Source organism: Pseudomonas sp. DE0157 (genome assembly GCF_007678615.1).
Taxonomy (GTDB): Bacteria; Pseudomonadota; Gammaproteobacteria; order Pseudomonadales; family Pseudomonadaceae; genus Aquipseudomonas; species Aquipseudomonas parafulva_B.
In genome coordinates, this window is the sequence record NZ_VEJN01000004.1 from 268 (window position 1) to 115,610 (window position 115,343).

Consider the following 115,343-nt stretch of genomic DNA (forward strand, 5'->3'; position numbering starts at 1 on the left):
TTAAGTTTTAAGTTTTAAGTTTTAAGTTTTAAGTTTTAAGTTTTAAGTTTTAAGTTTTAAGTTTTAAGTTTTAAGTTTTAAGTTTGATTGCGTTGGTGTGGGTGTTGAAAGAGAGCATAGTCCATTTGCGATGGCGACGCTTAATCACCTTTTCGCCATTACGGCGAGTCACTTTTTGTCAAACGCGACAAAAAGTAACCAAAAAACGCTGCGCTCCATTCATACGGCCCCTACGCTGCGCTTCGGGGTTCCCTCACTCCGGTCTTGCTCCCGGGAGGACCGCGCTGTAGGCCCCATCCTGGGGCCCAGCGCTTGACAGGCATCCATGCCTGTCACCTCCCTCCGCAAGACCTGCGTTCGGCCTTCTGAAGTCGCGAAGATCAAAAGCAAGATCAAGATCAACAGCAACAGCAAAAAGTTGACGATGTAAGGTCAGGAGTTAATACGTGGCGTGCGAGCAGAGTCAGGGTTCGCGTCGTTGCTTCATTAATGTGTGCTTGCCCAGACACTATGGTTAAGTGAGTTTCTGCCTGAAGCATTGCCGACTGAGTCGGGTCGGATTTTCCTTATTTCTATAGGCTAATCGATAGGGCAGTTAAGATCATGACTTTGATAGTCAGCGGGGTGTCCGTTTCTCCCGCTGGGAACGATTTTTTGCAGCACTGGTGTGCCTTAATATACCTCCATTATGGCATTCGTGCCTCCAGTTCGAATTTCACCTCATTCAAGTTACCTTCGACCTTGTAATAGGCCGTATTGTGGAATTCGTAGATCTTATTTAGGGTGCGTAGTTTTACGGATCGGCCCGTAATCTCGTAGACCGCACCCGTACTTCTCGTCACCAAAAAAGGAACTGAATCTTTGCTTCTTTGCAAGGCGGCTTCATGACTGGGCTGGACCTCCATCACGAAGTACCTGTACACGTGAGGGACTGTAGCGCCCCCACCACTGTACCGAACTTCATAGATGGCGCCGTTCTCTCCGACACGGGACACGGAAATGATTTCATCGGGATCTGGCAAAGTACGGTTGGATGCATAAATGTAGATCATCTGGCCTAGGCAGAGCAGTGTTAATAACCAGAGGCAAATCCTAGTGTTCTTTGGACTTGGCATAATCAATATCTGCTTTAATCCATGCTTGATCTACTGGATCGTCACCGTATGGCGCCTCTGCCCACCAAGCGTCGAAATCCGCTTGCGATGTGCCTGAAACCAACTGTGCAGCCCCTGCAGCTCTTAAAAGGACGGCTTCGGATATCCCGCTTGCAGTACCTGTAGCACCATAATTGAAATTTCCAAAGCTTTCAAACTGCGGGCCCAGCTGCTTGTAATCCCACTCACCACGATTACGCACTTTCTTATAAAACCAGCTCAGTAGAAAAGCGGTACCACCATTCTTGAAGTGCTCTTTTTGAGCTTTGGATTCTTCGAGGTTCTGGTCAAGTGATACACCTGGGGGTGGAGAAGGATACTGATTCAGACGAATCTGTTCCATTGCCGCGCTTAGTGCTTCCGCTGCGCGGATATTTTGTGTGCTTTCGATAGCTAAAAGGGTTTCTACACGCGCTCGTAGACGTTGTGCCATTTCAGTGTAAATTTGAAGAAGTTTAACAGCTTGTAAACTGTCCGCCCAGTCCGCTAGGCGCTTTTGGTCGACTACCACCTTGTAGCCTTTGGCGCGTACAAAGCTGGAGGGTTTGGCACTGGCCGGATCAAAGCCGTGATTGCTGGCGAAACGCAGTGCAATGGCGTTTTTTTCAGTGGCGGTTGATTCTTTGGCCATGTAGAGTTTGATTAATACATTTTTCTCGTTCCTGACAATATTGATGGGTGTTAATATGTCGATGGTCGTGTTTAGTCCGCCTGCCTCCAAGATGTCAGCATCTAGTTCGGCATCCAATGCGTTTAAGTTTTCATTATGTTGCTGATTAATTTCATTTTCTTTCTGTGTCATCCAGTCTTGGACATATTCGTTAGCGCGAATCAACCAGTCCAATGTGTCCTGTGCTTGGGGGTCAAGAGGTTCCACAACTGGACGGACAGTGAGTGGCGAAAAATCGGGACGACGATCAGTAATGACCGTGGCAGGTAGCTCTCTTGGCATTTAAATGACCATTATCTAGATGTTACGTTTGAGTGGGGTGCCGTGAGGTTGCTCTCGGCTCAGGAACCTTAAAAAAGAACCCGGGCGCACGCAAGATAATGAGATAAAACGAAACATATTCCTATTGCGGCTTCTGTGTCTATTCTGTTGTAACAAGAAGAAACGGATACGCATTTAGTTGTGTAGTAGGTTTTCTTCAATGCAGTGTCATGGCTCCTGGCCAAGTATTTAGATGCTGTACAGCGCGTCCCACGACTTATTATTGCAGGCGATAAATGCACCTTGACTTGGCTGGGCACACGTCACGATAGCGCGGTGCCCAATTCACACTACTGATGCCGCTAGACAGGTCAGCCGCCTAGCCACTTGGGTCGCCCGCGTGGCCGCGGGCCCATATGGACGGCTCAAAGATTCAGGCCAACAGGCCATCCCCCTCACACGCCCTGCGAAAGCACCCGATCAATACAGTCCACAAAATAATCCACACTCGCCCGCGTGGTGCACATCGGCGGTTTGATCTTCAGGATGTTCAGGTAATCGCCCGTCGGCTGCATGAAAATCCCCAGCTCGCGCAGACGGTTACACAGCACCATGGTTTCCTCGGTCGCAGGTTCCAGCGTATCCCGGTCGCGCACCAGTTCCAGCCCCAGATAAAAGCCCGAACCATGCGCCGCACCCGCCAAGGGATGCTTGTCGACCAGCGCTTGAAGGCGGGCCTTGAAATAGCGCCCCGTCTCGCGGGCGTTGTCCCACAGGCCCTCCTGCTGCAACACATCCAGTACCGCCATGCCAATGCGGCAACTGACCGGGCTACCGCCGGCAGAGGAAAAGAAGTAACCCTCAGCCTCCAGCGCCTCGGCGATTTCGCGACGCGTGATTACCACCCCCAGCGGCTGGCCATTGCCCATGCCCTTGGCCATGGTGATGATATCCGGCACCACGCCTTGCTCCTCGAAACCCCAGAAATGTTCCCCTAGACGGCCATAGCCCACCTGCACTTCGTCGGCGATGCATACCCCGCCGCGTGCGCGCACCTTGGCATAGGCCGCTTGCAGGTAGCCCGGCGGCAAGGCAATGCCGCCGGCATTGCCATACACAGGTTCGCAGATGATTCCAGCCAGCTGGCGCCTGCTCGCATCGAGTTCGGCCAGCCGGTTATCGACGTCGCGCAGGTAGTCAGCGGCGCTGTCCGGGCCTCGGAAACGGCCGCGGAACGTGTTTGGGGCTTCGACCGGGTGCACCCAGGCGGGGCGGGTTTCCAGGGCCTGCGGGTTGTCGGCAATGGACGTGGAGATCGCATCGGTCGCCACCGACCAGCCATGGTAGGCCTCCAGTACGCTGAGCATGTCGCGTCCACCGCTGTAGGCCCATGCCAGGCGGATTGCCAGGTCATTGGCTTCAGTACCGCTGTTGACCATGAAAACGCGGTCGAATCCGTCGGGCGCCAGGGCCAGCAGGCGTTCGGAGAATTCGGTGACGGCGGCGTAGTGAAAGCGCGAATTGGTGTTGAGCAGCGACCATTGCCGTGCCGACTCGGCCGCCATGCGCGGATGACCATGCCCGAGTACGGCCACGTTGTTGAGCATGTCTAGGTAAGAGCGACCTTGCAGATCGATCAGGTAGTTGCGCCAGCCGCGCTCGATCTGGGGTGGGTCTAGGTAATAATGCTTCTGCGACCGGGCAAAACTGGCCTCGCGTCGAGCCAGTAATGCGTGAGGGTCTGGCAGGGCGTCTGCGTTGCAGTCCAACCTCAGTAAGCCCGCAGGGGAAGGGCACAGGGCCAGCCATGCTGGCGCGCGGGAGGGCGCGGCGAAGAACGGCGGTTCGAGGCTGCTGTCCAGGCATAGCTGGACGCTGAGCCTCTCCCCGCTGTTGCCCAAGGCATCGCCCTTTCGCAACCATTGCCCATCGGCGGGGGCCTGTGCCAAACCAGTGAGCCACAGGTCCCATGAGGAGCTGCGCAAGTACCCGCTCTGTTCATCTACAGACCGCCACGTGCCGTCCTGCGGCGCCTGCACGGCCGTGCCAGGCTCCAGTTTCAGCTCCACCCCCAATGCGCAGGTTGCCGGTTCTTCGCTACGATCGATGTGTGTCTGGGACAAGCGATACTGCCCATGCAACGTGCATGCTGGTGCTGACTGGGCTGCCAGCAGGCGCTGGTCGAAACCTGGCACCTCCCAATTGCCGGCATCGCAGTGCACGCTCAGCACCCCCAAATCGAGGCGGGCGACCGGGTGGCCAGCCACGGTAGGTAGCAGCGGTGCGCAATCAACGAAGCAGGGGGCCGAAGGCGCTGAACCAGCTGCCTGTAAAATGGCGACTTCCATCAGTGCCAACGGTGCGGCCTGCGCAGTCTCGAAAATCTGCCATTCATGGGCGGCGTTATCGCGAATGTACTGGTTACCGGGGTCGATGGCCTGCTGTTGAGCACTGCTGAGCACCAACACGATTGCACGGTTGACCACCAAGGGCCACAACGCGCGTAGTTCTGCCTCGGTCAGCGGATTGACCGCCTGATAGGCACTGACGGCGGCAAGCACTCTGAAAGGGTCACCGTCGGCATGATGCAGCAGCGCTGCGCAGGTCACCGACAGATCGGCAACGCGCCAGGTGCGAACCAGGTCGCCGAAATCGATGAGCCCCTGCAGTTGCCACTGGCGCTGCGCATCTTGAGCCCAGACGGTGTTGTCATCGGTGATGTCCAGGTGCACGGCCTGGATGGGCAACTGCTTCATCAGAGGGGAAAGGCGGATGGCAGCGGCTCGTGCTGCCTCGCTCAGCCGTCCGCGTAGCCTTGGGTCTTCCACCTGTGCCAGCAGGCGGTCAATCAATGCCGGGGCGTGCCTGGGGTCCCATTGCAGCGTGCGTGCCAGACCTTCGTGGTCGAAATCTGCAAGGGCCCTGTCGACCTGCGCGCAAAGGGTGCCCATCGCCTGAATCACAGGGGCTGGAAGCCACCCGCATCGGGTCAAGGGCTGTCCTTGCAAGTACTCCAAGACCCGGACCCTCAGCGCTTGCCCTTCGATATCCAGTGTCAGCAGGGTGTTGCCAGTCTTTGCGGCAACCACCGAAGGCACTGGCAAGGCCTGGTCACGCAGCACACCCAGCGCAGCATGCTGAGCGTGCAGCTCGGGCTCGGCGTAGCTGGCGTGGCACGCCTTGAGCACGAACTTGCCCTGGCCAGTATCCATAAGCACATTCAGATCCTGTTGACTGCCAAGCGGCTGTAGTTCGCCGCAGAGGCCGTAATGCTCCGAGAGCAGTTCACGTGCCTGGGAGAGTGCTAGGCAGGGCGCTGGCAGGCTCACACGTTCTGTGATCTGGCGAAGGACGGTGGCGGCATCATGAAGACGTGTAGGCATGGGTCGTACCGGGTCATAAGGAGACTGACGTTATTTATGCGCGTTCTGGGCGATGAAGAAAGACGATTGTCTTCAGTTTTTCTGAAAACGCTCCACGCGGCAGCGCGGAGCAAAGGCCCTTGTATTGAACCTGTACACAGGTGATTTCTTGTACAGAAAGGTGATATCTGGATGATGGCGTCCTTCCCCGCGCCTTCGTCCCGTTCAATCACATTTATTAAGCCTGTCTATAGGAACGACCGCCGTATCTTCGAGTCGAAACGGCATCAGGGACGTGATGGATAGACCCCAGGCACCCCGTTGGACCGCGCTGTGGGCCTGTACAAGTATTGACTGATCTGTCACACGTAAGCAGTGACAGTACGCTGGTGCTGACGCACCCCACCCTCAGGTGACCCCATGTTCAATCGGCAACTCAAAGCTACCTTGGCCGCCCGCGAAACCGAACTGGCTACGCTTCGTCAGCGCCTGGACGTTTTGGAAAACGGCGCATTTTTGCGCCTTGATGCACAACGTCGCGCTCTCGAATGCAGCCCGGCGTTCGCCACTGCCTTGGGCGTTTCGCCCGAAGCGGTGGTAGGGCAGCCACTCGGGAACTGGCTGGCGGCGCCGGCGCAAGAAAGCCAGGCGCTGTTGGAGGCCCTGTTGCGCTCCAGCGCCATCATCCAGTTCGACCTTGAGGGCAAAGTGCTGGCCGCCAACCCCAACTTCCTGACGGCGTTGGGTTACCGCCTGGACGACGTGGTGGGGCAGCATCACCGCATGTTCTGCAGCCCTGATGAGGTCAAGGGCGAGGCATACAGCAACTTTTGGCGCACCCTCAACGCAGGTCGCTATGTGACCGGGCGTTTCAAGCGCCTGGACCGCCACGGGCATGAGGTCTGGCTCGAGGCCAGCTACAACCCGGTCAGCGATGCCAGCGGCAAGCTGGTGAGGGTAGTCAAGTTCGCTTCCTTGGTGACCGACCAGGTGCAGCGTGAAGAGGCCGTCAAGCAAGCGGCGCAGGTGGCGCTGGAGGTGTCGCTGCAAACCGATGGCAGCGCCAGCGAAGGGGTCGTGGTCATGCAGGAAGTGGGGCAGTCCATGCAGGGGGTCGCGCGTCAACTGCAGTCGGCCGGTGACACCATCAGCGCGCTCGGCCAGCAATCGACGGTGATCAGTGCCATCGTCCAGACCATTGGCGCCATTGCATCGCAAACCAACTTGTTGGCGCTCAACGCAGCCATCGAGGCGGCGCGGGCGGGTGATCAGGGGCGTGGCTTCGCCGTGGTGGCAGACGAGGTGCGCAAACTGGCCGGTCGTACCAGCGCGGCCACGGCGGAAATCGATGCGGTGGTGGCACGTAACCAAGCGTTGGTGACCCAGGCCGTGGGCGAAGTGCAAAGCAGCCGTGCCGAAGCGGCCAATGGCCTGCAGCTGGCTGACCATGCAGGGCATGTAATCAGCAGTATCCAGGAAGGTGCCAAGCGCGTGGTCGGCGCTGTCGAGCGGGTCAGCAAGGACCTGCGTTAGCGTCCTGCAGGTCAGGGCGCAGTGTGAAACGCCCGCCGCCGCCTGACAGCGTGTCAAACCGACGCGCCCTGTAGAAGAGCGCGTCGGGCCGGGACACGGTTAACGCGCCGTGGGCGTTAACGGGCTTCAGGCTGCAAGAACGCGGCCTCCAGCAGTTGCTGGGTGTAGGGGTGTTGCGGGGCCTGAAAGATGGTTTGAGCATCCCCTTGCTCGACCACATGGCCTTGCTTGATCACCATCAGCTGATGGCTCAAAGCCTTGACCACTGCCAGGTCGTGACTGATGAACAGGTAGGTGAGGTTGTATTTCTGCTGCAGGTTGCGCAGCAGCTCAACCACCTGGCGCTGTACCGTCCGGTCCAGCGCGGAGGTGGGCTCGTCCAGCAGGATCAGCGCCGGCTTGAGCACCAGGGCTCTGGCGATCGCGATGCGCTGGCGCTGGCCGCCTGAGAACTCATGGGGGTAGCGATGGCGCGTCTGCGGGTCGAGTCCGACCTCCTGCAGCGCTGCGATGATGGCGGCTTCCTGTTCCTGGGCGGTCCCGATACGGTGGATGCGCAGGCCTTCACCCACAATCTCGGCCACGCTCATGCGCGGGCTGAGGCTGCCGAACGGGTCCTGGAATACCACCTGCATTTCCCGCCGCAGGGGGCGTACGGCTTGCTGGTTCAGCCCTTGCAGTTCTTTCCCGTGGAAGCGGATGCCACCTTGGCTCCCGATCAAGCGCAGAATCGCCAGGCCCAGGGTCGACTTGCCTGAGCCCGACTCGCCCACGATGCCCAGGGTCTGCCCCTGGGGCAGGCTGAAATTGATACCGTCCACGGCTTTGACGTGGTCGACGGTGCGGCGCAGCAAGCCTTTCTTGATCGGAAACCACACCCTCAGGTCATCCACTGCCAGCAGTGGCGAGCCGGGGGTGTTGTGCGCCGGCAAACCGCTGGGTTCGGCGTTGATCAGCATCTGTGTATACGGGTGCTGTGGGGCATCGAATAGCGTGGCGCAGTCGGCTTGTTCGACGATCTGCCCCTGCTGCATCACGCACACCCGGTGCGCGATTCGCCGTACCAGGTTCAGGTCATGGCTGATCAACAACAAGGCCATGCCCAGGCGCGCCTGCAGCGCCTTGAGCAGGTCAAGCACCTTGAGTTGCACGGTCACGTCCAGCGCGGTGGTCGGTTCGTCTGCAATCAACAATTCTGGCTCGTTGGCCAACGCCATGGCGATCATCACACGTTGACGTTGCCCGCCCGAGAGTTCATGGGGTAGGGCCTTGAGGCGCTTGCGCGGCTCTGGGATGCCGACCATCTCCAGTAACTCAAGGGTGCGAGCGGTGGCCTGCTTGCCGGTCAGCCCCTTGTGGATGAGCAGAATTTCGTTGATCTGCTTTTCGATGCAGTGCAGCGGGTTGAGCGAGGTCATCGGCTCCTGGAAGATCATCGCGATACGGTCGCCACGAATGCGCTGCATGCTCTTTTCGTTCTGCTGCAGCAAATCCTTGCCTTGATAGCGGATCGTGCCACCAGGATGGCGAGCCAGGGGGTAGGGCAGCAAACGCAGGATAGAGTGGGCAGTCACTGACTTGCCCGAACCGCTTTCTCCGACCAGCGCCAGCGTTTCACCTTTGCGGATGTCGAAGCTGATGCCGTCGACCACCCGGTTGGTGTGCTCGCCGGTCACGAACTCGACGGCAAGGTCACGCACTTCGATCAGGTTTTCTTCGCTCATGTCACTTCCTCGGGTCGAAGGCGTCGCGGGCGGACTCGCCGATAAATACCAGCAGGCTCAGCATCACGGCCAGCACGGCAAATGCGCTGATGCCCAGCCACGGCGCCTGCAGGTTGGACTTGCCCTGCGCAACCAATTCGCCAAGCGACGGAGCGCCCGGAGGCAGGCCGAAGCCGAGAAAGTCCAACGCGGTCAGCGTGCCGATCGCGCCGGTGAGAATGAACGGCATGAACGTCATGGTCGAGATCATGGCATTGGGCAGGATATGCCGGTACATGATCGCGCCGTTGCGCATGCCCAGTGCGCGCGCGGCGCGAACGTACTCCAGGTTGCGTCCGCGCAGGAATTCGGCGCGGACCACGTCCACCAGGCTCATCCAGGAAAACAGCAGCATGATGCCCAGCAACCACCAGAAATTGGGCTGCACGAAGCTGGCCAGGATGATCAGCAGGTAGAGCACTGGCAAGCCGGACCAGATTTCCAGGAAGCGTTGCCCAGCCAAGTCCACCCAGCCACCATAGAACCCCTGCAAGGCACCGGCGATCACGCCGATGATGGAGCTGAGCACGGTCAGGGTCAGGGCGAACAGTACTGAAATGCGGAACCCGTAGATCACCCGTGCCAACACGTCGCGCCCTTGATCATCGGTGCCCAGCCAGTTGTCAGCTGAGGGGGGAGCGGGGGCGGGCACGCGCAGGTCGTAGTTGATGCTCTGGTAGCTGAACGGTATGGGTGCCCACAGCACGAAGCTGTCCTTCTTGGCCAGCAGGTCACGCACGTAGGGGCTCTTGTAGTTGGCTTCCAGCGGGAACTCACCGCCAAACGTGGTTTCCGGGTAACGCTTGAAGGCAGGGAAGTACCACTGGCCGTCGTACTGCACGGCAATGGGCTTGTCGTTGGCGATGAGCTCGGCGCCCAGGCTCAGCCCGAACAGGATCAGGAACAGCCACAGCGACCACCAGCCACGGCGGTTGGCCTTGAAACGCTCGAAGCGACGACGGTTCAGAGGGGACAAGGCCATGTCAGTGCTCCCGGCTGGCAAAGTCGATGCGTGGATCGACCAAGGTGTAGGTCAGGTCGCCGATCAGTTTCACCACCAGCCCCAGGAGGGTGAAGATGAACAGGGTGCCGAAGACCACCGGGTAATCGCGGTTGATGGCCGCTTCGAAACTCATCAGGCCCAGCCCGTCGAGGCTGAAGATCACCTCGATCAGCAGCGAGCCTGTGAAGAAGATGCCGATGAACGCCGAGGGAAAGCCTGCGATCACCAACAACATGGCATTACGGAACACGTGGCCGTACAAGACCCGTGACCGGCTCAGGCCCTTGGCCTTGGCGGTGACCACGTACTGCTTGTTGATCTCGTCGAGAAAGCTGTTCTTGGTGAGCAGCGTCATGGTGGCGAAGTTGCCAATCACCAGGGCCGTGATCGGCAACACCAGGTGCCAGAAATAATCGAGGACCTTGCCCGTGGTGCTCAGCTCATCGAAGTTGTTGGAGGTCAGGCCGCGCAGTGGGAACCAGTCGAAGTAGCTGCCGCCGGCGAACAGCACGATCAGAAGGATCGCGAACAGGAACGCCGGGATGGCATAGCCCACGATGATCGCCGAGCTGGTCCACATATCGAAGTGACTGCCGTGTCTGACCGCCTTGGCGATCCCCAGGGGGATCGAGATCAGGTACATGATCAACGTGCTCCACAGCCCCAGCGAGATCGATACCGGCATCTTCTCCAGGATCAGGTCGATGACCTTGGCGTCACGGAAGAAGCTGTCGCCAAAATCCAGCCGGGCATAGTTCTTGATCATGATCCACAGGCGTTCGGGCGGCGATTTGTCGAAGCCGTACATGCGCTCGATCTCCGCCACCAGCGCAGGGTCCAGGCCTTGGGCACCCCGGTAGTTGGAGCCGGCCACCGACACCTCGGCGCCCCCACCTGCGATTCGGCTGGTGGCGCCTTCGAACCCTTCGAGCTTGGCGATCATTTGCTCTACGGGCCCGCCAGGAGCGGCCTGGACGATGATGAAGTTGATGATCAGGATGCCGAACAATGTGGGGATGATCAGCAGCAGTCGCCGCAGGATATAGGCCAGCATGTCAGTTGGCCTCGCCGGCAGTGGCCTGGCTTGCCTTGGGCGGTGTGCCGGGCTTGATCCACCAGGTGTCGATGCCGATGTCGTACTTGGGCGAAACCTTGGGGTGACCGATGTGGTTCCAATAGGCCACGCGCCAGGTCTTGATGTGCCAGTTCGGAATCACGTAGTAGCCCCACAGCAATACCCGGTCCAGGGCGCGGCAGTGGTCGATCAGGCTCTGGCGCGACTCGGCGTTGATCAGGCCATCGACCAGTTGGTCGATGGCAGGGTCACGCAGGCCGATGAAATTGCGGCTGCCGGGGTTGTCGGCGGCCGCGCTGGACCAGAATTCCCGTTGCTCGTTGCCAGGGGAGTTGGACTGGGGGTAGCCGCCGACAATCATGTCGTAGTCGCGCGAGCGCAGGCGGGTGATGTACTGAGACACATCAACCCGGCGGATGTTTAGCTCGATACCCAGGTCCGCGAGGTTGCGCTTGAAGGGCAGCAAAACCCGCTCAAACTCGGTCTGGGCAAGCAGAAACTCGATGCTGACCGGCTGGCCGTTGGTGTCGACCATCTTGTCGTCGACGATTTTCCAGCCCGCTTCCTGCAGCAACTTGTAGGCTTGGCGCTGCTGTTCCCGGATCATCCCGCTGCCGTCGCTGACCGGGTTATGGAAGGCCTGGGTGAAGACCTGCTCAGGCACCTGGCTGCGCACCGGGTCGAGGATTTTGAGCTCGCCAGGGCCGGGCAGGCCACGGGCCGCCATCTCTGAATTCTCGAAGTAACTGCCGGTGCGCGTATAGGCGCCGTTGAACAGCTGCTTGTTGGTCCATTCGTAGTCCAGCAGCAGGCTCAGCGCCTTGCGCACGCGTATATCCTGGAAGACCGGCCGGCGGATGTTGAAGATGAAGCCCTGCATGCCGGTGGGGTTGCCATTGGGCAGCTCCTCCTTGATCAGGCGGCCATCGCGCACGGCCGGCACGTTGTAGGCTGTGGCCCAGTTCTTGGCGCTGACCTCCAGCGAATAGTCGAAGGCGCCGGCCTTCAGTGCCTCCAGCGCAACCGTAGTGTCGCGGTAGGAATCGAAGGTCATGGCGTCGAAATTGTAGAAACCACGGTTGATGGGCAAGTCCTTGGCCCAATAGTCCTTGACCCGCTCATAGCGCACCGAGCGCCCGGCCTTGACCTCGGCCACCTTGTAGGGCCCGCTGCCCAGCGGAATTTCCAGGTTGCCGCGGTTGAAGTCGCGCTGCGCGTACCAATGCTTGGGCAGCACGGGCAACTGGCCGAGAATCAGCGGCAGTTCACGGTTGCCCTTGTGCTTGAACGTGAACACGACCTTGAGCGGGTCTTCGGCGACCACCTCGGCCACGTCCGCGTAGTACTGGCGGTACAGAGGGGCACCGTCCTTCATCAGCGCATTGAAGGTGAACACCACGTCTTCGGCGCGCATGGGATGGCCATCGTGGAACCGCGCCTCGGGGCGCAGGTAGAAGCGCACCCAGCTGTTGTCAGGCGCCTTCTCGATCTGTCGAGCGACCAGACCATATTCGGTGAAAGGCTCGTCCAGGCTCTGGCGCATCAAGGTATCGTAGATGATGCTGATGTTTTCGGCCGATACCCCCTTGTTGATGAAGGGGTTGAGGCTGTCGAACCCACCAAAGCTGGACTGGCGGAAGGTGCCACCCTTGGGAGCGTCCGGGTTTACGTAATCGAAGTGCTTGAAATCCGCTGGGTATTTGGGCGGCTCGTCGTACAGGGTGAGTGCGTGCTGCGGCGCTGCCAGCGCGGGAAGGCTCAGGCAGGCCAGCAACAGGCTGCCGGCCAGCCGGCGCAAGGAATGCGTGGGCGTCATTGGGCTTTCTCCGAAGTCTTGATCCACCAGCTGTTCAGCCCGAGGGTATAGGGCGGCGTGGTGACGAAGCCGAACCGATTGCGGTAGGCCAGGCGGTGGTTGTCGAGGTACCAGTTGGGAATCATGTAGTGCTGCCATGACAGCACGCGGTCCAGCGCTCGCGCCGCTGCCACCTGGTCATCACGGGTGCGCGCCGCCAGCAAGGTGTCGAGCAGATGATCGACCACAGGGTCGTCAACCCCGGCGTAGTTCTTGCTGCCTTTGGTGGCCGCCTGGCTTGAATGGAAGTACAGCCACTGCTCGAGGCCCGGGCTCAGGGTCTGGTTCAGGGTCATCAGAATCATGTCGAAGTCGAACTGGTCCAGTCGCTGTTTGTACTGGGCGCGGTCCACGGTTCGCAAGCGCGCGTCTACACCGATGCTGGAGAGGTTTTCGACATACGGTTGCAGGATGCGTTCCAGGTTGGGGTTTACCAGCAGCACTTCCATGCGCAGCGGTTGGCCCTTGCTGTCGACCAGGCGCTGCCCCTTCAGCGTCCACCCGGCCTCCGCCAGCAAGGCCAGGGCCTTGCGCAACGTCTGCCGGTCGATCCCGCGCCCGTCCGTGCGGCTGACCTGGTAGGGTTCGGTGAACAGCTTGGCCGGAAGCTGGTCGCGAAACGGGGCCAGCAACAGCCATTCCTTGCCCTGGGGCAGGCCGGCGGCTGCGAATTCGCTGTTGGGGTAATAACTGGTCGAACGGCGGTAGGCGCTGCTGAACAGCGCACGGTTGGTCCACTCGAAATCGAACATCAGGCCCAGCGCCTGGCGCACCCGTGGATCGCTGAAGGTGGCCCGACGGCTGTTCATGAACAGGCCTTGGGTCTGGGTCGGGATGCGGTGGGGGATCTGCGCCTTGATCACTTCGCCGCGCCGCACGGCGGGGAAGGTGTAGCCGTTGGCCCAGTTCTTGGCTTGATGCTCGATGTAGATGTCGAACTCGCCTGCCTTGAAGGCTTCGAAGGCAACGGTCGAGTCGCGGTAGAACTCGTACTCGACACGGTCGACGTTGTACTTGCCGCGATTGACTGCCAGGTCCTTGCCCCAGTAGTTTTTCACCCGCTCGAATACCAGGCGCCGGCCTGGCTGTACCTGGGTCACCCTGTAGGGCCCGCTGCCCAGCGGGGGCTCGAAGGTGGTGGCCTTGAAGTCGCGTGTGCGCCAGTAATGCTGGGGCAGAACGGGCATTTCCCCAAGGCGCAGGATGAGCAGCGGGTTGCCGGCACGCTTGAATACGAAGCGAATACGCAGCGGCCCGAGAATGTCCACCCGCTGCACTTCCTGCAGGTTGGTCCGGTAAAGCGGATGGCCTTCCTTGAGCAGTGTGCGGAAGGAGAAGGCCACGTCTGCCGACGTGATGGGCTTGCCATCGTGCCAGCGGGCTTGCGGACGCAGGTTGAACACCACCCAGCTGCGGTCCTGGCTGTATTCGACCGAGCGGGCGATCAGCCCATAACTGGAGGTCGGCTCATCGCCCGAGGGGTCGTACTGGCCGGTGCCCACCATGAGGGTTTCGTTGAGTTCGTTGACCCCATACTGTTGAAAGTTGGGCGTGCTCACCGGGCTCGTACCCTTGAAGGTATAGGGGTTGAGGGTGTCGAACGTACCGAAGGCCATCGCCCGCAAGGTGCCACCTTTGGGGGCTTGCGGGTTGACCCAGTCGAAATGGGTGAACGAGGCCGGGTACTTGAGCGTGCCGAACTGCGCGTAACCGTGGCTCTCGCTCACGGTTGCGACGGCGGGAAAGCTCAAGGCCAGGCTGAGTGTAAGAAGGAGGGGACGTATCAAGTCGGCATCCGATCCAAAGGCATTGGGCTTTGATCGGGCTACAGTAACAGTTTGCACTGGCGCGGCAAGCGCCAAACGGCAAGAAAACACAGGTACGCGCACGTACGGGTGTCTCCTTGCCGCCAGGGTCAGTGGCCGACGTAGACGGTCAGGGTCTGGCCTGGTTTCAGCGCATGGCCACTGCGCGGGTTCCAGCGCTTGAGGTGGGTCATCTCGACATTGAAGCGTTTGGCCACCAGATACAGCGAATCGCCCTTGCGCACCTTGTATTGAGTGGTGCGTTTTGCCGAACTGGCGACCCGGTTGGCGGCTCCACTGGAGGCTTTGCCGCCGCGCAGGGCTAGCACCTGGCCTGCCCGCAGGCTGCTACCCGAAAGGCGGTTCCAGCGCTTGATGTCCGCAATGGAGACACGGTTGGCCTTGGCGATGGTCCCCAGGTTGTCACCACGCCTGACCTTGTAGCTGCGCGCGGCTACAGGCGCCTGGGCTTCGGCCACGGCGCGAGCGAAAGCTGCCTTGGGGGGCTGAAGGGTGACCAACTGCTCGGGGTTGAGGTTGGAAAGGCTGGCCGAGAGCAACTGCGCCTTGGCCGTGGGTACCAGCAACTGCTTCGGGCCATCGACCGTCATGCGCTTTTTAAAGGCTGGGTTCAGCTGGATGAGTTCGTCTTCGTCGATGTCGGCGAAGGCAGCCACCCGCGTCAGGTCGAGCCGGTCGTTGATCGCGACGGCCTCGAAGTACGGTTCGTTGGCAATCGGCGTCAGGTTCACGCCGTAGGCTTCAGGCGTGGAGACTACCTGTGACAAGGCCAGCAGTTTCGGCACATAGTCACGGGTTTCCTGAGGCAGCGGCAGGTTCCAGTAGTCGGTGGGCAAGCCCAGCTTCTCGTTGCGCTCCATTGCCCGGCTGACCGTGCCTTCCCCAGCGTTGTAGGCCGCCAGCGCCAGCAACCAGTCGCCGTTGAACATGTCGTGCAGGCGGGTCAGGTAGTCAAGCGCGGCGTTGGTCGAAGCTGTGACATCGCGGCGCCCGTCATAGAAGTTGGTCTGGCGCAGGTTGAAGTGCCGGCCGGTGGCCGGCATGAATTGCCACATGCCGGCTGCACTTGCGCGTGAGTAGGCCATAGGGTTGTAGGCGCTCTCGATCGCCGGCAGCAGGGCCAACTCCAGTGGCATGCCGCGCTCTTCGAGGCGTTCGACGATGTAGTGCAGGTAGAGGCTGCCGCGCTCGCCAGCACTTTCGATGAACGTCGGGTTGCTGGCAAACCACAGGCGCTGCTGATCGATGCGCGGGTTGACGTCGCGGTACTCTTGGAGCACGAACCCCTGGCGCATGCGTTCCCAGACATCTCGAGGCGCTTGCTCGACCGGCTTGACCAGCAACGGCGCGGGTCTTGGCTTGATTCGCGCTTGCTGGCTGTGCGCACGGACGCTATCGGCTTCGTCGAGCTGACGTGTGCTCTGGCAACCCACCAAGGTGGCGGCCAGCGCGAGCGCACTGACCTGGGCCAGGCGCGTCAGCGCGACGGAATGAGAGGTTCTGCGGCTTCGAGAAGACATCGGCGGGCACAGGTATCCGGGCAAAAAATTTCGGCGATTCTAGGAACCGCTCCGGACCGGGTCAACCTCTGACCGCCACTTGCGATATATCTTGGGGTTATCAGAAGCTATCTTTCCAAGACCTCAAGGCAGCAAAAACAGCGACATGCGAGGTGTTGGAATGTCCCTTCCATTCGTCTGCTTTTTGTTTAACAGATGTTTCAGCGGTGCGCAGGAAGGGGTTCGTCAGCCGTTCCAGGGCAATGGTGGTGGGCAACGTGATGCGGTCTTGCGCACGCAGACGGGAAACCGCTTCGAAACGCTTCAATACATCTTCATTGTCAGGTTCCACGGCCTTGGCGAAACGCAGGTTGCTCAAAGTGTATTCATGGGCGCAGTACACCAGGGTCTCGGCTGGCAGGGCTGCCAGGCGAGCTAGCGCCGGTTGCATCTGCTCGGCAGTGCCCTCGAACATGCGCCCGCACCCAGCTGCGAACAGGGTGTCGCCACTGAACAGTACAGGTGTAGCCGCGCCACCGTTGAAGAACGCAATATGCCCCAGCGTGTGGCCTGGCACGGCAAGCACGTCATACACCTCTCCCAGCACCGTGACCTGATCGCCATCGTCCAGTGCCACATCCCTGCACGGGATGCGCTCGTTGGCCGGGCCGTGTACGTGCGCGCCAGTCAACGCCTTGAGCCGCTCCACACCGCCCACATGGTCATTGTGGTGATGAGTGATGAGCATGTTGGTCAGCTGCCACCCCGGGTGAGCGGCGAGCCACCGTTCTACCGGGCCGGCATCGCCAGGGTCGACCACCGCGCAGTGGCGTTTGGCAGTATCCTGTAACAACCAGATGTAATTGTCCGAGAAAGCGGGCAACGCTTCGATCTGTATCATGGTGGGAATCCGATTCGCCTTGCTTGGCACATGAAGGCATCTTAGCCGCGATGGCGCGGTGGTAGAACCTTCCGAGGAATTGCACAATGACCGACCAAGCCTTCGCCCAGGCCGACCCGGACTGGGTCAAGCTGATCAGCCTGGCCCGTGAGTGGTTTCAGGGCCCGCTCGGCCAGTTGATGCTGCACGAAGAACAGAAGCTGCTGGAGGAAGAGCTGGGGCGCTTCTTCGGTGGCTACCTGGTGCACTACGGCCCCTGCGCCGATGCCCCGCCCAGTGCGCCGAAGGTCCAGCGCAACGTGCGCCTCGGCGCACCGCTGCCGGGGGTGGAGATCGTCTGCGAGGAACAAGCCTGGCCGTTGAGCGAGCACGCGGCCGATGTGGTGGTGTTGCAGCATGGGCTGGATTTCAGCCTGTCGCCCCATGGGCTGTTGCGTGAGGCCGCCAGCGCCGTGCGCCCCGGCGGCCACCTGCTGGTCGTCGGGATCAACCCGTGGAGCAGCTGGGGAGTGCGTCACCTGTTCAGCCGTGGCGCTTTGCGCAAGGCTCGCTGCATCTCGCCTTCGCGACTGGGTGACTGGCTCAATCTACTGGGCTTTGCCTTGGAGAAACGTCGCTTCGGGTGCTATCGTCCGCCGCTTGCTTCGCCTGCCTGGCAGCAGCGCCTGCAAGGGTGGGAACGCATGGCGGGCGGTTGGCAGAGCGCTGGCGGCGGTGTCTATGTGCTGGTGGCGCGCAAGATGGTCGTGGGCCTGCGGCCGCTGCGGCCCCAGCGTCGCGAGCCGATGGGCAAGTTACTGCCGTTGCCATTGGCCAAGGTCAACCGCACCTCGGCGACCCCCGATCCCGATAAGCAGTGAATACGAGTGGTACATGAGCGATAGCGTCGAAATGTTTACCGATGGTGCCTGCAAGGGCAACCCTGGCCCCGGCGGCTGGGGTGTGCTGATGATTTTCAAGGGCGTTGAAAAAGAGTTGTGGGGCGGCGAACGTGAGACCACCAACAACCGCATGGAGTTGATGGCCGCCATCCAGGGGCTCATGGCGCTCAAGCGTGAGTGCGAGGTCGTGCTGACGACTGACTCGCAGTACGTGATGAAAGGCATCAGCGAGTGGATGGTCAACTGGAAAAAGCGTGGCTGGAAGACCGCGGCCAAGGAGCCTGTGAAGAATGCCGACCTGTGGCAGTTGCTGGACGAACAGGTCAACCGCCACAAGGTGACCTGGAAGTGGGTGCGCGGCCACATTGGCCACCCCGGCAACGAGCGTGCGGACCAGCTGGCCAACCGTGGCGTGGACGAAGTGCGCGCCCGGGCCTGAAGCCCTGAACCCGATCCCAGGTGCGAAGGGGGCACAGCGCTTGCCTTCGGCCTGCTGTTATACTGCGCACCTTTGTAAGCGATGCAAGTTGGAGTCCCCAGGTGGAGCAACAGCAAGACAAGCGGTTCGTTATCCTCGATACCGAAACCACGGGTATGCCGGTCAGCGAGGGGCACCGCATCATCGAGATCGGCTGCGTCGAGGTGGTCGGCAGGCGTCTGACAGGCAGGCACTTCCACGTCTACCTGCAGCCTGACCGCGAAAGTGACGAGGGCGCGATCAATGTCCATGGCATCACTGACGCCTTTCTGGTTGGCAAACCTCGCTTCAGCGACGTAGCCGAGGAGTTCTTCGCGTTCATCCAGGGCGCCACGCTGGTCATCCACAACGCAGCGTTCGACGTGGGGTTCATCAACAACGAGTTCGCGCTGCTGGGCCAGCAGGACCGTGCCGACCTGTCCCAGCACTGCACCATTCTCGACACCTTGTTGCTGGCGCGGGCGCGTCATCCTGGGCAACGCAACAGCCTGGATGCCCTGTGCAAACGCTACGATATCGACAACTCGGGGCGCGAACTGCACGGCGCGCTGCTCGACGCCGAGCTGCTGGCAGATGTCTATCTGGCGATGACCGGCGGCCAGACCAGTCTGTCGTTGGCAGGGCACGGCAGCGATTCGGACGAAAACGGGCAGGGCAGTGGTGGAACTGACATACGCCGCATCAGCGGACGTGCGCCAGGCCGGGTCATTCTGGCCACACCGGATGAGCTGGAATCACATGCCGAACGTCTTGCAGCGATTGCAAAGTCCGCCGGCGGCCCCTCGCTCTGGCAGGCGCTGACCGAGCGGTCAGCGGACTGAAAAAGTCACGGCCCGTTGCTGTTCAATCCAGGCCCGCAAAATCGGTACAAACATGATTGAGTAGCAACAGGCTAGTACTGTCTCCCTGTCATGGGATACGAATGATTTCGACACCGGTGCGGGCAAGCTCGAATCGATTTTCACCCAGGTAGTTGACGCGGTCGCCGATGGCAAGGCGGTAAGTAGTGATAGGTGCGCCGGTCGTGCTGCCGTCCAGTTGCAGGGTAGATTCCTGGAACTCGTGAACGGGATAGATACGGCCTTCGGCGTCGCGGGCATGGAATTGGCCGACCATTACTGCTGCCATTTGGGTGGAACCCTCTGAATTGCGTAGGAAATGTCTGTAGCAGTAGACCTTCCAAGGGCAAGGGAAGTTTTCGCGGCCAGGAAAAAAAACCAAAGCCGCGCAAAACGGTCATCTATAACTACATCGTCCCTGAAAACGTGAAGTTGGAGATTGCCATGACCCAGGTCTATTCGGTTGCCGTCGTCGTCGGTAGCCTGCGCAAGGATTCCTATAACCGCAAGGTGGCCCGCGCGCTGTCTGAGCTGGCGCCGTCTAGCCTGGCACTGAAGATCGTCGAGATCGGCGACTTACCCATGTATAACGAAGACCTGGAAACCGATGCTCCGCCAGCTGCCTGGACACGCTTTCGGGAGGACATCAAGGGCAGCGATGCGGTGCTCTTCGTCACGCCAGAGTACAACCGGACCATGCCAGGCTGCCTGAAAAATGCCATCGACGTGGGTTCAAGGCCTTACGGGCAAAGCGCGTGGGGCGGTAAACCGGCAGCCGTGGCGAGTGTGTCGCCAGGCGCGATCGGCGGCTTTGGTGCCAACCATTCGGTGCGTCAGTCTCTGGTGTTCCTGGACATGCCGTGCATGCAGATGCCGGAGGCCTACATCGGCGGCGCTGCCAGCTTGTTCGACGAGTCAGGCAAGCTCAACGACAAAACCCGGCCGTTTCTGCAGGGCTTCATCGACAAGTTTGCCTCTTGGGTGAAGCTCAATCGGTCCGTATGACGGTGGGCTAGGCGGCGCCACATTGCGCGGGCCAGCCGGCCGGCGCAATGTCTGTCAGCCAGAGAATGCTCGATTGTGGCAGTCAATGGAAGGTATAGGACACTCCGGCATAGACCGCAGCGCCTTCCCCCGGGGTCGAGCGGGCAATGTCGCGCCCTGCGTCATTGAAGCCTGGGGTAACGGTCGCCGCGTAACGTTTGTTGGTCAGGTTGCGTAGGTCCAGCCATGTCTGCCAGTCACGCTGCGGCGAGTCCCAACCGAGACGGGCACCGAGCGTAGCGTAATCGTCGGCGTGGTAGCTGTTGGCGTAGTCCACTTGCACCTTGGACGCCATCTGCGTGTTGAGCCCGGCGTAGAAGCCATTGGGCCAGTCGAAGCGCAACTCGGCCTGGTAGTAATGCATGGGGATGCCCGGCAGGCGGTTGTGGCCGAATTTTTCGTCGTCGCGGTAATGGAAGTCACTGAAGGTATAGGCCTGGCGCAGGCTCAGGCGGCCCATGCCAGACTGTTCCCACAGGGTGCTGTCCAGCCCGGCCTCCACCCCTTGATGCACCGTGGCGCTGGCGTTGAATTCCGAGGTGAAGTTCGGCACCACCTCGACCGCGAGCAGTTCGTGGCGTACCTGGGAGTAGTACCAGGCAAGGTCCCATCGCCCGACCGTGGACTCGCCGCGCGCACCCACCTCCAGCGTGGTGGCGGTCTGGTTCTGCATTTTGATCGGTTGAATCTGCTTGCCGCCAACGCTTGGCGCACTCCAGATCAATGACCAAGGGTGCGGCGGTTCTACCGACCGGCTGAGGTTGCCGTATACCTGCAGGTCGGGGCGTATGTCGTAGCGCAGGCCCACCCGTGGCGCATAGTCCCAGTCGTGCAGGGACACCTTGCCGCCCTGGGCAGGGTAGGTCACGTCGCTCTCGCGGCGGGTATAGATCGCGGCCAGGCCTGTGGTCAGCCACACATTGGGTACCAGCTCCAGGTCGTTACCCACGTGCAACACGGTGTCTGAGCCTTGGTAGGTAAAGTCTCGGGTGCGGTCTGCGAATACATGGCCGTTACGAGCAAACTGCGACGCGCCGCTGTTGGGCAGGTGTTTGGTGGTGCGCCAGCCGATAGTGGACTTGCTTTCACGCCCGAACAACGTATCGCGGCGCCTGTAGTCGAGTGTGCCGCTGACGTCGGTATAGGCGACTTTCAGGCGCATGGGCCCTTCGCGAAGGTCCATGGGGTAATCGTGGTACACCAGGCCAGCTTCAAGCTTGGCGTCATCATCGAGGTAAAAGGTTGTTTTGTTGCCCACCCAGGTGCTGCCCGGTTGCGGGCGACTGTCATCGCGAGCCAGGTAGCTTGGGTTGGCTGCCCGCGGGTGGTGCTTGATCTGGTCTTTGGTCAGGCGGCCGGCCAGTTCGTTTTCGGTTTCCCGGTAACGCAGGTAGAACCGCGTTTCCAGGTTCGGGTTGAAGCGGTAGCCGATGTTGGCGGCAATACCGCTGGCGCTGCCACTGCTGTGCCGCTGATAGCCGTTGTACTCGACGTCGGTAAGGGCCACGTAGTAATCCAGGCCACCGAGCACCTGGCCCGAGCTGATGTGCCGATGCTGATAGCCCCGGCTGCCCACTTCGTAACGTATCTGCAATGGCGCGGCATCGCGGCCCGTGTGGGTGACATAGTTGATCGCGCCGCCGAGGGCCAGGGCACCTTGATCAAAGCCATTGGCCCCCCGTAGCACTTCGGCGCGGCTCAACCATAACGGTTCGAACAGCTCGTAGGGCGTGCCACCTGGTCCAGTCAGGGGCAGGCCATCGAACAGGGTGTACACACCCGAGCCATGCGCACCCGGTGCCCGGTTGATGCCCGAGCCACGGATCGACAGCTTGATCCCATCGTTGCCTGCCGACTGGGCGAACACCCCTGGCTGGTAGGCCAGAACGTCCTGATTGCTGGCCACGCGGCCTTGTCCAATGCTGTGCATGTCCACCATGTTGCTGGCGCCCGGTATGGCCCGCAAGCGCTCACTGGCGGCGCTCAGGTCGTCCTGTTCCTCCTCGGTGATCAGCACCTGGCCCAGTTCGACCGGCGCCGCTGCCAGCGCGGGCTGGGCGGCCATGAACACACCCAGCATACCCACGCAGGGGGTAAGGGACAAAACGCAACGCATTGTAGGGCTCCAGATAGATGGCGGACGAATATCAGCATTGAGACGAGCGAGATGGCGCTCGGAGCACGTCGAAAGTCGGCGAATTCATCGGGTTTCCAAGGCGCGCAATTGTATGAAGTTTCCGTACAAAGCCCGCCGCTAGAGTAGGCGCGTACTTGCTTCGTAAGGTGACTGCAGGCCGGCAGCATCGCCGGTCGTCACTTACCCGGAGTTCGAACATGGCTACCGATCCAAGAGGTCCACAACAATCCGTCTCAGCTAAACCCACAGGCGCGCCTACCGGCGACTCCCCAATCGCCCCCGCGCGCCTGACGCCCCGCGAACACCAGGTACTGCTGTGGTGCGCCTACGGTAAGAGCTCGTGGGAAATCGGGCAGATACTAGGTTGTAAGGAGTCGACGGTGAATTTTCATGTATCCAACATCATGCGCAAATTCGATGTGCCTACCCGGGTAGGGGCAGTCATCAAGGCTATTCGTTATGGCCTTTTGGCCGAAGCGTGAGGTGATTTATGAACCATCAAGACACTGCTCGTGCTGGCGACTGCCATGACCCATTCTGGCCACGCATTGATCTGAACGGGCTGCGCAAGCGCCTGAAGTTGCAGCGAACCACGGGGGATGCGGCAATCGAGGTAGCTGCTCATTGCGCCGTGATCAAAGCCGCTCGCGAGTTTGCCAACTGGCGCGTCGCGTTGCGAAGCCTGGGCTACAGACGCCTGGATGATGTGTGCGGGCATGACCATGGGCGCGCGCTGCGGATTTGTTATCTGTGCTTTGTGGACGCGGCAATCATGCTCTATCTGGGCCTGCCCTACGTATGCTCACCACGCCGGGGTGTGCGTCATGGCTGAACGACTTAACGCAGGGGGGGAATTCCAGGCGGTCATGGAGCTGCTGAGCGCCGAAGCCAGCGTGTTGTTTGCCGCCTTGCTTGGCGCGTTGCTGGTCAGTGCGGCTCGAGATCGGCTGATCACGGACACGGCCAAGCGGCTTACATTGAGCAAGAAAATACTGCTGGTGTTCGTGACGGTTGGGGTAGGACATCTGTTCGAACCCTTGATTTCGTCCATCGCGCCTTTGCTGACCCCTGGCATGTCGGCCTTCGTCGCCGCTGTCGTGGTCATTCCCATCAGCTTGAAGGTCATGGTCTGGCTGGATTCGCTGGATCCGCGCGAGCTGATTCAGCGTTGGCGCCGTCGGGGTTAAGGGGCACTACTGCCAGAACCCTTACTGAGCTCGGTCAATCGCTGTTCCAGCAGCTGTATCCGTTGTTTGTCCTTGATCACGAGCAGGATGGCCTGGCGGTCAGTGGGGGACAGAGTGCGCAATCGCCCCAGCAGATCCGACTCCCACTCAGCGTTTTCTTGAGCAAAAAAAGCAGCTTGGCCCTTGCCCAACAGCAACCAGTCAAGAGAGCACGCATAGTGTACGGCAATCTCTACGCAAAACGAATATGGGACACTGTTGCGGACTTTCCAGCTGCTCAAGGTCTGCGGGCTGATCGACAACGCCCGTGAAAGCTCCGCATCAGTGTGGGTACCGGTCAGCTGCTTGAGACGCTCCATGACGGCAGCGAGCGCATGAGTACTCATAACAAATATCCATCACTGGTTTAATGATATTCCATGGGCTTAAACTACTCGTTACGAATACAGCCCTGTGCTTTTAGGAGGATTCCCGCATGAGGAACTTGAAGATGAGCCACCCAGCCATGCATTCAGCCAAAACTTACGTGGCCCTAGGATCATGCCTACATCGCAGAAGCAGCAACAATGCTAGCAGGTACTTCTCGTGAGTACTTATAAACTGGTTTGCCCGCATTGCCACAGCCGCATGCGCATACGTACCAGCGAAGGCCGTCATATTTTCCTGCGAATTGCCTATTTGCAATGCACCACCGAGGCGTGCGGTTGGTCAGTACGGGCTGAGTTCGAGATGACCCACGAGCTGTCCCCAAGCGGCATGCCCAACCCTGGCGTTTACCTCCCACCCGCCAAGGGCGACGTGCGCAAGGCGGCATTACCGGACACAGCCGCTGTGCTGGCGCGGTGAGTGAGGCGCAGCGATGTGGCCAAGGATGGCGTACCACGTTAATGGCGCGGATACAAAAACACCCCGCACAAGCGGGGTGTTTCGCGTTGCCAGACCGATCAGCCGATCAGTTGCAGGCTTGCTTGCTGGACAAGGTCCAGCAAGGGCTGTGGATACACGCCGAGAATGAACGCAAGCACGGCGACGGCCAGCAGCATGACGCCACCGGTGCGCTGTTCCCATTTCAGCGGGGCATCATGACGGCGCAGGTTCGGCTCTACCAGGTACAGGGTCACCATGACGCGCAAGTAGTAGTACACGCCAATGGCGCTACCGATTACCAGAGCACCTACTAGCCACCACAGTTGCGACTCGACACCGGTGGCAATGATGTAGAACTTACCGATGAAGCCAGCGGTGAGCGGGATGCCGGCCAGCGAAAGCATCATCACGGTCAGCACGGCAGTCAGGTAAGGGCGACGCCAGAACAGACCGCGGTACTCGTACAGCGCGTCAGCGTCGCGGCCACCGTAGGGCGAGGACATCAGGGTGATGACGCCGAACGCCCCCAGGCTGGTGAGCACGTAGGTGACCAGATAGACGCCCATGGCCTCCAGCGCCAAGCCCTTGCTGGCGACCAGCGCGATCAGCAGGTAGCCGAAATGGGCGATGGACGAGTAACCCAGCAGGCGCTTGAGGTTGTTCTGAGTCAACGCCAACAGGTTGCCGACCAGGATCGAGGCCACGGCGATCACTGCAAGCACCGTGCTCAGCACACCGCTGCTGGCGGCAGGGGAGAGCATGAACAGGCGGATGACCACTGCGAAGACCGCTACTTTGCTGGCCGTAGCGAGGAACGCTGCAACCGGCGCCGGGGCACCTTCGTACACATCGGGCGTCCACAGGTGGAACGGTACCAGCGACAGCTTGAACGCCAGCCCGACCAGCATCATGCCCAGACCCAGTTGAGCCAGCAGGCTCGGCATGCTGGTGGCAGCCAGTGCCTTGCCCAACTGGTCGAAGGTCAGGCTACCGGCATCTGCGTACAGCAGCGCCATGCCGAACAGCAGGAAGGCCGAACCTGCGGCCGACAGCACCATGTACTTGATGCCGGCTTCAAGCGAGCGCTTGTTGAAGAAGGCGTAGGCCACCAGGCCATAGACCGGTACCGACAGCAACTCCAGGCCGATGAACAGGCCCGCCAGGTGGTTGGCGCTGACCAGCACCAGCCCGCCCAGTGCCGACATCAGCAGCAGCAGGTACAGCTCTTCGCGGTTGCCCGGGAAACCCTTGGCGCCTTCGCCCAGGTAGGCATGGGCCAGCGTCACGCACGCCAGGGTCGCGACCAGCATGATCGCCATGTACAGGCAGGCGAACTTGTCGATGGTGATCAGCGACGTGACCGCCAGGGGCGCGACCTTCAGTGCCGGCAGGATCGAGAGCAGGGCCAGGTTCAGCCCCACGGTGGACAGCAGGAATGTCTGCGAGTGATTGCGCTTCCAGGCGATCGCCAGCATCACCACCACCGTGGTGATGGTGGTGATCAGCATCGGCGCCAATGCGATGAAGTGTTGAGTGGTGAATTCCATAGCGCTCTTACCGGGCCGAAGCGAGTTGAGTGAAAGCGGAACCGAGCCACTGCTGCACACCACTCATGGTGGCGGCAGAGGTGTCGAGGAACGGCTGTGGATACACGCCCAGCAGCACCAGCAGTACCGCCAGGCCCAGCACCATGACCAGCTCGCGGGTGTCCATGCCGGCCAGTACGGTGTCCGATTTGCTCGGGCCGAAGTAGGCGCGATGAATCATGATCAGCGAGTAGACCGAGCCGAACACCAGGCCAGTGGTGGCGATGACGGTGATCCACGGCACGTGTACGAAGCTGCCGAGCAGGATCAGGAACTCACCCACGAAGTTGCCGGTACCTGGCAGCCCCAGGGAGGCGGCAGCGAAGAACAGGCTGATGGCAGGCAGGTAGGCGATGCGGTGCCACAGCCCGCCCATCTGGCGCATGTCACGGGTGTGCAGACGCTCGTACAGCTGGCCGGACAGGATGAACAGCGCGGCAGCCGACAGGCCGTGAGCCAGCATCTGGATGACTGCACCTTGCAGTGCTTGCTGGCTACCGGAATAGATGCCGATCAGCACGAAGCCCATGTGCGAGACGCTGGAGAAGGCGATCAGGCGCTTGATGTCGGTCTGGGCAAAGGCCAGGAAGGCGCCGTAGAAGATGCCGATCAGGCCCAGGGTCATGGCGATGGGCGCGAACTCTGCCGATGCATTGGGGAACAGCGGCAGGGCAAAGCGCAGCAGGCCATAGGCCGCGGTCTTGAGCAGGATACCGGCCAGGTCCACGGAGCCTGCAGTAGGCGCCTGGGCGTGGGCATCGGGCAACCAGGAGTGGAACGGTACCACCGGCAGCTTCACCGCAAAGGCAATGAAGAAGCCCAGCATCAGCAGGTACTCGGTACCGGCCGGCAGGTCGGCCTTGAGCAGGTCGCTGTAGTTGAAGGTGATCACACCGGTATTGGTGTAGTTGACCAGGACCAGGCCCAAGATCGCCACCAGCATGATCAGGCCACTGGCCTGGGTGAAGATGAAGAACTTGGTCGCCGCGTAGATGCGCGTCTTCTTGCCGTCCGCTGAGCTATGACCCCAGAGCGCGATGAGGAAGTACATCGGCACCAGCATCATTTCCCAGAAGAAGAAGAACAGGAACAGATCCAGCGCCAGGAACACACCGACCACACCGCCCAGGATCCACATCAGGTTCAGGTGGAAGAAGCCGACATGGCGCTGGATCTCTTTCCAGGAGCACAGCACCGACAGCACGCCCAGCAGGCCTGTGAGCAGGATCATCAGCAGCGACAGGCCGTCGAGCGCCAGGTGGATGCTGATGCCGAAGCGCTGGATCCACTGGACTTTGTATTCCAGGGCCCATGCGGGCTCGGCGCCCGGGGCAGGGGCAAGGGTGTAGTCGCCGTTAGCCCACAGCCACAGGCCGATGCCGAGCAACAGGGACATGGTCAGCAGCGCGATCCAGCGCGGCAGGGTAGCGCCGAAGCGCTCGCCCAGCCAGCACAGGAAGCCGCCGATGAAGGGGATCAGGATCAGCCAAGGCAAAATCATGACGGGTTGGTTTCCTTTTGCAGGGTCGCAAGGTTCGCAAGGTTCATGGTCATACCGCGGCCACTACCACAGCGCCGAGTACCAGCACTGCGCCAATGGCGATGGAGGCGGTGTACCAGCGCAGCTGGCCCGTCTCGGTCTTGGTCATGGCCACGTGGCCACCGCGAGCCAGGCGAGGGATCAGGCCGATACCGCGGTCAACCGGGTCTTTGCGCAGCAGGTGGCTGATCAGCAGGTAGGGCTTGACGAACAGCTTGTCGTAGATCCAGTCAAAGCCCCAGGCCGCGAACCACCAGGCCGACAGCACGCGGCCGATACCACTGTTGGCCACCGCGCTGACGAAGCTGCGCTTGCCCAGGAACAACAAGGCGGCGAGCAGGATACCGGCAATGGCGATGGCGCCCGAGGTGATCTCCAGCGCATGCTTGGCTTCACCGCCGGCATGGCCTGCGCTCTGTGGCAACACATCAGCCAGCGGCGGGGTGATCCATGCGCCGACGAAGGTCGACAGCACGATCAGCACGCCCAGTGGCAGCCAATGGCTGATGCCGTGGCCGGCATGAGCTTCGGTCTTGGCTTCGCCATGGAAGGCGATGAAGATCAGGCGGAAGGTGTACAGCGAGGTCATGAAGGCGCCGACCAGGCCGGCGTAAAGCAGGCCGGAGTTGCCGCTGGCGAAGGCTTCCCACAGGATCTCGTCCTTGGAGTAGAAGCCCACGGTCACGATCGGCAAGGCCGCCAGGGCAGCGCCACCGACCACGAAGCTGGCGTAGGCCAGGGGCAGTTTCTTCCACAGGCCGCCCATCTTGAAGATGTTCTGCTCGTGGTGGCAGGCCACGATGACGGCACCCGAGGCCAAGAACAGCAGCGCCTTGAAGAAGGCGTGGGTCATCAGGTGGAAGATCGCCGCATCCCAGGCGCCGACGCCCAGGGCCAGGAACATGTAGCCGATCTGGCTCATGGTCGAGTAGGCCAGGATACGCTTGATGTCGGTTTGCACCAGTGCAGCGAAGCCCGCCAGCACCAGGGTCACGCCACCCACCACGCCCACCAGGTGCAGGATGTCCGGCGCCAGCAGGAACAGGCCATTGGTACGGGCGATCAGGTAGACACCAGCCGTGACCATCGTCGCCGCGTGGATCAGCGCCGACACTGGGGTCGGGCCGGCCATGGCGTCTGCCAACCAGGTCTGCAGCGGCAGCTGCGCGGATTTGCCCACGGCACCGCCCAGCAGCATCAGTGTTGCCAGCACCATCCAGGTATCACCGGCCTGGAATTTCTGCGGTGCCAGCACCAGCAGTTCCTGGACGTTCAGCGTGCCCAGCTGGGCGAACAGGATGAACAGGCCGATGGCCATGAACACGTCGCCAATCCGGGTGACGATGAAGGCCTTGAGCGCTGCGTTACCGTTGTTGCGGTTGCTGTAATAGAAACCGATCAACAGGTAGGAACACAGGCCCACCCCTTCCCAGCCGAAGTAGATGAACAGCAGGTTGTCGCCCAGGATCAGGAACAGCATGCTGGCGATGAACAGGTTGGTGTACGAGAAGAACCGCGAGTAGCCGGTCTCGCCACGCATGTACCAGGACGCGAACAAGTGGATCAGGAAACCCACGCCTGTCACTACGCCCAGCATGGTGACCGACAGGCCATCCAGGTACAGGGTGAAGTTCGGCGCAAAGCCATCCACCGACATCCACTGCCACAGCAGCTGGCTGTACGCACCGCCTTCAGGCGGGGCGACGTTGAACTGCCAGATCACGTAGGCGGCCGTGGCCGCCGACAGGCCCACCGAACCGACGCCGATCAGAGCGGACAGGTTCTCCGAGAACCTCCCGCGCGAGAACGACAGCAGCACAAAGCCGATGAGGGGAAAGACGAAAGTCAGGAAGAGAAGGTTCATCCGCGCATCTCACTGGCAGCATCGATGTCGAGAGTGTGGAAGCGGCGATACAGCTGCAGCAGGATGGCCAGGCCAATGCTGGCCTCGGCTGCTGCCAGGCTGATCACCAGAATGAACATCACCTGGCCATCGGGTTGGACCCAACGGGCACCGGCGACGACGAACGCCAGGGCAGAAGCGTTCATCATGACTTCCAGGCTCATGAGCACGAAGAGGATGTTGCGGCGGACCATCAGGCCAACCAGACCTAAGCAGAACAGGATGCCGGCGACGGCCAGACCATGTTCGAGAGGGATAGCACCCATGATTTACTCCTTCGCCTCATTGCGGCCCAGGTGGAAGGCGGTGACAGCTGCCGCGAGCAGCAGCATCGACGCCAGTTCGACCACCAGCAGGTAGGGGCCGAACAGGCTCACACCCACTGCTTTCGGGCCCACGGTGGTACCGCTGATGGCAGCGCCGCTGGGTGCGACGAACAGCACATACAGCAGTTCCACCAGCAACAGGGCGCCGAGGATCACCGGCCCTGCCCAGATACCGGGCTTGAGCCAGCCGCGCTCCTGGGCGACCGACGCCGGCCCCAGGTTAAGCATCATCACCACGAAGACGAACAGCACCATGATGGCGCCGGCATAGGCGATCACTTCCAGGGCGCCCGCGAACGGCGCGCCAAGGGAAAAGAAGATCATCGCCACGGAAATCAGCGAGATGATCAGGTAGAGCAGGGCGTGTACGGGGTTTGTGCCGGTCACCACCCGAAGGGTGGAGACCACGGCGATCCCGGATGCGAAGTAGAAAGCGAATTCCATCTTTCTGTCCTTATGGGAGCAAGCTCTTCACGTTGATCGGCTCGGCTTCGTTCTGCGCAGCGCCTTTCGGCTTGCCAGCGATTGCCATGCCCGCAACACGGTAGAAGTTGTAGTCAGGGTTCTTGCCGGGGCCGGAGATCAGCAGATCTTCTTTCTCGTACACCAGGTCCTGACGCTTGAACTCGGCCATTTCGAAATCCGGAGTCAGCTGGATTGCGGTGGTCGGGCACGCTTCTTCGCACAGGCCGCAGAAGATGCAGCGCGAGAAGTTGATGCGGAAGAACTCCGGGTACCAACGGCCGTCGTCGGTTTCTGCCTTCTGCAGCGAGATGCAGCCCACCGGGCAGGCTACCGCGCACAGGTTGCAGGCCACGCAGCGCTCTTCGCCGTCGGGGTCGCGCGTCAGGACGATGCGGCCACGGTAGCGTGGCGGCAGGTACACGGGTTCTTCGGGGTACTGCAGGGTGTCGCGCTTGCGGAACCCGTGGGAGAACACCATGGCCAGGCTGCGCAGCTGGGTGCCGGTGCCCTTAACGATGTCGCCGATATACTTGAACATGGGTCAAATCCTCACTGGGCCGCGACGGCTGGCGTGTTGTAAAGCACGATCGCAGCGGTCACCAGCAAATTGATCAGGGTCAGCGGCAGGCAGAACTTCCAGCTGAAGTCCATCACCTGGTCATAGCGTGGGCGCGGAATGGAGGCGCGCAGCAGGATGAACAGCATGATGAAGAACGCGGTCTTCAGGGCGAACCACAGGAACGACAGTTGCGGCAGGATGCCGAACGGGCCGTGCCAGCCGCCGAAGAACAGGGTGACCAGCAGCGCCGAGATGAGGATGATGCCGATGTACTCACCGACGAAGAACATGCCCCACTTCATGCCGGCATACTCGATGTGGTAGCCGTCGGCCAGTTCCTGTTCCGCTTCCGGCTGGTCGAAGGGGTGACGGTGAGTCACGGCCACGCCAGCGATGAAGAAGGTGCAGAAGCCGAAGAACTGCGGAATGATGAACCACAGGTTCTGCGCCTGGTACTCGACGATGTCGCGCATGTTGAACGAGCCGACCTGCACCACCACGCCCATCAGCGCCAGGCCCAGGAACACTTCGTATGACACGGTCTGGGCCGAGGCCCGCAAGCTGCCCAGCAAGGCGTACTTGTTGTTCGAGGACCAGCCGGCAAACAGCACGGCATACACCGACAGACCGGCCATGGCGAAGAAGAACAGCAGGCCGATATTCAAGTCGGCCACGCCCCAGGTCGGGGTGATCGGGATGACCACGAAGGCAATCAGCAGGGCGCTCATGGCCACGACCGGTGCCAGGGTGAAGATCACGCGGTCGACGAAGGGCGGGTTCCAGTCTTCCTTGAAGAACATCTTGAGCATGTCGGCAGCGATCTGGAACATGCCGAACGGGCCGACGCGGTTCGGACCGTAACGGTCCTGCCACCAGCCCAGCAGGCGCCGCTCGATGAAGCTGAGCAGCGCGCCGCAGACCACCACCGCCAACAGGACCACGATGGCCCGTAGCACGGTGAGGATCACGTCGATCACTTCGGGGGTGAACCAGCTCATTGTGCTGCCTCCTGCAGGCCTTCGACGGATGCCCCGAACACGGCTGGCGGGATGCCGGCCAGGCCCTTGGGCAGCGCGACCAGGCCAGCGCCCAGCGCTTCATTGATACGCAGCGGCAAGCGTAGCGCCACACCCGCGACGTTCAGGTCCAGCAGGGCGCCTTCGTTGACGCCCAGGCGATCGGCTTCGGACTTGGCCAGGGCCACGTAGGCAGCCGGAATGCGCTCTTGCACTGGCGCGGCACGCGAGGAGCTTTCTTCGCTGCCGAACAGGTGGAAGAACGGTACTGCCGTCCAGGTGCCGCGGGCCGGGTTGAAGGCGCCAGGCACCGTGGTGAACCAGGCCAGGCCATCACCTTGGGATTCGATCAGGCGCACGCCGGGGTCGCCGGCACGCAAGTGACCGCCCACCTCGTCCTGAAACTTGTTCCAGGCCTGGGGCGAGTTCCAGCCTGGCGACCAGGCGAACGGGACCTGCTGACGTGGCTCGGCCGAGCCCGAATACCCTTCCATGGAGAAGGCGAATGCCGTATCGCGGTCTTGCGGGGTACGCGGCTCGTGCACGCTGATGTTGGCGCGCATGGCGGTGCGACCGGAGTAGCGCAGCGGCTCGCGGGCAAGCTTCAGGCCCTTGATGCGGAAGGCGGCGCTTGGCGCGGCGTCGACGATGCCAGCCAGTTGCGGGGCCGCCTGGGCGCAGGCGTGGGTCACGTGGTCCAGTTGGGTCCAGTCCACGGGCTTGGCCAGCAAGGTTGCACGCAGGGCGTGCATCCAGCGCCAGCCTTCGTGGACCTGGATGCTGCTGTCCAGGTACTGCGGGTCGAACACCTGGAAGAAGCGCTGGGCACGGCCTTCCTGGCTGACCAGGGTGCCGTCGCCTTCGGCGAAGGAAGCGGCCGGCAGTACCAGGTGAGCGCGCTCGACCGTCGGAGTTCTGGAGTGATCGGCAACGATGACCACCTTGGCCGCTGCTAGGGCAGCGTCCACTTTGGCCGCAGGCACACGGGCGTAGAGGTCGTTTTCCAGCACCACGATGGCGTCGGCCTTGCCGTCGATGACCGCATCCAGCGCAGCGTCGACCGATTCGCCACCCAGCATGGCCAGGCCAAGGCTGTTGGCTTCAGGTACCACCAGGCTCAGCGAGCCTTGTTTGTCGCGCAGCTTCAGGGCTTTGGCGATGTTGGCGGCGGCCTCGATCAGCGAGGCATCGGCCAGCGAGGTGCCGGCAATGACCAGCGGGCGCTTGGCGGCGATCAGGGCATCGGCGATGCGCTGGACCAGGGCCTTGGCCTCGTCGTCCAGGCCGGCGACGGCGGGTGCACTTGGGTCGATGGCATGGGCCACGGCAAAACCAAGGCGGGCCAGGTCCGCCGGGGCTGCATGCACGCATTCCTCGGCCACGTCGTCGAGCTTGGTCTCGGCCAGGCTGGCGATGAACAGGGGGTACAGCGCATGCTGGCCGATGTTCTTGACGGCGGCGTCGAGCCACGGCTGAACCTTCATCGCCTCGGCCATGGCCTCGGCCTTGCCCTTGGTGGCCTGGCGCACGGCCAGGGCGACACGGGCAGCGGTCTGGGTCAGGTCTTCACCGAGCACGAATACCGCGTCGTGGTCTTCAATGTCGCGCAGGGTCGGAACGGGCAGGGGGCTGTTGTTCAACACCTCCAGCGCCAGGCGCACGCGCGCCAGTTCACCGGCTTCCATCCCACAGTGGAAGTACTCGGCACCAACCAGCTCGCGCAGGCCATAGTTGCTTTCCAGGCTGGCGCGTGGCGAACCGATACCGACGATGGTGCGGCCGCGCAGCAGGTCGGCGGCTTTGTCCAGGGCGGCGTCCAGGCCCAGCTTGGTGCCGTCGGCCAGTTGCGCCTGGCGTGGACGATCCTTGCGGTTGACGTAGCCATAGCCGAAGCGGCCCCGGTCGCACAGGAAGTACTGGTTCACCGAGCCGTTGAAACGGTTCTCGATGCGGCGCAGTTCACCGTAACGCTCGCCTGGGCTGATGTTGCAGCCACTGGAGCAACCGTGGCAGATGCTCGGGGCAAACTGCATGTCCCACTTGCGGTTGTAGCGTTCGGAGTGGGTCTTGTCGGTGAACACGCCGGTTGGGCAGACTTCGGTCAGGTTGCCCGAGAACTCGCTTTCCAGCACGCCGTCTTCGACGCGGCCGAAATAGACGTTGTCATGGGCGCCATAGACACCCAGGTCGGTGCCACCGGCATAGTCCTTGTAGTAACGCACGCAGCGGTAGCAGGCGATGCAGCGGTTCATCTCATGGGCGATGAACGGGCCAAGGTCCTGGTTCTGGTGGGTGCGCTTGGTGAAGCGATAGCGGCGCTCGTTGTGGCCGGTCATCACCGTCATGTCTTGCAGGTGGCAGTGACCGCCTTCCTCGCACACGGGGCAGTCGTGCGGGTGGTTGGTCATCAGCCATTCGACGACGCTGGCGCGAAACGCCTTGGACTCGTCATCGTCGATGGAGATCCAGGTGCCGTCGGATGCAGGCGTCATACAGGACATGACGATACGCCCGCGGGTGTCGTTCTCATCGGTGTACTGCTTGACCGCGCACTGGCGGCAAGCACCGACGCTGCCAAGCGCCGGGTGCCAGCAGAAATAAGGGATGTCGAGGCCAAGTGACAGACAGGCCTGTAACAGGTTGTCTGCACCGTTGACTTCGAGCGCTTTGCCGTCTACGTGGATAGTGGCCATTGTTCAAAGTTCTTCGTTGGCCCGCGTGAGCAGGCGTGGCTAATGGAAATCGGTAAGCCTGCGACACGCCGCGATCGGGTCGGGCCTGTCGGCAAGCTGGCGGGTGGCACGGACCACCCGCTGGAACATGTTGTTATGCGCCGACTACGGTCGGCCCTGCCTGAAGCGGTCTTGCCAGGTCAGGGCGCAACGCCTCGCCAGCGACGACCGGCGCGACACCGGCCTCGAACTCAGAGCGGAAGTACTTGATGGCACTGCCAAGCGGCTCCACCGCACCCGGTGCGTGGGCGCAGAAGGTACGGCCTGGGCCAAGGAAGTTGACCAGCCCCAGCAGGGTCTCGATGTCTTCGGCACGGCCCTGGCGGTTTTCCAGGGCGCGCAGCATCTTCACGCTCCATGGCAGGCCGTCACGGCAGGGTGTGCACCAGCCGCACGACTCACGGGCGAAGAACTCCTCCATGTTGCGCAGCAGCGAGACCATGCTGACGCTGTCGTCAACCGCCATGGCAAGGCCTGTGCCCATGCGGGTGCCGACCTTGGCGATACCGCCTGCGTACATCTGCGCGTCCAGGTGCTCGGGCAGCAGGAAACCGGTGCCGGCGCCGCCTGGCTGCCAGCACTTGAGGCGGAAGCCGTCGCGCATGCCGCCAGCGTAGTCCTCGAACAGTTCGCGTGCGGTGACGCCAAACGGCAATTCCCACAGGCCTGGGTTCTTGACCTTGCCGGAGAAGCCCATCAGCTTGGTGCCATGGTCTTCGCTGCCTTCGCGGGCCAGCGACTTGTACCAGTCGTTGCCGTTGGCGACGATGGCCGGCACGTTGCACAGGGTCTCGACGTTGTTCACGCAGGTCGGCTTGCCCCATACACCCACGGCGGCAGGGAAGGGCGGCTTGGAACGCGGGTTGGCGCGGCGACCTTCGAGCGAGTTGATCAGCGCGGTTTCTTCGCCGCAGATGTAGCGGCCTGCACCGGTGTGCACGAACAGCTCGAAATCGAAACCGCTGCCCAGGACGTTCTTGCCCAGCAGGCCAGCGGCCTTGGCTTCATCGATGGCGCGGTTGAGGTTTTTCGCCGCAGTGGTGTATTCGCCGCGCAGGAAGATGTAGCCGCGGTAGGCCTTCAGCGCGCGGGCGCTGATCAGCATGCCTTCGATCAGCAGATGGGGCTGTTGCTCCATCAGCATGCGGTCCTTCCAGGTGTTGGGCTCCATTTCATCGGCGTTACACAGCAGGTAACGGATGTTCATGGATTCATCCTTGGGCATCAGGCCCCACTTCACCCCGGTGGGGAAGCCAGCGCCACCACGGCCCTTGAGGCCGGAGTCCTTGACGCTTTGCACGATCTCGTCAGCCGACATCTGCGCCAGCGCCTTGCGGGCAGCGGCGTAGCCGTTCTTCGATTCGTACTCGGCCAGCCAGACCGGCTCGCCGTCTTCACGCAGGCGCCAGGTCAGCGGATGGGTCTCAGCCGAGCGCGCGATGCGGTTGGCCGGGCCGAAGGAAGTGATGGTCATGCGTAACCCTCCAGCAGCTTGGAGACGCCAGCAGGCTGCACGTCGCCAAAGGTGTCGTCGTCGATCATCAGCGCCGGGGCCTTGTCGCAGTTCCCAAGGCAGCAGACCGGCAGCAGGGTGAAGCGGCCATCGGCAGTGGTTTGACCCAAACCGATGCCCAGCTCGCTCTGGATCTGGCTAACCACCGACTCGTGGCCGCCGATGTAGCACACCATGCTGTCGCACACGCGGATGATGTGGCGGCCGACCGGCTGGCGGAAGATCTGGCTGTAGAAGGTGGCGACGCCTTCGACGTCGCTGGCCGGGATACCCAGCACCTCGCCGATGGCGTGAATGGCGCCGTCCGGCACCCAGCCACGGGCTTTCTGCACGATCTTGAGAGCTTCGATGGACGCCGCACGCGGGTCCTCGTAGTGATGCATTTCATGCTCGATGGCCGAGCGCTCGGTTTCGCTCAGGGCGAAACGGTCTGTCTGGATAAGCGTGCTGTTCATGCTTAGCGGTCCACGTCAGCCATAACGAAGTCGATACTGCCCAGGTACGCAATGAGGTCGGCAACCATGCTGCCTTTGATCACCGAAGGGATCTGCTGCAGGTGCGGGTAGCTCGGGGTGCGGATCCGGGTGCGGTAGCTCATGGTGCCGCCGTCGCTCGTCAGGTAGTAACTGTTGATGCCTTTGGTCGCCTCGATCATCTGGAACGACTCGTTGGCCGGCATGACCGGGCCCCACGACACTTGCAGGAAGTGGGTGATCAAGGTCTCGATGTGCTGCAGGGTGCGCTCTTTGGGCGGCGGCGTGGTCAGCGGGTGGTCCGCCTTGTACGGGCCTTCCGGCATGTTGCGCAGGCACTGGTCGATGATGCGGATACTCTGGCGCATCTCCTCGACACGGACCATGCAGCGATCGTAGGCATCGCCGTTGTGGGCCAGCGGCACTTCGAACTCGAAGTTCTCGTAGCCGGAGTAAGGGCGCGCCTTGCGCAGGTCGAAGTCGCAACCGGTGGAGCGCAGGCCGGCACCGGTAGTGCCCCAGGCCAGCGCCTCTTGCGTGTTGTAGGCGGCCACGCCAATGGTACGGCCCTTGAGAATGCTGTTCTGCAGGGCGGCCTTGGTGTATTCGTCCAGGCGCTTGGGCAGCCACTCGACGAAATCCTTGACCAGCTTGTCCCAGCCACGCGGCAGGTCGTGGGCGACGCCGCCGATGCGGTACCAGGCCGGGTGCAGCCGGAAACCGGTGATCGCTTCGATCACCGTGTACGCGCGCTGGCGGTCGGTGAAGGTGAAGAACACCGGGGTCATGGCGCCCACGTCCTGGATGTAGGTGCCCAGGAACAGCAGGTGGCTGGTGATGCGGAAGAATTCGGCGAGCATGATGCGAATCACGTCGACCTTCTGCGGCACCTGGATGCCGGCCAGCTTTTCTACCGCCAGGACGTACGGCAGGTTGTTCATCACACCGCCGAGGTAGTCGATACGGTCGGTGTAGGGAATGAAGCTGTGCCAGGACTGACGCTCGGCCATCTTCTCGGCACCGCGGTGGTGGTAGCCGATGTCCGGTACGCAGTCGACGATTTCTTCACCATCGAGCTGCAGGACGATACGGAAGGCACCGTGGGCAGACGGGTGGTTGGGGCCAAGGTTGAGGAACATGTAGTCCTCGTTGGCGCCCTGACGTTTCATGCCCCAGGCTTCGGGGTTGAAGCGCGCCGACTCTTCCTCAAGCTGCTGCTTGGCCAGGGTCAGGCTGTAGGGATCGAACTCGGTGGCGCGGGCCGGGTAGTCCTTGCGCAGTGGGTGACCTTCCCAGGTCGGCGGCATCATGATGCGGCTCAGGTGCGGGTGGCCGGCGAAATCGATGCCGAACATGTCCCATACTTCACGCTCGTACCAGTTGGCGTTGGGCCAGATGCTGGTCACCGAGGGCAGGTTCAGGTCGCCTTCGCTGAGCGAAACCTTGATCATCACATCGCTGTTACGCTCGATCGACAACAGGTGGTAGAACACGCTGAAGTCGGCGGCAGGCAGGCCACGGCGCTGGGTGCGCAGGCGTTCGTCGACCCCGTGCAGGTCGTACAGCATGCTGTAAGGCTTGGCCACGCCACGCAGGAAGCTCAGCACTTCCTTGAGTTGGGCGCGCTTGACCCACAGCACGGGCATACCGGTGCGGGTTTCCTGGGCGACGAATGCTTCGGCGCCAAAACGGTTGTGCAATTCGACGACCACATCTTGGTCGTTTGCCTTGTAGGGCGGAATGTAAATAGCGTTGTCCGCTGTCATGGTCTCGGTCGCTTTGGGTCAACGTTAAGAATGAAGCCAGGCCGCCGGCACCCTCGGGCACCGGCGGCAGGTCGCTGGATCAGACTTCGTCGGGGCTGCGCAGGTTGGTGACGGCAATGCGCTGTTCACGACGCAGCTCTTTCTGGGCAGGCATCTCGGCACGGTAAATGCCTTGATCACCCACGACCCAGGAAAGCGGACGTCGCTCCTGGCCGATCGACTCCTGCAGCAGCATCAAGCCTTGCAGGAAAGCCTCAGGGCGTGGCGGACAGCCGGGCACGTAGACGTCCACGGGGAGGAACTTGTCGACCCCCTGAACGACCGAGTAGATGTCGTACATGCCGCCGGAGTTGGCGCACGAACCCATGGAAATGACCCATTTGGGCTCGAGCATCTGCTCGTAGAGGCGCTGAATGATCGGCGCCATCTTGATGAAGCAGGTACCGGCAATGACCATGAAGTCGGCCTGGCGCGGCGAGGCCCGGATGACTTCGGCGCCGAAGCGGGCGATGTCGTGGGGCGCCGTGAAGGCCGTGGTCATTTCCACGTAGCAGCAGGACAGGCCGAAGTTGTACGGCCACAGGGAGTTCTTGCGGCCCCAGTTGACGGCGCCACGCAGCACATCTTCGAGCTTGCCCATGAAGATGTTCTTGTGGACCTGGTCTTCGAGCAGTTGATCGGTGACGGTTTCCCGTTCACCAACCGGATACTGCTCGTTGGGTGCGTCCGGATCGATTCTGGTGAGATTGTATTGCATGCCAAAGCCTCATTGTTTCAGCTTCGCTTGCCGCTTGCGGCGACCTTCGGGTGCCCAGTCAAGGGCCCCGACGCGCCATAGGTAGACAAGACCTGCCAACAGAATTGCTATGAAAACGAGTGCTTCGACGAACCCGGTCCAGCCGCTTTCGCGGACGGACACAGACCATGCAAAGAGAAAGAGGGCTTCGATATCGAAGATCACGAAGAGCATCGCGACCAGATAGAATTTTGCCGACAGGCGCAGGCGCGCGCTGCCGGTGGGCAGCATGCCGGATTCGAAGGGTTCGTTCTTGGCGCGGCCCCAGGCCTTGCTGCCGAGTAGGCTGGACAGGCCGAGCATGAAGGCGCACAGGCCGACGACACCCAGAAGGAAGATGGCAAAGCCCCAGTTGTGGGCGATGAGTCCTGCCGAATCGGACATGCTTTAAATCCTTATACAGAGACCCAGCTCTGCAGTCTGAAATAAGTGTAGAGCGGCGACGTGGTGTCGCACTTGCAGTGACCAAATGTCGCAGCTGAATCAATCCTGCTGATTTTATGGGTAAACCCGGGCCAAGTAAAATTTCCGTAGCAAATTTATTCGCAGGGTCAACAACATATTCGGCGTGTAACTGGCTGAAAGCCTTGAAATTCGGGCATTGCGCGCGCTTTTGTTAATTATGTTTCTTGCGAGTGGTAACGAATTACGAATTGAGTAATGATAATTAATATCATTTGGACTGACGCCGCTTATTTGGTCCGTTCTGGGTCTTGTAAAGTTCATCTGCAGATTTCCTCTGCTTGCAAATGCGAAAAGCTCGTGTTCTAGCACTTATCGACCCGCTGGGTACCGCCCTGGGTCAATACTAAAGCGCGTTTGCGGTGGTGGGGTCGCGCGTGGCGCTGTGCCTGCAAGCATAGACCAGGGTGCTCTGATTGCTCCTCGTCGTGGTTGCACGCATTGGATGGGCAGCGCTCGCGCTAGGCGACATCGCACACGCAGAGTGGGCTCAGCGCCAGGTGCAGTTAGGCGCGGGGTCACTGGAATGTCGGATTTAACCCCTTCCCTGTAGGGCATTTCCCAAACATACTCTTGCCGCCTGTTTTCCGTTGCGGCTGCCCGGGTAGCGCTCTAGTCTCGGCCTGACGTTGCTCATCAACGACACAGCTTTGACAGGCTGTGACGGTAAATAGTGCGCGGCTTTCCTATATGGTGGCTGTGCGTGCGGGCACGCTTGCGTGCGCCGGAACTTAGCTATTTCCGCCGGTCTGTCAACCCACGTACAGCTGCCGCCCTTCTGTTTGACAGCAGGTGGGTGGCCAGCCATAGAAGGTAAATAGCTATGTTGAAGATAGTCCCCGATCCACCTCGCATCTCTCATTCCCTCGAAGACACCCTGATCCAGGCCACCGACCACGCACTCTGCGCAGCGACCGTGGTGCATCAGGCCTTGCTTCAACAGCCCAAGTCCCCTGCATCGATCCTCATGATGACCTCGATGCATGAACTCGAAGCGCTTCGGGCTTTGCTTGAGTCGGCCTTGATTCAGGTGCAGATGCCAGCCGGTGCCAAGCCTTTGCACTGAGGCTGATCAATGTGTAGCGACAGCTGGCCTTTGGCGGGTAAGTCCACGCCTACACAATCACCGCAGCCTGCAATGTTCCACATTGACGGCGGGAGCGGGTCTGCCCGCATCAGGGGTCGGCTATGCAGTCGGAAATTCTCAGGGGATTCAAACATGACTACAGAAGACACCCAGTTCACCGTCGGTCAAACAACTTTTTGCCAAGGTGAAAACGTCACGCACGCGTTGTTTCGCATCGAGCCCGGCATACCGTGCCGGGATGCTCGCGAGCAGTCGTCAGAGTTGATGGGTTACGTTCGCGAACTGACCATCATCGGCTTGACGGAGGACAGGCCAATGATGATCTGGGCGGCCCACTACCTCAGCGCCATGGCCAAGGCATTGATGGATGACGCCGAGCTGGGCATGGCGCAGTGATTCTCGGCTAGATGTCCTAGCCCAGCGGCTTGCGTGGTTTGGCGCCACGCAAGCCGCTGCTACAAAGCAGGCGTACCGGTGGTACTCAAGTTGTATTCAAGTAAAGGTCCACGTGTCATGAACCACTGGCCTTGTCCTTAGCTGCCACACCCTTATCAGTGATAACCTCTGACTCGGCCAACTCGACCGGCTACCGTGTCAGGCGTACCAGATAGAGGCCGGTTCGAGGGTCTGTCGCAAGCTTCAGGTTGCAGGCGACAAGCGGCTGGCCATTAGCCTGACAGCTGACCTTCAGTGCCGTCCCGCTTTCCCCGACAAATGCCCAGCCAGCCGTACCAAAGTTATTGTCCAGGGTGCCATCGCTGTTGAAGCGCAACAGGACTAGTGGGTCGCGTGCTGCTTCGTCTTCATACATCACGGCTAGGTAAATTTTTTCGTGATCGCCCGGTTGTCCATCGAAGGCCAAGTCCAGCACGGAAGCCATGACCGAGGGGTCTTTTTGAATAATGACAGGTTGCCCCGCATTGAAATGGGTGTTTGGCGCACCGTCGCGTTTGAAGGACATGAGCGCGGTACCTTCATCATAGGTATTGATGTCGGTCCGGCACGCCAGCACGAAGTGATGGTTGGACGTGGACTGCTCAAGACGCGCTGCCAGCAGCGTGTGTCCAGGCGTGCTCAACTGCAAATGGCCGTGCGCGGCAAACGTCTCGTCGACATTGGCTCGGTGATCAAGGCGAGTCACGATCACATGGCTTTGGTAATCCTCGATAGGCATGGGCGTGTGCGCGGCATAAATACCTTGTTCAGTCACCGCTATCGCGCCCAGCAGCACGGGCTGCCCCTCGTGTGCAGCGCCCCAGAAGCCCGTGCCATTGAACTCGGTATCCAAGTCCCCGTTTAGCGTGATGGCCACAATATGATCGCGCGAATGGAAGTAGAGGACGCCGTCCCAGATGCTGCCGCTGGTGCTTCGCGGGGTAGTTGAACTGCTGTGCTTGGAGCCGGGGGTTGAATTGATTGGCCGGTGCTGGCGTGTAGAGCTGATCGACCGGTAAACACGGTAGGCCTGCCCATTTTCGCCAAATTGGGTGTCGGGCTTTCCATCAGGGAGCAAGTGAAAGACTACGGGGTAATAAGAATCGGGTGCATAGTTGAAGTCACCCACCACATAGATTCCCCCGGTTTCGTCCGTAATGATCGTGGACAGAAAGACCCGCAAGGCACCGGTGTATTCAACGATAGCGACTCCGTCGGTGCCAAACTCACGGTCAGGCACTCCGCCAGCGTCAAGCCGTAGCAGCTTGATGTGTTGCTCAGTCCTGTGCGCCGAGGACACAAGGATGTGTCCGGTTGATTCGAGCACGGCCATTGGGCCAACGTGATTGTATTGATGGTGCGAAAAGCGGCCCCTCGAAGCGAACGTAGGGTCCAGCTCACCGGCTTTGGAAATATTTGGCATGATGCGACTCCTGATTGGGCAAGTCGCAAGGTTTACAGAAGGGGTTGCTGTAAATAACTGGCAATACTGATAGGTGTTGAATGCTAAGGCACTCGCCGCGCTTTGCGAAGCCCCCCTGTTCTTTGCGAAGAAACCCTGGTCCACGTGCAGGTTCGGTTTGACCTGAGCTGGCCACCTTCAGCAAAACGAAGGCCCGGGGCCTGTACAAGCCCCGGGCCTTCGTTAAACCGCAACCCACTCTCAGTGGAACTGCTCTTCCTCAGTCGAACCGGTGAGCGCAGTCACCGACGAAGCCCCACCCTGGATCACGGTGGTCATGTCATCGAAGTAGCCCGTACCCACTTCCTGCTGATGCGCCACGAAGGTGTAACCCTTGCTGGCGTCGGCGAATTCCTGCTCTTGCAGCTTCACATAGGCGGTCATGTCGTTGCGGGCGTAGTCGTGCGCCAGGTTGAACATGCCATGCCACATGTTGTGGATGCCGGCCAGGGTGATGAACTGGTGCTTGTAGCCCATGGCCGACAGCTCGCGCTGGAATTTGGCGATGGTGGCATCGTCCAGGTTCTTCTTCCAGTTGAACGAAGGCGAGCAGTTGTACGACAGGATCTGGTCCGGATATTCCTTCTTGATCGCTTCGGCAAAGCGGCGGGCTTCGTCCAGGTCCGGCTTGGCGGTTTCGCACCAGATCAGGTCGGCGTAAGGGGCGTAGGCCAGGCCGCGGGCGATGGCCTGGTCTAGCCCTGCGCGCACTTTGTAGAAGCCTTCGCGGGTGCGCTCGCCGATCACGAACGGCTGATCGTAGGGGTCGCAGTCACTGGTCAGCAGGTCGGCAGCGTTAGCGTCGGTACGGGCAAGGATGATCGTTGGTACGCCCGAAACGTCGGCTGCCAGGCGCGCGGCGACCAGCTTTTGCACGGCTTCCTGGGTCGGCACCAGCACCTTGCCGCCCATGTGGCCGCATTTTTTCACCGAGGCCAGCTGGTCTTCGAAGTGCACGCCCGCAGCGCCTGCTTCGATCATGTTCTTCATCAGCTCGTAGGCGTTGAGCACGCCGCCAAAACCGGCTTCGGCATCCGCCACGATGGGCGCGAAGTAGTCGATATAGCCTTCATCGCCTGGGTTCTTGCCAGCCTTCCACTGGATCTGGTCGGCGCGGCGGAAGGAGTTGTTGATGCGCTTGACCACCGTCGGCACGGAGTCGACCGGGTACAGCGACTGGTCGGGGTACATGGACTCGGCGGAGTTGTTGTCGGCAGCTACCTGCCAGCCCGACAGGTAGATGGCCTGGATGCCTGCCTTGACCTGCTGCACGGCCTGGCCGCCGGTGAGGGCGCCCATGCAGTTGACGAAGTCTTTTTCCGGGCGGAACGATGGATGTGCACCTTGGGTAACCAGCTTCCACAGCTTTTCTGCACCCAGGCGGGCCAGGGTGTGCTCCGGCTGCAGGGAGCCACGCAGGCGAACGACATCGGCGGCGGTGTAGGTACGGGTCACGCCTTTCCAGCGCGGGTTTTCGGCCCAGTCTTTCTCAAGGGCTGCAATTTGCTGTTCGCGTGTCAGTGCCATGGAAGTAAACCTCGTCGCATCGATCTTGGGTTAATTGTGCGGATGCTCGGGGCAGATCAGGGCGCTGGCGGCAGTCCTGTTCAAGCGGGTACGGCGGCATCGGGCAAGGATGAGGGGCAAGGCGGGCAGTCAGGTCCATCGGTGCCCGGCAGGTCGGCATCGTGGATGCCTCGCTGCGGTGCTACGCGAATGCTGTGACGGCGGTGACGCACTTGAGTCCCTCGCAACCACTTGCTCGTTGCAGTCGCCACCTCGTCGAACCGCCTTGTGGGCTGTACGGACACAGGGCGCCTCCAAGGTGACAGAGGGCGCCCCGAAGGCCCTTGCCAGGGCCCCTGATTAGCGGGAGCGAGGCCATCATGCCCTCGTGAAAAAGTGCCTGTCAAACGTTTTGTAGTGCTTTTTTAGGTCTACTACATCTTTGGTCTAATACGACTCATCAGTCAGTTCAGAGGCCTTTGGTCGAGGCCGCAGACTGTCTGGGATCAGTCCAAAACATCGACTTTCACTCGCACTGTCATGTTTTTTCCCCGCTCGGTGCTGTAGATATGGCTTGCGCTGCTGAAACCGGCCTGACTCTGCTGGTTGTACCCGGCCATATCGATCCACTCGCCAACCTTGCCGGTCAAGGTTGTGTCGGTGCTTTGAACATCCACTACATCTGCACGTTCGCGGCTGATACGATCATTATTGGTGCTGATCTGTAGGCGAACGGTGTTCCCAGTAAGCATCGGCGTTACGTAAAAACCTTGGGTGACATTGCGGTATTGGGTGTCGCTCTGCACGCGCCCGTATCCATCGGTGCTGGAGCTGGTGACGGGGATGCTCTGGCCGACCTGAATCAGCGCTGGTTGGCCTTCGCTGGCCTGGATCTGCTGTACGCCGCCGTCGCGGTTGGAGGTGCCGTGGCGGATGATCCTGGCGTTGCCGCGGGTATCCTGAAATTGGCTGTCGCTGGTGTCGACGCTGATCAGCAAGCGCTTGGCGGCCGTGTCCAGTTGCTTGAGCACGTTACGCAGCTCGCCGATGCGTTGTGGGCTGGCATTGACGATGAGCTTGTTCTCGAAGGCACTGACGGTGCCGTCCTGGCCGATGAAGGCTTGCGCGGGCGCCAGCAATTCGGCGCTGCTGCGGTGCTGCAGCGGCACGACCTCAGTCTCGGCCTGTGCGCTCAGGCTGGCCAGCATTGCCAGCGAGATGAAAAGCGGGCGTGTAGACATGGGCAGGTCTCCGTAAAAGGTGAGTGTAATCGCTGCATCGGCAGCGCCTGGACTTCCTGAGCTATTTCGCAGCAATTAATTCCTGGATCGTCAGTGGTGCCATCTTGGACCTCGGCTTCCACAAGGAGGGTCCCGAAGGACAGGGCAGCGGCTGAACCTTGGCAGGGGTCGTGGGTCGCAATCACAGGCCATCCGGGGGCGACTGTCATGAAACGCTGGTTCATCGTATGGGGGTGCTTGTGGAGCGCCGGTTTGCAGGCAGCGCCTGATGTGCTGCGCATCCAGCACCTGCAACGCTGCGGTGATGTATTGAGTACTGAGCGCCAGCAGTGGTGCCTGCGCGTGACGGGGCTGGGTGAACAGCCGCCAACATTCAAGGTTGGGGGTGTGACAGTGCCTGCTAAAGCGTTGGAGCGCCAAGGTGACACGTTCACGCTGACCCTTGGAGATCAGCCTGGACCGAGTGCGCCGTTGTGGCTGGAGGTCAACGGGCAGGCCAGCAACCCTGTGTGGTTGACTCGTCAACGCAGTCATGTGGTCGCCGCAGGCCCCGATGAGGTGGCCAAGAACATGGACGGCCTGACCACCTACCTGAATCTGGTCAGTGTGCTGGTAGAAGAGAAATACGACGGTCTGCACGAGGCCAGGCGCATTGCCGACAAGTACGGCGCGCAGGTGGTAGGCGCCATAGCGCCGCTGAACGTCTACCAGTTGCGCCTGCCGGTGCACGACCTGGTGCAACGGGACGCCATGATCCTGCGCATAGGTACGGAGGTCAGTGTCGATGCAGTGATCGTCGAAGAGTCGGCTCCCGAGCGGGGCGAGGAGGGGGACGACCGCGCCGAACCGGCCATCACCCAGGCCGATGAATGGGCCGCGAACCGCTTCATGGACGCCTTGTACTACTATCAGCGCCGCATCCCTGCTTCCAGAATCCCTGTCCAGCCTGTGCGTGTGGGGGTGATTGAAAGGGGTGTGGACTTCGATGCGGCAGGCTTCACGCGTTATCGCGGCGCCTGTGAGCACGGGCAGACGTGCGTGTATGCCAGGGACGGCAGCGAGTCTGCTAGCCATGGCACTCATGTGGCGGGCATTTTCGCCGCCCAGGATGAAGGCTTTCTCGCTGGGCTGGGCAAGGCAAGCCCGGGGTTCGATGTGATCGTCGACCGTAATTCCGACGCCGGTATCACGGCCAATATCGCCGCATCCGTCAACCTGGTGCAGGACGGTGTGCGGGTGCTGAACTGGAGTTGGGGCATTCACCGGCTAGGTGCCCGTAACATCAAGGGAGATGAGGTCGACTCGCTGGTCCGTTCCGGGCTGGCCATGAGCGGTTATGAAGAGCTGCTGGAGGAGTTTTTCCTGTGGCTGCGGGCCAAGCATCCGGATGTGATTGTGGTGAATTCCGCGGGTAATGGGGCTTCGTGGTCGGGCACGGACGAATACCGATTGCCGTCGTCCTTCGTCACCGAACAGTTGCTGGTGGTGGGCGGCCATCAGCGCAGTGAGCACGCTGTACCCGTCAGTGACCCGCGGCATGTGCGCAAGCGCCACAGCTCCAACATCGACAGCCGTGTGGATGTCAGCGCCGCCGCATGCCTGCGCCCCTCCGGCGAAGCCAAACCCCATTGCGGCACGTCCTATGCCACGCCTTTGGTGGCGGCCACCGTGGCCGCGATGCTGTCGATCAACCCGGCGCTGACCCCGACGCAGGTGCGTATGCTGCTACGTCGCAGTGCGCTGACCCTTGGCGAGCAGCAGGATTTCGAGGCGATGGATGCCGAGGACTTGACTGCCCCCATTTTGCCGTCGGAGCGAGGCGGGCGCCTGGATGACCCGGACCTTGGGCGTTCTGCGCGCCTGGACATGCAGCGTGCCCTGGATTTGGCGGTGCAGAGCCGCGATCGGGTGCGCTGATCGGTGGCTCCTGCCTGACAAATTCCGTAACATTGCGCCTTCATTTTCGCACTCCGTCCGTTCTGGACCGTCACCCAGGAATTCCATGAAACCCGCTCGCCTACGTGCCGACCTGCTGGCCGGCTTGACCACCTCGTTTGCCCTCGTGCCCGAATGCATCGCGTTCGCCTTGGTGGCACACCTCAACCCCTTGATGGGCCTTTATGGCGCATTCGTCATTTGCACGCTGACCGCGCTGTTCGGCGGCCGGCCGGGGATGATTTCCGGTGCTGCGGGCTCGATGGCTGTCGTGATCGTCGCCCTGGTGGTGCAGCACGGCGCGCAATACCTGCTGGCCACAGTGTTGCTCGGGGGCGTAGTGATGATCCTGTTCGGCGTATTGCGCCTGGGCAAGCTGGTCAGGCTGGTGCCGTACCCGGTAATGCTCGGCTTCGTCAATGGTCTTGCGATCGTCATTGCCATGGCCCAGCTTGAGCATTTCAAGCAAGGCGAGCGCTGGCTGCACGGGGTGCCCTTGTACCTGATGGTCGGCCTGGTGGCCTTGACGATGGCGGTGGTCTACATTCTGCCCAGGCTCACCCGTGCCGTGCCTCCGGCGCTGGTTGCGATCCTGGGCGTAGGCCTGTTGGTGTACCTGTTCGACCTGCCGACCCGCACCCTGGGTGACATGGCCCACATTGCCGGTGGCCTTCCGCAGCTGGCCTGGCCGGCGGTGCCCTGGACCCTTGAAACTTTGCAGATCATTGCCCCTTATGCCGTGTTGATGGCCATGGTGGGCCTGCTCGAAACCCTGCTCACCCTCAACCTAACGGACGAGATCACCGAAAGCCGCGGCTTTCCGGACCGCGAGTGCGTGGCGCTTGGGGCGGCCAACATGGTGTCGGGATTGTGCGGCGGCATGGGTGGATGCGCCATGATCGGTCAGACGGTGATCAACCTCAGTTCCGGTGGGCGAGGGCGGCTATCAGGGGTGATGGCCGGGGTGATGATCCTGTTGTTCGTGCTGTTCCTTTCGCCATTGATCGAACGTATCCCCTTGGCGGCCCTGGTGGGTGTCATGTTCGTGGTCGCGCAACAGACGTTCGCCTGGGCGTCGCTGCGGGTGCTGCACAAGGTGCCGGTGAACGACATGCTGGCGATCATCGCCGTCACCGTGGTGACTGTGTTCACCGACCTGGCCATGGCCGTGCTGTTCGGCATCGTGATCGCGGCGGTGAACTTTGCCTGGCAGCATGCGCGCGAACTGTACGCCGACAGCCATGAGGACGAGCACGGGCACAAACGTTATCACGTGCACGGCACCTTGTTCTTCGCCTCGACCGCGCCGTTCCTGAACCAGTTCGACCCGGCCAATGACCCGGCCGAGGTGACCTTGGATTGCCAGCACCTGAGCTTTGTGGACTATTCGGCCATTGCCGCGCTAAAAACTTTGCGTGAGCGCTATGCCAAGGCCGGCAAGCACCTGCGGGTGGTGCATTTGTCCGAGCGTTGCAAGAAGCTGCTCAAGCGGGCCGGCGAACAGCACTGAGGCGGCGGCCCGCCGCATGGGCCGCAAGCCAGAGCTTCAGTCAGCCGGGGCCTGCAGGTGCCACTGTCCGTCCGCTTCATGGGCCAGCCCGCTGGCGGGCAGCAGGGCGAGCAGGCGCGGGTGCAGCGCTGCATCCGTGAAGGTCTGTACGGTGGCCAGGTCGAGGATGCCGGACAGCGTCAGATCCACCTTGGTGTACGACAGCCAGGCCTTTTTCAAGACTTGCGCCACGTCGCTGGCGGCGGTACTGGCGAAGCGGCGATGCCATGGCCGGCCGTCGAACGAGAATGTGTGCGCCAGGGCGTAGCTCGTCTGGTCGGCGCCTTCAAGGCAACGGTGGCAGCGGCAGGGCCCCTCGCCAAACGCATTGCGCAGGTAGCTGTTGAAATCGACCACCGGCTTGAGGGACAGGCGTTTGTCGACGTCGAACAGGTCGGCGATCATGGGTTCTTCAGCGCTCACTCGGGATCCTCTTATGCTAGGGCGTGTATCGGCCGGCACCCTAACAGATCGTTGCGAGCAGATCACCTGTGTTGGCCTGCACCGCGGCGGTTCGGCGGGCGAACGCTAGAGACAAGGCGCGGCCGCTGCCGTACTCTACGCGCCCCTATGCCCACCCACGTTTCGAGGTAGACCCGCTTGAGCAACCAGTACCCGTACATCGCCACCATCACCATCAGCGCCGAAGACCGAGGCGGCGACATCGAAGCCTCGGAAAACGCCAGCATGCGCGTGGGCCTGGAAGCGGTGACCGAGACCCTCAAGAAGGTGCATTTCGTCGGTACGCTGGCCGCTCCGGAAAAGAACGCCACGCACATCTGCGTGACCCTGGAGAATGGCCTGACCTACTACGGCCCGATCGTCAACGGCCACGCCGAACTCGAAGGCGGCTGGATTGCCTTCGAGTCCGATATGCTTACCCCGCAAGAGCTGGGTCTCTAAGCCCCTCTTCAGGAGCCAAGCTCGGCAAGGCACTGCTCGAGAATATCCAAGCCTTCCTCGAGCACGTAGGCCTCGATGGTCAGCGGTGCCAGCAGGCGGATGATGTGCCGTGCCTTGCCGCTGGGCATCAGCAGCAGACCTTTTGCGCGTGCCGCTTCCATCACCTTGGCCAGTTGCGCCGGCGCCGGGCTGCCGTCGGCTTGGACAAACTCGATTCCGCGCATGGCACCGACCCCGGTCAGGCGGCCGAGGAACGGGCTCAGGCCAGTAGCCTTCCAGTGCTCGAAGCGGCGCACGATTGCCTGCTCCTGGCGTTCGCCCCAGTTAGCGACGTTCTCGTCGGTCATCTGTGCCAGGCTGGCCAGGGCCGCTGCGCAGGCGATCGGGTTGCCTGAATAAGTGCCACCCAGGCCGCCCTTGGGCAGTGCTGCCATCAGTTCCTTGCGCCCGACCACCGCACCCAGCGGCATGCCGCCGGCAATGCTTTTGGCCAACAGCAGCAGATCGGGCTCAAGCCCTAAACGTGGGAAGGCGAAGCGCTGCCCGGTACGCCCGAAGCCCGACTGGATCTCGTCGATGATGATCAGGATGCCATGCTCGTCGCAGAAACGGCGCAGGGCCTGGGCGAACGTTGGGTCAAGGGCGAGGAACCCGCCTTCACCTTGCACCGGCTCGAAGATGAACGCCGCCACGTCCTCCACCGCCAGCTCGACGCTGAACAGGCGGTCCATGGCCTTGAGAGCCTGTTCGCAGGTAACCCCGGTGTCGGTGCTGGGGTAGGGCAGGTGGTACACCGGCCCCGGCAGCTCGCCGACCCGCTGCTTGTAAGGGGCCACCTTGCCATTGAGGTTCAGGGTGGCCAGGGTACGGCCATGGAAACCGCCATCGAAGGCGACGATGGCGCGCTTGCCGGTCGCCGCGCGGGCCACTTTCAGGGCGTTTTCGGCCGCCTCCGCGCCGCTGTTGGTCAGCATGCCGGCCAGCGGGTAAGCGACCGGTATGAATTGGCTCAGTTGCGCCATCAGCTCAAGGTAAGGGGCATGTGGGGCTGCGTTGAAAGCGTAGTGAGTCAGGCGGCTGGCTTGATCCTGTATGGCTTGTACGACCGCTGGATTGCAATGGCCCAGGTTCAGCACGCCGATGCCGCCTACGAAATCGATGTAGCGTTTTCCTTGGTCGTCCCACACCTCGGCGTTGCGGCCATGTGTAAGGGTAATGGGATGAACGATGGCGATGGATTGGCTGATGCAGTCGTGGTTCATGAGGCGGGGACCTGTGGGCGATGTACTGCCTATCCAAGCGCCTAGGGGTCAGGGGGTGCAAACGAATTATTGGATTGGTTTCATTCCTACGGTTCTTGATGTGCCCGAGGCTGTGATCAGTGGTGCACTGGTCATGCTCTTTGAACAACATGATTCACCCTTTTGCAAGGGAGGCTCATACGCCACGCTAAGGAACGTAGTCCACGTAGGAGGACGCTTAATCATTCCCTCAAGGAATTACGTACTGATAAAACGTCGTTTGTGACACCTCTGGCAAGTCTCAATACTGACCCGGATCAAAAAATGACCGTGCGATCCAGTCAGAGGGTTCAACATGGCTTCCCCGAACAACAAGAAACAGCGTTCCTTGCAACATGGCCTGACATCCCGTCAGGTATCGATGATTTCCATTGCCGGCATCATAGGCGCCGGGCTGTTCATTGGCTCCTCCAACGCCATCGCCACGGCAGGCCCGGCGATCCTCATTTCCTATGCCATGACCGGGCTGCTGGTGTTGCTGGTGATGCGCATGCTGGGCGAGATGGCCATCGCCAACCCCAACAGCGGTTCTTTTTCCACCTACGCCTCGCAGGCCATCGGCCCGTGGGCGGGCTTTACCATCGGCTGGCTGTACTGGTGGTTCTGGGTGCTGATCATTCCGGTCGAGGCCATCGCCGGCGCTGATATCCTGCATGCCTACTTTCCCGGGGTGCCGTCCTGGCTGTTCGCCTTCCTGATCATGCTCGTGCTATCGGGTACCAACCTGATCAGCGTCAAGAACTTCGGCGCCTTCGAGTACTGGTTCGCGTTGATCAAGGTCGTGGCCATCGTTGCCTTCATCGTCGTATGTACCCTGGCGGTGACTGGCTTTTGGCCCTTGGCCGACGTGTCCGGGGTCAGCAGACTCTGGGATACCGGAGGCTTCATGCCCAACGGCTTTGGCACCGTACTGGGCGGTGTACTGATCACCATCTTTTCGTTCTTCGGCGCGGAGATCGTCACCATCGCTGCCGACGAAACGGCCAACCCCAAGGACAAGATCCGTCGTGCCACCAACCTGGTGGTGTATCGCATCGCGATCTTCTACCTGGCTTCGATCTTCCTGGTGGTTTCGCTGGTGGCCTGGAATGACCCAGGGCTTAAGGCAGTCGGCTCGTTCCAACGGGTCCTTGAGGTGCTGAACGTGCCTGGCGCCAAGCTGCTGGTGGACATGGTGGTGCTGGTGGCCGTGACCAGTTGCATGAACTCGGGGCTGTATACCGCCTCGCGCATGCTGTATTCGCTGGGCGCCCGCGGGCAGGCTCTGCCCATCACCCGGCGCATTGCAGGCTCCGGCGTGCCTACGGTCGCGGTGATCCTCTCGACGTTGGCAGGGTTTGCCGGGTGTCTGGTCAACTATGTGTTCCCAGGCAAGGTGTTCGGCTTTCTGCTGTCCACCACCGGTGCCATCGCGTTGCTGGTGTATCTGGTCATCGCCGTGTCCCAACTGCGCATGCGCGCGCGCGCGGAGCGCGAAGGGCGCTTGCTGGAGCTGAAGATGTGGTTGTTCCCCTGGCTCACCTGGCTGGTGATCGCCACCATCGTCCTGGTGCTGGGGTACATGTTGTTCAGCGATGCCTATCGGTACGAGACATTGATGACAGCCGGGGTCACGACGTTCATCCTCGTGGTGGCGCTGGCCAGGCGCCCCGGCAAGGCGAGTCTGCAAACCGCGTGACCTATCTGCTTTAATGAGGGCGTAGCGCGCCCTCATTACAACAAGCACAGGAAGCGTATGAACGATCAAGCCTTGAGCCTGCAGGCAGTGGCTGCCCCGGATGGCATTTGCTATGGCTGTGGCAGCGCCCATCCGCACGGGCTCCGTGTACAAAGCCATTGGGCCGAAGACGGCATTCATCTGGTCTGTCGACACACCCCCGACGCTACCTTTACCGGCTGGCCGGGGCTGGTCTATGGCGGATTGCTGGCAATGCTGGTGGACTGCCACTCCAATTGGACGGCCATGGCCTATCACTATCGAAGCGAAGGCCGGGCGCCTGGCAGCTTGCCGCGTATCGATTGCGTCACTGGCCGCCTGGGGCTTGAGTACCTCAAACCGACACCCATGGGGGTTGAGCTGCTGCTCAAGGCTCGGGTCGAGGGGGAAGTAGCACGCAAAAGCCGGGTGATCTGCGAGGTGTGGGCTGATGGGGTGCTCACCGTCAGGGCCGATTCGGTGTTCGTTCGTGTCGATACCGATAAATTGCAGCGCCAAGCCCATGCAAGGGCGTGAGTTCGTTCCGGCCAAGCCTGCCTGAGCGGGAGAACGCGTGATGCTGCAACTCATTCCTGCCACTGACAGTGATCTGACGTTCGCCCGCGACCTGACGCGCCGCCTCATGCTGCCTTATTACCACCGATACGACCTTCTGTGGGTGGAGCAGGCTTTCGACCAGGCCTGGCAGTGGCGCGAGCAGTGGCTAGTGACCGACACCGATACCGACGCCGTGTTGGGTTTCTGCAGTCTCAGCCAGGATAGCCAGGCGCTTTTCATCCGTGAGTTGCATTTGCTTCCCGCTTACCAGGGGCAGGGGGTTGGCAGCTGGGTGCTCGAAACGCTCGCGCAATGGGCAGCCCAACGGCGTTTGGCGCTGCTCAGGCTGATGGTGTTTCGCACCAATCCGGCGCGCAGGCTTTACCAGCGGCGAGAGTTCATCGAAATGGGGGAGGATGATTGTTTTGTGCGCATGCAGCGCAGGATCGATTGGTCAGGGCAATGATGCCTTGTCCCAGTCGGCCGTCAGCGGCATAGTGCCCTTTGTAAACGAGGCAGCGGTGCGTGCGGACGTGGCGCTGCTCGGAGATACTCAGGGACAAGGAGACGCCCGGATGAATGGAATCGGCCCTCGGCTGCGGGAAGAACGTGAGCGGCTGGGTATGACCCAGCGTGTATTCGGTGATATCGGTGGGGTGGAACCCAACGCGCAGGGCAAATACGAAAGTGGGGAGCGCATGCCACGTGTCGATTACCTGGCTGCGGTAGCGGCCAGGGGGGTTGATGCGCTGTATGTTCTGAACGGGGTACGCACCCCTGTACCCTTGCATGGGATTAGTGCGCAGGAGTCGGACGTGCTCAACGCGCTTCGGGGCCTGGCTGAGGCCGACAAGGCGGCGATTGTTCACCTGTTGAAACGTCTGTCTGACCACAGGCATGAGCAGCCGGGGCGTATAGGTTCGGACCCAGGTCGTCAGTCGTTTCTGACGAAAGCAATGCGCTAGGCCGGTCTTGAAAAATTTTGTTAAGGTGGCGTCATACAATCGCCCTGCTGAAGAGGTGTGTGCTTGATTAGGGTCCTAGTGGTCGACGACCACGATCTGGTACGAACCGGTATTACGCGCATGCTGGCCGATATCGACGGCTTGCAGGTGGTAGGTGAAGGGGACTCCGGCGAATCGGCGCTCAAGCTTGCGCGCGAGCTCAAGCCAGACGTTGTGCTGATGGACGTCAAGATGCCTGGCATCGGTGGTCTTGAGGCCACGCGCAAGTTGCTGCGCAGCCACCCTGACATAAAGGTGGTGGCAGTGACCGTGTGTGAAGAAGACCCGTTCCCCACGCGCCTGCTGCAAGCCGGGGCGGCCGGCTACCTGACCAAGGGCGCCGGCCTCGACGAGATGGTCCAGGCCATTCGCCTGGCATTTGCCGGCCAACGCTACATCAGCCCGCAGATTGCTCAGCAGTTGGCGCTCAAGTCGTTCCAGCCACAGGGCTCGCCATTCGATGCATTGTCCGAGCGTGAAATCCAGATTGCCCTGATGATCGTCGGCTGCCAGAAAGTACAGATCATTTCCGACAAGTTGTGCCTCTCGCCCAAGACCGTCAATACCTACCGGTACCGGATCTTTGAAAAACTCTCGGTCACCAGCGACGTCGAACTGACATTGCTGGCCGTTCGCCACGGTATGGTTGACGCAAGCCTGTAAATCTCATGTCTGAAGTCTTTGATGCCAGCGCATTCCTGGCGACCTGCAGTGGTCGCCCGGGTGTGTACCGAATGTTCGACGCCGATGCGCGGCTGCTCTACGTGGGCAAGGCCAAGAACCTCAAGAAACGCTTGGCCAGTTATTTTCGCAAGTCCGGGCTGGCGCCCAAGACCGCTGCACTGGTCAGCCGCATCGCCCAGGTGGAAACCACCATCACCGCCAACGAAACCGAGGCGCTGCTGCTGGAGCAGAACCTGATCAAGGAGTGGCGCCCGCCGTACAACATCCTGCTGCGTGACGACAAGTCCTATCCTTATGTATTCCTTTCCGACGGTCAGTTCCCGCGGCTTGGCATTCATCGGGGCGCGAAGAAAGCCAAGGGGCGCTACTTCGGCCCCTACCCAAGTGCTGGGGCCATCCGCGAGAGCCTCAGCGTGCTGCAAAAGACCTTTCTGGTACGGCAATGCGAAGACAGCTACTACGCCAACCGCACCCGTCCATGCCTGCAATACCAGATCAAGCGCTGCAAGGGGCCCTGCACCGGCCTGGTCAGCGCCGAGGAATATGCCGAGGACGTACGCCATTCGGTGATGTTCCTGGAAGGGCGCAGCCAGCAGTTGGGCAATGAGCTCAATGCCGAGATGGAAAAGGCCGCCATGGACCTCAATTTCGAAAAAGCAGCCGAACTGCGCGACCAGATCGGCCTGCTGCGCCGCGTACAGGACCAGCAGTACATCGAAGGGGGCAGCGGCGAAGTCGACGTCATTGCCGCGTTCGTCAACCCCGGTGGCGCTTGCGTCCACATGATCAGCGTCCGTGGTGGGCGTGTGCTAGGGAGCAAGAACTTCTTCCCGCAGGTCGGCATCGAGGAAGACGTTTCCGAGGTGATGGCGGCATTCGTTTCCCAGTACTACGTCGGCAACCCGGAGCGTGAGTTGCCGGGGGAGCTGATTGTCAACGTGGTGCACGAGGACTTCGCGGCCATCACCGAGGCCCTCAACGCCCTGCGCGGCCGCGAGCTGACCATCAGCCATCGTGTGCGTGGCACCCGTGCGCGCTGGCAGCAATTGGCAGTGACCAACGCCGAGCAGGCGCTCAACGCACGCCTGGCTAACCGCCAGCACATGGCAGCACGCTTCGACGCACTGGCCGAAGTACTGGGCCTGGACGAAGTGCCGCAGCGCCTGGAGTGCTACGACATCAGCCACTCCAGTGGCGAGGCGACGGTCGCCAGCTGCGTGGTGTTCGGGCCGGAAGGGCCGATCAAGTCGGACTACCGGCGCTTCAATATCGAGGGCGTCACGGCCGGCGACGACTACGCCGCCATGCACCAGGCCCTGACCCGTCGTTACGGACGCATTCGCGATGGCGAGGGCAAGCTGCCGGACGTGCTGCTGGTGGACGGGGGCAAGGGCCAGTTGAACATGGCGCGCGATGTGATGCAGGAACTGGGGTTCAGCGAGTTGACCCTGCTTGGCGTGGCCAAAGGCGTGACGCGCAAGGCTGGTTTCGAAACCCTCTACCTGAACGATGTGCACAACGAATTCACCCTCAAGGGTGATTCGTCAGCGCTGCACTTGATCCAGCAGATCCGCGACGAGGCCCACCGCTTCGCGATCACCGGCCACCGTGCCCGTCGCGGCAAGGCCCGGCGGGTGTCGAGCCTGGAGGATGTGGCAGGCGTCGGGCCCAAGCGCAGGCGGGACTTGCTGAAACATTTCGGCGGCCTGCAAGAGCTCAACCGCGCCAGTGTCGACGAGATTGCCAAGGCACCGGGTATCAGTAAAAAGCTTGCCGAGTCGATTTATGCCAGCCTGCATAGCGAGTAGAATGCCGGGTTCAACCCGCGGCCAGTCGTACCGATGAATATTCCAAACCTGCTCACCGTTCTACGCGTTCTGCTCATCCCGATTTTCATCCTGCTGTTCTACATGCCGTTCCATTGGAGCTACATGGCCGCCAGCAGCGTATTTGCCGTCGCCGCCGCCACCGACTGGCTGGATGGCTACCTGGCGCGTCGGTTGCAGCAGAGCACCCCGTTCGGTGCGTTCCTGGACCCGGTGGCCGACAAGCTCATGGTCGCCGTTGCGCTGGTGCTGCTGGTGCAGACCCACGCCAACTTCTGGCTCACCTTGCCGGCTGCAGTCATCATCGGTCGCGAGATCGTGGTGTCGGCGCTGCGCGAGTGGATGGCCGAACTGGGCGCGCGGGCGCACGTGGCCGTGTCCAATCTGGGCAAGTGGAAGACGGCTGCACAAATGCTGGCGTTGGTGATCCTGCTGGGCAACCCGCCAGCGGTAACCTTCTGGGTGATCCTGGGTTACGGGTTGTTGTTAGTCGCGGCGGGCTTGACCCTGTGGTCGATGGTGCATTACCTGGTGGCTGCCTGGCCGCACCTGCGCGAAGGCTCGGAGCAGAAATAAAAGTTTTTTTGAATCAAGGGGTTGACGCCATTTTGGATATCGCTACAATGGCACCCATCACGACGCGGGAATAGCTCAGTTGGTAGAGCACGACCTTGCCAAGGTCGGGGTCGCGAGTTCGAGTCTCGTTTCCCGCTCCAAATATCGATCTACAGAGGCCTGTTGGTTTCTTAGGTCATCGAAAAAAGACGCTTAGGCGTCTTTTTTCGTTTTTGTTATTTCATGCGCCTACTGACCCCAAGCCTGCTTCTTTTTTCGTTCGCCTGGATCAACACCGCCATGGCATTGGACCCGAACGAGCAAGCCGATGCCGTATATTCACTGACCTGGCAACCGACATTCTGCAAGATGCGGGTTTGATGAATAGTTCAAGTCCCGCACAGCTGGTAATTTTGCCAGTTGTGCACGGTTCTTCTCCCCCTGACACTGCACCCGTGTGTGAAGGAACTGAACCGAATCACAACTAAGGGCGCGCCTGCCTCTGGTCCAGTTCTTTCACACCCTACTTTTTTCCTGTGCAGATCAATCCATACCCGAACACCTGGCCTGGATACGAGCCGCCTGTCTCATGGCTTGACGGACGTCGTCGAGCATAGCGACATCGTAGGCGGGTCGTCAGGCGTGAATGCCATTGCAGCATCGAGGGGGTTAGTGGTCATCATACGCATGGCGCCTTGCTGCTCAGACTCGACGTGCGGCGTATGTTCCACGGGTTGCACCACCAGGGACGTCACGCTGGCCTGCTCGCGATGGTGCTGCAGCAATTTGTCGACCATATCCTGTGTGGTCGGCGTCTGAGCCCGGTCAATCACTGACAGCACGCCGCCAGAACGAAGAATGCGATCAGCGATCTCGTAGACCCTGTTCTGCACGAAGATCCGATGTTCATAGGGTGTGGGCATCAGCGCCAGATCGACCGCGGCGTTGTGCCCACGTGCATCATGGGTACCGAGCAACCAGCACGCGACGGCGTCGAACTTGGGCTGACGTTCGAGCCATGCTTCCAGGGCGGGGTCGTTCAGGGCATCGCCCTCGATGAGCAAACAGTCCGCTTCGGGCGCTTCTGGGATTTCGCTGTAGATCAGCCGATAAGCGTTTTCATCGAGGCTAACCGGCGTTTCCCTGGCAATGACTTCGACGCAGAAGCCCTCGTCGGCGAGCCGCTTGCGCGTCGCCGCAATGCACTGGGGGTTCTCTTCCACGCACACGACGGTATGCCCCTGTTGCAGCAGCGCCAGCGTGGAATGGCCGACGCCACAGCCAATCTCCAGGGTACGTGGGAAGCCCTTCACGCGTTCGGCCATCCAGGAGTAGTGGCCCTGGGCCAAGTGACCTTCGGAGTTGATGCCCCAGCTCTTGATGTACGCTTTGCGAAAGCTCTTCAGCTGGTAGAGGGCTCGCGGCTGCAGACCGCTACCGCCGCCGCTAGCAGGCTTTCTCTTGGCCTTTTTCAGGTCACGTCGTCTTTTGCTGTTGATGCTCATGGCTGCTCTCCCTGAGGGCCTGTATGTGCATCTGGATCTGACTTAGGACGATCGTACTTGACTGTAAACAAGGGGTTTGCACGTCTGATAAGGGTTCCGACGTGTAGGAAATGGCCCTCACGGTACCGCCGAAAAAACCGACCCCGTAATGCGCTCGCTCAGCAATTCCAATGCGCGAATACCTGCCAGCGAATTGCCAGAAGCGTTAAGCGCTGGGGACCAGACGCAAATGCTGTACCGCCCGGGGACCACTGCCACGATGCCGCCGCCAACGCCACTCTTGCCCGGCAGGCCCACACGATAGGCGAAATTGCCGGCTTCGTCGTACAAGCCGCTGGTAGCCATGATGGCGTTCACCTGCTGGGCCTGACGTGCGCTGAGCACGTGTTCACCGCTGTGCGGGCAATAGCCGCTGTTGGCCAGAAACGCAAAGCCCCGCGCTACGTCGACGCAGTTCATCGACAGCGCGCAGTGATGGAAGTAGCTGCTCAGCACCGCGTCCACGTCGTTATGAAAGTTGCCAAACGCGGTCATCAGCCAGGCCATGGCGGCATTGCGTGCGCGGTGCTGGTATTCGGACTCGGCCACCACCGTGTCGCTGACGATGCGCGGGTTGCCAGCCAGGCGGCGAACGAAGTCGCGCATCGACAGGGCAGGGGTGGCGAAGCGTGACTGGTTGATGTCGCAGATCACCAGTGCGCCAGCATTGATGAACGGGTTGCGCGGGCGACCCTTTTCCACCTCCAGCTGCACCAGCGAGTTGAAGGCCTGCCCCGAAGGCTCGTAACCCAGGCGTGACCAGATGTCCTCGCCGCTATGGTTGATCGCCTGGACCAGGCTGAATACCTTGGAAATGCTCTGGATGGAAAAGGGCGTATAGGCATCGCCAGCGCAGTGCAGCTGGCCGTCAAGGCTGTGCACTGCGATACCCAGCTGGTTGGGGTCGACCTGGGCCAGGGCGGGGATGTATTGCGCGACCTGACCCTGGCTGAGCAGTGGGCGCACCTGGTCGAGGATCTCTTGCAGCATGTCTTGCATCGCGACGGCCTTGGGAACGAGGAAGGATGGGTCTCAGACGCTGCGGTACGCCGGCAGGGCACGCCTTCGATCAACGTGCCTGGGCGAGGGTTGAAGTTTAGTGGGCCGAGTGCGGCAGCGGGGTCAGGCCGCTTTTCTCGATGGCGGCGTCCGCCTGGGCAGAGGCCATGTAGTCAAGCAGCGCCTGGGCCGCCGCCCGGTGCTGGCTGTTGGCAACCACCGCACCCGAATACATCGTCATCTTTTGCCCCTCGGCCGGGATCAGCCCCACGATGTCGATGCCGGCCACCGGCTTGAGCTCGCTCAGTTGCTGGAACCCGATGGCTGCCTGGCCGCGTGCGACCACCTTGCCGACGGGCTCGGCAGGGATCATGTGGGCTTTGTGGGTGAACCCTTCGCCCAGGTTCATGCTCGGGAACAAGGTTTTGGACAGGTACACCCCGCTGGCGCTGTCGGAGTAGGCAACCGAGGGGCTATCGAGCAGCACCTGACGCAACTCACCCATTGTGCCGATAGCCGGCTTGGGCTCACCTTTGCGTACGGCCATGGCAATGAACGACTTGCCCAGGTCGATGCGGCTGGCCTTGTCGGCCTTGCCGTCGGTGACCAACTTGTCCAACGCCGAGCCCACCATCAGCACCACATCGGCCGGCTCGCCCCGTTGCAGCCGATTCGGGATGGCTTGCGGGGTCTGGCCCATCGATGGCGCGGCGAGCACGTTGAGCTTGACCCCGTAGGTGTGTTCATAAGCCGGTGCAACGTTGCGGATGGCGCCCATGATGCCGCCGGAGCTGAGCACGGTCAGCGTGGGGGCCTGGTCAGGGGTGGGCTCTGCGGCAGAGCAGGCAAAGGTGGCGACCAGCAGTGCCGTGCAGGACAACGTCTTGAGCATGGGAAAACTCCGAATAAAACGCATAGCTTATTGGCAGGCGGGCCCAGCGCTGAATTAACCGGCGTTAATAATGTTTCATGCTCAGCGGTTCGGCCATTTCTCCAGCAGGATCGACACGAACTTCTCCGCTGCCGGCGACAGCGAGGCGCCGCGGCGGTAGACCAGGCCCAAGGTGCGGGTGACTTGCGGCTCAATCAACGGCACGCTTACCAGGGTAGGGTGGTCTGCACTGGGCATGGCCAGGCTAGGCATGGCCGATACGCCAAGCCCGGCCTCGACCATGCCCAGGGACGTGGACAGGTGCTGCACTTCGTAGAACCATTTGGGCCGCAGATTCAGCCCGGCCAGAGCGTGGTCGAGCAACATGCGGTTGCCGCTCAATCGGCCGACACCGATCAAGCGATAGTCGGCAAGCTCGGTCCAGGTCACTGCATGGCGGTTGGCCAATGGGTGATCGCGCCGGCAGGCCAGCACGAAGTGCTCTTGCACCAAGGACACGAACTCGATGTCCGGATGCTGGCCGCTCATCATGTTGATGCCAAAATCGGCTTCCCCGCGCAGCACGGCCTCCAGGCCGTCATTGGCGCTCAGGTCCAACAGGCGAATGCGGATCTTGGGGTACTGGTCGTTGTAGTCGCGGATCACCGACGGCAAGAAATAGAACGCTGCAGTCGGGATACAGGCCAGCGTTACCTGCCCGGTCTGGCGTTCGGCCAGCTCTCGGATGCTGAGAATCGAATCCTCGAAGTCGTCCAGCAGGCGCCTGGCCTTGGGCAGAAAATCGCGGCCCACACTGGTCAGGCTGACGCGGCGGGTGGTGCGCTCCAACAGCGAGGTGCCTAACCCTTCCTCCAGCTTCTTGATCCGCCGGCTCAATGCCGGCTGCGAGAGATGCAGCACTTCGGCGGCCTCGTGGAAGCTGCCGAGTTCGGCGATTTTCACGAAAGATCGTATGTCTTGAAGCTCATATTCCACGATTCACCTCAGGTCGAAGTCGATTTTTATTATGTTGTAAAACGGAATAATCGCTACGATATTTGCATTGGAATGATTTATCCATCCCTGTCACTCTTTTGCTCACGGCATCAATGATGTCCATTGATCAATAAGAGTGCGAAATCATGCAACGAATTCCTTGCGTACTCATGCGCGGCGGCACCTCAAAAGGGCCGTTCTTTCATGCCTGGGACTTGCCTGCCAATGTGGTCGAACGCGATGAATTGCTCATCGACCTGATGGGGTCCGGCCATGAGCTGGAGATCGACGGTATCGGTGGCGGCAGCCCGCAGACCAGCAAGGTCGCGATCATCAGCCCGTCGCTGCATGCCGACGCCGACGTCGATTACCTGTTCGTGCAGGTGATGGTCGCCCAGCGCCGCGTGGACACTGCGCCCAACTGCGGCAACATGCTGTGCGCGGTCGGTCCTTTCGCCATCGAGCAAGGGCTGGTCAAGGGCCAGGAAGGCAAGACCCTGGTGCGCATTCGTAACCTGAACACGGGCACCTTCGTCAACTCGCTGGTGGAAACCCCGGGTGGCATCGTGCGCTATGAAGGGCGTACCGCCATCGATGGCGTGCCCGGCACTGCCGCGCCGGTGCACCTGACCTTCCTCGATGCGGTTGGCAGCAAGACCGGCAAGCTGTTCCCCACTGGGCAAGCCAAGGATGTGATCGATGGCGTGCCCATGACCTGTATCGACATGGCCATGCCCATGATGGTCATCCAGGCCAGTGACCTGGGCATGACCGGCGCCGAAACGCCGGACGAGCTCGACGCCAACGGCCCTCTGCTCAAGCGTCTGGAAGCCCTGCGCCTCAAAGCCGGCAAGGCCATGGGCCTTGGCGATGTCAGCGGCATGGTGATCCCCAAGCCGGTGCTGGTGTCCAAGCCGCGCTACGACGGCACGCTTCAGGTGCGCTACTTCATGCCGCACAATTGCCACCGTGCCCTGGCGATCACCGGTGCTGTGGGGCTGGCCACTGCCTGTGTCAGCCCCGGCAGCGTCATTGTGGATCTGCTGGGCGAACAAGCCCTGGACCTGAGCCAGGTTCGTCTTGAGCATCCAAGTGGTGGCATCGACGTCGCGTTGTCACGCAGCGGCGCTGATGGCAAGACCCTGCAAGCCTCTGTAGTACGTACTGCCCGGCGGCTCTTTTCAGGGTTCGTCTACGCGCCTACCTTGCGCAGGTTGGCTGGCTAGCCACCTCAAGGGTCGACCGCTGTACCTTGCAACAAGCGCATCCGCACAATATGAACAATGGGTGATGCCTCATGAAACTTGCCAAATCGCTGTACTTCCAGATCCTCTGCGCCGTCGTGCTGGGCGTAGTGGTCGGTCACTTCTGGGCGCAACAGGCCGTTGCGCTCAAGCCCTTGGGCGATGCCTTCATCAAGCTGGTCAAGATGATGATCGCGCCCGTGGTGTTCTGCACCATCGTCACCGGTATAGCCGGCATGACCGACAAGCGCTCGCTCGGGCGCCTGATGAGCAAGACACTATTGCTTTTCCTGGGGCTGACCATTGTCAGCCTGATCATCGGCTTGGCTGCGGTGTACCTGTTCAAGCCAGGGGTCGGCATGAACATCGACCCGGCCACCCTGAGCACCGAAGGCTTGACCCAGTTCACCGCCTCGGCCGCCAAACTGGGCGTGGTGGACTTTTTCATGCACATCATCCCGGACACCTTCATGGGGGCGTTCAACAAGGGTGAAGTGCTCCCCGTGCTGTTCATTGCCGTGCTCAGCGGTTTCGCGCTGTCGTCCATGGGCGAGAAGGGCAAACCGGTGCTGGACGTACTGGAAGCGGCCTCGGCCATGGTGTTCCGCATCTTCGGCTACCTCATGCGTTTCGCACCGGTCGGTGCGTTCGGTGCCCTGGCGTTCACGGTCGGGCAGTACGGCGTCACCTCGCTGGGGTCGCTCGCCAAGCTGATCGGTACGCTCTACATTGCCTGTGCGTTCTTCGTCCTGGTCGTGCTGGGCGGCATCTGCCGCGCCCATGGTTTCAGCCTGTGGAAGCTGCTGCGCTATTTCCGCGAAGAGTTCCTGGTGGTGCTGGGCACTTCTTCCACGGAACCTGTGTTGCCGCGCATGCTGGAGAAGCTGGAAAAGCTTGGCTGCAAGAAAGGGGTCGTCGGCCTGGTACTGCCTACCGGCTACTCGTTCAACCTCGACGGTACGGCGATCTACCTGTCCTTGGCCGCCGTGTTCATTGCCCAGGCCTGCAACATCGACCTGAGCCTGGGCCAGGTGGTGACCATGCTGGCGATCATGCTGCTGTCGTCAAAAGGCGCAGCGGGCGTGACCGGTAGCGGCTTCGTGGCCTTGGCCTCGACCCTGACAGTCATCCACGACATCCCGTTGGCAGGCTTGGCCCTGCTGATCGGCATCGACCGCTTCATGTCAGAGGCTCGCGCCCTCACGAGCCTTGCCAGCAACGCCGTGGCCACCGTAGTGGTGTCGATTTCCGAAAACGCGTGTGACAAGCAGATACTGCTCAGCCGCCTCAACGGCGAGCCTGTGGTCGAGCCGGCACCCGCCGCGGTGGGCCCTGACGCCACCTGGGTCGCCAAACCAAGCCATCACGGATAAGACGTCCGCAACACCCTGACCTCAAAACGCTGCAACCCGCGCGCAGGAACGCGCGCGGGTAGGGGGCTCGTCTGCGTCATCGACGGCCCAAACCGGATAAAAACAAGAGAGAAAAAGCCATGCTCGCACTCCTGGGCCTGATCATGGTGGTGACGTTCACCTACCTGATCATGAGCAAACGCTTGTCCCCGATCGTCGCCTTGACGGTCGTGCCCATCGTCTTCGCACTGGTGGGAGGCTTTGCACCTGACCTTGGCAAGATGATGCTCGATGGGCTGAAAATGGTAGCCCCGTCGGCCGCCTTGCTGCTGTTCGCCATCCTGTTTTTCGGCTTGATGATCGATGCCGGCGTGTTCGACCCTCTGATCCGCAAGATTCTCAAGCGCGTCAACGGCGACCCCATCAAGATCGCCATTGGCACTGCATTGCTGTCGCTGCTGGTGGCGCTGGACGGCGACGGAACCACCACCTACATGATCACCTGCGCGGCCATGCTGCCCTTGTACAAGCGCATCGGCATGAACCCGATGATCCTGGCAACGGTGTCAATGCTGTCGCTGAGCATCATGAGTGGCATGAGCCCCTGGGGCGGGCCTGCCACCCGCGCCATCGCAGCACTTGGGCTCGATGCCACCGACTATTTCATTCCCATGCTGCCCACGGTGATCGGCGGGGCCGCCTGGGTGGTGTTCACCGCCTACCTGCTGGGCCGTGCCGAACGACGCCGCATTGGCAACGTGGCCCTGGAGTCCGGCGGCGGCAACTGCTACATCAAGGAAATCCTGGGTGATACGCCCCACAAGCGCCCGCGTCTGGCCTATGTGAACCTGGTGCTGGTCATCGTGGTCATGACCGCGCTGGTGCTGGGCCTGATGCACGCGGCGATCCTGTTCATGATCGGTTTCGTTGCTGCGCTGATGATCAACTACCCGCAGCTGGAACTGCAGAAGGAACGTATTCTGGCCCATTCGGGCAACGCCATGACCGTGGTGCTGCTGGTGTTCGCCGCCGGTATCTTCGCCGGTATCTTCTCGGGCACCAAGATGGTCGATGCCCTGGCGCAAACCCTCGTGGACTGGATCCCGGAAGCCTGGAGCCACTGGTTCCCGCTGGTGGTGGCGCTGACCAGCATGCCGCTTACCTTCGTGCTGTCCAACGATGCCTATTATTTCGGCGTGGTGCCGATCCTGGCCAATGCAGCCGCCGCCTATGGCATCGACCCGGTGGAGATCGCCCGCGCCTCGGTGCTGGGCCAGCCGGTGCACTTGATGAGCCCGTTGGTCGCCTCGACCCTGCTGCTGGTGGGCATGGTCGACAAGGACATCGGCGACTTCCAGAAAGCCACGGTGAAGTGGGCAGTGCTCACTTCGCTGGTCATCACTGCATTGGCGGTGTTGACCGGCGCGCTGTCGTTCTTCGTCTGAACGGTGCGGGCGCCCCCAGGCGCCCGCCATCGCTTACACCCTAAAAACAACAATAGAGTACCGATCATGTCCTTGACCCTCGCGCGAGGGGCCGCCTGTGGCCTGCTCTGCGGCTGCCTGCCTGTGGCCGGCGCTACCGATTTCATTGAAGACAGCAAGCTCAAGCTGCAACTGCGCAACGTCTATTTCAACGAGAACTTTCGCGACGAACAGGGTATGAGCCCCCGCGCCGCAGCCACTGCCAAGAGCGAGCGTACCGAGTGGGCGCAGGGCTTCTTGCTCGATTACCAGTCGGGTTACACCCCCGGTACCCTGGGTCTGGGGCTCGATGCACTGGGCCTGTTGGGCGTGCGCCTGGATTCGGGGCGTGGCCGCAGTGGCACGGGCCTTTTGCCTGTGCATGACGATGGCCGGGCCGCCGACACGTTCGCCAGTGCCGGCGTTACGGTCAAGGCGCGTGTTGGGCAGAGCCTCGTCAGGCATGGCACCCTGTTGCCGAAGTTACCAGTGCTGGTGCATAACGATGCTCGCTTGATGCCGCAAACCTACCAAGGCACGCAGCTCACCAGTACCGCACTCGATAACCTGACCCTCACGGCCGGGCATTTGACCCGTTTCAAGCAGCGCGATTCATCCAACAGCACCGGCCTGTACCTGGACGGCTACAGTGGCGGCGAAGCCGGAGACTTCAGCTTTGCCGGCGCCGACTACACCTTCAGCAAACAGCTGCGCCTGAGCTACTACCACGGCCAGCTCGAGCACTTCTACCGTCAGGACTTCGCCGGCTTGGTTCACGACCATGCGCTGGCTGGCGGTGTACTGACCACGGACCTGCGTTACTTCAAAAGCAAAAGCACCGGCGCGGCCTACGGTGGCCCGATCGACAATGACATGCTCAGCGGTCAAATCGCCTACACGCATTCCGGTCACACGTTCGGCGCAGGCTATCAGCAGCTCAATGGCAAAGCGGGACTGCCATACATCAGCGGCGCGACGGTGTATTCATTCAGCAACGTGGGCATCGGCAAGTTCATCGAAGAAGATGAAAAGACCTGGATGGCGAGCTATGTCTACAATTTCGCCGCTGCCGGGGTGCCGGGGTTGACCTTCATGACCCGCTACCTGAGCGGCGATAACGGCCGTTCTGGCGCGGCGGGCCTGAGCGAATGGGAGCGCGACGCAGAGCTTGCGTACGTGGTGCAATCAGGCCCCGCCAAAGGGCTTGGTGTCAAGCTGCGCAACTATGTGTACCGCTCGGACTTTGCCCGGGGCCGCGACAGCAATCGGTTGTACCTGACGTACGACATTGCGCTGTGGTAAGGCGCTCAAAGCGCAGGCTTGAGCGGGCGTTGGTTTCGTTTCACGTCCACAGCCCCAGCAAGATCAATACGGCCATGCCCAGCGCGGCGGCAATCGAACATCCACACAACGACAGGGCAGCGCGACCCTTGCGATACCAGCCATCGCGGCCCAGGGCCAGTGCAGGCGCGTACAGGCTGCGCCAGCGCAGTTCGGTAGCGTGGAACGCCTGCAAGTGGTTGGGCGAGGCGTCCAGCCAGCGACGAAAGTCGATACGCTCGCAGGCGGTGACGTCCGGGCTCTGCAAACGCACATACCACCGAGCTGCCTGGCTCGTCGGGCCATCGGGGCGGGGCTGACCGGCGAGCAACGCCTGGACCATGAGACGCTCGACACTGCGTAGGGGCAAGCCTAGACGTGTGGCGACCCTGGCCTGGGCCAGCTGATCGAGACGGCTTAGCAGAAACACTTGTTGCGCAGCGCGTGGCAGGCGCTTGAGTGCGAGCAACAGGGCAGCATCGCTATCGGCAGCGTGCTCGGGCAGAGGCGTATGGAGGCGCAAGAGCATGCGGGTCATGAGCAGTTCCTTGCTAGAGAGCAGATGGGGACATCCGTAGAAGCCGAGCTTAGGCTTAACGAGATTGATTCTCAAGTGCTGAATCGGCAAACTTTTGTAATGGCCGTTCACCCCCGGAAACACTTTTGCTAACATCGCCGCCATCACGATCTTCATTAGCCTGAAGAGCCAAAAAAAAGACCCAGCAAAAAGCTGGGTCAAAAACCGTGATTAGCCTGATGAGGAGATAATCCGAGAGCGACCTAAGCTCCGGTTTATCCAGCTGATCTCGCGATCAGCTGAGTGCAATAATAATCGTTATCATTTGCCAGTCAAATGATTTTTTATTCACGACGGTAGAAAATCTACCGCTGCGCTTCCTTGTCCCCCAAAGCGGGGCCTTGGCTTTACACGCCAAGCGCCTACTGCGTTCCCTCTCATTCACGGCAACCTGCCTCAAGCGGCGGGGTCTGCCGTGCGCTGGTGTTCCAGCAGCGCGCGAGCCATGTCCATCATGTGCATCAAGGCAAACAGCAGCTCTCGCTGGCCACCGTGCTGGTGGGTGGCGGTTTCCTGGGCGGTTGCTGCCGCACAGCGCAGCAGGGCAATGGCATGCTCCTGTGCTTGATCACGTGTGACGCCTTCGTGAAGCGTCCAAATCCTGTTCTCGGGCGTAGGGCGGGGCGGGTTGGGGTTTAGGTAATAATCCAGCGCGCGGCGGGCGGCTTCGCTGTCGAGATCTGTTTCGTCGTTTTTCGGATGTTTCTTTGCGATACCTTCCAGGTTCTCGTCAAACACAATGAACTCAGAGCATAGGTCAATTTGTATTTTCTAGCGCCAAATAAATAATTCAGATTGTGTATTGCTGCTTCCAATACAGTCCGTATTGTTGCCGCTCATGGAAAATTGGAATGCATTTCTCAAGCGCTACAAGCGCGAACACAACCTCAGCCAGTTGAAACTGGCCGAGCGCCTGGGCATGACGCAAGGTGGGGTAGGGCACTGGCTTCGCGGCACCCGTCGTCCCACGTTGGAGACCATCAACGAAAAACTGGAAAAGCTCGGCCTGGTCTTTCTGGAGGCGCAGGTCATGGTGGTCGAGCGCGACCTGATGCGCGAAACACCTGGCCGCTACGGTGCTCAGCCGCCTGTTTCCGCACAGGCCCTGCTCTATGCGAGCTTTCGCTTTCCGGTGCTCAAGTGGGCGGACTTGCAGGGCCCGTTGCCTGAAACCAGTGAAGTGCACGAGCAGACCGACTACATGCCTGCCGGCAATGCGTTCTGGCTTGCCGTGGAAAACGACTCGATGAACGCTGCCAGCGGCAAGAGCGTGCCCGAAGGCATGCGCGTGCTGGTCGATACCGGGTTGCCCGTGGAGCCCGGCAGGTTGGTGATCGCACGCCAGCCTGGCAAAGCCCCCGTGCTCCGCCAATTGGTCGAAGAAGGCGGCGACAAGATGCTCAAGCCGTTGAACACCCGTTACCCCACGGTGCTCTGCGAAACCGGCTGTGAGTTCCTGGGCGTGGTAGTGCGGGTACACGGTGCGTTCTGAGGCCACGTGGCCCGTGCGGTGAGGCAAGGGCCGCAGGCCGTCAGGCACCGCGACCCCGCGGCCTTCACGGTTCCAGTTCGACCAGCGCTGCCCCCTCGCTGACCATGTCGCCTTCCTGGCACAGCAAGGCTTTGACCGTGGTGGCCTTGGGGGCCCGAATGCTGTGCTCCATCTTCATGGCCTCCAGCACCACCAGCGGGGCACCTGCCTCTACCGCCTGACCCACCTCGACCAGTACCCGCACGATGCTGCCGTTCATGGGGGCGGTCAGGCCGCCTTGATGGGCAAGGTCGATGGCTGCCTGAGCGAGCGGGTCGAATGCTTCGAGGCTGTGGAGTTCTCCATCCCAGTGCAGATACAGGCTGGCACCTTTGCGAATGGCCAGGTGGCGGGTGCGCAGGCCTGCCTGCTCTCGCATCAGCCAATCCCCTTGCAGGCTCCAGATGCCTTGGGTCTTCTGGTTGAGCGTAACGGCCTGGTCATGCCCATTGTGGGTCAGATGCACATTCAGCGAAGTTCCAGCCCCCAAGCGCAGCCCGTCTTGTCGGGCCCATGGGGAGTGTGGGTCGTCCACGCGTGCGCGGGCAGGTTCGCTCAGCAACCACGCCTGGGCTGCAGCCTCCCAGCCCTCGGCCGACAATGCCTGCGCGGCGGGCAAAAGCGTTTCCTGATGACGCGGGATGAAGCCGGTATCCAGCTCGGCTGCTGCAAACCCAGGGTGGGCCAGGATACGTCGCAGGAAGGCGATGTTGGTCTTGACGCCGCCTACCGCGAACTCATCCAGCATGGCCAGCAAGCGCAGGCGGGCCTGCTCCCGGTCTTCGCCCCAGGCGATCAGTTTGCCCAGCATCGGGTCGTAGAAGGGCGACACCGCATCGCCTTCGCTCACACCGCTGTCCACGCGCCGGCCTGGGCCGCAAGCCGGTTCTCGGTAAAGCGTCAGGGTGCCGGTGGCCGGCAAGAAGTCATTGGCCGGATCTTCGGCGTACAGCCGCACTTCGATGGCATGGCCGTTGAGCGGTACCTGGTCCTGGGTGATGGGCAGGGGTTCACCGCAGGCCACGCGAATCTGCCAGGCCACCAGGTCCAGGCCGGTGATGGCCTCGGTGACGGGGTGCTCCACCTGCAGGCGCGTGTTCATTTCCATGAAGAAGAACTGGCCACGGGCGTCCAGCAGAAATTCCACGGTGCCAGCGCCGACATAGCCGATGGCCTGCGCCGCGCGTACTGCCGCCTCGCCCATGGCGCGGCGCAGGTCTGCCGAAAGGCCCGGGGCAGGGGCTTCCTCGACCACCTTCTGGTGACGCCGCTGGATCGAGCAATCCCGTTCGTTGAGGTACAGGCAGTGGCCATGGCGATCGGCAAAAATCTGGATCTCCACATGGCGCGGCTTCAATACGTACTTTTCCACCAGCATCCGCGCATCGCCAAAGGATGACAGGGCTTCACGTTGCGCCGACGCCAGGGCATCGGCCAACTGGCTTTCGTCCTCGACCACCTTCATGCCCTTGCCGCCACCACCGGCGCTGGCCTTGAGCAGGACCGGGTAGCCGACGTGCCGGGCGGCTTGCTTGAAGGTGTCCAGGTCCTGGGCCTGGCCGTGATAGCCCGGCACCAGCGGCACGCCTGCGGACTCCATCAAGGCCTTGGCGGCCGACTTGCTGCCCATGGCGTCGATGGCCGACGCAGGTGGGCCCAGGAACATCAAGCCAGCGGCTTCGACTGCGCGGGCAAAATCTGCGTTTTCCGAAAGAAAGCCATAGCCCGGGTGAATGGCCTGGGCACCGCTTGCCTTGGCCGCCGCCACCAGCTTGTCGATCTGCAGGTAACTGTCTGCCGCCTTGTTACCGCCCAGGTCAACGCACACATCGGCTTGCCGGCTGTGGCGGGCATTACGGTCGATGGCGCTGTGCACCGCCACCGTGGTCAGGCCCATGGCCTTGGCGGTGCGCATCACCCGGCAGGCGATTTCACCACGGTTGGCCACCAGCAACGTTGTCAATGGCGGGCGGTTCATGGGCGTGGCTCCTTGTTTGCATCGGCCTGCCAGGCAGGTTGGCGTTTTTCCAGAAACGCACGAAGGCCTTCCTGGCCCTCGGCGCTTACGCGGATTCGCGCGATGGCGTTCTCACAATAACGACGCAGGCCAGGGCTGAGGGTGCCGCCGTCGACCTCGCGCAACAGCTCCTTGGTCGCGCGCATTGCCTGGGGGCTATTGGCCAGAAGGGTTTCAACCCACTGGTTCACGCTGGCCTCCAACTGGCTAGCCGGGTACACCTCGGCCAACAACCCAAGGGCCTGGGCCTGCAACCCGCTGAAGCGCTCTGCCGTGAGTGCATAACGGCGGGCGGCGCGCTCGCCGATGGCCTTGACCACGAAGGGACTGATCACCGCCGGTGCCAGGCCGATGCGCACTTCCGACAGGCACAGCTGGGCGTCTTCGGCACCGATGGCCATGTCACAGCAACTGATCAGGCCCAGGGCGCCGCCGAATGCGGCGCCCTGGACCACTGCCAGGGTCGGCACCTTGATGCGGTGCAGTGCATACATCAACTCGCCCAGCTCGCGTGCGTCATCCAGGTTGGTGTTGAAGTCCAGCTGCGCCGACTGCTGCATCCACGCAAGGTCGGCGCCGGCACTGAAATGCCGTCCCCGCCCGCGCAGCAACACGAAGCGTACGCCCGCGTCGTCGGCAAGCTGCCCCAGGGCAATGTTCAGCTCGCGGATCATCAAGGCATTGAAGGCGTTGTGCTTGTCCTCGTGGCTGAGCCACAAGGTGGCGAAGCCACGTGGATCGTGGCTCACCTCTACCGTAGTGAAATCGCTCATGGGGTCACATCCTGAATATGCCGAAGCGGCTCGGTTCGATCGGTGCGTTCAGCGCCGCAGACAAGGCCAGGGCCAGCACATCGCGGGTCTGCGCTGGGTCGATGACGCCGTCGTCCCATAGGCGGGCGCTGGAGTAGTAGGGGTGGCCCTGATGCTCGTACTGATCGAGGATCGGCTGCCTGAGCCTGGCCTCATCCTCGGCGCCAAACGGCTCGCCGCTGCGCTCGCTCTGCTCGCGCTTGACCTGCACCAGCACGCCGGCAGCCTGTTCGGCGCCCATCACCCCGATGCGCGCATTGGGCCACATCCAGAGAAAGCGCGGGTCGTAGGCGCGTCCGCACATGCCGTAGTTGCCGGCACCGAAACTGCCGCCAATGATGACCGTGAACTTGGGTACCTGCGCGCAGGCCACGGCCGTGACCAACTTGGCGCCATGCTTGGCGATGCCGCCTTCTTCGTACTTCTTGCCCACCATGAACCCCGTGATGTTCTGCAGGAACAGCAGCGGGATACCGCGCTGGCAAGCCAGCTCGATGAAGTGCGCGCCTTTTTGCGCAGCCTCGGCAAACAGGATGCCGTTGTTGGCCAGGATGGCGATCGGGTAGCCGTGCAGGTGGGCGAAGCCGCACACCAGCGTGGTCCCGAACAAGGCTTTGAATTCATCGAACACCGAGCCATCGACCAGCCGTGCGATGACTTCACGCACATCGAAAGGCTGCTTGGCGTCAGCCGGAATCACGCCATATAGCTCCTGCGCCGCATACAAGGGCGCAACCGGCGGCTTGCATTGCAGGGCACCGAGCTTGCGCCAGTTGAGATTGGCCACGCAGCGCCTGGCCAGCGCCAGGGCATGCTCGTCGTTCTCGGCGTAATGGTCGGCTACACCGCTGGTGCGGCAATGCACATCGGCGCCGCCTAGCGCCTCGGCGCTCACCACCTCGCCTGTGGCCGCCTTCACCAGCGGTGGGCCGGCCAGGAAGATGGTGGCCTGTTGACGCACCATGATCGCCTCGTCCGCCATTGCCGGCACGTAGGCGCCGCCTGCGGTGCATGACCCCATCACCACGGCGATCTGGGCGATGCCCAGTGCGCTCATGTTGGCCTGGTTGAAGAAAATCCGCCCGAAGTGCTCACGGTCGGGAAACACCTCGTCCTGGCGCGGCAAGTTGGCGCCGCCAGAATCGACCAGGTAGATGCACGGCAGACGGTTCTGCAAGGCAATGGTCTGCGCCCGCAGGTGCTTTTTCACCGTCAGCGGGTAGTAAGAGCCACCTTTGACCGTCGCGTCGTTGGCCACGATCATGCATTCCACGCCTTCCACGCGCCCGATCCCGGCGATCAGGCCGGCTGCCGGAACGTCTTCGCCGTAGACCTGGTGTGCAGCCAACTGGCCGATTTCAAGAAAGGCGGAACCGGCATCGAGCAGACGTTCGATTCGCTCGCGCGGCAGCAGTTTGCCTCGCGAGGTGTGCCGCTCCTGAGCCTTGGCGCCGCCACCCTGGGCTACCTGGGCAAGCAGCACACGCAGGTTGTCGACCTGTGCCAGCATGGCCGCCTGGGACTGGGCGAATTCGGGTGACCGGGGGTTCACTTGGGTTTTCAGAATCATCATGACTCCTGGTGCAGCGGCGCGCCCTTGGCTTGGCCGTGCAAGGTTGTCCGGTGTGGCCACGGCGGGCGTATGAGCCGGCCGCAGCGCCAGCGTGTTCAGCGGGTCTCGTTGAACAACTCGCGGCCGATCAGCATCCGGCGGATTTCGCTGGTGCCGGCGCCGATTTCGTACAGCTTGGCATCGCGCAGCAAGCGACCTGCGGGAAATTCGTTGATATACCCGTTGCCGCCAAGAATCTGGATCGCCTCCAGGGCCATCTGCGTGGCGCGTTCGGCGGTGTAGAGGATCACCCCGGCTGCGTCCTTGCGGGTGGTTTCGCCGCGATCGCACGCCTGGGCCACGGCATACAGGTAAGCGCGGCTGGCGTTGAGCTGGGTGTACATATCGGCGACCTTGCCCTGGATCAACTGGAACTCGCCGATGCTCTGCCCGAATTGCTTGCGGTCATGGATGTACGGCACCACCAGGTCCATGCAGCTCTGCATGATGCCGGTAGGGCCGCCGGCGAGCACCACGCGCTCGTAGTCCAGGCCGCTCATCAACACCCGTACGCCGCCATTGAGTTGGCCGAGGATGTTGTCCTCTGGCACGTGCACGTCATCGAAGAACAGCTCGCAGGTGTTCGAGCCACGCATGCCCAGCTTGTCGAACTTGTTGCTGCGGCTAAAGCCTGCCCAATCGCGCTCGACGATGAACGCAGTGATGCCATGGGGGCCCTTTTCCAGATCGGTCTTGGCGTAGATGACGTAGGTGTTGGCGTCGGGCCCGTTGGTGATCCACGTCTTGCTGCCGTTGAGCACGTAGTGGTCGCCGCGTTTGTCGGCGCGCAGTTTCATCGACACCACGTCCGACCCTGCATTGGGTTCGCTCATCGCCAAGGCGCCGACGTGCTCGCCGCTGAGAAGCTTGGGCAGGTACCTGGCCTTTTGCGCGGGCGTGCCGTTACGGTTGATCTGGTTGACGCACAAATTGGAGTGGGCGCCGTAGGACAGCGCGACCGAGGCCGAGGCGCGGCTGATTTCTTCCATCGCCACCACGTGCGCCAGATAACCCAAGCCTGCGCCACCGTATTCTTCCGGCACGGTGATGCCGAGCAGGCCCATGTCGCCGAACTTGCGCCACATGTCGGCAGGGAACAGGTTGTCGTGGTCGATCTGCGCGGCGCGAGGGGCGAGCTCGGCGGCGGCGAAGGTGCGCACCTGGTCGCGAAGCATGTCGATGGTCTCGCCCAGGGCGAAGTTCAGGCTGGGGTAATGCATGCGAGGGCACCTTGTTGTTCTTGAAATGGGATCACGCTGCGAGCGGCAAGCTTGCCTGGGCAGGCAGCTGACGCCGAAAGCGTGCTCAACTGCCTATCACCTTTACGTAAACGTAAACCTGCACCTGCTTTTTTGTCAATTTATCCGTCACCTTTACGTAAACGTAAATCTGAGCCAAAGTGATTGGCGCGCGTTTGGCCCCCTACCCAGAACAATCAAAAGAAGGGACGCACATGACCCAACCCAGCTATACCCGCGGTCGCCAGGACCGCCCCTTGCTTACTCAAACCATTGGCCAGGCCTTCGACGCGACCGTGGCGCGCCTGGGCGAGCAGGAAGCCTTGGTGGCTCGGCACCAGCGCCTGCGCTACAGCTGGCGGCAACTGGCGGAGCAGGTCGAGTCGTGTGCCCGGGCGCTGATGGCCCTTGGGATCGAAACCGGTGACCGCGTGGGCATCTGGGCACCCAACTGCGCGCAGTGGTGCATCCTGCAGGTGGCAACTGCCAAGGTGGGCGCCATCCTGGTCAACGTCAATCCGGCTTACCGGGTGGGTGAGCTTGAGTACGTGCTGCGCCAGTCAGGGTGCAGCTGGCTGGTCTGTGCCGACGCGTTCAAGCATTCCGATTACCACGCCATGGTCCAGGCCTTGGTGCCGGAGTTGGCGACCGCAGCACCCGGTCAGATCAGCAGTGCCGCGCTGCCCGCCTTGCGCGGGGTCGTAAGCCTGGCCAACGACCCGCCTGCTGGCTTCCTGCCGTGGGAGGCATTGGCCACTTGGGGCATGTCCGTAAGCCACGAAGCGTGCACGGCTCGGCAAAACAGCCTGCATTTCGACCAGCCGGTGAACATCCAGTACACCTCTGGCACCACCGGCGCGCCCAAGGGCGCTACCCTCAGCCACTACAACATTCTGAACAACGGCTTCATGGTTGGCGCAAGCCTGGGCTTGACTGCGCATGACCGCATGGTGATCCCGGTGCCCTTGTATCACTGTTTCGGCATGGTCATGGGCAACCTAGGCTGCATCACCCATGGCACCACCATGATCTACCCAGGCGACGGCTTCGACGCCGAGTTGGCCTTGCGCGCCGTGGCCGAGGAACGCGGCACCATCCTGTACGGCGTGCCCACCATGTTCATCGCCATGCTCGATCATCCGGCCCGCCAGCGTATGGACCTGTCGTCCTTGCGCAGCGGCATCATGGCCGGCGCCACCTGCCCGATCGAGGTCATGCGCAGGGTCATCGACCAGATGCACATGGCCCAGGTGCAGATCGCTTACGGCATGACTGAAACAAGCCCGGTGTCGTTGCAAACCGGCCCGGATGATGACCTGGAGCTGCGCGTCACCACTGTGGGCCGTACCCAGCCGCAACTGGAAAGCAAGATCATCGACCCGCAAGGCGCAACGGTTGCGCGCGGTGAAACCGGGGAGCTTTGCACGCGCGGCTACAGCGTGATGCTGGGTTACTGGGATAACCCCGAGGCCACGGCCAGTGCCATCGACGCGGCCGGATGGATGCACAGCGGTGACCTGGCGGTGATGGACGAGGCGGGCTATGTGCGCATCGTCGGGCGCAACAAGGACATGATCATCCGCGGTGGCGAAAACATCTACCCGCGTGAAATAGAAGAGTTCTTCTATACCCACCCGGCGGTCGCCGATGCCCAGGTCATTGGTATCCCATGCAGCCGCTACGGCGAGGACATCGTCGCCTGGGTCAAGCTGCATCCAGGTCACCAGGCCACTGCCGAGGAGCTGCAGGCCTGGTGCAAATCCCGTATCGCCCACTACAAGGTGCCCCGCCATATCCGCTTCGTCGATGAATTTCCCATGACGGTGACGGGCAAGGTGCAGAAGTTCAGGATGCGGGAGATCAGCGTGGCTGAACTGGGCAGGGTCGAGTAGAAAGGTCAGCGACACAGGGTGACTTTTGATCGAAACAACGCAGCCGACGCGCCACGGGCAAAATTGACAGTCGTCGACTTCAATCGCCCGCCGTTAGCGTAGTGCCGTTCACCTGGAGCCGCTCAGCGGCCCCAGCGATCTTGAATGAACAGTCTTACGCCTTTATCGGGGGTTCTTGACTGGGTGGGTCACCCACGGTTGGCGGCACGGTCGGCTGAATCGGCAGGTCATCCGGGTCACGCTCAGGCTCTGGGGGCGGGAGGTTGGGATCGTCAATGTTCGGATCGGGCGTTTCCGGGGGCGTTGGGAGCGTCATGGCCATGCCTCTTGCGGTTGAGTGAACCTGTCCTGCAGCGTTCGACCGCTGGTGCTTCGAATCAATTCATTTTTGAACCCAGGCTTGGTCGCCGCGCTCTCAATCCTTACCGCCACCAGTCCCAGGGAGCAAGGCCTGATGTCTTTGAACGAGCCCTTCGAAAGCGTGCCCACGGCAAATGATCATCCGGACCAGGTCATCAGCCTGTCCCAGGCCTTGATGGCACCGCGTATCGCCATCGAGGACACCCAGCCGGTGCTCGACGGCGGCGCCTTTGCCGCCAAGGCCATCAGCAACCAGCCGGTTTCGGTCAGCACCAAGGTATTCACCGACGGCCACGACCGGATGGCTGTGGTGTTGAACTGGTGCCAGGCCGGTAGCCGTCGCATTCATTGCGTGCCCATGACTTCGCCCGGCAATGACCTGTGGCTGGCAGAATTCACCCCCACTGAAATCGGGCCGCATGTGTTCAGCATCGAAGCCTGGATCGACCCCTACGCCACCTACTGCTACGACCTGGAGAAAAAGTTCAATGCCGGCGTCGGCGTAAAGCTGGAACTCGAGGAAGGGCGGTTGCTGCTGGGCAAGGGCATTGAATTGAGCAGCGGCGCCTTGCGCGAGCAATTACAGTCGCTGCAAGCCACCTTGCAGACGCTGCCCGAGGATGAACAAGTGGCCCTGCTGCTGGGCGCCGAGGCATCGCAGATGATGGCCGCCGCCGAACACCGCAGCTACCTGACCCGCAGTTGCAACTACCCGCTGGATGTGGACCGCCCGGCCGCGCAATTCGCCAGCTGGTATGAGCTGTTCCCCCGTTCGATCACCGATGATCCCCAGCGCCATGGCACCTTCAACGATGTGCATCAGCGCCTGCCGATGATTCGCGACATGGGCTTTGACGTGTTGTATTTCCCGCCCATTCACCCCATTGGCATGCAGCACAGAAAGGGCCGGAACAATTCGTTGCAGGCCCAGCCGGGGGACCCTGGCAGCCCCTACGCCATTGGCAGTGCCGACGGTGGGCACGATGCGATCCACCCCGAACTCGGCACGCGTGAAGATTTCCGTCGCCTGGTATCGGCGGCAGCCCAGCACGGTCTGGAAATCGCCCTGGACTTCGCCATCCAGTGCTCCCAGGACCATCCGTGGCTCCAGGAACATCCAGGCTGGTTCAGCTGGCGCCCGGACGGCACCATCCGCTATGCCGAGAACCCGCCGAAGAAGTACCAGGACATCGTCAACGTCGACTTCTACGCGCCCGATGCCGTGCCTGGGCTGTGGATCGCCCTGCGTGATGTGATCATCGGTTGGGTGGAGGAGGGCGTGAAAACGTTCCGGGTGGACAACCCGCATACCAAACCCCTGCCGTTCTGGCAGTGGCTGATCGCCAATGTGCGCAGTCGATACCCGGACGTGCTGTTCCTGGCTGAGGCGTTCACCAAGCCCGCCATGATGGCCCGCCTGGGCAAGGTCGGCTATGCGCAGAGCTACACCTATTTCACCTGGCGCAACACCAAGCAGGAGCTGAGCGAGTATTTCGAAACGCTCAACCAGCCGCCGTGGAGCCAATGCTACCGGCCGAACTTCTTCGTCAACACGCCAGACATCAACCCGTTCTTCCTCCAGCAAAATGGCCGGGCCGGCTTCCTCATCCGGGCCGCACTGGCGACCATGGGGTCGGGCTTGTGGGGCATGTACTCGGGCTTCGAGCTGTGCGAAGCGGCAGGGCTGCCGGGCAAGGAAGAATACCTGGACTCGGAGAAGTACGAGATCCGCCCGCGAGACTTTACCCAACCGGGCAACATCATCGCCGAGATCGCCCAGCTCAACCGTATCCGCCGGCAGAACCCGGCCCTGCAGAGCCACCTGGGCCTGACGCTGCTCAACTGCTGGAATGACAACATCCTGTATTTCGCAAAGCGCACCCCCGCCCGTGACAATTACATTCTCATCGCCGTGAGCCTGGACCCGCACAACGCCCAGGAAGCCCATTTCGAACTGCCGTTGTGGGAGCTTGGCCTTGATGACGGTGCCGAAACCCACGGGGAGGACCTGATGAATGGTCATCGCTGGTCGTGGTACGGCAAGACCCAGTTCATGCGCATCGAGCCTTGGCATCAGCCATTCGGTATCTGGCGAATCAGCAAAGTCAGCTGAGCGTGTCAGGGAGCGGGCGCGCCCGCTCTCTGACGGGTTTTTACCGATCAAGCATTCAGAGGAATGGTCCATGGCCAAGCGTACCCGCCCGGCAGCCTTCATCGACGACCCGCTGTGGTACAAGGATGCGGTGATCTACCAGTTGCACATCAAGTCGTTCTTCGATGCCAACAACGACGGTATCGGTGACTTTGCCGGGTTGATCAGCAAGCTCGACTACATCGCTGAGCTGGGCGTAAACACCTTATGGCTGCTTCCGTTCTACCCCTCGCCCCGGCGCGACGACGGCTACGACATCGCCGAATACAAGGCGGTGCATCCGGACTATGGCACCTTGGCCGACGCCCGCCGCTTCATTACCGAGGCGCACAAGCGCGGGCTGCGGGTGATCACCGAGCTGGTCATCAACCACACCAGCGACCAGCACCCGTGGTTTCAACGTGCCCGCCACGCCAAACGTGGCAGCAAGGCCCGTGACTTCTATGTGTGGTCCGATGACGACCACAAATACGACGGCACCCGCATCATCTTCCTCGATACCGAGAAATCCAACTGGACCTGGGACCCGGTGGCAGGCCAGTACTTCTGGCACCGGTTCTATTCCCATCAGCCGGACCTGAACTTCGACAATCCGCAGGTGCTCAAGGCTGTGATCGGCGTGATGCGTTTCTGGCTGGACCTGGGCGTCGATGGCTTGCGGCTCGACGCCATCCCGTACTTGATCGAGCGCGACGGCACCAACAACGAAAACCTGCCCGAAACCCATGGTGTGCTCAAGGCGATCCGGGCCGAGATCGATGCCAATTACCCTGACCGCATGCTGCTCGCCGAGGCCAACCAATGGCCGGAGGACACCCGCCCTTACTTCGGCGAAGGCGATGGGGACGAATGCCACATGGCGTTCCATTTTCCTCTGATGCCGCGCATGTACATGGCGCTTGCGATGGAAGATCGCTTCCCCATCACCGACATCCTGCGCCAGACCCCGGAGATTCCGGCCAACTGCCAGTGGGCCATCTTCCTGCGTAACCACGATGAGCTGACCCTGGAGATGGTCACCGACCGTGAGCGCGACTACCTCTGGAACTACTACGCCGAAGACCGCCGCGCCCGGATCAATCTCGGCATCCGGCGCCGCCTGGCGCCGCTGCTGCAGCGCGACCGGCGCAGGATCGAGCTGCTCACCAGTCTGCTGCTGTCCATGCCAGGTACACCGACGCTGTACTACGGCGATGAGCTGGGCATGGGCGACAACATCTACCTGGGTGATCGCGACGGTGTGCGTACGCCCATGCAGTGGTCGCCTGACCGCAACGGCGGCTTCTCCCGCGCCGACCCACAGCGGCTGGTGCTGCCACCGATCATGGACCCGCTCTACGGCTATCAGACGGTCAACGTCGAAGCGCAGAGCCACGATCCCCATTCACTGCTCAACTGGACCCGTCGCCTGCTCGCCGTGCGCAAGCAGCAGAAAGCCTTCGGCCGCGGCACGCTGCGCACCCTGACACCCAGCAACCGACGCATCCTTGCCTACATCCGGGAGTTCACCGGTGCCGATGGCCACACCGAGGTCATTCTCTGTGTGGCCAACGTGTCCCGCGCAGCCCAGGCTGCGGAACTGGACTTGTCCCAATACGCCGACAAGGTCCCCGTGGAAATGATCGGAGGCAGCGCCTTCCCGCCCATCGGGCAGTTGCCGTTCCTGCTGACCTTGCCGCCTTATGGCTTTTACTGGTTCGTGCTGGCTGCCCACGATCGCATGCCCAGCTGGCATAACCAGCCTACTGAGGGGTTACCGGAATTGACTACATTAGTGCTACGCAAACGTCTGGAAGAGCTGCTCGAGTCGCCTTCACGCGACGCCCTGCAGTCCACCATCCTGCCCCAGTACCTGCCCAAGCGGCGTTGGTTCGCGGGCAAGGAAGGGCCTATTGATCAGGTCGACCTGAGCTATGGCGTGCGCATGACCACGGCCGGCACGCCCGTGCTGCTCAGTGAAATCGAGGTGATCAGCGACGGGGTGACAAGCCGCTACCAGCTGCCGTTCGGCCTGCTGCCCGAGGAGCAGATCAGTACGGCGTTGCCGCAGCAGTTGGCCTTGTCGCGCGTGCGACGGGCCAATGAAGTGGGCATGATCACCGATGCCTTTGTGCTCGAGCCGTTCATTCGCGCGGTGCTCCAGGCCTGTCAGGAGGGCCTGCGCTTGTCCTGTGGGAATGATCAGGGCGAGCTGCATTTCAACCACACCGAACAGTTGGCTGGCCTGGCACTGGGTGATGACAGCCCGGTGCGCTACTTGAGCGCCGAGCAGTCAAACAGTTCGGTAGTGGTGGGCGATTCGGTGGTGCTCAAGTTGATCCGGCGGGTCAACGCAGGCATTCATCCAGAGCTTGAAATGAGTGCTTATCTCACCGCAGCCGGCTTTGCCAACATCTCGCCGTTGCTGGCCTGGGTCAGTCGCGAGGATGCCCAAGGCGCACCGCACCTGTTGATGATCGCCCAAGGCTATCTGAGTAATCAGGGCGATGCCTGGGCCTGGTCCCAGAACACCCTGGAGCGCGCCATTCGCGACCAGATGCAGCCCTCCAGCAGCGAAGGTGAACCGCACACCGACGCGGTCAACGAGCTGCGCGACTTCGCTTCCCTGCTTGGCCAGCGCCTGGGCGAGATGCACCTGATGCTCGCGGCACCTACCGATGACGAGGCTTTCGCGCCTTATCCGAGCACTGCCGAAGACAGCGAGCGGTGGAGTGCACAGATCAGCACAGAGCTGACCCATGCGCTGGATCTGTTGACGCAGCACCGTGACAAGCTCGACGCGGAAAGCCAGGCATTGGTCGATGACCTGCAGCAGCAGCGCGACGGGCTCGCCCAGCGCGTGGCCGAACTGGCACAGCAGGCGCAGGGCGGCCTGTTGATGCGTGTGCATGGCGACCTTCACCTGGGCCAGGTGCTGGTGGTGCAAGGCGATGCCTACCTGATCGACTTCGAGGGGGAACCATCCCGGCCACTGGAAGAGCGCCGGGCCAAGCATAGCCCGTACAAAGATGTCAGCGGTGTGTTGCGCTCTTTCGACTATGCTGCTGCGATGATCCTGCGCAGCGCCTCTACCGTGGACCTTTCCGAGCCGGCGCGACAAGCTCGGCAGCGGGTGGCCCGACAGTACCTTCACCAGTCCCGGCATGCATTCATCGAGGCTTATGGCCTGGCCACCGCGGCCATGCCCCACGCCTGGGAACACGCCGAAGGCGAGCGTGCGGCACTTGAGCTGTTCTGCCTGGAAAAAGCGGCATACGAAATAACTTATGAAGCCGAAAACCGTCCAAGCTGGCTGGCCGTGCCTTTGCATGGCCTGCATGGACTGATCAGTACCTGGGGAGAGTCAGAATGAACGTTTCAACGCGTGAAAACGGCGGTCTTGGCCAACGGGACCTGGATGCCCTGGCGCGCGCCGAGCACGCCGATCCTTTTGCGGTGCTGGGGCCTCACACCGATCCTGCAGGGGGCGTGACCATCCGTGCCTACTTGCCCAATGCACTGGGCGCCCGCGTGCTGGCGCGCGACGACCAGCGCGTACTGGCTGACATGCAGCCCGGCGCGATACCTGGCCTGTTCACCGCGCGCCTGAACGAGGCGCTTCCCTATCAGTTGCACATCAACTGGGCTGGCGGCGAGCAAGTCACGGAAGACCCCTACAGCTTCGGCCCGCAGCTTGGCGACATCGACCTGCACCTGTTCGCCGAGGGCAATCACCGGGACCTGGCAGGGCGTTTTGGTGCCCAGCCGGCACAAGTCGACGGGGTGGACGGGGTGTGCTTCTCGGTATGGGCACCCAATGCGCGCCGGGTATCGGTCGTGGGCGAGTTCAACAACTGGGACGGTCGTCGGCACCCGATGCGCCTGCGCCACGGTGCCGGGGTCTGGGAGCTGTTCATTCCACGCCTGGGCGTGGGTGAGACCTACAAGTTCGAGGTGCTGGGCAAGGATGGGATCCTGCCGCTCAAAGCCGACCCCTTGGCCCGTGCCACCGAATTGCCGCCCAGCACCGCTTCCAAGGTGGCCGGTGCGCTAGCCCATGAATGGCGCGACCAGCAGTGGATGGACGAGCGCGCCCAGCGCCACGCCTACGGCGCCCCCTTGTCGATCTACGAACTGCACCCCGGGTCCTGGCGCTGCGAGCTGGACGAAGCTGGGGAGGTGGGGCGTTTCTACAATTGGCGTGAGTTGGCCGAGCGCCTGGTGCCCTACGTGCAGGAGCTGGGTTTCACCCATATCGAGCTGCTGCCGATCATGGAGCACCCCTTTGGCGGCTCGTGGGGCTACCAGCCCCTGTCGATGTTCGCCCCGACGTCGCGCTATGGCACGGCAGAGGACTTCGCCGCCTTCATCGACGCCTGCCACCAGGCACGCATCGGCGTGATCCTGGACTGGGTGCCGGCGCATTTTCCCACGGACGAACATGGTCTGGCGCGCTTCGACGGCACGGCCCTCTACGAATACGACAACCCGTTCGAAGGCTATCACCAGGACTGGAACACGCTGATCTACAACCTCGGCCGTAACGAGGTGCGGGGCTTCATGATGGCTTCGGCGCTTCACTGGCTCAAACACTTCCACATCGACGGGCTGCGGGTAGATGCCGTGGCGTCGATGCTGTACCGCGACTACTCGCGCAAGGCCGGTGAATGGGTGCCCAATCGCCATGGTGGGCGTGAGAACCTCGAGGCCATCGACTTCATCCGCCACCTCAACGGCGTGGCGGCGCATGAAGCGCCGGGTGCCTTGATCATTGCCGAGGAATCGACGGCCTGGCCTGGCGTGAGCAAGCCAACCGAAGAGGGCGGCCTGGGTTTCCACTACAAGTGGAACATGGGCTGGATGCATGACTCGCTCAGCTACATCCAGAACGACCCTGTGCACCGTGCTCATCACCATAACGAGATGAGCTTCAGCCTGGTATACGCCTACTCCGAGCACTTCATCCTGCCGATCTCCCACGACGAGGTGGTACACGGCAAGCGCTCGCTGATCGACAAGATGCCGGGCGATCGCTGGCAGAAGTTCGCCAACCTGCGTGCCTACCTGGCCTTCATGTGGATGCACCCGGGCAAGAAATTGCTGTTCATGGGCTGCGAGTTCGGCCAGTGGCGCGAATGGAACCACGACCACCAGCTGGACTGGTACCTGCTGCAGTATCCGGAGCACCAGGGTGTACAGCGCCTGGTGGGCGACCTGAACCGCCTGTACCGCGATGTGCCTGCCCTGCATGAGCAGGACTGCAAGCCCGAGGGCTTCCAGTGGTTGATCGGGGATGATGCGCAGAACAGTGTATTCGCCTGGCTGCGGTGGAGCAGCGCGGGCGAGCCAGTGCTGGTGGTTGCCAACTTCACGCCCGTGGTGCGCGAGGGCTACCGCATCGGTGTGCCGTTCGGGGCGCAATGGCAGGAGCTGCTCAACAGCGATGCCGAAGCCTATGCGGGCTCCAATGTTGGTAACATGGGCACGGTCGCCTCGCAGCAGACCCCCTGCCATGGTCAGCCGTTGTCGCTGGCGCTGAACCTGCCTCCGCTGGCGATACTGGTGCTCAAGCCGGTCTGATCGTCAGCTACCCGCGGGCGTTCTGCCCGCGGTGGCTTTACCGCACTGGCCGGCCGTCATAGTCCGGTTGAAGGTGTAGAGCGTGCCTGCCGCAGGCTCAAGCGGTAACAGTCGAACCACCAGAAAAAACCCGCCGGGCAATCCCTGTCTGAGATGGCCCGGCGGGTCTGTGACGACTACGTCACGCATTGCGCGTGACGTATGCGCTTGCCATCAATCTTCGCTGTGCTGGAGCACCATCAGCGCCACCGAGCGCCCTGTCAGGTCAAACGAGCTGTCGAATGGCAGGTCTTCGGGTTTGCGCAGTTGTGGCCGGTCTGTATCCATCACGCAGCTCCAGTGTTCGCCCTCTGGAACGCTGGGCAGTTTGAACGGCACGGTATCGTGGTGGGCGTTGACGATCAGCAACACGGTGGACTCCGAACCTGGACGGGCAATGCCACTGACCTGCGCACGACCATCGATCAGCATGCCCAGGCAGCGACCGTTAGGGTCTTCCCACTGTTCAACGCTCATCTCGTTGCCATCGGGCGCCAGCCATGTCACGTCCTTGACGCCGATTGCCTCGTTGTAATCGCCCACCAGGAAGCTTGAACGCCGCAGCACCGGATACTTCTGGCGCAGACGGGTCAGGCGCTTGACGAACGCCAGCAGTGCCTGGCCTTCTTCATCCAGATCCCAGTTCACCCAACCGATTTCGCTGTCCTGGCAATAGGCATTGTTGTTGCCGTGCTGGGTGCGGCTGAATTCATCGCCGGCAACGATCATCGGCGTGCCCTGGGCAAACAGCAGGGTCGCGAAGAAGTTACGCATCTGGCGCATGCGCAAGGCGTTGATTTCCGCATCTTCGGTTGGGCCTTCGGCGCCGCAGTTCCAGGACAGGTTATTGCTGGTGCCATCCTGGTTGTTCTCGTCGTTGTCCTCGTTGTGCTTCTCGTTGTACGACACCAGGTCGCGCAAGGTGAAGCCGTCGTGGGCAGTGATGAAGTTGACCGACGAATACGGCCTGCGGCCGCGGTTGTTGAACATGTCGCCAGAGCCGGTCATGCGGGCGGCAAAATCGGCCAGTTGGCCCTCGTCGCCCTTCCAGAAAGCGCGCACGGTGTCACGGAAACGGTCGTTCCACTCAGCCCAGCCCGGTGCGAAATTGCCTACCTGGTAGCCACCTGGGCCACAGTCCCATGGCTCGGCAATCAGTTTGACCTGCCGCAGCAGCGGGTCCTGGCGGCAGGCTACGAGGAAGCTGTGACGCTCACTGTAGCCGTCGTGGTAGCGACCCAGAATGGTCGCCAGGTCGAAGCGGAAGCCGTCGACATGCATCTCGCCTGCCCAGTAACGCAGCGAATCGGTCACCAGTTGCAGGACGCACGGATGGCTCAGGTCCAAGGTGTTGCCGGTGCCCGAGTCGTTGATGTAGTAACGCTTCTGGTCGGGCATCAGGCGGTAGTACGACGCGTTGTCGATGCCGCGCATGGAGAGCGTGGGGCCCATCTCGTTGCCTTCGGCGGTGTGGTTGTAGACCACATCGAGGATCAGCTCCAGGCCCGCGTCGTGCAGGTGCGCCACCATCTCCTTGAATTCGGCGATCTTGCCGCTGGCCAGGTAGCTTGGGTGCGGTGCAAAGAACGCGATGGTGTTGTAGCCCCAATAGTTGTTCAGGCCCTTGTCGAGCAGGTGCTGGTCATTGACGAATGCATGGATGGGCAGCAGCTCGATGCTGGAGACGCCCAGGTCCTTGATGTGCTTGAGCAGCTCGTCGTTGGCCAGGCCCGCGAAGGTGCCTTGCAGGTTCTCAGGCACGGCCGGGTGGCGCTTGCTGATGCCCTTGGTGTGGGCCTCGTACACGACGGTCTTATCCCAAGGGGTTTGGACACGGTTGTCCCGGCCCCAGGTGAACGCCGGGTCGATGACCTTGCACTTGGGCACGAAGGGGGCGCTGTCGCGCTCGTCGAACGACAGGTCACCGTCTGGGTGGCCAATGGTGTAGCCAAACAGCGCCTCGGACCATTTCAGCTCACCGACCAACTGCTTGGCGTAGGGATCGATCAGCAGTTTGTTGGGGTTGAAGCGGTGGCCGTTTTCAGGCTCGTAAGGGCCATGCACGCGATAGCCGTAGATCAGGCCCGGGTGCGCGTCAGGCAGATAACCGTGATAGATCTCGTCGGTGTATTCAGGCAGCTCGATACGCTCGAGCTCTTTCTCGCCGGTGGCGTCGAATACGCACAGCTCGACCTTGGTGGCGTTCGCCGAGAAGATGGCGAAGTTCACGCCCAGGCCGTCCCAGGTGGCGCCGAGGGGGTAGGGTAAGCCTTCGCGAATGCGCGACGGTGCAACGGAGCGGGTTTTCTTTGCGGTGCGCGGGCTCATGGCAATCCTCGAATGGCCTTGTCTGGAAAATAAGGTTGGGTACTGCAACGGCCTTGTCGTCATCAGGCCTGGCAACCGAGGTGCTCGGTGCCAGTGCGGTGCTGAAGACGGCAGGGCCGTGGATGGTTCAGCTAGCGGTCGGCTTTTTCGGTGCGCGTGGCTTCTTCGAAGCCGCAGGCTTCACCCCTGGCAATGCAGCGACTTTAGGGTCAGCTGGAGGCTTGGGTGCAGCAGCGGCCTTGGGCTTGGCAGGCGCCTTTGGCTTGGCCGGGGCCTTGGCTTTGGCCCCAGGGGCTTTGGCTTCGGCTTCCGCCAATTTGCGGGCCATGTCCCAGTGACGTTCTTCCTCGCCGTGTGGCTTACCTTCCGACTCCCAGATCTGGTAGGCAAACTCGCGTATGCGTTTATCATCGACACTCATATGACGCTCCTGAATGCTAGTTATCTTCGATCAACAGATTGACTGGAAAGTCCGACAGCACAGCACACACCATCAACTCTCTTACAGGGCTGACAACGGCCCCACCGAAAAGTCCAGTCGAATTGGCAGGTGAGAAGTCGAACGGCAATACGACCCGGGTATCTTCCCAGTTCTGTGGGGGGACGTGAGGGCTCTGTGCCGCGCCCAGCAGACCGCTGGCCAAGCGCGGCGCGACAATCACGGCGCGTTGTGAGTCGCCCAGGCGGGCGAAGGCGACGACCTTGTCGGCATGGCGCCCCTTGACGGTCAACGGCAGGTAACTGCCCCGGCGGAACAGCTCCGGGTTGGCCATGCGGCAGTCGAGCACGCGGGCCACCAGCGCCTGCTTTACCCGGCCGTCATGCCAGTGGCTTAACAACGCGTCGAGCGGCGCGGCCTCTGCCAAGGTGCTGCGTCGAGCGGGATAGTCGACGGGCCGGCGGTTGTCTGGGTCCACCAGGCTGAAGTCCCAGTATTCGTTACCCTGATACAGATCAGGCACCCCTGGCACGGTCATGCGCATGAACGCCTGCACCAGGCTGTTGAGCGCACCCGGGCAACTGATCAGCTGCGCCGCCTCGGCGATGGAGGTGCGCAGGGGCAGGGCATCGGCCTCCAGCAGTAGGCCTTCGAGATAGCGAGCACAGCCCTTTTCGTAGGCTTCGTTGGGGGCGTTCCAACTGCTGCGCAGCTTGGCCTCGCGCAGCGCTTTCTGTTGCCACTGACCGACACGCTCGGCGTATTGCTTAAGGCCTTGGGCGTCATCGACGGCCAGGTCCAACGGCCAGGTGCCCAACAGGGTCTGGAGCAGCAGCATTTCATCACCAGGACTCGGCGCCAGCCCATCCTCGAGCGGTGTGTGCAATGGCGCTGCCAGCTCGCGCCAGTGCGCCATGCGGCTGGCCAGCCAAGGCCCGCGCTCGCTCAGCACAGCCAGGCGGGCGCGCGTGTCTTCACCGCGCTTGTGGTCATGGGTGGCGGTGGCCAGCAGGTTGTCCGGGAAGTCCCGCAGGCGTCGCTGAGCCTCGTTGTGGAAGTGCTCCAGCGGAGCGCTGAAGCGTTCGGCCTCAAAGCCCACATCGTTGCGCGAGAGCAACCTTGCGCTGCGGTAGAACGCGGTGTCTTCGACGGCCTTGGCCGCGCTGGGGGCCGTCAATTGCTGGAAGCGTACGCAGGCGTGGCGCAGTTGCTTGCGGGTACGGCCAGGTGGCAGCTGGCGCCAACCTTCGCCGCCCAACCATTTTTCCAGTTGCTCCAGCAAGGGCCAGTCGGCCTCGCTCAGGTCCTGGCGCGCATCGGCCAGGGCCTGCTGGAAGAATGCCTCATCCTCGGCCGGGCGGCCACACGCATTGAAGTAGGTGCGGTAAACCGGGTAGTGCGCGACCAGTGCCTGCAGGGCGCGACGAATGGCACCCAAGGATAAATCGCGGGTCATCAGGTCGTTGCGCGCAACCTGCAGGAGAGCTTGCGCCACCGATTCGCAGTCACCTGCCAAGCTTGCGTTGAGCACCAGATGGCGCGCCAGGCGCACTTCTTCGGTAAACGCCGGGCGCTCGCTGACCGTCGACCACAGTTCGGTCAGCGGGGCCTCACCGGCCGGGTCGTGCTGCAACAGCGAGACCTGGTTCATGAACTCGTAGCCGGTGGTGCCATCGGTGAGCCAGTCGCGGTGCAGATGCTCATCGACGCCCAGGATTTTCTCGACGTAGATGGGGAAGTGCTCAACGCAAGCGTCCAGTGGGCGGCTGGCCATCAGGCTGTCCACGCGTCGGCGCAGCTTGCGGCAATAACCGCGTGGGTCTGCCAGGCCGTCGATGTGGTCGATGCGCAGGCCATCGACCAGGCCGCGTTCAATCAACTCGAACAGCTTGGCATGGGTGGCTTCGAACACCACCGGGCGCTCGACCCGCAAACCGCCCAGCTCATTGATGTCGAAAAAGCGCCGCCAGTTGATGTCGTCGGCAGCGGTGCGCCAGCTGGCCAGGCGATAGGTCTGACGCTCGAGCAGCAGGTGAAGGCGCTTGAAGCCGGCCTCGCTGCGGCTGTCGAATGCCACCAGGGCCGAGGCCAGGTCGGCGCCTTCGCGCACCCGACGGGCCAGTTCGGCTTGCAACGGCGCGGCATCGTCAAGCGGGGTGGCGGACTCGCCAAGGGCGGTGAACTGTTCGGCCAGGCTGGTCAGGGTCGGGTCAGCGCTGAGCGCCAGCACCCAGCCGTAATCGACCGGGCAGATCGGGAAGCGGTGCTCATAGTGAGCGATTTGCAGTACCCCCTGGTCGGCGTCGAATTCCAGGGGGATCTGGCCTTCCTTCAGCGCTACACCGTAATCGCTGCCCAGGAACGGCAACAACAATTGGCCAGCCAGCAGCGGGTCGGTGGAGTGCCACTGGATATCGAAGAACTCCGCATACGGGCTGCGGCGCCCCCAGGCCAGCAGGCTCTGCCACCAGGGGTTGTCAGCGCCGCCAACGGCCATGTGGTTGGACACGGTGTCCACGATCAGGCCCATGCCATGCTGGCGCAGCGCTTTGACCAGGCGCTCGAGCGCCGCTTCGCCGCCCAGTTCCGGGTTGACCTGGGTAGGATCGACGACGTCGTAGCCGTGGCGCGAACCTGCGCGGGCCTTGAGGATCGGCGAGGCGTACAGGTGGCTGATGCCCAGTTGGGCAAAGTACGGCACCAACGGCAGGGCATGGTCCAGGGTAAAGTCGCTGTGGAACTGCAGGCGCAGGGTCGCGGTAAGCGGTTTCATCGGTCGCGCTCCCATGCCTGCTCGCGCGCTTGCGCCAGCACTTCCAGGCGCCGTGCGGCATCCTTGTCGTCAAGCATGTGGCTTGCCGCCTCGGTAAAGCGGCGGCGCCAGTTGGGATGCCCTTCGGTGGTGCCGGGCATGTTCGGCTGTTCTTCCAGACCCAGCAGGTCTTCAAGCGGGACCAGCACCAGCGGAGCTTTGGTGTGGCCTACATAACCAATCGCGGCATCGATCACGGCAGTGTCGTCCTTCAGCGGGCCATAGTGGGTTTCAAGCGTGCGGCGCAAGCCGTCGTGTTCTTTGCGGCGGTCATCGCGCCATTGCTGCTCGGTGGATTCATCAATCAAACCCAGGCGCCGGCTCCATTCGACGTCGCGGTTTGTCAGCCAACCTGCCACGGTCGCCAGGTCATGGGTGCCGGTGGTCGCCAAGGCGTCGTCGGGCCACTGTAGCTGGGGGGTGAATTGGCCTGGGGAGGTCTGCTCGAAGGGCAGCACGCGCATGCCCAGGATGTTTTTCTGCGCCAAGGCCTCGCGTAGACCGTCCGGTACCGTGCCCAGGTCTTCACCCAGGATGATTGCACCGTGGCGGCTGGCTTCGAGCGCCAGCAAGCGCAGCATGTCTTCGAGCGGGTAGTACAGGTAGGCGCCTTCATTGGGTTTGCAGCCGCGCGGGATCAGCCAGAGCCGTTGCAAACCCATCACATGGTCGATGCGCAGGCCACCGGCGTGGGCAAGGTTCGCACGCAGCATCTCGATGAACGCGCGGTAGCCGTTGCGCTTGAGCCCTTCGGGCGAGAACCCGCAGATGCCCCAGTCCTGGCCCGAGCGATTGAGGATGTCAGGTGGCGCGCCAACGGTAAGGTTGGCCAGCAGTTCGTCCTGGCGGCTCCAGGCCTGGCTGCCAGCGCCATCGGCGCCAACGGCAAGGTCGGCAATCAGGCCCACTACCATGCCGCTGCCTTTGGCAGCCTCCTGGGCGCGCTGCAGGCTGCGCTCGGTCAGCCATTGGCAGAACGCGTGAAACTCCACCCTGGCCGGATAACTTTCGGCCAAGGCGCGGACTTCGGTCCCAAATGGGTCGCGCCACGCCTCTGGCCAGTTGCGCCAATCAGCGCCATGGCCTTTGTCGACCGCCTCGGCTTGCAGTACTTCAAAACGGCAATGGTGCTCCAGCGCCTCGCCTGCGGCCTGGCGATAGCTTTCGAAATCGGCGCGTTGCGGGTGATCGCCTTGGCTGAAGTGCTGGTAAAGCGCGTCCAGCAGCTTGTACCGGGCATCGGCTGCGCGCGGCCAGTCCACCAAAGGCTCTTGCTCGAGCGAGGTCAGTGTCTGCTCCAGGTGGCAGGCCTCGATAGCCAGGCGCACGGTGCGCTCACCCAGGATGGCCGCCGGGCTTGCGTAAAGCGTATTGAGCAGCAGCCTGCTCGATGGCGAGTAGGGGCTATAGTGCTGCTGATCGAAGGCCGACAAGGCATGGATAGGGCTGATCGCCACTGCATCGGCGCCCCGTTCAGCGGCACTGCGTACCAGTTGCTCGAGGGCCATGCAGTCGCCGTAGCCCCCATCGCCTGGGCGGCGCAGACTGTAGAGCTGCGCCGACAAGCCCCAGCAGCGCGCGGGGGCCGCCTGAACCAAGTCATGCAGCGATGGGCAAGCGGACGGGGCGACAGCGAGCGTAAAGCGGTGCTGGGCCACCTCCAGTTGGTGATAGCCGACCGGCAAATCACCTGGCAGGTGGGCCTGGGCATCAAGCTGCAAGTCGATGCTGCTGCTATCTTCCAACTGTCCGCGCACGCCGGCCTGCGCTGGGAAATACCGCGAGAGGTCGAGCGGCTTGCCCTGGTCGGCAGTGAGCAGCGGCGGAACGTGTTGTGCGTCGTCGCTACGTTCGAGCCTGGACAGGCTGTCCTGCAATTGCGCCTCGTCGCTAGCCCTATGGCCAAGGGCTTCAAGCAGTTTGCGCAGTACCTCATCGGTCACTTGCTGCGGTTTGTTGTTGGCATCCACCCAGTCGCGGGCAAGGCCCGCGCGCTGAGCGAGCCGGTGAAGCAGGGAATCGCTCATTGCATCTTCTGGTCTGGGGGGTAGCAGGGTGACCACGCAGCTGTAGGGCGAAAGCGTCGAGCCGGCGTGCGCCTTGTCGCCGCTGTCGAAAAGGCAACTGCCGGCAGGCGCAGCCTCCAGGTGCAGAGGCTGGTCGCCCAGGTTCAGGTCGATGCGCAATGTGCTGCCATCGCCCAGCTGCCAGCGTGCAGTCAGTGCCTTGTCAGCCAACACCTCGGCGCCCAGGGGGCGGGTACCGGGCAGGCGTGGGACAAGCTGCTGACGGCGCGTCGTGAGCAGCTGCTGGTACAGCCCATGCCAGCCGGCAATCACATCCTGCGGGTCAGGCCTGGAGGCGTGGAAGGTCTGCTCGGCGTTGGGGTCGGGTATACGCGCGCGCTTTTCGGGGTCGGCAAAGGCGGCAAAATGTTCGAACTCACCGCGCCGGCCTTCGCGCACCGCATCGGCGAGCTCATCATGAAAATCGGTGAAGAACAGGAAGGGTGCACGGCTACCGTCGTCATCGCCCATGAACAGCAAGGGAATCATGGGGCTGAGCAGCAACAGCCCGGTCGCTGCGCGCAGGGCCGCAGGCGAAGTCAGCCGGGTCAGGCGCTCGCCCATGGCGCGGTTGCCGATCTGATCGTGGTTCTGCAAAAACAGCACGAAGGCGCTGGGCGGCAGGTGGCCGCTGGGTTCGCCGCGTGGTTCGCCGTGGCGGTTGGGCTGGCCCTGGAACACGAAGCCCTCGCCAAGGCAGCGCGCCAGCTTGCCGATCGGGTCGTCCTTGTAGTCTTCGTAGTAACCCTCGGTTTCATTGGTCAGCAACACGTGCAGCGCGTTGTGGCCATCATCGTTCCACTGCGCGTCGAAGCCTTGTTCAAGCAAGAAAGCCTGGTTGTGTTCGTTTTCCAGCACTAACCAGACGTGTCGACCCGGCTCGACGGCCTCGCGCACACGCTGGGCCAGCTCCTCGAGGAAGTCCGGCTGGTCGATGGCATGTACCGCATCGAGTCGCAGGCCATCGATGCGGTAGTCGCATATCCACATCAGCGCGTTCTGGATGAAAAATTCGCGCACTTCCGGCCGCCGGAAGTCGATGGCGGCCCCCCAGGGAGTGTGGCGGTCCTCTCGGAAGAACGAGCTGGCGTACTCATGCAGGAAGTTGCCATCCGGGCCGAAGTGGTTGTAGACCACATCGAGCATCACCATCAGCCCGTGGCCGTGTGCCTGGTCCACCAGGCTGCACAGTTGCTCAGGAGTGCCGTAGTTGTGCTGCGCTGCATAAGGCAGCACGCCGTCGTAGCCCCAGTTGCGGGTACCTGGGAATTGGCTGATTGGCATCAGTTCGATGGCGGTAATGCCGGTCGAGGCGATACGTTGCAGATGGCTTGCCACGCCTTCATAGCCACCAAGTACGCCCACATGCAGCTCCTGGATCACCGCTTCGTACCAGGGGCGGCCTTGCCAGCAATGCTGCCAGGCGTAACCGCCCAGGTTCACGACCTGGCTGGGGCCATGAACGCCTTCGGGTTGGAAGCGCGATGCAGGGTCAGCAACGCGAAGCTCGCCATTGATGCAGTAGCGGTACAAGTCCCCTGGCTTGGCAGGGGCGGTGCCGGTGAACCAGCCATCGGCCTCGGGGGCGAGGGCGACGGCTTCCTGGTGTTGCAATTCCACACTCACGCTGCGCGCGTCGGGTGCCCAGAGGGCGAAGCGCGCCGACGTGGCGTCCTCTAAGTGTGCGCCATGCCTTTGCATCTTCGACCTCTCTTCAGTAATGAGCCAGCTGGGCTTGCTTGACTAGGTCTTCGTACAGGCGTGCGTAGGGTTCCACTGCCTGGCACCAGTTGAATGGCTGGGTCATGGACAGGCAGCGCATGGCATTGAGCAGGTCTTTTTTCTGGTAGATGTAGAACGCCCGGCTGAGCGCCTCGCGGTAGCTTTCCACCGTCGATTCATCGAACAGGAAACCTGTAACGCCGTTCTCGATGGTGTCGGCCAGCCCGCCGGTCTTGCGCGCAACGGGCAGCGAGCCGAAACGCTGGGCGTACATCTGGCTCAGGCCACAGGGCTCGTAGCGCGAGGGCATCAACAGGAAGTCGCTGCCGGCGAACATGCGGCGTGCATCGGTTTCGTTGAAGCCGATGCGCACACCAACGCGGCCGGGATGACGCAGGGCCAGTTCGCGCATGGCCTGCTCTTCCTCGGGTTCGCCGCGGCCGATGATTGCAATTTGGCCGCCTTGCTCGACGATGTACTCGGCAACGCCCAGGGTCAGGTCCAGGCCTTTCTGGTAGACCAGGCGCGAGACCACGGCAAACAGCGGCCCCTCGGAAGGGTCCAGCTGGAACAGCTCGCGCACCGCCTGGGCATTACGCGCCTTGCCCTCCCAGTCGTTGATGCTGAAATTATGCTGCAGGTGCTTGTCGGTCGCCGCATCCCAGCTTTCGTCGATACCGTTGGGAATGCCGCCCAACAGCCCTTGTTGCGCCTTGCTGGCCAGGAAACCGTCCAGGCCGCAGCCGAATTCGGGCGTGGTGATTTCCTGGGCGTAGGTGGCACTGACCGTGGTGATGTGGCTGGAGTAGGCCAGGCCAGCTTTCAGGAAGGAGAGCTTGCCGTAGAACTCCATGCCCTCCTGCTGCATGGCATGGTCGGGAATGGCCAGCTCCGGGCTGCAGCCACGGCTGTAGACACCTTGATACGCCAGGTTGTGAATGGTGAACAGGGTCGGCGTACTCAAGCCGCGCCAGTGCATGTACGCAGGGGCCAGCCCCGCTGGCCAGTCATGGGCATGCACCATCTCCGGTTTCCAGTGGATCATGCCTTCACCGGCTGCGATTTCTGCAGCCGCCAGGCCCAGGCGGGCGAAACGGATATGGTTGTCCGGCCAGTCGCGACCGTTTTCTGCTGCGTAGGGCGTGCCAGGGCGCTGGTAGAGCTCCGGGCAGATCAACACGTAGATCACCAGGCCGTCGGGCAAGTCCATCCGGCCAATCTTGCAAGGTGGCAAGGCCGCGTGGCCGCCCAGCTCGCCGACGATGTGGATGGGGTTGTCGCTTTCGACGACCTGCGGGTAGCCCGGGATCAGCACGCGCACGTCGTGCAGGTGCGCCAGTGCCCGTGGCAGCGCAGCGGAGACGTCGCCCAAGCCACCGGTCTTCACCAGGTCAGCGATTTCCGAGGTGACGAAAAGGATCTTGCGTTTGTTCGGGTTGTTCTGGCGCTGGGCGCCAGGTGCCTTGCCTGTCTTGGCGAGCTCCGGGATGAGCGGTTCGCGATGTTCCGAGGTAAAGGTAGCTACTTGAGTCGCGACAGCGGCACTGATCATTGTTTCTCTCCGTCCCTAAGCTTGGCCGGGCACTGATAAACCGCGGCGGTCTTTCGTGTTGATTCTCTCTTTGCGAATTCTGCGTAATGCAATCCTTGCCCCCGAGTCGTGCGCACAGGCACAGCGCATTCGGCATTCTGGCCAAAAGGCGAGTGGACTGGTTGGGGTGGGCGGGCCATGCGTGGGAATAACCCATTTCATCTGGCCTGCTTAGTTCCTGACCTGCCGTCTTTCCTTAAAGTTCGACTTTTTTTCCGTTGCTCTTCCATTGAGCAAATGGCGGGCCGGAACCTGAGTGTAGGAGAGAAATATTACAAATGTGACCGAACGGTCATTCCAGGCGGCCCGCGTGCTAGACGCAGACGTTGGCATTCGCCCGCCGCATATGCCGAGCGCGTTGAACACACACGATCGCTAGGCGACGAGTGGCGCTTTGCCCAGTGCCTTGCACCTTAATGGTGCGGTCGGTGCTGCATGACAGCGCTCTGATTGATTCAGCGCTGCTGAATGCCTCTGGCGCCCCGAACGGGCGAAGAGAAAGGTACTTCGGCCCCAGCGAACGAACATGAACACACCGCCCGTCGCTGAACCCTCATGCAGTCCACTGGACTAACCTGAAAGGCGAAACGTCGTCACTCATTCCAGAAGGGGAGCACCTGCTCATGCAATTGGGAATTGTCGGGCTGGGCCGCATGGGCGGCAACATTGCAAGGCGGCTTATGCTCGCCGGCCATCACACGGTGGTGCACGATCGCAACGCACAAGCGATCACCGCCCTTGAGGGCGAAGGTAGCGTGGGGGCGGCTGACCTGGCCGCACTAGTCGAGAAACTCCAGGCGCCTCGTGCCGTCTGGGTCATGCTTCCCGCTGGGGCGCCTACCGAGCAGACCATTGCCCAGCTGGCTGACTTGCTGGAACCTGGCGACTCGATCATCGACGGTGGCAATACCTTCTATAAAGACGATATGCGCCGCGCTGCAGAACTGGCGCAGCGTGGGCTGCATTACCTGGATGTGGGTACTTCCGGCGGGGTATGGGGGCTGGAGCGTGGTTACTGCATGATGATCGGCGGGGAAAAGGACGTGTTCGAACGTCTGGAGCCACTGTTTGCAGCGCTCGCACCCGGTGTCGGTGATATCCCACGCACCCACGGGCGCACCGGTGAACACCAGCGCGCCGAGCATGGCTATATCCACGCCGGCCCGCCGGGCGCAGGGCATTACGTGAAGATGGTGCACAACGGTATCGAATACGGCTTGATGCAGGCTTACGCCGAAGGCTTCGACCTGCTGCGCAGCAAAGGCGGTGCCGAGCTGCCTGAGGACCAGCGCTTTGACCTGAACGTGGCCGAGATCGCTGAAGTGTGGCGCCGTGGCAGCGTGGTCACGTCCTGGCTGCTGGACCTGACCGCCGACGCGCTGGTGGCCGACCCGCAGTTGGCCCAGTTCAGCGGCTCGGTGTCCGATAGCGGGGAAGGGCGCTGGACCATCGATGCGGCCGTCGAGCAGGCGGTGCCGGTTCCGGTGCTGTCCAGTGCACTGTTCGCGCGTTTTCGTTCGCGACAGCAACAAGGCACTTATGGCGACAAAATTCTCTCGGCCATGCGCCTTGGGTTCGGTGGACACGTCGAGAAGAAACCTGAATGAGCAAAAAACCGGCAACGCCTGCTGCTCCACCCTGCACGTTGTTCCTGTTCGGTGCCAATGGCGACCTGGTCAAGCGCCTGCTGATGCCCGCACTCTACAACCTCAGCCGCGACGGCCTGCTCGATAAAGACCTGCGCATCGTGGGTGTCGACCACAACGCGGTCAGTGCCGAGGCATTTGCTGAACGCTTGCACGCGTTCATGGCCGAGCGCGACAAAGGCGCAGAGGGTGCCCCGGCGAACCTGGACGAAAAGCTCTGGGCCAGCCTTGCCAAGCGCCTGGACTACCAGACCGGGGACTTTCTCGACGCTGCGACTTATGAGGCTATTGCCAAGCGCATCGACAAGACCAGCCATGGCAACGCGATTTTCTACCTGGCGACGTCTCCACGGTTTTTCCCAGAAGTGGCCAAGCGCCTCGGGGAGGCCGGGTTGCTGAACGAGTCGGGCGGCGGGTTTCGCCGGGTGGTCATCGAGAAGCCGTTCGGCCACGACCTTGCCAGCGCCGAGGCGCTCAACGCCTGTCTGCTGAACGTGATGGGCGAGCGTCAGATCTACCGGATCGACCATTTCCTGGGCAAGGAGACCGTCCAGAACATCCTGGTCAGCCGTTTCTCCAATGGGCTGTTCGAGTCGTTCTGGAACAATCACTACATCGACCATGTGCAGATCACCGCCGCTGAAACCGTAGGGGTCGAAACCCGCGGTGCGTTCTATGACAGCACCGGAGCAATGCGCGACATGGTGCCCAATCATCTGTTCCAGTTGCTGGCGATGGTGGCCATGGAGCCGCCTGCGGCGTTTGCCGCTGACGCGGTTCGCGGGGAGAAGGCCAAGGTGATCGGCGCGATCCGCCCGTGGTCGACCAAGATGGCGTTGAAGAACTCGGTTCGGGGCCAGTACGTAGCCGGCACCCTGGATGGGAAGAACGTGCCGGGATACCGTCAGGAAACCAAGGTGGAGCCTGACAGCCAGACCGAAACGTTCGTGGCCATGAAGATCATGATCGATAACTGGCGCTGGGCCGGTGTGCCCTTTTACCTGCGCACCGGCAAGCGCATGAGCGTGCGCGATACGGAAATCGCCATCTGCTTCAAGCCGGCGCCGTATGCCCAGTTCCGTGAGTCCGCGCTGCAACGGCCCAAGCCCAATTACCTGAAGATTCAGATCCAGCCCAATGAAGGCATGTGGTTCGACCTGCAGGCCAAACGGCCAGGGCCGGAGCTTGTGATGGAGAATGTAGAGCTTGGGTTTGCCTACAAGGATTTTTTCAAGATGACCCCGGCCACCGGCTACGAGACCTTGATCTATGACTGCCTGACGGGCGACCAGACCTTGTTCCAGCGTGCCGACAACATCGAGAACGGCTGGCGCGCCGTCCAGCCGTTTCTCGATGCCTGGGCCCAGGGCGGGGAAGTGCATGACTACGAGGCCGGCCAGGATGGCCCGCAGGCGGGCGGCGAACTGCTGGCCCGGGACAAGCGCGAGTGGCACCGGCTGGGTTGATAGCGCAACGTTTTGATCCGATCGCGTGGTGCCGGGCCTGTCGGTGAAGGCAGGCTCGGCACAATGTACGCACTGAATTTCTGGAGTCTCGATGCCTGCCCATATTGAAGATTATGCCCTGCTGGGCAATTGCCGCAGCGCAGCCCTGGTCAGCAGCGACGGCTCGCTCGACTGGCTGTGCCTGCCGCGTTTCGATGCGCCAGCGGTGTTCGCGGCCTTGCTGGGTAACGAGGAAAATGGCCGTTGGCGCCTGGCGCCTTCGGACCCTGTGATAGAACGCACCCGGCGCTACCTGGACGACACGCTGGTGCTTGAGACCGTCTGGGTCACGGCCTCGGGAAAGGCGCGGGTGCTGGACTTCATGCCCTTGGGTGACGAGAACGCAGTGGTGCGCATCGTCGAAGGCCTTTCGGGGCAGACCACGTTCGAAATGGACCTGGTGATGCGCTTTGACTACGGGCGCAGCGTCCCTTGGGTGGAGCGGCTCGACCCGCTGACCCTCAGCGCGGTGGCAGGCCCGGACCGCTTGATCCTGTCCTCGACCGTGGCGCCCCATGCCCGCGATCACCACACGGTGGCGCGTGTGCGGGTAGGCGAGGGCGAGCGCCACGTGTTCAGCTTGCGTCATCACCCGTCCCACCTGCCGGTGCCCGCCGAACAGGACATCGATGCCTGCCTCAAGGCCACCGTGGATCAGTGGCAGGTCTTCGCGGCCAAGTGCCCCGACGTGGGACCGTACACGGCCCTGGTGCGGCGCTCGTTGCTGGTGCTCAAGGCCATGACCTATGCCCCAACGGGCGGGATTGTGGCGGCAGTGACGACTTCGTTGCCCGAGCGCGTGGGCGGTGAGCGTAATTGGGACTACCGCTTCTGCTGGCTGCGCGATGCCACCATGACCTTGCTGGCCTTCATGAACCTGGGCTACTTCGAAGAAGCCCAGGCCTGGCGCGAATGGCTGTTGCGTTCGGTGGCGGGCAACCCGGAGCAGATGCAGATCATGTACGGCCTGGCCGGTGAGCGTGATCTTCAGGAATACACCTTGCCCTGGCTGGCCGGTTACGAGCACTCCCAGCCGGTGCGGGTGGGCAACGCAGCCGCCGCGCAGACCCAGCTGGACATTTACGGTGAGCTGGCCGACGCCATGAGCCAGGCCATCCGCGGCGGTCTGCCCAGGCACCCGCGCAGCGCGGCCATTAGCCGGGTGATCATGCCTTACCTGGAAAGCATCTGGCGTGAACCTGATGAAGGCATCTGGGAAGTGCGCGGTGGTCGGCAGCATTTCGTGCACTCCAAGGTCATGGCCTGGGTGGCGTTCGACCGCGCCGCAGAGCTTGCCGACACCACCGAGGAGGACCGTGAACGGGGCCTTCACTACCGGCAGGTCGCTGATCAGATCCGCCGCGAAGTGTGCGAGCAGGGCCTCGATGCCCAGGGCCAGCACTTTGTGCAGGCCTACGGTTCTTCAGAGATGGATGCCAGCCTGCTGCACATCGCGCTGACCGGCTTTCTGCCGGCCCATGACCCGCGCTTTCTGCGCACCCTGGCCCAGATCGAAAAACGCCTGCTGCACAACGGCCTGTTGCTGCGCTACGACACCGACAGCTGTACCGATGGCCTGACGGCGGGCGAGGGTACGTTTCTGGTGTGCTCCTTCTGGCTGGCCGACGTGTACGTGCTGCTGGGACGCCAGGACGAAGCGCATGCGCTGTATCAGCGGCTGACAGACCTGTGCAACGATGTGGGCCTGTTGGCTGAGCAGTACGACCCGGTAGGCAAGCGCATGCTGGGCAACTTCCCGCAGGCGTTCAGTCACATCGGCATCATCAATACCGCGCTCAACCTGCACCGGGCGCAGTGCCCTGCGCGTGTGCGCGCCAGTGCCTGAAGCTTGGCAGCCGGCGCTTGCGCCGGCTGATGGTTTCGCTGCGCAAGCGGAGTAGACTACGGGACATTTGCGAGAGTACGGAGCAACCATGGGCATTGGCGGTATGGATTGGCAGATCGACATCATCCCGTTCACGGTCAGCGCTTGATGGCCAACCACAAGATTGAAATCCGTCGTCGCAACATCGAGAAGATTTTGCAGGCCGCCGAGCGTGTGTTCGCCGAAAAGGGCTTCGCTGCCACGTCCATGGGCGACATCGCCGAGCAGGCGCAGCTGCCGCGCTCGAACCTTCATTACTATTTCAAGACCAAGGACGACCTGTTTCGTGCGGTATTGCAGGACTTGCTTGAAGTCTGGAAACAAGATGCCCTGAGTTTCGAGCACTTCGATGACCCGCGCGTCGTGTTGACCAGCTACATACGCGCGAAGATGGCACACTCCCGTTCACGGCCGCTGGGCTCGAAAATCTGGGCCGAGGAGATGCTGCACGGTGCGCCGGTGCTCAGGGCCAACCTGGATGAAAGCCTGGTGCCCTGGGCCAGACTCAAGGAAGCCAAGATCCGCCGCTGGGTGGAGCAGGGGCGCATTCTGCCAGTGCAGCCGTCGGCGCTGCTGTACATGATCTGGGCATCGACCCAGCATTATGCCGACTTCGGATACCAGGTGGCCTTGCTCAACGACGGCGAGCCGCTGTCCGACCGGGATTTCGAAAGCGCCGTGCAGACGGTGACCAGCGTAATCCTGAGGGGCATTGGGTTGGAGCCTTGAGCGAACTACCATGCAGGGCTGAAATGGTGGGGCCGCTGCGCGGCCCATCGCGGCACTAGGCCGCTCCTACACTGGATTCGATAGCCCCCAGATCTGATAGAAAGCGGATGCCTTCTCGAATTTTGGAAATCGAACGTTGCGCTGCAGCTACCCCTTGTAGGAGCGGCCTAGTGCCGCGATGGGCCGCGCAGCGGCCCCACGATTTCAGCCCTGAATCCCAATCATCAAGGCCCATGTGCGCCGCACCGCGACGGATCCGGCGCCTGGCAAAACGGCGGGCGCCTGCATTCACACGCCCACCCTCAGCCAGCCTCCCGATAGGGGTTGCGCGGGTCCTGCGTCCAGTTCAGGTACGGCTTGCCAGTGTCCTGCGCAACCATCTCGATGCAGTCTTCCACGGGGCAGGTGATCTGGCACAGGTTGCAGCCCACGCATTCTTCCTCGATCACGCTATAGGCATGGGTTCCGTCGGCCTTCACCGTACTGGCGATGGCCTGGTGCGAGGTGTCCTCGCAGGCGATGTGGCACCGGCCGCAACCAATGCAAGCATGCTGATCGATGTGCGCGATGGACTTGTAGTTGATGTCCAGGTACTTCCAGTCGGTGGTGTGGCCGACTGCCTGGCCTCGGAAGTCCTCAAGACGGGCATGCCCATGCTGATCCATCCAACGTGCCAGGCCGTCCTTCATATCCTCGACGATGCGAAAGCCATGCAGCATGGCGGCCGTACAGACTTGCACCGCGCCGCTGCCCAGAGCCACGAACTCGGCAGCGTCACGCCAATTGCCAATACCGCCGATCCCGCAGATCGGCAAGCCCTGGGTGGCGGGGTCGCGGGCGATTTCCGCGACCATGTTCAGCGCAATGGGTTTGACGGCCGAGCCGCAGTAACCCCCGTGCGTGCTCTGGTCGCCGACGATCGGGTGGGCCACCATGCGGTCCAGGTCCACGCTGGTGATGGAGTTGATGGTGTTGATCAGCGACACCGCATCGGCGCCACCCCGGTGCGCGGCTCGGGCCGACTGACGAATGTCGGTGATGTTGGGGGTAAGCTTGACGATCACCGGCAGCGAGCAGTAGGTCTTGCACCAGCGCGTGACCATCTCCACATACTCAGGCACCTGGCCCACCGCCGCCCCCATGCCACGCTCGGGCATCCCATGGGGGCAGCCGAAGTTCAGCTCGATGCCATCGGCCCCGGTGGCCTCGACCAGCGGCAGGATGAATTTCCACGATGCCTCCTCGCACGGCACCATCAGCGACACGATCAGTGCCCGGTCCGGCCAATCCTTCTTGACCTGGGTGATCTCCCGCAAGTTGATCTCCAATGACCGATCGGTGATCAACTCGATGTTGTTGATGCCCTGAACCAGGCGGTTGGCGCCAAAGTGCGCCGAATAACGCGACGAGACGTTCACCGCTGCAGGGTCTTGCCCCAGGGTTTTCCAGACCACGCCACCCCAGCCCGCTTCGAAGGCGCGTACCACGTTGTAGGCCTTGTCGGTGGGCGGGGCGGAGGCCAGCCAGAAGGGATTCGGGGCGCGAATGCCGGCGAAGACGATAGACAAGTCAGCCATTTACGCGGCCTCCACATTGAGCATGAGTTGGGCATGGATGGCCTGGGCCGCCACCTTGCCATGTTGTACGGCCTGCACGGTGAGGTCCTGGCCCAGGGCAGTGCAGTCACCGCCGGCATACACGCCCGGTAAGCTGGTCTGCATGCACTCATCGACGCGGATGCGCTCCCCATCGCGGGCCAGTTGCGCGGCGACCGGGTCAGCCAGGCTTTGGTCTTCCAAGCACTGCCCGATGGCCTTGAAGATCGCGTCGGCAGCCAGTTCGAAAGTTTCCCCGGTATCACCCAGGCGACCGTCCACCATCGCCGTGCGCGCGAAGCGCATGCCGCGCACGTTGCCATCGTCGCTCAGCAGTACGGTGTCGGGGCGCGCCCAGGTGTGCAGGCGCACCTGGTTGGCCTTGGCGATGGCTTGCTCGTGGCCCGTGGCGCCCATGTCGGGCGCCCCACGGCGATACACCAGGTTGACGTCGCGTGCCCCCAGGCGGCTCATCTGCACGGCCATGTCGATCGCCGTGTTGCCGGCGCCGATCACCAGGCAGCGGTCGGCCAAAGGCAAGCGGCTGAGGTCATCCGCCTGGCGCAGCTCGCGGATGTAGTCGGTGGCAGCCAGCAGGCCCGGCGCCTGCTCATCGGGCAGACCCAGTTGCCGCACGGCACTGAGCCCAAGGCCAAGAAATACGGCATCGTACTGATCCCGCAAGTCACCGAGCCCCAGGTTGCTGCCCAGGCGCTGGCCGTAGCGGATCTCGATGCCACCGATGCCCAGCAAAAACGCCACTTCACGCTGGGCGAAGTCATCCACCAGCTTGTAGCGGGCAATGCCGTACTCGTTCAGACCACCCGGTTTTTCACTGGCTTCGAAGATGACTACATCGTGCCCGTGCATGGCCAGGCGATGTGCGCAGGACAAGCCCGCCGGGCCGGCGCCGACCACGGCGATGCGTTTGCCGGTGGTCGGGGAGCGCTGGAAGGGATGCCCGCTGAACTGGGCGTTGTCCAGGGCATAGCGCTGCAACTGACCAATCAGCACCGGCGCGCATTCCTGCGCGTTGTTGCGCACGCAGGCCTGTTCGCAAAGGATTTCGGTCGGGCAGACACGGGCGCAACTGCCGCCGAGGATGTTGGCCGACAGAATTCGTTCGGCAGCACCTTCCAGGTTTTCATCACTGATGCGGTGGATGAAGGACGGAATGTCGATGTCGCTTGGGCAGGCGTTGATGCACGGGGCATCGTAGCAGTACAGACAGCGCGCGCTCTCCACGGCGGCCTGGCGCGCGGTCAGTGGTGGGACCAGGTCGCTGAAATGCTCGGCCAGCTGGTCGCTGCCGGCCCTGGGGCGCGGCAAATGGTTCAGTGCGTCGATCACGGTGGTAGCCTCTCTTTCTTGTCGTGGGCTTGAAAGGGTGGAGCGCAGGCGGCCCCGCTCACCGGCACGCCGTGCCCCAGGCACGGGTTGGCCTGACGAGTCGGTCTTGCAATGAAGGCCGGTCGATCAGTGTCAGCGGCTAGCGGGGCACGGGGATGGGCCGATGGTGGTCGGCCCGACGCTCGAGCAGTTCGTACACCGACGGGTAGGCCGGGCGTTCGACATACCGTCCAGCACCGACTTCGGCGCGCAAGTCACCGTCGGCCCACACCACCTTGCCCTGGCTGATGGTGTGGCTGGGCACGCCGCGCACGGTGCGCCCTTCGAAGATGTTGAAGTCCACCTGCTGGTGATGGGTCTTGGCCGACAACGTGCGCGTGCCCTGTGGGTCCCACAGCACCAGGTCGGCGTCGGCGCCGACACGAATGGCGCCTTTGCGTGGGAACAGGTTGAAGATCTTCGCCGTGTTGGTGGACGTGACGGCGACGAATTCGTGCATCGACAGGCGACCTGTGTTCACACCGGCATCCCACAACACCGCCATGCGGTCCTCGATACCGGCCGTGCCATTGGGAATGCGGCTGAAGTTGTCGCGTCCCATGGCCTTCTGCTCGGCGCAGAAACAGCAATGGTCGGTGGCGGTGGTGTGCAGGTTGCCTGACTGCAGGCCGCGCCACAGCGCCTCTTGGTGTTCACGCGGTCGGAAGGGCGGGCTCATCACATAGCCTGCTGCCGTGGCCCAGTCCGGGTCGCGGTAGACGCTGTCGTCCAGCAGCAGGTGGCCAGGCAAGACCTCGCCGTAGACCGGCTGCCCCTTGCCGCGAGCGTAGGCAATCTCATCCAGCGCCTCGCGGCTGGAGACATGCACCAGGTACAACGGCGTACCGAGGGTTTCTGCGATACGGATGGCGCGGCTGGCCGCTTCGCCCTCGACCTGGGGCGGACGTGACAACGGATGCGCCTCAGGCCCTGTCATGCCCTGGGCCAGCAACTTGCGTTGAAGGTGATCCACCAGCTCGCCGTTCTCGGCGTGCACCGTGGGCACGGCGCCCAGTTGCAGGCAGCGCTCGAAGCTGGCGACCAGCGTGTCGTCAGCGGCCATGATGGCGTTCTTGTAGGCCATGAAGTGCTTGAAACTGTTCACCCCATGGTGGGCAACCAGCTCAGCCATTTCCTCGGCTACCTGGTCGCTCCACCAGGTGATGGCCACGTGAAAGCCGTAATCGCTGGCGCTCTTTTCTGCCCATCCGCGCCAGGTGTGAAACGCCTCCATCAACGACTGCTGGGGATTGGGGATCACGAAATCGATGATGGAGGTGGTACCGCCTGCGAGCCCGGCGGCGGTGCCGCTGAAAAAGTCCTCGCTGGTCACGGTGCCCATGAATGGCAACTGCATGTGGGTATGCGGGTCGATCCCGCCGGGCATCAGGTACTGGCCGCTGCCATCGAGCACCTTGCAACCGGCCGGTGGGTCGAGGTCTTGGCCGATGGCCTGGATCAGGCCGTTTGCACACAGGACATCGGCGCTGAAGCTTTCTTCGTGGGTGACCACGGTGGCGCCACGGATCAACAGGGACATGCCGTTTTCCTCGCAGGCTGACCGGTCTGTGCCGGTTCTTGGAATTGGTAGGCCAGGGTGGCAGAGCGATCCTGTCATCGCTGACAAGATTCGAGGCTAGATGCAGATTCTGGATTCAGCAAGAAATAAATCACACGGAATTTGTGGTTTTTAAACTGCTGATTAATAAGGAAATAAAAATGAGGGTGGCTCTAGCATAGGCGTTTCGGATCAGGCTGACGTACTTGACAAGATCCAAATTTGGTCGAAATTTCTACCCACATTCTGCGTGTGTACTCCGGCCATCGACTCGCCCCGATGAGCGAACAACTACAACAACATTCTGGAGAAGGCCCCATGCAACAGAGCAGATCGCACGTGGTTGATCGCAACGGCCTGGTAGAGCTGTGCGAAGGCGCCGACGTGCTCGACAGCCCGCGCTACAACCCCGACATCGCTCCCACCAAGGTGCATCAGCGCACCTGGAACAGGTGGCACATCACCGCCCTGTGGGTAGGCATGTCCATCTGCGTGCCCACCTACACCCTGGGCGGCGTTCTCACGGCGTATTTCGGCCTGAGCGTGGGTGAAGCGTTGCTAGCCATTTTGCTGGCCAACCTCATCGTGCTGATTCCACTGACGCTCAACGCCTTCCCCGGTACCAAGTACGGCATACCCTTCCCGGTACTGCTGCGTGCATCCTTCGGCATCCTGGGTTCCAATGTGCCTTGCCTGGTGCGAGCGGTGGTCGCCTGCGGCTGGTTCGGGATCCAGACGCTGTTCGGTGGGCTGGCAATTCATCTGTTCCTGGGCTCGGTATTCGAGGGCTGGAAGGCCTTGGGCGGCACCGGCGAGGTGATCGGTTTCGTGATTTTCTGGTGCCTGAACCTATGGGTGGTGCTGCGCGGCGCCGAATCGATCAAGTGGCTGGAAACCTTGTCCGCACCTTTGCTGGTATCGGTGGGTATCGGGCTGCTGGTGTGGGCGCTGCCGCACATGTCCATGACCGAGTTGCTGGCCCAGCCACCGAAGCGTCCGCAAGGGGCCAGCGTGGTGGGCTACTTCTGCGCAGGGCTCACTGCCATGGTGGGCTTCTGGGCCACCCTGTCGCTGAACATCCCGGACTTCAGTCGTTATGCCCGTAGCCAGAAGGACCAGATTCTGGGGCAAATATTCGGCCTGCCCCTGACCATGTTCCTGTTCGCCTCGCTGGGTGTGGTGTTGACGGCGGCCTCGGCCTCGCTGGTGGGCGAGACTGTTTCCGATCCGGTGACGCTGATCGGCAAGATTCAGAGCCCCTTCTGGGTAGCGCTGGCCATGGCCTTGATCGTGATCGCTACCTTGTCCACCAATACGGCGGCCAACATCGTCTCGCCCACGAACGATTTCCAGAACATTGCGCCGCGCTTGATCGGCCGCAGCCGGGCGGTGTGGCTGACCGGTTTCATCGGGCTGGCGCTGATGGGCCACGAGCTGCTCAAGAAGCTGGGCTGGATCGTTTCCGACATCAGCCTTGAAAGCGTCTATTCCAACTGGTTGCTGGGGTATTCCAGCCTGCTGGGTCCCATTGCCGGGATCATGGTGGTGGATTATTTCCTGGTCCGGCGTCAGTACCTGGACCTGGCCGGGCTGTACCGCGATGACGTCTATCCCGCCTGGCACTGGCCCGGCTTTGCGGCCTTTGCGTTGCCCGTGGCGCTCACAGTAATGGCCATTGGCAACAGTCACTTCAGTTGGTTCTACGACTATGGCTGGTTCACCGGCTCGCTGCTTGGCGCTGGCTTGTATTACGTCTTCGCCGCCATGGCCGCCCGCAGCCCGGCGCGCATGGCCAAGCCTTTGCCTTGAGTAACCTGCTCGTCGCAGTGCGGGCAGGCCCCGCGCCGTGGCTTACACATCCGACAAGAAAAGCCTGAGGAGAAACCTATGACCCGCGCTCAAGACGTTCTTCAATCGACTGCCCGGCATGTCGATAGCGCACGCCTGTGGCAATCGCTCATGGACCTGGCGCGCCTGGGGGCCACCCCCAAGGGTGGCGTGTGTCGCCTGGCCTTGACCGATCTGGATCGACAGGCCCGCGACCTGTTCGTGCAGTGGTGCGAGGCGGCAGGGTGCACGGTGACGGTCGACGGGGTGGGTAATCTGTTCGCCCGCCGGCCAGGGCGCAACGCAGCGCTGCCGCCGGTTATGACGGGCAGCCACATCGACACCCAGCCCACCGGTGGCAAGTTCGATGGCTGCTATGGGGTCATGGCCGGGCTGGAGGTCATCCGCACCCTCAACGACCTGGGCGTCGAAACCGAAGCACCGCTGGAAGTGGTGGTATGGACCAACGAGGAAGGCTCGCGCTTTGCGCCGTGCATGATGGGCTCGGGGGTCTTTGCCGGCAAGTTCAGTCTCGAGCAGACGCTGGCAAAACGCGATGCCCAAGGGATCAGCGTGGGCGAAGCGTTGAATGAAATCGGCTACGCCGGGAGCCGGGCGGTGACCGGCCACCCGGTGGGGGCGTATTTCGAAGCCCACATCGAACAAGGCCCGATCCTGGAAGACCAGGCCAAGACCATCGGCGTGGTGCTCGGCGCCCTGGGCCAGAAATGGTTCGACCTGACGTTGCGTGGGGTGGAGGCCCATGCCGGGCCAACGCCCATGCACCTGCGCAAGGATGCCCTGGCCGGCGCCGCTGCCGTGGTCGAAGCGGTCAACCGCGCCGCCCTGGGCCACCAGCCGCACGCCTGCGGTACGGTGGGCTGCCTGCAAGCCTATCCTGGCTCGCGCAATGTGATTCCTGGCGAAGTGCGCATGACCCTGGATTTGCGTCACCTCGAGGGGGGCCGGCTAGAGGGAATGATTGCCGAGGTCCGCAGCGTGATCGAACAGACCTGCGAACGGCATGGGCTGACGTATGAGCTGGTGCCCACCGCAGATTTTCCGGCCTTGTATTTCGACAACGGCTGCGTGGGTGCGGTACGTGAGTCGGCCCAGGCACTGGGTTTGCCGCACATGGATATCGTCAGCGGGGCAGGGCACGACGCGATCTTCCTGGCTGAACTCGGGCCCGCTGGCATGATCTTCGTGCCGTGCGAAAACGGCATCAGCCATAACGAAATCGAGAACGCTACGCCAGAGGATCTGGCGGCGGGGTGTGCCGTGCTGCTGCGCGCCATGTTGGCGGCGTCCGAAGCGGTGGCCAAGGGGCGAATGGCGGCTTAGCTGCGGGGCTGTTCACGCTGTTGTGGACGCTGTGGACGCTATAGCAGTCTGGTTGACAGGCGCTGCGAGGATGAAGCTGTGGGCGGTGGGGCGGTCTCTGGGTTTCAGCTTCGCGGTTTACATTGCCGGGTCCGCTGCGCGACCCATCGCGGCACGAGGCCGCTCCCACAACGGGTAGCGGTGCTTGCAGAAATGTGAGGACTACGCAGATCCATTGTTGGAGGGCCTAGTGCCGCGATGGGCCGCGCAGCGGACCCCACGATCTATAATTCACCCAGGAAGTCCAAGGCGACTCATACCCATTCCAATACCACCCGGGCACATGCAGGTCGCTCAATCGACTGGCAACAAAACACCCTCACGCCCCAAATGATACCGCTGAAGGTCCGCGGCCAATGTGAGGTTGCCGGCATAGTGCAGGGCAGCCTCCTGCCTGATGTCATCGATCGAGGGGCTGCGCCGATTGTCAGCCTGGTAGCGCGCACTGAAGTGCGTCAGCACCAGGTTACGCACTCCGGCCGCTTCGGCAAACCGAGCCACTGCCGCCGCAGTACTGTGGCCATATGTCACGCCGGATCGCTCCACCGCAGGTTGCGTAAAGGTCGCTTCATGCACCAGCACGTCGGCATCTGCCGCTGCCTCGGCCAGCAGTTCGGGCGTGTCGTTGTCGCCGCAGATCATGATGCGGCGGGCAGCTCGACCAGGCTGAAGGTAGTGCGCCGCTTGCAGCTCACGACCTTGGTGATTCACTGCCAGGCCTTTCGCCAGCGCTCCCCACAGCGGCCCACGAGGCACGCCTTCGGCGTCAAGGCGCCTGCTGTCCAGCCGTGGCTCGGGGCAGCGCTCCTCGAAGAGGTAGCCCACGCTGGGCACGCGGTGCGACAAAGTGACGGTGCTCACCGTTACGGCCGCGTTGTGCCAGCCACTGAACTCTTCGACGGGCAACAGCCGCAGATCGAAGGACAGATGACTGTCGGTAACCGCCAAACTGACGCGCACCCAATCGTGCAAGGCCCGGGGCAGCACCACATCCAACGGTTGGCGCCGCCCGTTCATGCTTGCACTGGCCAGCAGGCCGGGCAAACCCAGGCAGTGGTCGCCATGTACATGGGTGATGAAAATGCCGCCCAGGTCATGGGTCGACAGCGATGTGTGCAGCAGACGATGCTGAGTGCCCTCACCGCAATCGATCAAGTACCAGCGTTTACCCGTCGCTTCCAGCAGCGCCGTTGCGCTCACGTTGCGGGCCTTGGTCGGGGCACCGGCGCTGGTGCCCAGAAACAGCAGGTCCATGTCTACTCCTTGTCATGCGCCATCAAAGTCTTATTCGACGCCTGTGCTGTCAGCCTGGCGCCAGACCAGTTTGCTGGTGTCATAGCCTTGCTCGCGGGCAATGTCCAGCAGTTGGTCACGGGTCTTGTCCGGAATGGCCGGGGTGCGGGACAGCAGCCACAGGTACTCGCGGTTAGGATGGCCGACCAGCGCTACGCGGTAGTCCTTGTCGTGATAGAGCACCCAGTACTCACCCTTGGTCAGGTCAGGCGCCAGACGGCTGAACCAGTTGTCGAAGCGTACCCAGAGCTTGTCGGTGCTGCCCGGCTGCTGAGCTTCGGCGATACCCTTGGCCTCGTTCCACTGGCCGTCTTTCTCCCTGCAGCGGTTGGTCACATCGATTCGGCCATCGGTGCGCAGGGCGTAGTGGGCTTCTGATTGCACACAGTTGCGCTGGAAGAACATCGGCAACCTTGCCAGCTCGTACCAGGTGCCCTGGTAGCGTTGCAGGTCCACCTGCTGCGTGCGCGGTGGGGCAGGGTGATCATTGCCGGCGCAGCCAACCAGGGCAAGGGCCATGCAGGAAAGCATCAATGCCTTGCGTATCGCCATTGTGTTTCTCCTGAGAGTGAGTGCTTACACAGATTCGATGCCTGCCTTGAGCAAAAGTTGTACGCGCGTTCGTTGCCAGGCCTCGACCGTCCGCCCGTTCCGGCAGTCCCGCTTTTGGCAGACGCACGGCAACCGGGCTGCGCTACCATCGCTGTCATTGCCAGAGCCCACAGGAGTGTCGCCCGTGACCCAGTACAGCGCGTTCAAGGTCGAGCTGAACGAGAGCATTGCCCACGTTCAGATCAACCGCCCGGAAAAACTCAACGCCATGAATGCCGCGTTCTGGGAGGAAATCATCGAGATCTTCCAGTGGGTGGATGACACCGACGCGGTACGGGCCGTGGTCATCAGCGGCGCTGGAAAACATTTCTCGGCCGGTATCGACCTGGCCATGCTGGCCTCGGTCGCGGGGCAGATGGGCAAGGACCCTTCGCGCAACGCCCGGACGTTGCGCAAGACCATCCTGAGCCTGCAAGCCTCGTTCAACGCCGTCGACCGCTGCCGTAAGCCCGTGCTGGCGGCGGTGCAGGGCTACTGCATCGGCGGGGCCATCGACCTGCTGTCAGCCTGCGACATGCGCTATTGCAGCCGTGACGCGCAGTTCTCCATCAAGGAGATCGACATGGGCATGGCCGCGGACGTCGGCACACTGCAGCGTTTGCCACGCATCATCAACGACGGCATCATGCGGGAACTGGCCTACACGGGACGCACCGTCGAAGCCGAAGAGGCGCTGCGCATCGGCCTGGTAAACCGGGTCTACGATGACCAGGCCGCCTTGCTCGAAGGTGTGTTCGCCATTGCCCGGGACATCGCAGCCAAATCACCGATCGCCGTGGCGGGTACCAAGCACATGCTCAGCTACATGCGTGATCACCGCATCGACGACGGCCTTGAGTACATCGCCACCTGGAATGCGGCGATGTTGCAGTCCGAAGACATGCGCCTGGCCATGGCCGCACACATGAACAAACACAAACCGTCGTTCGCCGACTGACAGAGTCGACGGGCGCACCTCACAGGAATGCCCTTATGTCAGCACGCTGGACGACCGCAGTACTCGACCCGCAAACGCCCGCCGGACTGGCCGTGGCCCACAGCCCGGAGGGTTTTCTGGTTGGGGAAGAGGGCGCGTTGTTCCAGCGCGACTGGCTCAAGCGCCAGGGGCTGGATGTGCTGTGCGAGCACGGCATCGGCCACTTCGACGGCCAGCCGGTGTTTCTACTTGAGCTCGCCAAGGCCGCCCAAATAGCCGGTTGCAGCTGGCGCGGCCTGCGTACGTTCATGCTTGAAGGGGATGCCGAGACCTACACGGTCCTGGGTTATGCCGCGCAGATCGGCACTTGGGCGCGCGAACATCGATTCTGCGGCAGTTGCGGCCAGCCCATGTCGCAAATTCGCTGGGAGCGCGCCATGCACTGCAGCGCGTGCGACCTGCGCAGCTACCCACGCATCTCGCCCAGCATGATCGTGTTGATTACACGGGGCGACGAGGTCCTGTTGGCACGCTCGCCGCGTTTCGTGGCAGGTGTGTACAGTACCCTGGCAGGCTTCGCCGAACCCGGCGAGTCGGCCGAAGACTGCCTGGTGCGCGAGGTGCGCGAAGAGGTGGCGCTGGAGGTCAAGAACATCCAGTACGTGGGTAGCCAGTGCTGGCCCTTCCCGCACTCGATGATGCTGGGCTTTCATGCCCAATACGCCGGTGGCGACATCGTCATGCAGCCGGATGAAATCGAGGACGCCCGCTGGTTCAATGTGCACGACCTGCCGCCGCTGCCGGCGGGGCGGTCGATTGCCCGTTACCTGATCGACCTGTACGTAGCCCGCCGACTGGGCCATGCCGAACCTGCTTTCCCCGGACAGTGACCGATCAGGCCCGCTCCAGAGGGCGCGGCTCCTAAGCCGTTATGCGTGCAGTCCCTGGCTGGCGTATCACGCCTGGCCAAACCAGTGCTGCCAGGCCAGGCGCACGGTCAGGGCCAGCACCACGGTGATGAACACAGGGCGGATGAACTTGCTGCCGCCGCTGATTGCCGTTCTGGCGCCGAAGAAGGCGCCGACCATGACCGACAGGCCCATGCACAGGCCGACGATGTAGTCCACCTGCCCGGAAATCACGAACACCGTCAGGGCTGCGATGTTGCTGACGAAGTTCATGCTGCGGGCCACGCCACTGGCGCGAACCAGGTCGATGGGATAGAGCAGCAGGGTACTGACCGTCCAGAACGCACCTGTACCCGGCCCAGCCACGCCGTCATAAAAGCCCAGGGTCAGGCCTTGCGGCAGCTGCCACTTCTTGCGAATCGGGGCATCGGCGTCCAGTGGCGCCTTTGGCGTACCGCCGAACAACAGGTACAGGCCGCAGGCGAACACGATCACCGGCAGCATCTTGTTCAACCATTCGGCGGGCATGTAGTGCGCAACGACCGCCCCTAGCAGGGCCCCGGCCAAGGTGCCGAACAGGGCACGACGCCACTGCACCGGGTGAAAGAGCTTGCGCCTGTAGTACGTCAGGCCGGCCGTGGCCGAGCCGAACGTGGAGCTGAGCTTGTTGGTGCCCAGTACCAGGTGAGGCGGCATGCCGGCTGTCAGCAGGGCGGGCGTGGTCAGCAGGCCGCCGCCGCCCGCGATGGCATCGATGAAACCGGCGACGAAAGCGACCACTGCCAGGATGAGCAGGGTCAAGGGTTCTACGGTAAGTTCGAATGGCATGGGAATCTGGCAGGCAATGTGACGGTATGCGACAAAACGCCGCTCGATAAGCGGGACATGTTAATACCCCTACCGTGCAAGTGCCAACGCGGGTGTTGATCGAGGTACCCGCGCCAGCACGATACGGTCGTGATCACAGGAACCAGCGGTACTCGCGAGCACTGATCTCATGCATGAACGCCAGGTGGTCCTGGCGCTTGTTTTCGCAGTACACCTTAACGAATTCGGCCCCCAAGCCTTCGATCACCGCAGGCGCGTGCTGCATGGCCGTCACTGCGCTGAGCATGTCCTTGGGAAAGTCGATGCCGCTGGTGCGGTCGTCGTTCAACGGTGCGATGGGTTCCTGCGCGGCGTCAAGGCCCTGCTCCAGGCCGCACAGGATGGCGGCCAGCACCAGGTAGGGGTTGGCATCGGCGCCGGCCAGACGATGTTCGATGCGCAAGTTGCGGGCATCGGATTCGGGGATGCGAATACAGGCATCGCGGTCTTCGTACCCCCAGCTGGCCCGGCTGGCGGCGTTGACCATGGCGCCGTAACGGCGAAATGCATTGTGGTTGGCGGCGAAGATTGGCATGCAATAGGGCAGCAGAGACAGGCATCCGGCTACTGCATGGCGCAGCGGACGCTGACCATCGGCGGCCAGCAGGTTGGTGCCTCCCTCGTCATACAGGCTGACATGCACATGCATGCCACTGCCGGGCGCATGCAGGTAGGGTTTGCTCATGAACGAGGCGCGGTGGCCGTGCTTGCGTGCTACACCGCGCGTACTACGGCTGAACAACGCCGCCCAGTCCGCGGCTTGCAGCCCGTCGGTGCAGTGTCCGAAATTGATCTCGAACTGGCCTGGCCCCAGCTCGGCGGTGATGACGTTGGCATCCACGCCCTGCACGTTGGCTGTGGCAACCATGTCATGCAGTACGTCTGCGAAGCGGCTCAAGCGCTCGATGTGCAAGTTGGGCTGGTCGTCCTCATCGGCGCTCAGCGGGTCGCGAGGAAACTGCGGCAGGCCCGCTTTGAGCGCGCGGTCGAACAGATAGAACTCCAGCTCGAACGCCACGACCGGATGAATCCCGCGGCGTGCCAGGCGTTGCAGAACACGCGCCAGCACCTCACGAGGCTCGAACGCGATGGGCGCTGGCGTTGCATCGCTGCTGATCAGCATCTGCCCCAAGGGCTGCGCTTCCCATGTGACGGGCTTCAATGTGCCGGGCACCAGCCGGCGCAGGGCGTCAGGGTCGCCGTCGTTGAAGCAGTAGTCGCCGATCTGGAACAGGCCACCCTGGGTGCCGAGTAGCACCGCGTTCTGGGGCAGTTTGAGCGGGCTACCGGCGGCGACCTTCTCAAGCATGTCGATCGGGTAGCGCTTGCCATAGAAATGGCCTGGGATGTCGAGGCTGATCAGGTCGACATGGCGCACGTCGGGATACCGGGCACGAAAGGTGCGAACTTCAGCGAGTACATTCGGGAAGCTCGTTTGCGCAGGCGTGCGTTCCGAGTCCAGGCTCATGGGCAACTCCAC

89 protein-coding genes, 1 tRNA gene and 3 pseudogenes are annotated in these 115,343 nt (G+C 62.1%); 40 read left to right on the forward strand and 53 right to left on the reverse strand.

Annotation, left to right across the window (positions count from 1 at the left end; genetic code table 11):
- Window positions 1–1,092: 1,092 nt before the first annotated feature.
- Together FS777_RS21645 and FS777_RS06765 are read right to left on the reverse strand one after the other, a co-directional pair.
- Window positions 1,093–2,106 carry a polymorphic toxin type 44 domain-containing protein gene (locus FS777_RS21645; protein ID WP_256675157.1) on the reverse strand — a complete coding sequence of 338 codons (1,014 nt, stop codon included), beginning with the start codon at window positions 2,104–2,106 and terminating at the stop codon, window positions 1,093–1,095.
- Window positions 2,107–2,540: 434 nt separating this feature from the next.
- Complete coding sequence (locus tag FS777_RS06765; RefSeq protein WP_145254637.1) at window positions 2,541–5,468, reverse strand: aminotransferase; 2,928 nt, start codon at window positions 5,466–5,468, stop codon at window positions 2,541–2,543.
- Window positions 5,469–5,867: 399 nt separating this feature from the next.
- Here FS777_RS06765 and FS777_RS21855 point away from each other — a divergent pair.
- Both FS777_RS21855 and FS777_RS21860 read left to right on the forward strand, forming a co-directional pair.
- A pseudogene (locus FS777_RS21855) lies at window positions 5,868–6,443 on the forward strand (PAS domain S-box protein); the annotation flags it as partial.
- Between the two features lie 105 nt (window positions 6,444–6,548).
- A pseudogene (locus FS777_RS21860) lies at window positions 6,549–6,980 on the forward strand (methyl-accepting chemotaxis protein); the annotation flags it as partial.
- Window positions 6,981–7,096: 116 nt separating this feature from the next.
- On the opposite strand, the gene FS777_RS06775 reads toward FS777_RS21860, so the two are convergent.
- The 7 genes from FS777_RS06775 to gloB form a co-directional block, all read right to left on the reverse strand.
- Window positions 7,097–8,704 carry an ABC transporter ATP-binding protein gene (locus tag FS777_RS06775; protein WP_078478303.1) on the reverse strand — a complete coding sequence of 536 codons (1,608 nt, stop codon included), beginning with the start codon at window positions 8,702–8,704 and terminating at the stop codon, window positions 7,097–7,099.
- A 1-nt stretch (window position 8,705) separates the two neighbouring features.
- Window positions 8,706–9,725, reverse strand: coding sequence for an ABC transporter permease (locus FS777_RS06780; protein ID WP_058605100.1), 1,020 nt, complete (start codon window positions 9,723–9,725; stop codon window positions 8,706–8,708).
- A 1-nt stretch (window position 9,726) separates the two neighbouring features.
- Window positions 9,727–10,800, reverse strand: a complete 1,074-nt coding sequence (locus tag FS777_RS06785) for a microcin C ABC transporter permease YejB (protein ID WP_145254640.1) — start codon at window positions 10,798–10,800, stop codon at window positions 9,727–9,729.
- A gap of 1 nt (window position 10,801) precedes the next feature.
- Window positions 10,802–12,637: an extracellular solute-binding protein gene (locus tag FS777_RS06790; RefSeq protein WP_058639804.1), complete on the reverse strand. Its 1,836-nt coding sequence runs from the start codon at window positions 12,635–12,637 to the stop codon at window positions 10,802–10,804.
- Window positions 12,634–14,463: an extracellular solute-binding protein gene (locus FS777_RS06795; RefSeq protein ID WP_145254643.1), complete on the reverse strand. Its 1,830-nt coding sequence runs from the start codon at window positions 14,461–14,463 to the stop codon at window positions 12,634–12,636. The genes FS777_RS06790 and FS777_RS06795 overlap by 4 nt, the downstream gene beginning before the upstream one ends.
- A 128-nt stretch (window positions 14,464–14,591) precedes the next feature.
- Complete coding sequence (locus FS777_RS06800; protein ID WP_058605098.1) at window positions 14,592–16,022, reverse strand: lytic transglycosylase domain-containing protein; 1,431 nt, start codon at window positions 16,020–16,022, stop codon at window positions 14,592–14,594.
- A gap of 100 nt (window positions 16,023–16,122) precedes the next feature.
- A complete protein-coding gene (gloB, locus tag FS777_RS06805) occupies window positions 16,123–16,902 on the reverse strand; it encodes a hydroxyacylglutathione hydrolase (RefSeq protein WP_145254647.1) in 780 nt (259 codons plus the stop codon).
- An 86-nt stretch (window positions 16,903–16,988) separates the two neighbouring features.
- Between gloB and FS777_RS06810 the strand changes: the two genes are divergently transcribed.
- The 3 genes from FS777_RS06810 to dnaQ all read left to right on the forward strand — a co-directional run bounded on the left by FS777_RS06810 (window position 16,989) and on the right by dnaQ (window position 19,082).
- On the forward strand, window positions 16,989–17,762 hold the full coding sequence (locus FS777_RS06810; RefSeq protein ID WP_058639801.1) for a class I SAM-dependent methyltransferase: 774 nt from the start codon (window positions 16,989–16,991) through the stop codon (window positions 17,760–17,762).
- Between the two features lie 13 nt (window positions 17,763–17,775).
- Window positions 17,776–18,222 carry a ribonuclease HI gene (rnhA, locus tag FS777_RS06815; RefSeq protein ID WP_058639800.1) on the forward strand — a complete coding sequence of 149 codons (447 nt, stop codon included), beginning with the start codon at window positions 17,776–17,778 and terminating at the stop codon, window positions 18,220–18,222.
- A gap of 155 nt (window positions 18,223–18,377) precedes the next feature.
- Complete coding sequence (gene dnaQ / locus FS777_RS06820) at window positions 18,378–19,082, forward strand: DNA polymerase III subunit epsilon (RefSeq protein ID WP_230375146.1); 705 nt, start codon at window positions 18,378–18,380, stop codon at window positions 19,080–19,082.
- An 88-nt stretch (window positions 19,083–19,170) separates the two neighbouring features.
- On the opposite strand, the gene FS777_RS06825 is transcribed toward dnaQ, so the two are convergent.
- Window positions 19,171–19,389 (reverse strand): hypothetical protein, encoded by a 219-nt coding sequence (locus tag FS777_RS06825; RefSeq protein ID WP_023534782.1) that lies wholly within the window; start codon window positions 19,387–19,389, stop codon window positions 19,171–19,173.
- Between the two features lie 155 nt (window positions 19,390–19,544).
- On the opposite strand from FS777_RS06825, the gene FS777_RS06830 reads away from it, so the two are divergent.
- Complete coding sequence (locus FS777_RS06830; protein WP_058639798.1) at window positions 19,545–20,105, forward strand: NADPH-dependent FMN reductase; 561 nt, start codon at window positions 19,545–19,547, stop codon at window positions 20,103–20,105.
- A gap of 82 nt (window positions 20,106–20,187) precedes the next feature.
- Here FS777_RS06830 and FS777_RS06835 read toward each other — a convergent pair whose 3' ends face one another.
- Window positions 20,188–22,260, reverse strand: coding sequence for a TonB-dependent receptor domain-containing protein (locus tag FS777_RS06835; RefSeq protein WP_078478310.1), 2,073 nt, complete (start codon window positions 22,258–22,260; stop codon window positions 20,188–20,190).
- Window positions 22,261–22,478: 218 nt separating this feature from the next.
- On the opposite strand from FS777_RS06835, the gene FS777_RS06840 reads away from it, so the two are divergent.
- From FS777_RS06840 to FS777_RS06850, 3 genes are read left to right on the forward strand one after another with little or no spacing between them, the layout of a single operon-like run.
- Window positions 22,479–22,763 (forward strand): helix-turn-helix domain-containing protein, encoded by a 285-nt coding sequence (locus FS777_RS06840; RefSeq protein ID WP_288399204.1) that lies wholly within the window; start codon window positions 22,479–22,481, stop codon window positions 22,761–22,763.
- An 8-nt stretch (window positions 22,764–22,771) separates the two neighbouring features.
- On the forward strand, window positions 22,772–23,113 hold the full coding sequence (locus FS777_RS06845; RefSeq protein WP_145254650.1) for a head completion/stabilization protein: 342 nt from the start codon (window positions 22,772–22,774) through the stop codon (window positions 23,111–23,113).
- Between the two features lie 34 nt (window positions 23,114–23,147).
- Window positions 23,148–23,468 (forward strand): hypothetical protein, encoded by a 321-nt coding sequence (locus FS777_RS06850; protein ID WP_228385183.1) that lies wholly within the window; start codon window positions 23,148–23,150, stop codon window positions 23,466–23,468.
- On the opposite strand, the gene FS777_RS06855 is transcribed toward FS777_RS06850, so the two are convergent.
- On the reverse strand, window positions 23,465–23,854 hold the full coding sequence (locus FS777_RS06855; protein ID WP_058605088.1) for a helix-turn-helix domain-containing protein: 390 nt from the start codon (window positions 23,852–23,854) through the stop codon (window positions 23,465–23,467). The genes FS777_RS06850 and FS777_RS06855 overlap by 4 nt on opposite strands.
- A 199-nt stretch (window positions 23,855–24,053) precedes the next feature.
- On the opposite strand from FS777_RS06855, the gene FS777_RS06860 reads away from it, so the two are divergent.
- The gene (locus FS777_RS06860; RefSeq protein WP_058605087.1) at window positions 24,054–24,314 is read left to right on the forward strand and encodes an ogr/Delta-like zinc finger family protein; all 261 of its coding nucleotides are present in this window, start codon (window positions 24,054–24,056) and stop codon (window positions 24,312–24,314) included.
- Between the two features lie 98 nt (window positions 24,315–24,412).
- Here FS777_RS06860 and nuoN read toward each other — a convergent pair whose 3' ends face one another.
- From nuoN to FS777_RS06925, 13 genes are all read right to left on the reverse strand, one after another.
- Window positions 24,413–25,882, reverse strand: coding sequence for an NADH-quinone oxidoreductase subunit NuoN (nuoN, locus tag FS777_RS06865; protein WP_058605086.1), 1,470 nt, complete (start codon window positions 25,880–25,882; stop codon window positions 24,413–24,415).
- A gap of 7 nt (window positions 25,883–25,889) precedes the next feature.
- A complete protein-coding gene (nuoM, locus tag FS777_RS06870; protein WP_058639795.1) occupies window positions 25,890–27,422 on the reverse strand; it encodes an NADH-quinone oxidoreductase subunit M in 1,533 nt (510 codons plus the stop codon).
- A gap of 49 nt (window positions 27,423–27,471) precedes the next feature.
- Entirely contained in the window at window positions 27,472–29,325 is a 1,854-nt protein-coding gene (gene nuoL, locus FS777_RS06875; RefSeq protein WP_078478313.1) for an NADH-quinone oxidoreductase subunit L, read from the reverse strand.
- Window positions 29,322–29,630, reverse strand: coding sequence for an NADH-quinone oxidoreductase subunit NuoK (nuoK, locus tag FS777_RS06880; protein WP_003251446.1), 309 nt, complete (start codon window positions 29,628–29,630; stop codon window positions 29,322–29,324). The genes nuoL and nuoK overlap by 4 nt, the downstream gene beginning before the upstream one ends.
- A 3-nt stretch (window positions 29,631–29,633) precedes the next feature.
- The gene (nuoJ, locus tag FS777_RS06885) at window positions 29,634–30,134 is read right to left on the reverse strand and encodes an NADH-quinone oxidoreductase subunit J (RefSeq protein ID WP_023534783.1); all 501 of its coding nucleotides are present in this window, start codon (window positions 30,132–30,134) and stop codon (window positions 29,634–29,636) included.
- Window positions 30,135–30,144: 10 nt separating this feature from the next.
- The gene (gene nuoI, locus FS777_RS06890; protein ID WP_023534793.1) at window positions 30,145–30,693 is read right to left on the reverse strand and encodes an NADH-quinone oxidoreductase subunit NuoI; all 549 of its coding nucleotides are present in this window, start codon (window positions 30,691–30,693) and stop codon (window positions 30,145–30,147) included.
- 11 nt (window positions 30,694–30,704) lie between these two features.
- Complete coding sequence (gene nuoH, locus FS777_RS06895) at window positions 30,705–31,712, reverse strand: NADH-quinone oxidoreductase subunit NuoH (RefSeq protein ID WP_027916254.1); 1,008 nt, start codon at window positions 31,710–31,712, stop codon at window positions 30,705–30,707.
- Window positions 31,709–34,423 carry an NADH-quinone oxidoreductase subunit NuoG gene (gene nuoG, locus FS777_RS06900; RefSeq protein ID WP_145254653.1) on the reverse strand — a complete coding sequence of 905 codons (2,715 nt, stop codon included), beginning with the start codon at window positions 34,421–34,423 and terminating at the stop codon, window positions 31,709–31,711. The genes nuoH and nuoG overlap by 4 nt, the downstream gene beginning before the upstream one ends.
- Before the next feature lie 133 nt (window positions 34,424–34,556).
- Complete coding sequence (nuoF, locus tag FS777_RS06905) at window positions 34,557–35,936, reverse strand: NADH-quinone oxidoreductase subunit NuoF (RefSeq protein WP_023534745.1); 1,380 nt, start codon at window positions 35,934–35,936, stop codon at window positions 34,557–34,559.
- Complete coding sequence (gene nuoE / locus FS777_RS06910; protein ID WP_027916252.1) at window positions 35,933–36,430, reverse strand: NADH-quinone oxidoreductase subunit NuoE; 498 nt, start codon at window positions 36,428–36,430, stop codon at window positions 35,933–35,935. The genes nuoF and nuoE overlap by 4 nt, the downstream gene beginning before the upstream one ends.
- A 2-nt stretch (window positions 36,431–36,432) precedes the next feature.
- Complete coding sequence (gene nuoC, locus FS777_RS06915; protein WP_023534867.1) at window positions 36,433–38,214, reverse strand: NADH-quinone oxidoreductase subunit C/D; 1,782 nt, start codon at window positions 38,212–38,214, stop codon at window positions 36,433–36,435.
- A gap of 79 nt (window positions 38,215–38,293) precedes the next feature.
- A complete protein-coding gene (locus tag FS777_RS06920; RefSeq protein ID WP_023534774.1) occupies window positions 38,294–38,971 on the reverse strand; it encodes an NADH-quinone oxidoreductase subunit B family protein in 678 nt (225 codons plus the stop codon).
- A 9-nt stretch (window positions 38,972–38,980) separates the two neighbouring features.
- Window positions 38,981–39,394, reverse strand: a complete 414-nt coding sequence (locus FS777_RS06925; protein WP_008096178.1) for an NADH-quinone oxidoreductase subunit A — start codon at window positions 39,392–39,394, stop codon at window positions 38,981–38,983.
- Between the two features lie 901 nt (window positions 39,395–40,295).
- On the opposite strand from FS777_RS06925, the gene FS777_RS06930 reads away from it, so the two are divergent.
- Together FS777_RS06930 and FS777_RS06935 are read left to right on the forward strand one after the other, a co-directional pair.
- Window positions 40,296–40,538 (forward strand): hypothetical protein, encoded by a 243-nt coding sequence (locus FS777_RS06930; protein WP_058639792.1) that lies wholly within the window; start codon window positions 40,296–40,298, stop codon window positions 40,536–40,538.
- Between the two features lie 153 nt (window positions 40,539–40,691).
- A complete protein-coding gene (locus FS777_RS06935) occupies window positions 40,692–40,955 on the forward strand; it encodes a DUF3077 domain-containing protein (protein ID WP_145254656.1) in 264 nt (87 codons plus the stop codon).
- Between the two features lie 190 nt (window positions 40,956–41,145).
- Here FS777_RS06935 and FS777_RS06940 read toward each other — a convergent pair whose 3' ends face one another.
- The 3 genes from FS777_RS06940 to FS777_RS06950 form a co-directional block, all read right to left on the reverse strand.
- Window positions 41,146–42,417 carry a hypothetical protein gene (locus tag FS777_RS06940; protein ID WP_145254659.1) on the reverse strand — a complete coding sequence of 424 codons (1,272 nt, stop codon included), beginning with the start codon at window positions 42,415–42,417 and terminating at the stop codon, window positions 41,146–41,148.
- 240 nt (window positions 42,418–42,657) lie between these two features.
- Window positions 42,658–43,983 carry an isocitrate lyase gene (gene aceA / locus FS777_RS06945; protein ID WP_023534769.1) on the reverse strand — a complete coding sequence of 442 codons (1,326 nt, stop codon included), beginning with the start codon at window positions 43,981–43,983 and terminating at the stop codon, window positions 42,658–42,660.
- Window positions 43,984–44,468: 485 nt separating this feature from the next.
- The gene (locus FS777_RS06950) at window positions 44,469–45,203 is read right to left on the reverse strand and encodes a secretin N-terminal domain-containing protein (protein ID WP_145254662.1); all 735 of its coding nucleotides are present in this window, start codon (window positions 45,201–45,203) and stop codon (window positions 44,469–44,471) included.
- A gap of 207 nt (window positions 45,204–45,410) precedes the next feature.
- Here FS777_RS06950 and FS777_RS06955 point away from each other — a divergent pair, with 207 nt between their 5' ends.
- Together FS777_RS06955 and FS777_RS06960 are read left to right on the forward strand one after the other, a co-directional pair.
- Window positions 45,411–47,120 carry a S8/S53 family peptidase gene (locus FS777_RS06955; RefSeq protein WP_145254665.1) on the forward strand — a complete coding sequence of 570 codons (1,710 nt, stop codon included), beginning with the start codon at window positions 45,411–45,413 and terminating at the stop codon, window positions 47,118–47,120.
- Window positions 47,121–47,205: 85 nt separating this feature from the next.
- Entirely contained in the window at window positions 47,206–48,648 is a 1,443-nt protein-coding gene (locus tag FS777_RS06960) for a SulP family inorganic anion transporter (RefSeq protein ID WP_145254668.1), read from the forward strand.
- 36 nt (window positions 48,649–48,684) lie between these two features.
- Here FS777_RS06960 and FS777_RS06965 read toward each other — a convergent pair whose 3' ends face one another.
- Window positions 48,685–49,110: a hypothetical protein gene (locus tag FS777_RS06965; protein ID WP_145254671.1), complete on the reverse strand. Its 426-nt coding sequence runs from the start codon at window positions 49,108–49,110 to the stop codon at window positions 48,685–48,687.
- 177 nt (window positions 49,111–49,287) lie between these two features.
- Between FS777_RS06965 and FS777_RS06970 the strand changes: the two genes are divergently transcribed.
- Window positions 49,288–49,590 carry a hypothetical protein gene (locus FS777_RS06970; RefSeq protein WP_027916244.1) on the forward strand — a complete coding sequence of 101 codons (303 nt, stop codon included), beginning with the start codon at window positions 49,288–49,290 and terminating at the stop codon, window positions 49,588–49,590.
- An 8-nt stretch (window positions 49,591–49,598) separates the two neighbouring features.
- Here the strand turns inward: FS777_RS06970 and FS777_RS06975 are convergent, their stop codons facing one another.
- On the reverse strand, window positions 49,599–50,852 hold the full coding sequence (locus FS777_RS06975; RefSeq protein ID WP_145254674.1) for an aspartate aminotransferase family protein: 1,254 nt from the start codon (window positions 50,850–50,852) through the stop codon (window positions 49,599–49,601).
- A 334-nt stretch (window positions 50,853–51,186) separates the two neighbouring features.
- Here FS777_RS06975 and FS777_RS06980 point away from each other — a divergent pair, with 334 nt between their 5' ends.
- From FS777_RS06980 to FS777_RS07015, 8 genes are all read left to right on the forward strand, one after another.
- A complete protein-coding gene (locus FS777_RS06980) occupies window positions 51,187–52,569 on the forward strand; it encodes an amino acid permease (RefSeq protein ID WP_100851900.1) in 1,383 nt (460 codons plus the stop codon).
- Window positions 52,570–52,626: 57 nt separating this feature from the next.
- Entirely contained in the window at window positions 52,627–53,124 is a 498-nt protein-coding gene (locus FS777_RS06985; RefSeq protein ID WP_145254678.1) for a PaaI family thioesterase, read from the forward strand.
- Between the two features lie 40 nt (window positions 53,125–53,164).
- Window positions 53,165–53,611 (forward strand): GNAT family N-acetyltransferase, encoded by a 447-nt coding sequence (locus FS777_RS06990; protein ID WP_230375219.1) that lies wholly within the window; start codon window positions 53,165–53,167, stop codon window positions 53,609–53,611.
- Window positions 53,612–53,720: 109 nt separating this feature from the next.
- Complete coding sequence (locus tag FS777_RS06995) at window positions 53,721–54,110, forward strand: helix-turn-helix domain-containing protein (RefSeq protein WP_145254683.1); 390 nt, start codon at window positions 53,721–53,723, stop codon at window positions 54,108–54,110.
- A 63-nt stretch (window positions 54,111–54,173) separates the two neighbouring features.
- Window positions 54,174–54,812, forward strand: coding sequence for a UvrY/SirA/GacA family response regulator transcription factor (gene uvrY / locus FS777_RS07000; RefSeq protein ID WP_027916239.1), 639 nt, complete (start codon window positions 54,174–54,176; stop codon window positions 54,810–54,812).
- A 5-nt stretch (window positions 54,813–54,817) separates the two neighbouring features.
- On the forward strand, window positions 54,818–56,641 hold the full coding sequence (gene uvrC, locus FS777_RS07005; RefSeq protein WP_145254686.1) for an excinuclease ABC subunit UvrC: 1,824 nt from the start codon (window positions 54,818–54,820) through the stop codon (window positions 56,639–56,641).
- Window positions 56,642–56,674: 33 nt separating this feature from the next.
- Entirely contained in the window at window positions 56,675–57,235 is a 561-nt protein-coding gene (pgsA, locus tag FS777_RS07010; RefSeq protein WP_023534788.1) for a CDP-diacylglycerol--glycerol-3-phosphate 3-phosphatidyltransferase, read from the forward strand.
- Window positions 57,236–57,299: 64 nt separating this feature from the next.
- Window positions 57,300–57,375 (forward strand) — tRNA-Gly (locus tag FS777_RS07015).
- A 426-nt stretch (window positions 57,376–57,801) separates the two neighbouring features.
- Here FS777_RS07015 and FS777_RS07020 read toward each other — a convergent pair.
- The 4 genes from FS777_RS07020 to FS777_RS07035 form a co-directional block, all read right to left on the reverse strand.
- The gene (locus FS777_RS07020) at window positions 57,802–58,719 is read right to left on the reverse strand and encodes a class I SAM-dependent methyltransferase (RefSeq protein WP_058639779.1); all 918 of its coding nucleotides are present in this window, start codon (window positions 58,717–58,719) and stop codon (window positions 57,802–57,804) included.
- Window positions 58,720–58,836: 117 nt separating this feature from the next.
- Window positions 58,837–59,757: a glutaminase B gene (glsB, locus tag FS777_RS07025; RefSeq protein WP_058639778.1), complete on the reverse strand. Its 921-nt coding sequence runs from the start codon at window positions 59,755–59,757 to the stop codon at window positions 58,837–58,839.
- 97 nt (window positions 59,758–59,854) lie between these two features.
- Complete coding sequence (locus FS777_RS07030; RefSeq protein WP_145254689.1) at window positions 59,855–60,649, reverse strand: substrate-binding domain-containing protein; 795 nt, start codon at window positions 60,647–60,649, stop codon at window positions 59,855–59,857.
- Window positions 60,650–60,730: 81 nt separating this feature from the next.
- Complete coding sequence (locus tag FS777_RS07035; RefSeq protein WP_145254692.1) at window positions 60,731–61,624, reverse strand: LysR family transcriptional regulator; 894 nt, start codon at window positions 61,622–61,624, stop codon at window positions 60,731–60,733.
- Between the two features lie 146 nt (window positions 61,625–61,770).
- On the opposite strand from FS777_RS07035, the gene FS777_RS07040 reads away from it, so the two are divergent.
- The 4 genes from FS777_RS07040 to FS777_RS07055 all read left to right on the forward strand — a co-directional run bounded on the left by FS777_RS07040 (window position 61,771) and on the right by FS777_RS07055 (window position 66,985).
- The gene (locus tag FS777_RS07040) at window positions 61,771–62,850 is read left to right on the forward strand and encodes a 4-oxalomesaconate tautomerase (RefSeq protein WP_078479404.1); all 1,080 of its coding nucleotides are present in this window, start codon (window positions 61,771–61,773) and stop codon (window positions 62,848–62,850) included.
- A gap of 71 nt (window positions 62,851–62,921) precedes the next feature.
- On the forward strand, window positions 62,922–64,241 hold the full coding sequence (gene dctA / locus FS777_RS07045; RefSeq protein ID WP_058639776.1) for a C4-dicarboxylate transporter DctA: 1,320 nt from the start codon (window positions 62,922–62,924) through the stop codon (window positions 64,239–64,241).
- A gap of 119 nt (window positions 64,242–64,360) precedes the next feature.
- Complete coding sequence (locus FS777_RS07050) at window positions 64,361–65,665, forward strand: CitMHS family transporter (RefSeq protein ID WP_145254695.1); 1,305 nt, start codon at window positions 64,361–64,363, stop codon at window positions 65,663–65,665.
- A gap of 66 nt (window positions 65,666–65,731) precedes the next feature.
- Complete coding sequence (locus tag FS777_RS07055; RefSeq protein ID WP_078478322.1) at window positions 65,732–66,985, forward strand: OprD family porin; 1,254 nt, start codon at window positions 65,732–65,734, stop codon at window positions 66,983–66,985.
- Window positions 66,986–67,025: 40 nt separating this feature from the next.
- Here the strand turns inward: FS777_RS07055 and FS777_RS07060 are convergent, their stop codons facing one another.
- Together FS777_RS07060 and FS777_RS07065 are read right to left on the reverse strand one after the other, a co-directional pair.
- Window positions 67,026–67,541 (reverse strand): DUF4880 domain-containing protein, encoded by a 516-nt coding sequence (locus FS777_RS07060; protein WP_145254699.1) that lies wholly within the window; start codon window positions 67,539–67,541, stop codon window positions 67,026–67,028.
- A gap of 435 nt (window positions 67,542–67,976) precedes the next feature.
- Window positions 67,977–68,318 carry a DUF6124 family protein gene (locus FS777_RS07065; protein ID WP_256675158.1) on the reverse strand — a complete coding sequence of 114 codons (342 nt, stop codon included), beginning with the start codon at window positions 68,316–68,318 and terminating at the stop codon, window positions 67,977–67,979.
- 100 nt (window positions 68,319–68,418) lie between these two features.
- Here FS777_RS07065 and FS777_RS07070 point away from each other — a divergent pair, with 100 nt between their 5' ends.
- Window positions 68,419–69,072: a LexA family transcriptional regulator gene (locus tag FS777_RS07070; RefSeq protein WP_058639566.1), complete on the forward strand. Its 654-nt coding sequence runs from the start codon at window positions 68,419–68,421 to the stop codon at window positions 69,070–69,072.
- A 64-nt stretch (window positions 69,073–69,136) separates the two neighbouring features.
- On the opposite strand, the gene FS777_RS07075 is transcribed toward FS777_RS07070, so the two are convergent.
- From FS777_RS07075 to FS777_RS07090, 4 genes are all read right to left on the reverse strand, one after another.
- A complete protein-coding gene (locus FS777_RS07075; protein ID WP_145254702.1) occupies window positions 69,137–71,089 on the reverse strand; it encodes an acetyl/propionyl/methylcrotonyl-CoA carboxylase subunit alpha in 1,953 nt (650 codons plus the stop codon).
- Window positions 71,086–71,901 (reverse strand): gamma-carboxygeranoyl-CoA hydratase, encoded by an 816-nt coding sequence (locus FS777_RS07080; protein WP_145254705.1) that lies wholly within the window; start codon window positions 71,899–71,901, stop codon window positions 71,086–71,088. The genes FS777_RS07075 and FS777_RS07080 overlap by 4 nt, the downstream gene beginning before the upstream one ends.
- Before the next feature lie 4 nt (window positions 71,902–71,905).
- Window positions 71,906–73,513, reverse strand: a complete 1,608-nt coding sequence (locus tag FS777_RS07085; protein ID WP_058639569.1) for a carboxyl transferase domain-containing protein — start codon at window positions 73,511–73,513, stop codon at window positions 71,906–71,908.
- 95 nt (window positions 73,514–73,608) lie between these two features.
- Entirely contained in the window at window positions 73,609–74,772 is a 1,164-nt protein-coding gene (locus FS777_RS07090) for an isovaleryl-CoA dehydrogenase (protein ID WP_058639570.1), read from the reverse strand.
- 233 nt (window positions 74,773–75,005) lie between these two features.
- Between FS777_RS07090 and FS777_RS07095 the strand changes: the two genes are divergently transcribed.
- The 4 genes from FS777_RS07095 to glgB all read left to right on the forward strand — a co-directional run bounded on the left by FS777_RS07095 (window position 75,006) and on the right by glgB (window position 84,753).
- Window positions 75,006–76,682 carry an AMP-binding protein gene (locus FS777_RS07095; RefSeq protein WP_058639571.1) on the forward strand — a complete coding sequence of 559 codons (1,677 nt, stop codon included), beginning with the start codon at window positions 75,006–75,008 and terminating at the stop codon, window positions 76,680–76,682.
- Between the two features lie 454 nt (window positions 76,683–77,136).
- Complete coding sequence (locus FS777_RS07100; protein WP_058639572.1) at window positions 77,137–79,155, forward strand: alpha-1,4-glucan--maltose-1-phosphate maltosyltransferase; 2,019 nt, start codon at window positions 77,137–77,139, stop codon at window positions 79,153–79,155.
- 70 nt (window positions 79,156–79,225) lie between these two features.
- On the forward strand, window positions 79,226–82,546 hold the full coding sequence (treS, locus tag FS777_RS07105) for a maltose alpha-D-glucosyltransferase (RefSeq protein WP_145254708.1): 3,321 nt from the start codon (window positions 79,226–79,228) through the stop codon (window positions 82,544–82,546).
- Window positions 82,543–84,753, forward strand: a complete 2,211-nt coding sequence (gene glgB / locus FS777_RS07110) for a 1,4-alpha-glucan branching protein GlgB (RefSeq protein WP_058639574.1) — start codon at window positions 82,543–82,545, stop codon at window positions 84,751–84,753. Before treS ends, glgB begins: the two co-directional genes overlap by 4 nt.
- 213 nt (window positions 84,754–84,966) lie before the next feature.
- Here glgB and glgX read toward each other — a convergent pair whose 3' ends face one another.
- The 6 genes and pseudogenes from glgX to glgA all read right to left on the reverse strand — a co-directional run bounded on the left by glgX (window position 84,967) and on the right by glgA (window position 95,711).
- Window positions 84,967–87,120: a glycogen debranching protein GlgX gene (gene glgX, locus FS777_RS07115; RefSeq protein WP_058639575.1), complete on the reverse strand. Its 2,154-nt coding sequence runs from the start codon at window positions 87,118–87,120 to the stop codon at window positions 84,967–84,969.
- A gap of 127 nt (window positions 87,121–87,247) precedes the next feature.
- Window positions 87,248–87,541 carry a DUF2934 domain-containing protein gene (locus FS777_RS07120; protein WP_058605048.1) on the reverse strand — a complete coding sequence of 98 codons (294 nt, stop codon included), beginning with the start codon at window positions 87,539–87,541 and terminating at the stop codon, window positions 87,248–87,250.
- 16 nt (window positions 87,542–87,557) lie between these two features.
- On the reverse strand, window positions 87,558–90,332 hold the full coding sequence (locus FS777_RS07125; protein WP_058639576.1) for a malto-oligosyltrehalose synthase: 2,775 nt from the start codon (window positions 90,330–90,332) through the stop codon (window positions 87,558–87,560).
- Window positions 90,329–92,398 (reverse strand): 4-alpha-glucanotransferase, encoded by a 2,070-nt coding sequence (gene malQ, locus FS777_RS07130; protein WP_145254942.1) that lies wholly within the window; start codon window positions 92,396–92,398, stop codon window positions 90,329–90,331. Before malQ ends, FS777_RS07125 begins: the two co-directional genes overlap by 4 nt.
- A 6-nt stretch (window positions 92,399–92,404) precedes the next feature.
- Window positions 92,405–94,138: pseudogene (treZ, locus tag FS777_RS07135) on the reverse strand (malto-oligosyltrehalose trehalohydrolase); the annotation flags it as partial.
- A 13-nt stretch (window positions 94,139–94,151) separates the two neighbouring features.
- Entirely contained in the window at window positions 94,152–95,711 is a 1,560-nt protein-coding gene (gene glgA / locus FS777_RS07140; RefSeq protein ID WP_027916213.1) for a glycogen synthase GlgA, read from the reverse strand.
- Between the two features lie 662 nt (window positions 95,712–96,373).
- On the opposite strand from glgA, the gene gnd reads away from it, so the two are divergent.
- The 4 genes from gnd to FS777_RS07160 all read left to right on the forward strand — a co-directional run bounded on the left by gnd (window position 96,374) and on the right by FS777_RS07160 (window position 101,515).
- A complete protein-coding gene (gnd, locus tag FS777_RS07145; RefSeq protein ID WP_058639578.1) occupies window positions 96,374–97,357 on the forward strand; it encodes a phosphogluconate dehydrogenase (NAD(+)-dependent, decarboxylating) in 984 nt (327 codons plus the stop codon).
- On the forward strand, window positions 97,354–98,862 hold the full coding sequence (gene zwf, locus FS777_RS07150) for a glucose-6-phosphate dehydrogenase (RefSeq protein ID WP_058639579.1): 1,509 nt from the start codon (window positions 97,354–97,356) through the stop codon (window positions 98,860–98,862). The genes gnd and zwf overlap by 4 nt, the downstream gene beginning before the upstream one ends.
- Window positions 98,863–98,953: 91 nt before the next feature.
- Window positions 98,954–100,747, forward strand: coding sequence for a glycoside hydrolase family 15 protein (locus FS777_RS07155; protein WP_145254711.1), 1,794 nt, complete (start codon window positions 98,954–98,956; stop codon window positions 100,745–100,747).
- A gap of 147 nt (window positions 100,748–100,894) precedes the next feature.
- Window positions 100,895–101,515: a TetR/AcrR family transcriptional regulator gene (locus FS777_RS07160; RefSeq protein ID WP_078478331.1), complete on the forward strand. Its 621-nt coding sequence runs from the start codon at window positions 100,895–100,897 to the stop codon at window positions 101,513–101,515.
- A 302-nt stretch (window positions 101,516–101,817) separates the two neighbouring features.
- Here FS777_RS07160 and preA read toward each other — a convergent pair whose 3' ends face one another.
- From preA to hydA, 3 genes are all read right to left on the reverse strand, one after another.
- Window positions 101,818–103,092 carry an NAD-dependent dihydropyrimidine dehydrogenase subunit PreA gene (preA, locus tag FS777_RS07165; RefSeq protein WP_078478332.1) on the reverse strand — a complete coding sequence of 425 codons (1,275 nt, stop codon included), beginning with the start codon at window positions 103,090–103,092 and terminating at the stop codon, window positions 101,818–101,820.
- On the reverse strand, window positions 103,093–104,460 hold the full coding sequence (locus FS777_RS07170; protein WP_145254714.1) for an NAD(P)-dependent oxidoreductase: 1,368 nt from the start codon (window positions 104,458–104,460) through the stop codon (window positions 103,093–103,095).
- Window positions 104,461–104,599: 139 nt separating this feature from the next.
- A complete protein-coding gene (gene hydA / locus FS777_RS07175; RefSeq protein WP_145254717.1) occupies window positions 104,600–106,039 on the reverse strand; it encodes a dihydropyrimidinase in 1,440 nt (479 codons plus the stop codon).
- Between the two features lie 336 nt (window positions 106,040–106,375).
- Between hydA and FS777_RS07185 the strand changes: the two genes are divergently transcribed.
- Window positions 106,376–107,866, forward strand: coding sequence for an NCS1 family nucleobase:cation symporter-1 (locus FS777_RS07185; protein ID WP_058637935.1), 1,491 nt, complete (start codon window positions 106,376–106,378; stop codon window positions 107,864–107,866).
- Between the two features lie 78 nt (window positions 107,867–107,944).
- Window positions 107,945–109,228, forward strand: a complete 1,284-nt coding sequence (locus tag FS777_RS07190; RefSeq protein ID WP_145254720.1) for a Zn-dependent hydrolase — start codon at window positions 107,945–107,947, stop codon at window positions 109,226–109,228.
- A 333-nt stretch (window positions 109,229–109,561) separates the two neighbouring features.
- Here FS777_RS07190 and FS777_RS07195 read toward each other — a convergent pair whose 3' ends face one another.
- Both FS777_RS07195 and FS777_RS07200 read right to left on the reverse strand, forming a co-directional pair.
- Window positions 109,562–110,521, reverse strand: a complete 960-nt coding sequence (locus tag FS777_RS07195; protein ID WP_145254723.1) for an MBL fold metallo-hydrolase — start codon at window positions 110,519–110,521, stop codon at window positions 109,562–109,564.
- Between the two features lie 30 nt (window positions 110,522–110,551).
- Window positions 110,552–111,112: a lipocalin family protein gene (locus tag FS777_RS07200; protein ID WP_058603477.1), complete on the reverse strand. Its 561-nt coding sequence runs from the start codon at window positions 111,110–111,112 to the stop codon at window positions 110,552–110,554.
- A gap of 184 nt (window positions 111,113–111,296) precedes the next feature.
- Here FS777_RS07200 and FS777_RS07205 point away from each other — a divergent pair, with 184 nt between their 5' ends.
- Entirely contained in the window at window positions 111,297–112,109 is an 813-nt protein-coding gene (locus FS777_RS07205) for a crotonase/enoyl-CoA hydratase family protein (protein WP_145254726.1), read from the forward strand.
- A gap of 35 nt (window positions 112,110–112,144) precedes the next feature.
- Window positions 112,145–112,978: an NAD(+) diphosphatase gene (gene nudC, locus FS777_RS07210; protein ID WP_145254729.1), complete on the forward strand. Its 834-nt coding sequence runs from the start codon at window positions 112,145–112,147 to the stop codon at window positions 112,976–112,978.
- Between the two features lie 66 nt (window positions 112,979–113,044).
- On the opposite strand, the gene FS777_RS07215 is transcribed toward nudC, so the two are convergent.
- Window positions 113,045–113,824, reverse strand: a complete 780-nt coding sequence (locus tag FS777_RS07215; protein WP_058603474.1) for a TSUP family transporter — start codon at window positions 113,822–113,824, stop codon at window positions 113,045–113,047.
- Between the two features lie 133 nt (window positions 113,825–113,957).
- Window positions 113,958–115,331, reverse strand: coding sequence for a glutamine synthetase family protein (locus tag FS777_RS07220; RefSeq protein ID WP_145254732.1), 1,374 nt, complete (start codon window positions 115,329–115,331; stop codon window positions 113,958–113,960).
- Between the last annotated feature and the right edge of the window lie 12 nt (window positions 115,332–115,343).

Excerpts from the sequence above, each read along its gene's own strand:
- FS777_RS07070 (WP_058639566.1), top strand. The coding sequence starts at position 68,419 with ATGGAAAATTGGAATGCATTTCTCAAGCGCTACAAGCGCGAACACAAC.
- FS777_RS06975 (WP_145254674.1), bottom strand. The coding sequence starts at position 50,852 with ATGAACCACGACTGCATCAGCCAATCCATCGCCATCGTTCATCCCATT.
- aceA (WP_023534769.1), bottom strand. The coding sequence starts at position 43,983 with ATGGCACTGACACGCGAACAGCAAATTGCAGCCCTTGAGAAAGACTGG.
- FS777_RS07095 (WP_058639571.1), top strand. The coding sequence starts at position 75,006 with ATGACCCAACCCAGCTATACCCGCGGTCGCCAGGACCGCCCCTTGCTT.
- FS777_RS06845 (WP_145254650.1), top strand. The coding sequence starts at position 22,772 with ATGAACCATCAAGACACTGCTCGTGCTGGCGACTGCCATGACCCATTC.
- FS777_RS06990 (WP_230375219.1), top strand. The coding sequence starts at position 53,165 with ATGCTGCAACTCATTCCTGCCACTGACAGTGATCTGACGTTCGCCCGC.
- FS777_RS07085 (WP_058639569.1), bottom strand. The coding sequence starts at position 73,513 with ATGATGATTCTGAAAACCCAAGTGAACCCCCGGTCACCCGAATTCGCC.
- FS777_RS07190 (WP_145254720.1), top strand. The coding sequence starts at position 107,945 with ATGACCCGCGCTCAAGACGTTCTTCAATCGACTGCCCGGCATGTCGAT.
- FS777_RS06955 (WP_145254665.1), top strand. The coding sequence starts at position 45,411 with ATGAAACGCTGGTTCATCGTATGGGGGTGCTTGTGGAGCGCCGGTTTG.
- FS777_RS06775 (WP_078478303.1), bottom strand. The coding sequence starts at position 8,704 with ATGAGCGAAGAAAACCTGATCGAAGTGCGTGACCTTGCCGTCGAGTTC.
- FS777_RS06785 (WP_145254640.1), bottom strand. The coding sequence starts at position 10,800 with ATGCTGGCCTATATCCTGCGGCGACTGCTGCTGATCATCCCCACATTG.
- zwf (WP_058639579.1), top strand. The coding sequence starts at position 97,354 with ATGAGCAAAAAACCGGCAACGCCTGCTGCTCCACCCTGCACGTTGTTC.
- gnd (WP_058639578.1), top strand. The coding sequence starts at position 96,374 with ATGCAATTGGGAATTGTCGGGCTGGGCCGCATGGGCGGCAACATTGCA.
- FS777_RS07090 (WP_058639570.1), bottom strand. The coding sequence starts at position 74,772 with ATGCATTACCCCAGCCTGAACTTCGCCCTGGGCGAGACCATCGACATG.
- FS777_RS06800 (WP_058605098.1), bottom strand. The coding sequence starts at position 16,022 with ATGTCTTCTCGAAGCCGCAGAACCTCTCATTCCGTCGCGCTGACGCGC.
- FS777_RS21645 (WP_256675157.1), bottom strand. The coding sequence starts at position 2,106 with ATGCCAAGAGAGCTACCTGCCACGGTCATTACTGATCGTCGTCCCGAT.
- FS777_RS07215 (WP_058603474.1), bottom strand. The coding sequence starts at position 113,824 with ATGCCATTCGAACTTACCGTAGAACCCTTGACCCTGCTCATCCTGGCA.
- nuoG (WP_145254653.1), bottom strand. The coding sequence starts at position 34,423 with ATGGCCACTATCCACGTAGACGGCAAAGCGCTCGAAGTCAACGGTGCA.
- treS (WP_145254708.1), top strand. The coding sequence starts at position 79,226 with ATGGCCAAGCGTACCCGCCCGGCAGCCTTCATCGACGACCCGCTGTGG.
- FS777_RS06940 (WP_145254659.1), bottom strand. The coding sequence starts at position 42,417 with ATGCCAAATATTTCCAAAGCCGGTGAGCTGGACCCTACGTTCGCTTCG.
- FS777_RS06810 (WP_058639801.1), top strand. The coding sequence starts at position 16,989 with ATGACCGACCAAGCCTTCGCCCAGGCCGACCCGGACTGGGTCAAGCTG.
- FS777_RS07125 (WP_058639576.1), bottom strand. The coding sequence starts at position 90,332 with ATGAAACCGCTTACCGCGACCCTGCGCCTGCAGTTCCACAGCGACTTT.
- FS777_RS06835 (WP_078478310.1), bottom strand. The coding sequence starts at position 22,260 with ATGCGTTGCGTTTTGTCCCTTACCCCCTGCGTGGGTATGCTGGGTGTG.
- dnaQ (WP_230375146.1), top strand. The coding sequence starts at position 18,378 with ATGCCGGTCAGCGAGGGGCACCGCATCATCGAGATCGGCTGCGTCGAG.
- FS777_RS06825 (WP_023534782.1), bottom strand. The coding sequence starts at position 19,389 with ATGGCAGCAGTAATGGTCGGCCAATTCCATGCCCGCGACGCCGAAGGC.
- nuoC (WP_023534867.1), bottom strand. The coding sequence starts at position 38,214 with ATGACAGCGGACAACGCTATTTACATTCCGCCCTACAAGGCAAACGAC.
- FS777_RS07020 (WP_058639779.1), bottom strand. The coding sequence starts at position 58,719 with ATGAGCATCAACAGCAAAAGACGACGTGACCTGAAAAAGGCCAAGAGA.
- FS777_RS07195 (WP_145254723.1), bottom strand. The coding sequence starts at position 110,521 with ATGGACCTGCTGTTTCTGGGCACCAGCGCCGGTGCCCCGACCAAGGCC.
- FS777_RS07075 (WP_145254702.1), bottom strand. The coding sequence starts at position 71,089 with ATGAACCGCCCGCCATTGACAACGTTGCTGGTGGCCAACCGTGGTGAA.
- pgsA (WP_023534788.1), top strand. The coding sequence starts at position 56,675 with ATGAATATTCCAAACCTGCTCACCGTTCTACGCGTTCTGCTCATCCCG.
- FS777_RS06780 (WP_058605100.1), bottom strand. The coding sequence starts at position 9,725 with ATGGCCTTGTCCCCTCTGAACCGTCGTCGCTTCGAGCGTTTCAAGGCC.
- FS777_RS06995 (WP_145254683.1), top strand. The coding sequence starts at position 53,721 with ATGAATGGAATCGGCCCTCGGCTGCGGGAAGAACGTGAGCGGCTGGGT.
- FS777_RS06765 (WP_145254637.1), bottom strand. The coding sequence starts at position 5,468 with ATGCCTACACGTCTTCATGATGCCGCCACCGTCCTTCGCCAGATCACA.
- FS777_RS07155 (WP_145254711.1), top strand. The coding sequence starts at position 98,954 with ATGCCTGCCCATATTGAAGATTATGCCCTGCTGGGCAATTGCCGCAGC.
- FS777_RS06930 (WP_058639792.1), top strand. The coding sequence starts at position 40,296 with ATGTTGAAGATAGTCCCCGATCCACCTCGCATCTCTCATTCCCTCGAA.
- FS777_RS06925 (WP_008096178.1), bottom strand. The coding sequence starts at position 39,394 with ATGTCCGATTCGGCAGGACTCATCGCCCACAACTGGGGCTTTGCCATC.
- FS777_RS06985 (WP_145254678.1), top strand. The coding sequence starts at position 52,627 with ATGAACGATCAAGCCTTGAGCCTGCAGGCAGTGGCTGCCCCGGATGGC.
- FS777_RS07100 (WP_058639572.1), top strand. The coding sequence starts at position 77,137 with ATGTCTTTGAACGAGCCCTTCGAAAGCGTGCCCACGGCAAATGATCAT.
- FS777_RS06935 (WP_145254656.1), top strand. The coding sequence starts at position 40,692 with ATGACTACAGAAGACACCCAGTTCACCGTCGGTCAAACAACTTTTTGC.
- FS777_RS06840 (WP_288399204.1), top strand. The coding sequence starts at position 22,479 with ATGGCTACCGATCCAAGAGGTCCACAACAATCCGTCTCAGCTAAACCC.
- nuoK (WP_003251446.1), bottom strand. The coding sequence starts at position 29,630 with ATGGGTGCTATCCCTCTCGAACATGGTCTGGCCGTCGCCGGCATCCTG.
- FS777_RS06960 (WP_145254668.1), top strand. The coding sequence starts at position 47,206 with ATGAAACCCGCTCGCCTACGTGCCGACCTGCTGGCCGGCTTGACCACC.
- hydA (WP_145254717.1), bottom strand. The coding sequence starts at position 106,039 with ATGTCCCTGTTGATCCGTGGCGCCACCGTGGTCACCCACGAAGAAAGC.
- FS777_RS07120 (WP_058605048.1), bottom strand. The coding sequence starts at position 87,541 with ATGAGTGTCGATGATAAACGCATACGCGAGTTTGCCTACCAGATCTGG.
- nuoL (WP_078478313.1), bottom strand. The coding sequence starts at position 29,325 with ATGAACCTTCTCTTCCTGACTTTCGTCTTTCCCCTCATCGGCTTTGTG.
- nuoJ (WP_023534783.1), bottom strand. The coding sequence starts at position 30,134 with ATGGAATTCGCTTTCTACTTCGCATCCGGGATCGCCGTGGTCTCCACC.
- FS777_RS07080 (WP_145254705.1), bottom strand. The coding sequence starts at position 71,901 with ATGAGCGATTTCACTACGGTAGAGGTGAGCCACGATCCACGTGGCTTC.
- FS777_RS06855 (WP_058605088.1), bottom strand. The coding sequence starts at position 23,854 with ATGAGTACTCATGCGCTCGCTGCCGTCATGGAGCGTCTCAAGCAGCTG.
- FS777_RS06790 (WP_058639804.1), bottom strand. The coding sequence starts at position 12,637 with ATGACGCCCACGCATTCCTTGCGCCGGCTGGCCGGCAGCCTGTTGCTG.
- nuoN (WP_058605086.1), bottom strand. The coding sequence starts at position 25,882 with ATGGAATTCACCACTCAACACTTCATCGCATTGGCGCCGATGCTGATC.
- FS777_RS07220 (WP_145254732.1), bottom strand. The coding sequence starts at position 115,331 with ATGAGCCTGGACTCGGAACGCACGCCTGCGCAAACGAGCTTCCCGAAT.
- glgX (WP_058639575.1), bottom strand. The coding sequence starts at position 87,120 with ATGAGCCCGCGCACCGCAAAGAAAACCCGCTCCGTTGCACCGTCGCGC.
- FS777_RS07040 (WP_078479404.1), top strand. The coding sequence starts at position 61,771 with ATGCAACGAATTCCTTGCGTACTCATGCGCGGCGGCACCTCAAAAGGG.
- FS777_RS07055 (WP_078478322.1), top strand. The coding sequence starts at position 65,732 with ATGTCCTTGACCCTCGCGCGAGGGGCCGCCTGTGGCCTGCTCTGCGGC.
- malQ (WP_145254942.1), bottom strand. The coding sequence starts at position 92,398 with ATGAGCGATTCCCTGCTTCACCGGCTCGCTCAGCGCGCGGGCCTTGCC.
- glgA (WP_027916213.1), bottom strand. The coding sequence starts at position 95,711 with ATGATCAGTGCCGCTGTCGCGACTCAAGTAGCTACCTTTACCTCGGAA.
- glsB (WP_058639778.1), bottom strand. The coding sequence starts at position 59,757 with ATGCAAGACATGCTGCAAGAGATCCTCGACCAGGTGCGCCCACTGCTC.
- FS777_RS07160 (WP_078478331.1), top strand. The coding sequence starts at position 100,895 with ATGGCCAACCACAAGATTGAAATCCGTCGTCGCAACATCGAGAAGATT.
- FS777_RS06830 (WP_058639798.1), top strand. The coding sequence starts at position 19,545 with ATGACCCAGGTCTATTCGGTTGCCGTCGTCGTCGGTAGCCTGCGCAAG.
- glgB (WP_058639574.1), top strand. The coding sequence starts at position 82,543 with ATGAACGTTTCAACGCGTGAAAACGGCGGTCTTGGCCAACGGGACCTG.
- preA (WP_078478332.1), bottom strand. The coding sequence starts at position 103,092 with ATGGCTGACTTGTCTATCGTCTTCGCCGGCATTCGCGCCCCGAATCCC.
- gloB (WP_145254647.1), bottom strand. The coding sequence starts at position 16,902 with ATGATACAGATCGAAGCGTTGCCCGCTTTCTCGGACAATTACATCTGG.
- FS777_RS06920 (WP_023534774.1), bottom strand. The coding sequence starts at position 38,971 with ATGCAATACAATCTCACCAGAATCGATCCGGACGCACCCAACGAGCAG.
- FS777_RS07050 (WP_145254695.1), top strand. The coding sequence starts at position 64,361 with ATGCTCGCACTCCTGGGCCTGATCATGGTGGTGACGTTCACCTACCTG.
- FS777_RS06980 (WP_100851900.1), top strand. The coding sequence starts at position 51,187 with ATGGCTTCCCCGAACAACAAGAAACAGCGTTCCTTGCAACATGGCCTG.
- uvrC (WP_145254686.1), top strand. The coding sequence starts at position 54,818 with ATGTCTGAAGTCTTTGATGCCAGCGCATTCCTGGCGACCTGCAGTGGT.
- FS777_RS06850 (WP_228385183.1), top strand. The coding sequence starts at position 23,148 with ATGGAGCTGCTGAGCGCCGAAGCCAGCGTGTTGTTTGCCGCCTTGCTT.
- nuoM (WP_058639795.1), bottom strand. The coding sequence starts at position 27,422 with ATGATTTTGCCTTGGCTGATCCTGATCCCCTTCATCGGCGGCTTCCTG.
- nuoI (WP_023534793.1), bottom strand. The coding sequence starts at position 30,693 with ATGTTCAAGTATATCGGCGACATCGTTAAGGGCACCGGCACCCAGCTG.
- FS777_RS07185 (WP_058637935.1), top strand. The coding sequence starts at position 106,376 with ATGCAACAGAGCAGATCGCACGTGGTTGATCGCAACGGCCTGGTAGAG.
- nuoE (WP_027916252.1), bottom strand. The coding sequence starts at position 36,430 with ATGAACAGCACGCTTATCCAGACAGACCGTTTCGCCCTGAGCGAAACC.
- FS777_RS07200 (WP_058603477.1), bottom strand. The coding sequence starts at position 111,112 with ATGGCGATACGCAAGGCATTGATGCTTTCCTGCATGGCCCTTGCCCTG.
- nudC (WP_145254729.1), top strand. The coding sequence starts at position 112,145 with ATGTCAGCACGCTGGACGACCGCAGTACTCGACCCGCAAACGCCCGCC.
- FS777_RS07060 (WP_145254699.1), bottom strand. The coding sequence starts at position 67,541 with ATGACCCGCATGCTCTTGCGCCTCCATACGCCTCTGCCCGAGCACGCT.
- nuoF (WP_023534745.1), bottom strand. The coding sequence starts at position 35,936 with ATGACCATCACTTCCTTCGGCCCGGCCAACCGCATCGCGCGCTCGGCT.
- nuoH (WP_027916254.1), bottom strand. The coding sequence starts at position 31,712 with ATGAGCTGGTTCACCCCCGAAGTGATCGACGTGATCCTCACCGTGCTA.
- FS777_RS06950 (WP_145254662.1), bottom strand. The coding sequence starts at position 45,203 with ATGTCTACACGCCCGCTTTTCATCTCGCTGGCAATGCTGGCCAGCCTG.
- FS777_RS07030 (WP_145254689.1), bottom strand. The coding sequence starts at position 60,649 with ATGCTCAAGACGTTGTCCTGCACGGCACTGCTGGTCGCCACCTTTGCC.
- rnhA (WP_058639800.1), top strand. The coding sequence starts at position 17,776 with ATGAGCGATAGCGTCGAAATGTTTACCGATGGTGCCTGCAAGGGCAAC.
- dctA (WP_058639776.1), top strand. The coding sequence starts at position 62,922 with ATGAAACTTGCCAAATCGCTGTACTTCCAGATCCTCTGCGCCGTCGTG.